111 protein-coding genes and 1 pseudogene (1 of these 112 cut by a window edge) are annotated in these 115343 nt (G+C 36.2%); 109 read left to right on the top strand and 3 right to left on the bottom strand.

What is annotated here, in order from left to right; translation table 11 throughout:
- The 7 genes from BCI01S_RS03545 to priA all read left to right on the top strand — a co-directional run.
- Positions 1-1908 carry the 3' portion of a calcium-translocating P-type ATPase, SERCA-type gene (locus tag BCI01S_RS03545; protein ID WP_047939942.1) on the top strand. 771 nt of this gene lie to the left of the window's left edge, so 1908 of the gene's 2679 nt are visible here — the last part of the coding sequence; its start codon lies off the left edge, out of view; its stop codon occupies positions 1906-1908.
- 317 nt (positions 1909-2225) lie between these two features.
- On the top strand, positions 2226-3098 hold the full coding sequence (locus BCI01S_RS03540) for a YicC/YloC family endoribonuclease (RefSeq protein ID WP_047939943.1): 873 nt from the start codon (positions 2226-2228) through the stop codon (positions 3096-3098).
- A gap of 59 nt (positions 3099-3157) precedes the next feature.
- Positions 3158-3421 (top strand): extracellular matrix/biofilm regulator RemA, encoded by a 264-nt coding sequence (remA, locus tag BCI01S_RS03535; RefSeq protein ID WP_016201046.1) that lies wholly within the window; start codon positions 3158-3160, stop codon positions 3419-3421.
- Positions 3422-3430: 9 nt separating this feature from the next.
- The gene (gmk, locus tag BCI01S_RS03530) at positions 3431-4045 is read left to right on the top strand and encodes a guanylate kinase (protein WP_047939944.1); all 615 of its coding nucleotides are present in this window, start codon (positions 3431-3433) and stop codon (positions 4043-4045) included.
- A gap of 3 nt (positions 4046-4048) precedes the next feature.
- Positions 4049-4267, top strand: a complete 219-nt coding sequence (rpoZ, locus tag BCI01S_RS03525) for a DNA-directed RNA polymerase subunit omega (protein WP_047939945.1) — start codon at positions 4049-4051, stop codon at positions 4265-4267.
- 405 nt (positions 4268-4672) lie between these two features.
- Positions 4673-5887 carry a bifunctional phosphopantothenoylcysteine decarboxylase/phosphopantothenate--cysteine ligase CoaBC gene (gene coaBC / locus BCI01S_RS03520; protein WP_061796745.1) on the top strand — a complete coding sequence of 405 codons (1215 nt, stop codon included), beginning with the start codon at positions 4673-4675 and terminating at the stop codon, positions 5885-5887.
- On the top strand, positions 5884-8295 hold the full coding sequence (priA, locus tag BCI01S_RS03515; protein ID WP_047939947.1) for a primosomal protein N': 2412 nt from the start codon (positions 5884-5886) through the stop codon (positions 8293-8295). Before coaBC ends, priA begins: the two co-directional genes overlap by 4 nt.
- Positions 8296-8406: 111 nt before the next feature.
- Here the strand turns inward: priA and BCI01S_RS03510 are convergent, their stop codons facing one another.
- A complete protein-coding gene (locus BCI01S_RS03510) occupies positions 8407-9327 on the bottom strand; it encodes an ArsR/SmtB family transcription factor (RefSeq protein WP_047939948.1) in 921 nt (306 codons plus the stop codon).
- Between the two features lie 224 nt (positions 9328-9551).
- Between BCI01S_RS03510 and BCI01S_RS03505 the strand changes: the two genes are divergently transcribed.
- The 15 genes from BCI01S_RS03505 (at position 9552) to spoVM (ending at position 26096) form a co-directional block, all read left to right on the top strand.
- Complete coding sequence (locus tag BCI01S_RS03505) at positions 9552-10817, top strand: extracellular solute-binding protein (protein WP_061796743.1); 1266 nt, start codon at positions 9552-9554, stop codon at positions 10815-10817.
- 267 nt (positions 10818-11084) lie between these two features.
- Complete coding sequence (locus BCI01S_RS03500; RefSeq protein ID WP_309325240.1) at positions 11085-12008, top strand: carbohydrate ABC transporter permease; 924 nt, start codon at positions 11085-11087, stop codon at positions 12006-12008.
- Between the two features lie 16 nt (positions 12009-12024).
- On the top strand, positions 12025-12870 hold the full coding sequence (locus BCI01S_RS03495; protein ID WP_047939949.1) for a carbohydrate ABC transporter permease: 846 nt from the start codon (positions 12025-12027) through the stop codon (positions 12868-12870).
- Positions 12870-13307: a hypothetical protein gene (locus tag BCI01S_RS03490; RefSeq protein ID WP_047939950.1), complete on the top strand. Its 438-nt coding sequence runs from the start codon at positions 12870-12872 to the stop codon at positions 13305-13307. The genes BCI01S_RS03495 and BCI01S_RS03490 overlap by 1 nt, the downstream gene beginning before the upstream one ends.
- On the top strand, positions 13307-15049 hold the full coding sequence (locus BCI01S_RS03485) for a glycoside hydrolase family 2 protein (protein WP_061796741.1): 1743 nt from the start codon (positions 13307-13309) through the stop codon (positions 15047-15049). The genes BCI01S_RS03490 and BCI01S_RS03485 overlap by 1 nt, the downstream gene beginning before the upstream one ends.
- 17 nt (positions 15050-15066) lie before the next feature.
- A complete protein-coding gene (locus BCI01S_RS03480; RefSeq protein ID WP_061796739.1) occupies positions 15067-16902 on the top strand; it encodes a glycoside hydrolase family 2 protein in 1836 nt (611 codons plus the stop codon).
- 422 nt (positions 16903-17324) lie between these two features.
- Positions 17325-17813: a peptide deformylase gene (def, locus tag BCI01S_RS03475; protein WP_047939953.1), complete on the top strand. Its 489-nt coding sequence runs from the start codon at positions 17325-17327 to the stop codon at positions 17811-17813.
- Entirely contained in the window at positions 17806-18765 is a 960-nt protein-coding gene (gene fmt / locus BCI01S_RS03470) for a methionyl-tRNA formyltransferase (protein ID WP_047939954.1), read from the top strand. The genes def and fmt overlap by 8 nt, the downstream gene beginning before the upstream one ends.
- On the top strand, positions 18752-20104 hold the full coding sequence (gene rsmB / locus BCI01S_RS03465) for a 16S rRNA (cytosine(967)-C(5))-methyltransferase RsmB (RefSeq protein ID WP_047939955.1): 1353 nt from the start codon (positions 18752-18754) through the stop codon (positions 20102-20104). The genes fmt and rsmB overlap by 14 nt, the downstream gene beginning before the upstream one ends.
- Positions 20101-21198 (top strand): dual-specificity RNA methyltransferase RlmN, encoded by a 1098-nt coding sequence (gene rlmN, locus BCI01S_RS03460; RefSeq protein ID WP_095257565.1) that lies wholly within the window; start codon positions 20101-20103, stop codon positions 21196-21198. The genes rsmB and rlmN overlap by 4 nt, the downstream gene beginning before the upstream one ends.
- Before the next feature lie 6 nt (positions 21199-21204).
- Entirely contained in the window at positions 21205-21963 is a 759-nt protein-coding gene (locus tag BCI01S_RS03455) for a Stp1/IreP family PP2C-type Ser/Thr phosphatase (protein WP_156485385.1), read from the top strand.
- Positions 21960-23960, top strand: coding sequence for a Stk1 family PASTA domain-containing Ser/Thr kinase (gene pknB, locus BCI01S_RS03450; RefSeq protein WP_047939957.1), 2001 nt, complete (start codon positions 21960-21962; stop codon positions 23958-23960). Before BCI01S_RS03455 ends, pknB begins: the two co-directional genes overlap by 4 nt.
- Positions 23961-24098: 138 nt before the next feature.
- Positions 24099-24980, top strand: coding sequence for a ribosome small subunit-dependent GTPase A (gene rsgA / locus BCI01S_RS03445; RefSeq protein ID WP_047939958.1), 882 nt, complete (start codon positions 24099-24101; stop codon positions 24978-24980).
- A 301-nt stretch (positions 24981-25281) separates the two neighbouring features.
- The gene (locus BCI01S_RS03440) at positions 25282-25926 is read left to right on the top strand and encodes a thiamine diphosphokinase (RefSeq protein ID WP_047939959.1); all 645 of its coding nucleotides are present in this window, start codon (positions 25282-25284) and stop codon (positions 25924-25926) included.
- An 89-nt stretch (positions 25927-26015) separates the two neighbouring features.
- Positions 26016-26096: a stage V sporulation protein SpoVM gene (gene spoVM, locus BCI01S_RS03435; protein ID WP_016201070.1), complete on the top strand. Its 81-nt coding sequence runs from the start codon at positions 26016-26018 to the stop codon at positions 26094-26096.
- Positions 26097-26245: 149 nt separating this feature from the next.
- Here the strand turns inward: spoVM and rpmB are convergent, their stop codons facing one another.
- Positions 26246-26434: a 50S ribosomal protein L28 gene (gene rpmB / locus BCI01S_RS03430; protein WP_016201071.1), complete on the bottom strand. Its 189-nt coding sequence runs from the start codon at positions 26432-26434 to the stop codon at positions 26246-26248.
- Positions 26435-26817: 383 nt separating this feature from the next.
- Here rpmB and BCI01S_RS03425 point away from each other — a divergent pair, with 383 nt between their 5' ends.
- From BCI01S_RS03425 to BCI01S_RS03315, 23 genes are all read left to right on the top strand, one after another.
- Positions 26818-27180 (top strand): Asp23/Gls24 family envelope stress response protein, encoded by a 363-nt coding sequence (locus BCI01S_RS03425; protein WP_047939960.1) that lies wholly within the window; start codon positions 26818-26820, stop codon positions 27178-27180.
- A 16-nt stretch (positions 27181-27196) separates the two neighbouring features.
- On the top strand, positions 27197-28876 hold the full coding sequence (locus tag BCI01S_RS03420) for a DAK2 domain-containing protein (protein ID WP_061796736.1): 1680 nt from the start codon (positions 27197-27199) through the stop codon (positions 28874-28876).
- Positions 28877-29281: 405 nt separating this feature from the next.
- A complete protein-coding gene (gene sdaAB, locus BCI01S_RS03415) occupies positions 29282-29944 on the top strand; it encodes an L-serine ammonia-lyase, iron-sulfur-dependent subunit beta (RefSeq protein ID WP_047939962.1) in 663 nt (220 codons plus the stop codon).
- A 14-nt stretch (positions 29945-29958) separates the two neighbouring features.
- Positions 29959-30846: an L-serine ammonia-lyase, iron-sulfur-dependent, subunit alpha gene (sdaAA, locus tag BCI01S_RS03410; RefSeq protein ID WP_047939963.1), complete on the top strand. Its 888-nt coding sequence runs from the start codon at positions 29959-29961 to the stop codon at positions 30844-30846.
- Positions 30843-32891, top strand: a complete 2049-nt coding sequence (gene recG, locus BCI01S_RS03405) for an ATP-dependent DNA helicase RecG (protein ID WP_061796734.1) — start codon at positions 30843-30845, stop codon at positions 32889-32891. Before sdaAA ends, recG begins: the two co-directional genes overlap by 4 nt.
- Before the next feature lie 278 nt (positions 32892-33169).
- A complete protein-coding gene (gene fapR / locus BCI01S_RS03400; protein WP_047939965.1) occupies positions 33170-33733 on the top strand; it encodes a transcription factor FapR in 564 nt (187 codons plus the stop codon).
- A gap of 16 nt (positions 33734-33749) precedes the next feature.
- Positions 33750-34739 (top strand): phosphate acyltransferase PlsX, encoded by a 990-nt coding sequence (gene plsX, locus BCI01S_RS03395; RefSeq protein WP_047940269.1) that lies wholly within the window; start codon positions 33750-33752, stop codon positions 34737-34739.
- A gap of 58 nt (positions 34740-34797) precedes the next feature.
- A complete protein-coding gene (fabD, locus tag BCI01S_RS03390; protein WP_047939966.1) occupies positions 34798-35742 on the top strand; it encodes an ACP S-malonyltransferase in 945 nt (314 codons plus the stop codon).
- Entirely contained in the window at positions 35743-36486 is a 744-nt protein-coding gene (gene fabG / locus BCI01S_RS03385; RefSeq protein WP_047939967.1) for a 3-oxoacyl-[acyl-carrier-protein] reductase, read from the top strand.
- A gap of 114 nt (positions 36487-36600) precedes the next feature.
- Complete coding sequence (locus BCI01S_RS03380; RefSeq protein ID WP_016201082.1) at positions 36601-36831, top strand: acyl carrier protein; 231 nt, start codon at positions 36601-36603, stop codon at positions 36829-36831.
- A gap of 427 nt (positions 36832-37258) precedes the next feature.
- On the top strand, positions 37259-37999 hold the full coding sequence (rnc, locus tag BCI01S_RS03375; protein WP_047939968.1) for a ribonuclease III: 741 nt from the start codon (positions 37259-37261) through the stop codon (positions 37997-37999).
- Between the two features lie 64 nt (positions 38000-38063).
- Positions 38064-41633 carry a chromosome segregation protein SMC gene (smc, locus tag BCI01S_RS03370; protein ID WP_061796732.1) on the top strand — a complete coding sequence of 1190 codons (3570 nt, stop codon included), beginning with the start codon at positions 38064-38066 and terminating at the stop codon, positions 41631-41633.
- A 165-nt stretch (positions 41634-41798) separates the two neighbouring features.
- Entirely contained in the window at positions 41799-42788 is a 990-nt protein-coding gene (gene ftsY, locus BCI01S_RS03365) for a signal recognition particle-docking protein FtsY (protein WP_047939970.1), read from the top strand.
- A gap of 140 nt (positions 42789-42928) precedes the next feature.
- The gene (locus tag BCI01S_RS03360; RefSeq protein WP_061796729.1) at positions 42929-43195 is read left to right on the top strand and encodes a hypothetical protein; all 267 of its coding nucleotides are present in this window, start codon (positions 42929-42931) and stop codon (positions 43193-43195) included.
- 365 nt (positions 43196-43560) lie between these two features.
- Positions 43561-45906 carry a DUF8725 domain-containing protein gene (locus BCI01S_RS03355; RefSeq protein ID WP_061796726.1) on the top strand — a complete coding sequence of 782 codons (2346 nt, stop codon included), beginning with the start codon at positions 43561-43563 and terminating at the stop codon, positions 45904-45906.
- Positions 45903-46835 carry an ABC transporter ATP-binding protein gene (locus tag BCI01S_RS03350; protein WP_047939973.1) on the top strand — a complete coding sequence of 311 codons (933 nt, stop codon included), beginning with the start codon at positions 45903-45905 and terminating at the stop codon, positions 46833-46835. The genes BCI01S_RS03355 and BCI01S_RS03350 overlap by 4 nt, the downstream gene beginning before the upstream one ends.
- Positions 46832-47677 carry an ABC transporter permease gene (locus BCI01S_RS03345; RefSeq protein WP_061796724.1) on the top strand — a complete coding sequence of 282 codons (846 nt, stop codon included), beginning with the start codon at positions 46832-46834 and terminating at the stop codon, positions 47675-47677. The genes BCI01S_RS03350 and BCI01S_RS03345 overlap by 4 nt, the downstream gene beginning before the upstream one ends.
- A 7-nt stretch (positions 47678-47684) precedes the next feature.
- Positions 47685-49244 (top strand): DUF8809 domain-containing protein, encoded by a 1560-nt coding sequence (locus BCI01S_RS03340; RefSeq protein ID WP_061796722.1) that lies wholly within the window; start codon positions 47685-47687, stop codon positions 49242-49244.
- Positions 49245-49252: 8 nt separating this feature from the next.
- A complete protein-coding gene (locus BCI01S_RS03335; RefSeq protein WP_061796720.1) occupies positions 49253-50263 on the top strand; it encodes an AAA family ATPase in 1011 nt (336 codons plus the stop codon).
- The gene (locus tag BCI01S_RS03330) at positions 50260-51120 is read left to right on the top strand and encodes a DUF58 domain-containing protein (protein WP_061796718.1); all 861 of its coding nucleotides are present in this window, start codon (positions 50260-50262) and stop codon (positions 51118-51120) included. Before BCI01S_RS03335 ends, BCI01S_RS03330 begins: the two co-directional genes overlap by 4 nt.
- Complete coding sequence (locus tag BCI01S_RS03325; protein ID WP_082809994.1) at positions 51032-52927, top strand: vWA domain-containing protein; 1896 nt, start codon at positions 51032-51034, stop codon at positions 52925-52927. The genes BCI01S_RS03330 and BCI01S_RS03325 overlap by 89 nt, the downstream gene beginning before the upstream one ends.
- Positions 52911-55670, top strand: a complete 2760-nt coding sequence (locus BCI01S_RS03320; RefSeq protein WP_235844433.1) for a VWA domain-containing protein — start codon at positions 52911-52913, stop codon at positions 55668-55670. The genes BCI01S_RS03325 and BCI01S_RS03320 overlap by 17 nt, the downstream gene beginning before the upstream one ends.
- Before the next feature lie 341 nt (positions 55671-56011).
- Positions 56012-56194, top strand: coding sequence for a zinc metalloprotease (locus BCI01S_RS03315; protein ID WP_144544195.1), 183 nt, complete (start codon positions 56012-56014; stop codon positions 56192-56194).
- Between the two features lie 122 nt (positions 56195-56316).
- Here BCI01S_RS03315 and BCI01S_RS26430 read toward each other — a convergent pair.
- Positions 56317-56469, bottom strand: a pseudogene (locus tag BCI01S_RS26430) (IS256 family transposase); the annotation flags it as partial.
- Positions 56470-56891: 422 nt separating this feature from the next.
- Between BCI01S_RS26430 and BCI01S_RS03310 the strand changes: the two are divergent.
- From BCI01S_RS03310 to BCI01S_RS02995, 64 genes are all read left to right on the top strand, one after another.
- Positions 56892-57224, top strand: a complete 333-nt coding sequence (locus BCI01S_RS03310) for a putative DNA-binding protein (protein WP_047939979.1) — start codon at positions 56892-56894, stop codon at positions 57222-57224.
- A 12-nt stretch (positions 57225-57236) separates the two neighbouring features.
- Complete coding sequence (gene ffh, locus BCI01S_RS03305) at positions 57237-58589, top strand: signal recognition particle protein (protein WP_047939980.1); 1353 nt, start codon at positions 57237-57239, stop codon at positions 58587-58589.
- A gap of 175 nt (positions 58590-58764) precedes the next feature.
- Complete coding sequence (gene rpsP / locus BCI01S_RS03300; protein WP_016201097.1) at positions 58765-59037, top strand: 30S ribosomal protein S16; 273 nt, start codon at positions 58765-58767, stop codon at positions 59035-59037.
- 11 nt (positions 59038-59048) lie between these two features.
- Complete coding sequence (locus BCI01S_RS03295; protein WP_031534442.1) at positions 59049-59279, top strand: KH domain-containing protein; 231 nt, start codon at positions 59049-59051, stop codon at positions 59277-59279.
- A 358-nt stretch (positions 59280-59637) separates the two neighbouring features.
- On the top strand, positions 59638-60015 hold the full coding sequence (locus BCI01S_RS03290) for a YlqD family protein (protein WP_047939981.1): 378 nt from the start codon (positions 59638-59640) through the stop codon (positions 60013-60015).
- 11 nt (positions 60016-60026) lie between these two features.
- The gene (gene rimM / locus BCI01S_RS03285; RefSeq protein WP_047939982.1) at positions 60027-60545 is read left to right on the top strand and encodes a ribosome maturation factor RimM; all 519 of its coding nucleotides are present in this window, start codon (positions 60027-60029) and stop codon (positions 60543-60545) included.
- Positions 60545-61288 (top strand): tRNA (guanosine(37)-N1)-methyltransferase TrmD, encoded by a 744-nt coding sequence (gene trmD / locus BCI01S_RS03280; protein WP_047939983.1) that lies wholly within the window; start codon positions 60545-60547, stop codon positions 61286-61288. Before rimM ends, trmD begins: the two co-directional genes overlap by 1 nt.
- 220 nt (positions 61289-61508) lie before the next feature.
- Complete coding sequence (gene rplS / locus BCI01S_RS03275; RefSeq protein ID WP_047939984.1) at positions 61509-61853, top strand: 50S ribosomal protein L19; 345 nt, start codon at positions 61509-61511, stop codon at positions 61851-61853.
- 344 nt (positions 61854-62197) lie between these two features.
- Positions 62198-62734 carry a signal peptidase I gene (gene lepB, locus BCI01S_RS03270; protein WP_047939986.1) on the top strand — a complete coding sequence of 179 codons (537 nt, stop codon included), beginning with the start codon at positions 62198-62200 and terminating at the stop codon, positions 62732-62734.
- Positions 62735-62762: 28 nt separating this feature from the next.
- Positions 62763-63614 (top strand): ribosome biogenesis GTPase YlqF, encoded by an 852-nt coding sequence (ylqF, locus tag BCI01S_RS03265; RefSeq protein ID WP_047939987.1) that lies wholly within the window; start codon positions 62763-62765, stop codon positions 63612-63614.
- Between the two features lie 237 nt (positions 63615-63851).
- Complete coding sequence (gene rnhB / locus BCI01S_RS03260) at positions 63852-64628, top strand: ribonuclease HII (protein ID WP_061796712.1); 777 nt, start codon at positions 63852-63854, stop codon at positions 64626-64628.
- Positions 64629-64658: 30 nt separating this feature from the next.
- Positions 64659-65912, top strand: coding sequence for a TP0910 N-terminal domain-containing protein (locus BCI01S_RS03255; RefSeq protein ID WP_061796710.1), 1254 nt, complete (start codon positions 64659-64661; stop codon positions 65910-65912).
- Positions 65909-66211: an EscU/YscU/HrcU family type III secretion system export apparatus switch protein gene (locus tag BCI01S_RS03250; RefSeq protein ID WP_061796708.1), complete on the top strand. Its 303-nt coding sequence runs from the start codon at positions 65909-65911 to the stop codon at positions 66209-66211. Before BCI01S_RS03255 ends, BCI01S_RS03250 begins: the two co-directional genes overlap by 4 nt.
- A 285-nt stretch (positions 66212-66496) precedes the next feature.
- A complete protein-coding gene (sucC, locus tag BCI01S_RS03245; RefSeq protein WP_047939991.1) occupies positions 66497-67672 on the top strand; it encodes an ADP-forming succinate--CoA ligase subunit beta in 1176 nt (391 codons plus the stop codon).
- Complete coding sequence (gene sucD / locus BCI01S_RS03240; RefSeq protein WP_047939992.1) at positions 67672-68589, top strand: succinate--CoA ligase subunit alpha; 918 nt, start codon at positions 67672-67674, stop codon at positions 68587-68589. Before sucC ends, sucD begins: the two co-directional genes overlap by 1 nt.
- A 242-nt stretch (positions 68590-68831) precedes the next feature.
- Positions 68832-69701: a DNA-processing protein DprA gene (gene dprA, locus BCI01S_RS03235; protein WP_061796859.1), complete on the top strand. Its 870-nt coding sequence runs from the start codon at positions 68832-68834 to the stop codon at positions 69699-69701.
- Positions 69702-70170: 469 nt separating this feature from the next.
- A complete protein-coding gene (gene topA / locus BCI01S_RS03230; protein ID WP_061796706.1) occupies positions 70171-72246 on the top strand; it encodes a type I DNA topoisomerase in 2076 nt (691 codons plus the stop codon).
- A gap of 473 nt (positions 72247-72719) precedes the next feature.
- Positions 72720-73622: a tyrosine recombinase XerC gene (gene xerC / locus BCI01S_RS03225; protein WP_047939994.1), complete on the top strand. Its 903-nt coding sequence runs from the start codon at positions 72720-72722 to the stop codon at positions 73620-73622.
- Positions 73623-73656: 34 nt separating this feature from the next.
- On the top strand, positions 73657-74199 hold the full coding sequence (gene hslV / locus BCI01S_RS03220; protein WP_016201113.1) for an ATP-dependent protease subunit HslV: 543 nt from the start codon (positions 73657-73659) through the stop codon (positions 74197-74199).
- A gap of 15 nt (positions 74200-74214) precedes the next feature.
- Positions 74215-75624, top strand: coding sequence for an ATP-dependent protease ATPase subunit HslU (gene hslU / locus BCI01S_RS03215; protein WP_047939995.1), 1410 nt, complete (start codon positions 74215-74217; stop codon positions 75622-75624).
- A 96-nt stretch (positions 75625-75720) separates the two neighbouring features.
- Positions 75721-76503 carry a GTP-sensing pleiotropic transcriptional regulator CodY gene (gene codY / locus BCI01S_RS03210; protein ID WP_047939996.1) on the top strand — a complete coding sequence of 261 codons (783 nt, stop codon included), beginning with the start codon at positions 75721-75723 and terminating at the stop codon, positions 76501-76503.
- 461 nt (positions 76504-76964) lie between these two features.
- Entirely contained in the window at positions 76965-77348 is a 384-nt protein-coding gene (gene flgB, locus BCI01S_RS03205; RefSeq protein ID WP_061796702.1) for a flagellar basal body rod protein FlgB, read from the top strand.
- 5 nt (positions 77349-77353) lie between these two features.
- On the top strand, positions 77354-77806 hold the full coding sequence (flgC, locus tag BCI01S_RS03200) for a flagellar basal body rod protein FlgC (RefSeq protein WP_047939998.1): 453 nt from the start codon (positions 77354-77356) through the stop codon (positions 77804-77806).
- A gap of 19 nt (positions 77807-77825) precedes the next feature.
- Positions 77826-78134, top strand: coding sequence for a flagellar hook-basal body complex protein FliE (gene fliE, locus BCI01S_RS03195; protein ID WP_047939999.1), 309 nt, complete (start codon positions 77826-77828; stop codon positions 78132-78134).
- Positions 78135-78290: 156 nt separating this feature from the next.
- On the top strand, positions 78291-79877 hold the full coding sequence (fliF, locus tag BCI01S_RS03190) for a flagellar basal-body MS-ring/collar protein FliF (protein WP_061796700.1): 1587 nt from the start codon (positions 78291-78293) through the stop codon (positions 79875-79877).
- Between the two features lie 12 nt (positions 79878-79889).
- Entirely contained in the window at positions 79890-80906 is a 1017-nt protein-coding gene (fliG, locus tag BCI01S_RS03185; RefSeq protein WP_047940001.1) for a flagellar motor switch protein FliG, read from the top strand.
- Complete coding sequence (fliH, locus tag BCI01S_RS03180) at positions 80899-81663, top strand: flagellar assembly protein FliH (RefSeq protein WP_047940002.1); 765 nt, start codon at positions 80899-80901, stop codon at positions 81661-81663. Before fliG ends, fliH begins: the two co-directional genes overlap by 8 nt.
- Positions 81660-82976, top strand: a complete 1317-nt coding sequence (gene fliI, locus BCI01S_RS03175; RefSeq protein WP_061796694.1) for a flagellar protein export ATPase FliI — start codon at positions 81660-81662, stop codon at positions 82974-82976. Before fliH ends, fliI begins: the two co-directional genes overlap by 4 nt.
- A gap of 3 nt (positions 82977-82979) precedes the next feature.
- Positions 82980-83432 carry a flagellar export protein FliJ gene (gene fliJ / locus BCI01S_RS03170; protein ID WP_047940004.1) on the top strand — a complete coding sequence of 151 codons (453 nt, stop codon included), beginning with the start codon at positions 82980-82982 and terminating at the stop codon, positions 83430-83432.
- Positions 83433-84029 carry a MotE family protein gene (locus BCI01S_RS03165; RefSeq protein ID WP_047940005.1) on the top strand — a complete coding sequence of 199 codons (597 nt, stop codon included), beginning with the start codon at positions 83433-83435 and terminating at the stop codon, positions 84027-84029. It begins immediately after the preceding gene.
- Between the two features lie 31 nt (positions 84030-84060).
- The gene (locus tag BCI01S_RS03160) at positions 84061-85530 is read left to right on the top strand and encodes a flagellar hook-length control protein FliK (protein WP_061796689.1); all 1470 of its coding nucleotides are present in this window, start codon (positions 84061-84063) and stop codon (positions 85528-85530) included.
- 14 nt (positions 85531-85544) lie between these two features.
- Complete coding sequence (flgD, locus tag BCI01S_RS03155; protein ID WP_047940007.1) at positions 85545-86189, top strand: flagellar hook assembly protein FlgD; 645 nt, start codon at positions 85545-85547, stop codon at positions 86187-86189.
- Between the two features lie 11 nt (positions 86190-86200).
- Positions 86201-86602: a TIGR02530 family flagellar biosynthesis protein gene (locus tag BCI01S_RS03150; RefSeq protein ID WP_047940008.1), complete on the top strand. Its 402-nt coding sequence runs from the start codon at positions 86201-86203 to the stop codon at positions 86600-86602.
- Positions 86603-86677: 75 nt separating this feature from the next.
- Entirely contained in the window at positions 86678-87460 is a 783-nt protein-coding gene (flgG, locus tag BCI01S_RS03145; RefSeq protein WP_047940272.1) for a flagellar basal body rod protein FlgG, read from the top strand.
- A 50-nt stretch (positions 87461-87510) separates the two neighbouring features.
- Positions 87511-87732 carry a flagellar FlbD family protein gene (locus BCI01S_RS03140; RefSeq protein ID WP_047940009.1) on the top strand — a complete coding sequence of 74 codons (222 nt, stop codon included), beginning with the start codon at positions 87511-87513 and terminating at the stop codon, positions 87730-87732.
- Positions 87722-88150, top strand: a complete 429-nt coding sequence (gene fliL, locus BCI01S_RS03135) for a flagellar basal body-associated protein FliL (protein WP_047940010.1) — start codon at positions 87722-87724, stop codon at positions 88148-88150. Before BCI01S_RS03140 ends, fliL begins: the two co-directional genes overlap by 11 nt.
- Positions 88151-88181: 31 nt before the next feature.
- Complete coding sequence (fliM, locus tag BCI01S_RS03130) at positions 88182-89180, top strand: flagellar motor switch protein FliM (protein WP_047940011.1); 999 nt, start codon at positions 88182-88184, stop codon at positions 89178-89180.
- Complete coding sequence (fliY, locus tag BCI01S_RS03125; RefSeq protein WP_047940012.1) at positions 89170-90381, top strand: flagellar motor switch phosphatase FliY; 1212 nt, start codon at positions 89170-89172, stop codon at positions 90379-90381. The genes fliM and fliY overlap by 11 nt, the downstream gene beginning before the upstream one ends.
- 21 nt (positions 90382-90402) lie before the next feature.
- Positions 90403-90765, top strand: coding sequence for a response regulator (locus BCI01S_RS03120; RefSeq protein WP_016201134.1), 363 nt, complete (start codon positions 90403-90405; stop codon positions 90763-90765).
- Between the two features lie 24 nt (positions 90766-90789).
- Positions 90790-91530, top strand: coding sequence for a flagellar biosynthetic protein FliO (locus tag BCI01S_RS03115; protein WP_053215546.1), 741 nt, complete (start codon positions 90790-90792; stop codon positions 91528-91530).
- Positions 91523-92188 (top strand): flagellar type III secretion system pore protein FliP, encoded by a 666-nt coding sequence (fliP, locus tag BCI01S_RS03110; protein ID WP_061796685.1) that lies wholly within the window; start codon positions 91523-91525, stop codon positions 92186-92188. Before BCI01S_RS03115 ends, fliP begins: the two co-directional genes overlap by 8 nt.
- A 12-nt stretch (positions 92189-92200) precedes the next feature.
- The gene (fliQ, locus tag BCI01S_RS03105; protein WP_047940014.1) at positions 92201-92470 is read left to right on the top strand and encodes a flagellar biosynthesis protein FliQ; all 270 of its coding nucleotides are present in this window, start codon (positions 92201-92203) and stop codon (positions 92468-92470) included.
- A gap of 7 nt (positions 92471-92477) precedes the next feature.
- Entirely contained in the window at positions 92478-93257 is a 780-nt protein-coding gene (fliR, locus tag BCI01S_RS03100) for a flagellar biosynthetic protein FliR (protein ID WP_047940015.1), read from the top strand.
- On the top strand, positions 93258-94337 hold the full coding sequence (gene flhB / locus BCI01S_RS03095; RefSeq protein ID WP_047940016.1) for a flagellar biosynthesis protein FlhB: 1080 nt from the start codon (positions 93258-93260) through the stop codon (positions 94335-94337). It begins immediately after the preceding gene.
- Positions 94338-94406: 69 nt separating this feature from the next.
- On the top strand, positions 94407-96443 hold the full coding sequence (gene flhA, locus BCI01S_RS03090; RefSeq protein WP_061796680.1) for a flagellar biosynthesis protein FlhA: 2037 nt from the start codon (positions 94407-94409) through the stop codon (positions 96441-96443).
- Positions 96440-97618 (top strand): flagellar biosynthesis GTPase FlhF, encoded by a 1179-nt coding sequence (gene flhF / locus BCI01S_RS03085; RefSeq protein ID WP_061796678.1) that lies wholly within the window; start codon positions 96440-96442, stop codon positions 97616-97618. Before flhA ends, flhF begins: the two co-directional genes overlap by 4 nt.
- Positions 97615-98490, top strand: coding sequence for a MinD/ParA family protein (locus BCI01S_RS03080; RefSeq protein ID WP_047940019.1), 876 nt, complete (start codon positions 97615-97617; stop codon positions 98488-98490). The genes flhF and BCI01S_RS03080 overlap by 4 nt, the downstream gene beginning before the upstream one ends.
- An 11-nt stretch (positions 98491-98501) precedes the next feature.
- On the top strand, positions 98502-99611 hold the full coding sequence (locus BCI01S_RS03075) for a protein-glutamate methylesterase/protein-glutamine glutaminase (RefSeq protein ID WP_061796674.1): 1110 nt from the start codon (positions 98502-98504) through the stop codon (positions 99609-99611).
- Between the two features lie 20 nt (positions 99612-99631).
- Positions 99632-101686, top strand: a complete 2055-nt coding sequence (locus tag BCI01S_RS03070; RefSeq protein WP_061796672.1) for a chemotaxis protein CheA — start codon at positions 99632-99634, stop codon at positions 101684-101686.
- A 166-nt stretch (positions 101687-101852) separates the two neighbouring features.
- A complete protein-coding gene (locus tag BCI01S_RS03065) occupies positions 101853-102329 on the top strand; it encodes a chemotaxis protein CheW (RefSeq protein WP_047940022.1) in 477 nt (158 codons plus the stop codon).
- Between the two features lie 2 nt (positions 102330-102331).
- Positions 102332-102973, top strand: coding sequence for a chemotaxis protein CheC (locus tag BCI01S_RS03060; RefSeq protein WP_061796670.1), 642 nt, complete (start codon positions 102332-102334; stop codon positions 102971-102973).
- Positions 102966-103463 (top strand): chemotaxis protein CheD, encoded by a 498-nt coding sequence (locus tag BCI01S_RS03055; RefSeq protein WP_047940274.1) that lies wholly within the window; start codon positions 102966-102968, stop codon positions 103461-103463. The genes BCI01S_RS03060 and BCI01S_RS03055 overlap by 8 nt, the downstream gene beginning before the upstream one ends.
- A gap of 543 nt (positions 103464-104006) precedes the next feature.
- Complete coding sequence (locus tag BCI01S_RS03050; RefSeq protein ID WP_047940024.1) at positions 104007-104771, top strand: FliA/WhiG family RNA polymerase sigma factor; 765 nt, start codon at positions 104007-104009, stop codon at positions 104769-104771.
- 18 nt (positions 104772-104789) lie between these two features.
- Positions 104790-105101: a hypothetical protein gene (locus BCI01S_RS03045; RefSeq protein ID WP_061796667.1), complete on the top strand. Its 312-nt coding sequence runs from the start codon at positions 104790-104792 to the stop codon at positions 105099-105101.
- A 9-nt stretch (positions 105102-105110) separates the two neighbouring features.
- On the top strand, positions 105111-105668 hold the full coding sequence (locus BCI01S_RS03040) for a hypothetical protein (protein WP_061796665.1): 558 nt from the start codon (positions 105111-105113) through the stop codon (positions 105666-105668).
- Between the two features lie 150 nt (positions 105669-105818).
- The gene (rpsB, locus tag BCI01S_RS03035) at positions 105819-106520 is read left to right on the top strand and encodes a 30S ribosomal protein S2 (protein ID WP_016201151.1); all 702 of its coding nucleotides are present in this window, start codon (positions 105819-105821) and stop codon (positions 106518-106520) included.
- Positions 106521-106718: 198 nt separating this feature from the next.
- A complete protein-coding gene (gene tsf / locus BCI01S_RS03030; protein ID WP_047940027.1) occupies positions 106719-107603 on the top strand; it encodes a translation elongation factor Ts in 885 nt (294 codons plus the stop codon).
- An 82-nt stretch (positions 107604-107685) separates the two neighbouring features.
- A complete protein-coding gene (pyrH, locus tag BCI01S_RS03025) occupies positions 107686-108420 on the top strand; it encodes a UMP kinase (protein ID WP_047940275.1) in 735 nt (244 codons plus the stop codon).
- Entirely contained in the window at positions 108413-108970 is a 558-nt protein-coding gene (gene frr, locus BCI01S_RS03020) for a ribosome recycling factor (protein WP_047940028.1), read from the top strand. Before pyrH ends, frr begins: the two co-directional genes overlap by 8 nt.
- A 439-nt stretch (positions 108971-109409) precedes the next feature.
- Entirely contained in the window at positions 109410-110186 is a 777-nt protein-coding gene (gene uppS, locus BCI01S_RS03015) for an undecaprenyl pyrophosphate synthase (RefSeq protein ID WP_047940029.1), read from the top strand.
- A gap of 17 nt (positions 110187-110203) precedes the next feature.
- Positions 110204-110995, top strand: coding sequence for a phosphatidate cytidylyltransferase (locus BCI01S_RS03010; RefSeq protein ID WP_047940030.1), 792 nt, complete (start codon positions 110204-110206; stop codon positions 110993-110995).
- 38 nt (positions 110996-111033) lie between these two features.
- A complete protein-coding gene (gene dxr / locus BCI01S_RS03005) occupies positions 111034-112176 on the top strand; it encodes a 1-deoxy-D-xylulose-5-phosphate reductoisomerase (RefSeq protein ID WP_047940031.1) in 1143 nt (380 codons plus the stop codon).
- Between the two features lie 17 nt (positions 112177-112193).
- Complete coding sequence (rseP, locus tag BCI01S_RS03000; RefSeq protein WP_047940032.1) at positions 112194-113459, top strand: RIP metalloprotease RseP; 1266 nt, start codon at positions 112194-112196, stop codon at positions 113457-113459.
- A 172-nt stretch (positions 113460-113631) separates the two neighbouring features.
- Positions 113632-115338 (top strand): proline--tRNA ligase, encoded by a 1707-nt coding sequence (locus BCI01S_RS02995; protein WP_047940033.1) that lies wholly within the window; start codon positions 113632-113634, stop codon positions 115336-115338.
- Positions 115339-115343 lie beyond the last annotated feature (5 nt).

Genomic DNA, 115343 nt, shown 5'->3' with positions numbered 1-115343 from the left:
GTGATTGGGGTTCTTCAAGGGAATGATTTATATACAATGGTACTAGCAGGTGTATCATTAGCGGTAGCCGCGATTCCAGAAGGCTTGCCAGCGATTGTAACCATTGCTCTATCTCTTGGTGTTCAGAAAATGATTCGCAAAAATGCCATTGTCAGAAAGCTGCCTGCTGTCGAAACTCTTGGCTGTGCTTCAGTCATTTGTTCTGATAAAACCGGAACATTAACGCAAAATAAAATGACAGTAACAAAAACTTGGATCGGCGGAAAAACATATACGGTAGATGGAACTGGATATGAGCCGCAAGGACAATACTATGTAGGCGAACAATTAATAAATCCAGCAAAGGATAAGGCATTACAACAGCTTTTAACCTTTGGAATGCTTTGTAATCACGCCGAGATTCTGCAAAAAGATGGCGATTATGTTTTAAATGGGGATCCGACGGAAGGAGCAATTTTAGTTGCAGGGATGAAAGCAGGATTCACGCGTGCTCAATTATTAAATCAATTTGCGATTGTCAATGAATTCCCTTTTGATTCTACAAGAAAAATGATGAGTGTTGTGGTAAAAGATCCAACTGGACGTCAATTTGTTGTTACTAAAGGTGCACCCGATGTCTTAATTGGTCAGAGTAAATCAATTCTTTTTGAAAATCGTTCACAAGCTTTAGGAAATAATGAAAAGCAAGTAGTTCAAGAAGCGATCAATGGCTTAGCTTCCCAGGCGCTTCGTACCATTGCAATTGGCTATAAGGAAATTTCACCAAACACTCTTATTATGCATGAAGGAGAAGCAGAAAAGGACTTGATTTTCATTGGTCTGCAAGGAATTATTGATCCGCCAAGACCAGAAGTAAAACAAGCTGTAAAAGAATGTAAAGAAGCTGGTATTAAAACAGTAATGATTACAGGAGACCATGTTATTACTGCAAATGCTATTGCGAAACAGCTAGGCATTGCCAATAATCGCTCTAAAGTAATGGAAGGGAAAGAGCTTTCAGATTTAAGTTTAAAAGAATTAGAGGATATCGTAGAAGATGTTGCTGTCTTTGCACGAGTTTCCCCAGAGCATAAATTGAAGATTGTTCAAGCATTTCAAAATAGAGGGCATGTAGTTGCGATGACTGGTGACGGAGTAAATGACGCTCCAGCGATAAAGAAAGCAGACATCGGCATTGCGATGGGAATCACAGGGACGGATGTTGCGAAGGAAGCATCTTCTTTAGTATTAATGGATGATAATTTTGCGAGTATAAAATCTGCTATTGTAGAAGGAAGAAATATTTATGAAAACATTCGTAAATTCATCCGTTATTTACTTGCCTCAAATGTTGGGGAAATACTGGTGATGTTATTTGCGATGCTGTTAGCACTTCCTTTGCCGCTTGTTCCTATTCAAATTTTATGGGTGAATTTAGTAACAGACGGATTACCAGCGATGGCCTTAGGCTTAGATAGACCGGAAGATAATGTTATGAAAAGAGGACCACGCAGTCCGAATGAAGGTGTATTTTCTAGAGGGCTTGGATGGAAGGTTATTTCTCGCGGGTTCCTTATCGGTATTTCGACTATTTTAGCTTTTATGTTTGCCTATAACAATAATCCAGAAAATCTTGAATATGCCCAAACGGTTGCTTTTATAACATTAGTACTTGCCCAGTTAATTCATGTATTTGACTGCCGCAGTGAAAAATCCATTCTTTCAAGAAATCCGTTTGGCAATATGTATCTAGTCTGGGCTGTGATTTCTTCCTTAGTATTGGCGCTTGCTGTTATTTACGTGCCAGGCTTGCAAGAAATCTTCCATACACTGCCAATAGCAATGAAAGATTGGCCAATGATCATCGGATTCGCCTCTGTACCAACTTTTTTACTCGCAGGATCATTTTTATTAAGTAAATCAAAATAAAATATGTTATAATCCAAAAGGTAGTAGAGACCACTCTATTACCTTTTATTTATTTGATGCTGTTTTTAATGCTGATTTCTAAAAGGTTAGTAACCATATAATGTATAATGAGAAATGATCGAATAATAAAGCAGCGTGAATACACGAAGACGGCAGGGGATTGTCAGATCCTTGAGGCAAAGCTGAAGAGGCATAAGCGTAAGCCTGCGGAAAGTGAAGTGCACTCTTGCTGGAGGTTAGCAGCGATTAAACTTTGTGGAAAAAGCACAAGCAAACATTAATTCGCACATTTTTTAGAAAACGGATGTGTCAGTATAATGAAAAGTATGACTGGATTTGGAAGAGCAACAAAACAATATCACCATGCAACACTTCATATCGAAATAAAATCGGTCAATCACAGGTTTAGCGATCAGATTATTCGGATGCCCAAGCAATTTCTATATTTGGAAGATCAAATAAAGAAAATTATTTCAAACTATATACATAGAGGTAGAATCGAAGTATTTGTAACATTAGAGGATGAAGACAAAAAAGGTCAAGAAATTATAGTGGATTGGCCATTGCTTGATCAATACTATCAATTGCTTCACCAATTAAAAGACAAATATTCTATCAAAGAGTCCATCTCGCTTCGTGATTTATTAAATCAAGAAGAGTGTTTTCAGATAGTAGAACGAGAGCTTGATATGGAAGAACTATCAGAAGTGTTGCTTATTACAATGGAAGAAGCGGTTGTCCAGTTAAATAAGATGCGCACTATTGAAGGAGTGGAATTATCCAAAGACTTAGAAAGCAATCTTAAGCAGATAGAAAAGCTAGTTGCGAAGTTACAGTCGTTGGCACCAGAAGTGATTGCACAATACCGTGAAAAGCTCAAGACAAGAATAGAAAGCTATTTAACGGAACCGATTGATGAAGCACGCCTTATTACAGAAGTGGCGATTTTTGCAGATAAAGCAGATATTAATGAGGAATTGGTTAGATTACATAGTCATATTAGACAGTTTTACCAAATCATGGAAGAAAGTAACCCGATTGGAAGAAAGCTCGATTTCTTACTTCAAGAAATGAACAGAGAGGTTAACACCATTGGATCCAAAGCTAATTCAGCAGATATTGGAGCAAATGTGGTGGAAATGAAAAGCTGTTTAGAAAAAATGAAAGAGCAAATTCAAAATATTGAATAAAAGGGTTTAGAATAAATCTTCCTAGTTAAAACTAAAAATAATAAGATTGGAGAAGACGAATGTCCATAAAATTAATCAATATTGGTTTTGGAAATATAGTTTCTGCAAATAGAATTATCTCTATTGTCAGTCCAGAATCTGCTCCCATTAAACGTATTATCCAAGATGCTAGGGATAGAGGATCCTTAATAGATGCAACATATGGTCGAAGAACGAGAGCTGTTATTGTGATGGACAGTGACCATGTTGTTCTTTCAGCAGTTCAACCAGAAACAGTTGCACACCGTTTAAACGATCGTGATGAGATCATAGAGGAAGGGTAGGAGAAAAATTTGGTAGAAAAGGGACTTTTAATCGTTTTGTCTGGACCTTCTGGTGTAGGGAAAGGAACAGTGAGAAAGGAAATCTTCTCACAAAAAAATACATCCTTTGAATATTCTATTTCCATGACCACAAGATCACCGCGTGCTGGTGAGGTAGATGGAGTAGATTATTTCTTTAAATCAAGAGAAGAATTTGAGGATTTAATTGAACAAGGAAAGTTACTAGAATATGCAGAGTTTGTTGGAAACTACTATGGTACACCTGTTGATTACGTTAGAGAAACGACATTAAAAGGCAAAGACGTCTTTTTGGAAATTGAAGTAGAGGGCGCGAAGCAGGTTCGCGAAAAGTTTCCAGATGGATTATTTATTTTCTTGAGTCCGCCAAGTTTATCAGAGTTGAAAAATCGTATTGTGACAAGAGGTACCGAGTCAGAAGAGATTATTAACAACCGCATGAATGTGGCAAGAGAAGAAATAGAAATGATGCACTTATATGATTATGTCGTAGAAAATGATACAGTAGAGAATGCTTGTGAAAAAATAAAAGCAATCATTGTTGCGGAGCATTGTCGCAGAGAAAGAGTAGAACCAAAATACAAAAAAATGCTGGAGGCCAATTAATCTATGTTATATCCATCTATTGATAAATTAATGACAAAAATCGATTCAAAATATTCATTAGTATCTGTTGCTGCAAAAAGAGCAAGAAAACTACAAACTAATGCGAAACCACAATTAGCAAAATATGTTTCTCATAAAAATGTAGGGAAAGCATTAGAAGAAATCAACAAAGATCAATTAACTTATCGTGTAAATACACCCAATGGTGCAAGCGAGGAATAATTAAATTTTTATCATATAGTACGAAATAAAAGGCTTAAGTAAAAGGAATGATTCCATTTACTAAGTCTTTTTTCATGGACATAATGATTATTTAATTATATGCTAACAATAATAAAAAAAATACAAATCTTACATATGGCTGAAGTTTAAGGATATTAATTCTAACAAAGTGGGAGAATTTCTGCTTAGGATTGCTCGCATTTTTTATTAGCAACTTGCTTCGCCAATTCATTAGAACTTATTCATAAACAAACAATATATCTCACTCTTAACGAACAAAAAAGATTCATATTGTCTGACAGCTACAAATGGTTCAATTAATCCGGTCGCAGAGGGTTTATCTGGCTGATAATACGATTACTATATCATAAACTTTAGAATAGAATGAAAGGAAGGAGGCACATGATGTTGAATGGCAAGAAGATTCTTCTGTGTGTAACAGGGGGCATTGCGGTATATAAGGTATGTGCTTTAACTAGTAAATTAACGCAAAAGGGAGCAGATGTAAAGGTTATTATGTCGGAATCAGCAATGGAATTTGTGAATCCATTAACCTTTAAAGCCCTCTCTAAAAACGAAGTATATACAGACACCTTTGATGAAAAAGATCCAAAAGTGATTGCACATATTGATTTGGCTGATTGGGCTGATTTAATTTTAGTAGCCCCAGCAACGGCTAATGTAATTGGAAAGATTGCAAACGGTATTGCGGATAATATGATTACAACAACCTTACTTGCAGCAACAAGCGATGTTTGGATTGCGCCAGCGATGAATGTACATATGTATGATCATCCTGCCGTTATTAAAAATATTAACACGCTTCATGACTATGGTTATCGCTTTATTAACCCAGGCGAAGGTTATTTAGCATGCGGCTATGTAGGCAAAGGAAGATTGGAAGAACCGGAAATGATTGTTCAGCATATGGAGGATTATTTTTCCAATAATAACAAGGACAAGATCCTAACTGGAACAACCGTACTCGTGACTGCTGGACCAACGCGCGAAAAAATTGATCCTGTTCGTTTTATTTCCAACCACTCTTCTGGAAAAATGGGATATAGTATTGCCAAAAAAGCTATGGCCTATGGGGCAGATGTTATTTTAATATCTGGACCTACAAATCTAACTCCACCAAAAGGTGCTCAGGTTATTTCAGTGGAAAGTGCGGAAGAGATGTATAACGCTGTAATGACATACAGAGAAGAGGCTGACATTATTATTAAAACAGCTGCGGTAAGTGACTATAAGCCTACGATTGTTTATGACCACAAAGTGAAAAAGCAAAGTGGTCCAGAAACAATTGAATTCACGCGGACCCAAGATATTTTATCCGAACTTGGAAAAAGAAAAGAACAGCAGATTCTCATTGGCTTTGCAGCGGAAACACAAAATATGGCTGAATATGCAATGGATAAATTAAAACGGAAAAATGCAGATATGATTGTGGCTAATAATGTAAATAGACAAGATTCTGGCTTTGGAACCGATACAAATCTTGTGACTATGTATAAGAGAGATGGAACTTCAATCGAATTACCGCTTCTTTCTAAGGATGAGGTAGCGGAAAAAATATTGGAACAAGCAATGCAGATGAAGGAAGCTGTTCAAAAATGACGGTAGCCAAAGTAATTGTCGATGTACCGGCAAAACAAACGGACAGACCCTTTGATTATCTAATTCCGAAAGAATTAGAAGACGTTATTCAACCAGGGATGCGCGTAATTGTTCCATTTGGTCCTAGAAAGGTACAAGGCTTTGTGGAAAGCATAGAAGAATCCTCAAGCTTTAAATCATTAAAAAAAATTATAGAACCGATGGACTTAGTGCCCGTTTTAAATAAAGAACTTTTATCTCTTGCTGACTGGTTGTCTCATTCTACGCTCTGTTATAAGATTTCTGCTTTTCAAGCGATGTTACCACCGGCTTTAAAAGCTAAATATGAGCGTAAAGTAAAAAAGGTATCTAGGGAAGAAGAGAAGATGGCTGAAGGGGTAGCCGCTCTTTTTACTAAAACGGAAGAAGTGGTTTGGGAGGAAGCGTTAAAGAATGTATCTCTTTCTTCCTTACAAAAGGAAGTGAAGAAAGGAACAATCGAGGTTTCCTATGAGGTACAATCAAGAGGCAAGAAGAAGAAGGTAAAGCATATTTATCCTCTTCTAAATAGGGAAGAATTACTTCATTATGAAGAATCGCTGAATAAAAACGCTAAAAAACAAAAAGAATTATTGGTTTATTTTAGTGAGCATCCAGACCCAATCGAACAAAAGCAACTACTTACGAAATTGAGTATTTCAACAGCTGTAATAAAAGGACTAGTCGAAAAAGGGCTTCTTGCAGAAATGGAAAAAGAAGTATACCGCGATCCTTATCAAGAGCGGGAGTTTGAAAGAACATTTGCCTTGCCTTTAACCGATGATCAGGCGAAAGTGGTGGCGCCGATTCATCAGGCGGTAGAACAAAATCAGCATGATGTTTTTCTGTTGTATGGTGTAACCGGTAGTGGGAAAACAGAGGTATATTTACAATCCATTGATAAAGTGTTGGCAAAGGGAGAAGAAGCAATTGTCCTTGTTCCGGAAATAGCGCTGACACCACAGATGGTCAATCGCTTTAAAGGCCGCTTTGGCGATCAGGTTGCCGTTCTCCATAGTGGGTTATCGGTGGGAGAAAAATATGATGAGTGGCGGAAAATCCAAAGAAATGAAGTAAAGGTGGTAGTTGGAGCGAGATCTGCTATCTTTGCGCCATTTACAAATCTCGGGCTTATCATTATTGATGAAGAGCATGAAATGACATATAAGCAAGAGGAGAATCCTCGCTATCATGCTAAAGATGTCGCGATCGAGAGAGGGAAAAAGCATGGATGTCCGATTATTTTGGGTAGTGCCACGCCATCTTTAGAAAGCTTTGCAAGAGCCCAAAAAGGTGTATATACTTTATTGTCTCTTCCTAATCGCATGAATAATCAAGCACTCCCGAAAGTGGAAATTATTGATATGCGAGAAGAATTGAGAAATGGCAATCGCTCTATGTTTTCCGAAGTATTGCTGGAAAAACTGAAAGATCGCCTAGAAAAAAAAGAACAAACCGTATTGTTTTTAAATAAACGGGGACATTCCTCCTTCGTCATGTGCCGTGATTGCGGTTATGTCGTGAAATGTCCAAATTGTGATATTAGCTTGACCTATCACCGCTTTCAAAATCAGATGAAGTGTCACTATTGTGGATATGAAACGTATACCCCTACTACTTGTCCAGAATGCAGCAGTGAGCATATTCGATATTTTGGAACAGGGACGCAAAAAGTAGAGGAAGAGCTGACAAAAATCCTCCCAGAAGCAAGGGTTATTCGCATGGATGTCGATACAACTAGTCGAAAAGGAGCCCACGAAAAGCTGCTGCAAAAATTTCAAGAGGGAGAAGCAGATATTTTATTGGGAACACAAATGATTGCCAAAGGACTAGATTTTCCAAGAATTACGCTAGTTGGTGTACTGTCAGCTGATACAATGCTTCATTTGCCAGATTTCCGCTCATCGGAGAAGACCTTTCAATTACTGACACAAGTAAGCGGCAGAGCAGGCAGGCATGAATTGCAAGGAGAAGTTATTTTTCAAACCTATACTCCTGAGCATTATAGTATTGAGCTTGCGAGCGAACAGGATTATGACCGTTTTTATGAAACAGAGATGATGATTCGCAGACAACATGCTTATCCTCCTTACTATTTTCTTACGATGATTACAATTAGTCATGAAGAGCTAATGAAAGTAGTTGGAGTTGCGGAAAAAATCACCCAGATTGTCCGAAATAGATTATCACCGCAAACAGTTATTTTAGGACCAGTCGCATCACCAATCGCAAGAATAAAAAATAAATATCGCTATCAATGCCTAATAAAGTATAAACAAGAACCAAACTTGGAAGAAGTTTTAAAATCAATTTTAGATCATTACCAAACAGAAATAAGCACAAACGGCCTGCAGATTTCGATTGATGTTAATCCGTTTATATTGATGTAATATTCTGTTTGCCTATTCGAACAGTTTGTTCAGATTAAAACTATAAAGACCATAGTAATAAAAAACATGGGTAAGGTCTCCGGCGATGACCTTACCCATGTTTTTATTTCGTTAATTATTTTCTTTCTCCAAATAATAAATGCCAATCTGTATATTTTGCTTATGATTTCCAAAATGTTCCCCGAATAAAGTCAACCCACCAACTCTTTCGGATTCCTCTTCAACTGCAATTCTTAGAGTGAGGAAAGAAGAGCTCTCGAGCTGTAATTCATTAATCGTTACGCTGGAAAAGGGTTCGCCATCAATGCCTGTATCTATTTTATTCACCCTGATTGTTTTTAGCAAACCGTACTGACTGAATTTATCATTCCACCATTTCGGTGTATACCGTCCTCTCACATCAGAAAAATTACCAGGAACCGTGTATGTGCCGAGCTTAACATTATTTAAATAAAATGTTATGTCGCTCGGCCAAACATTATTGGAAAGTGGGAATTCAGAAGCAAGCTCCAAACTGATTTCTACCATTTCTGGAATTTCATTTGGTCCAAGTAAGTTAGGGATTTTATACTCTACAAACCCCTGAGACAACCACAATAGCTGGGCGTCCACTCTTTGGCTGTCCATAAAATATTTCGGATCATCCGCTTTTCCGATTATTTCTTTTTCTGTTGCAATCCCGCAAGTAGGCTTTACAGAAAAATCTGTATAATGACCAATTTTTAAATCAGTTTCGTGGAGTTGATATTCTTTAAATATTTTTCTTGGAAAATGAATTTCAATATTGTCTATCGCTAAATAAACAATTTTCTGCAGTCCTGATTTTCCAGGGATTCGTTCCGATTTAACAATTCCTGCTTCTTCTAGTTTTTGAATATGACGGGTAACGATGGCGGCGCTTATGCCTAATTGTTTTGCTAAATCAGATATATTCATGTTGTTTTTTGCGAGAATTTCTATGATCTCTATTCTTGTTTCACTAGCAAGTGCTTGATAAATGTGAAAATAATCCTTTGAAATTTGTATTTGCATAGCAATCTCCTTTAACTTTATGGTTAAAAAGTAGCTTGTCTGTTTATTTTATCATCCACAGTGTTTAACTTCAATAGAAAACACTGGAAATATTGTTTGAATAAGATTGACAACGCTTTCTTATGTTGTTAAATTAATAGTGTAATAAGAATATTGGTAATAACTTTAACTTTTTAGTTAAAGAATTTCGTTAAGTAATGAGTTAAATAAAAGGAGGAATTAATGTGGGGGCAAAGAGCAAGCTTTGGAAGTATGTTGGTGTGATTGGACTCTCAATCGGTATTTTAGCAGGCTGTGGAGATTCGGAAACAAGTAGCAGTGCCAAAAATGAAATTACGTTTTGGAATCCGTTCACTGGTCCAGATGGGAAAAATATGCAGGCGATGGTAAATGAATATAATAAAACGAATCCTGAGTACAAAATCAAAAACGTCTCTTTAAAAGAAGGAGATATGTATACGAAAATCCCAACAATCGTAAACTCTAAAAAGAATATTCCTGATTTAACGATTGTCCATGCAGAACGAATTAAACAGTTTAAAGATAATGATATGTTAACTTCTTATAATGACTTGCTTGCTGATTTTCCGGAAATTAAAGCAGATAACTATGTAGCAGAAGCTTGGAAGATTGGAGAACTAGATTCAGAGCGTTATAGTATCCCGTTAGATATTCATACTTTCGGACTTTACTACAACAAAGATTTAGTTGATAAGTATTTGCCGACAGCATTGGATGACAATATCGTTACATTTGATGAAATTAAACAAGTTGGCGAGAAAGCCCAAAAAGATAAAATCAGAGCATTAGGGGTAACATGGCTAAAGCCTAATTTCTTGTCCTTGTATGCACAAAATGGTGGTGAGTTAACAGAAGATGGCATTCAACCAACTTTAGTAAACCAAGCAGCGAAAGATACTTTTAATCTATGGAGAGATTATGTAAAGGCAGGTTATACAACAAAGGATGGAGAAGATCCAACTCAAATGTTCTTAACTGGAAAAGTTGTTTTTCTTCCTGAAGGAATTTGGATGCAAAACCAAATTAAAGAATCAAAGGTAAATTGGGGATTAACTAATGCGCCTCAATTATCAGATGATTTATCGAAAGCGGTCAACTGGTCTTCTTCTCACCAATTTGTCATGCTGAAAGATGACTCACGTACGGAGGAAAAAGAAAAAGCTGTTGTGAAGTTTTTAGACTGGGTTCGTGATAATTCAATGGAATGGGCAAAATCGGGACAAAATCCAGCAACGCTTGCGCTTTTAGAAAATGAGGAATATAAAGCAATGCCACAATCATTCTTCTTGGCAACACCTGAACAACAAGCAACATTAAAAATCTTTGACTATAAATACAATGGTTATGTTTCAGAATTATTAGATTCTAAAGCTGGGGATGTCGTATTCTCCAAAACAGAAACAGATAAAGCATTAGAAGATATGGAAAAAGAAATATCTGCTAAGGTAGAAAAAGATAATTCGAATTAATGTTTGCCAAAAAGTAAGAGCGCTTACTTATAGCTGGTGATTGGAGAAGCCGCTGACTGTTTAAAAAGGTAGTTGTTTACTATTGAGACATATTATTATGCAATTCTTGATGAACTTTATACCAAACAGCTAAATAAATAAAAAAGCAAGCAGCCTAAATATAGTAACAAAAGTGCAGCAGGGAATCGAGGTATTTAGGCTGTATGCTTAATCTAGATAAGATGAAAATCTTATTCTAATAGAAGCGAGAGGAAAGGAAGTAGGCGTATGGAAACTGTTCCCGCTACGAAAAATGTAAAACAAATGAAAATAAAAAACTCCAGGAATACATCCTTTGCACCATGGCTATTTTTAGCCCCTCATTTGATCATTTTTGGAGTGTTTTTTCTTATTCCAATCTTTTTTGGAGTTTATATTTCTTTTACAGAATGGGATTTAATTAGTTCGCCAATTTTTGTTGGATTGGATAATTATAAAGAATTATTACTTCAACCAGACTCCGTCTTTTATGAACAACTTCATAATGGGTTGAAAAATACCTTTTTATTTGTTCTATTTACTGTCCCATTTTGTATTATTGTACCTCTGCTTCTTGCAGCAGCTTTGAACACAAAACCAGTTCTGTGGAAAGTATTTCAGTCATTATTCTATTTACCATCGTTGTTTGCAATTTCCGCTGTCATTATTATATGGGGGCTTATGTTTAATGTAACATATGGTCCAATTAATAATATTTTCAATCTGGAAACCGTTTGGACTGGTACTCAGCCTTATGCGTGGATTGCGCTAGTAGCCGTAACAGTTTGGTGGACGATTGGAGGAAATATGATCATTTACCAAGCGGCATTGAATGGTATTCCGAAAGATTATTATGAAGCGGCAGATATTGATGGAGCTTCTTCTTTTCAGAAGTTTATGAAAATTACCCTTCCAAGCATTAGAGGTCAGATTCTTTATACGGTTGTTATCACAACCATTGCTCAATTTAACGTCTATGGGCAGCCGTTGATGTTAACAGGTGGCGGCCCAACAGATTCAACAAGGGTGTTATTAATGGATATTCAGCAAAATGCCTTTGGTTCAGGTCAATCGATTGCGGGGATCTCGTCTGCGATGGCGGTTATTCTTGGACTTTGTATAATGGTTGTTGCATCATTACAATTCTTTTTCTTAAGAGAGAAGAAGAATTAATTAAAGGAGGAAGAGTATGAGCAGTAAAAGAATCAATCCACTACCTAAAATAATCGGGTTTGCCTTTTTGCTTATCATGGCTGTGATTTGGATTATTCCTTTATTATGGGGAGTTGTAACCTCCTTTAAATCAGAGATAGAACTACAAACAGTGGGCTTTAAATTTCTTCCAATTGAATGGGTACTGACAAATTACACTACTTTATTAGTTGATAATACAAGTACACCATTGGTTCGTTGGTTTACAAATTCAGTTGTTATTTCTGTGTCACACACATTATTAGTATTAATTGTGGTGACATTATCAGCCTTCGCTTTTAGCAGATTGAATTTTAGAGGGAAACACGGTTTGTTTGCCTTTTTAATGGCAACGATGATGTTTCCTGGTGTAGTAAATCTTATTCCTCTTTATAAAATCATCGACGTTCTCGGCTGGGTGAATTCTCCGATTGCGATGATTGTTCCAGGTGCAGCAGGTGTATTTAATATCTTTTTAGTTAGACAATTTATGAATAATATTCCTCTAGAATTTGATGAAGCTGCTCGTATGGATGGGGCTAGTGATTTTCAAATTTTAGGAAAAGTAATCTTGCCTTTGATCAAACCGGTTCTCCTTGTTGTTGCCTTATTTTCCTTTACGGGATCATGGAATGATTTTTTATGGCCATCGATTGTTTTTAATGATATTGAAAAAATGCCGATCACACCGGGTCTGCAGCTATTGCAGGGGATGTATCAAGCACAGCCAACCTTATTAATGGCAGGCGCATTGGTTGCGATAATTCCCACTTTTATCTTGTACCTATTCGCACAGAAATACTTCTTGGAATCAATGTCCTTATCAGCTGGAGTGAAAGGATAATGAATAGAAAACTAGAAAGGAATTTAGTGAGAATAGTAGGCGTTTGGCAAATCATCGATGGTCTTATTACGATCCTGTTATATGGAACACTAAAAAAGGTCGAAGGTGCAAGGCTTGCGGAGGACTCGGCTTTTGTCTATATGAAAGCGATGGAATCTTATGTTGGAAGTGTCTATATATTCATTGGCATGTTTGGCGCCTTATTAATTGGTCTGGGGTTAATAAATTTAGTCTGTGCCAAGAAATATATGATAGATGATCAAGTTCATGTAAAGGTTGCCGTATGGCTGTTTGTATGTGGAGCATTATCCTATATCATCATGGATATTATCAGTCTAGTTTTATGTATGTCAGCGGGTATTTTAGTTTTAGCAAAAAATAAATCTATTCGAAAAATAAATAGGACAACAAATAATCGAGTCGGAGGTATAAATTAATGAATGTACTTCATCCAAATCCTCAGTTTCGCAGAGCGGAATGGGTTTCTTTAGATGGAAAATGGAAATTTGCGTTTGATGATAAAAAAGTGGGAGACAAAGAGAGATGGTATGACTCTTTTCCAGAAAGCCAAACCATCAATGTGCCGTTTACTTATGAGACGAAAGCAAGCGGCATCAATCAGCAAGAACATCATGAAACAGTATGGTATGAAAGAACAATCGTAATTGATGATACAAAGAAGCATCCAATTGTCCATTTTGAAGGAGTAGATTATGAGGCTTTTATCTATGTAAACGGGAATCTTGCCACGATCCATCAAGGAGGTTACCATGGTTTTTCTGTGGATGTAACTGACTTTGTAACAACTGGAGAGAATAAACTAACTGTTAAAGTCAAAGATTCAAAGGATTGTGCACAACCGAGAGGAAAACAACGCTGGCATGATGAAAATTTTGGCTGCTGGTATGTTCAGACAACGGGAATATGGAAATCCGTTTGGTTGGAATATGTAAATGAATCCTACTTAAATCATGCGAAAATTACACCATTATTTGATGCCCAACAAGTAGCGATTGAAGTAGAAACAAAAGGAATTCCGCTAACGGCAGATGGCTATAAAATAGTGGCATCCATCCAATTTGACGATAAAGTAATCAATGAATTAACAGCTAATATAATTGATAATGCAGCGTCCCTTACTGGAAGTTTATTAGAAAGACTGGATCCATGGACAATGAAAGTATGGAGTCCAGAAAACCCTAATTTATATGATTTGACGCTTAAATTGTACCACCATGATGAATTACTGGATGAAATTCAATCTTATTTTGGTATGCGCAAGATATCTATTGAAGGAAATAGAATTCTTCTTAATAATAGAGAGTTATATCAACGCTTAATTTTGGATCAAGGCTACTGGGAAGAATCAGATTTAACACCACCAAGTGTTGCAGCGTTGGAAGAAGATATCGATAAAATATTAGCATTGGGATATAACGGAGTTCGTAAGCATCAAAAAGTAGAAGACAGTAGATTTCTATATTTAGCAGATAAGAAAGGGCTTCTTGTCTGGCTGGAAGTTGGTTCGACGTATGGCTTTAGTGACAAAGCAGTCCGCAATTTTACCCATGAATGGCTGGAAATTGTGAAGCAAAATTACAACCATCCGAGTGTGATTACATGGGTGCCATTTAATGAATCGTGGGGCATTGGCGATATCCATCATGATAAGCAGCAACAAGCTTTTACGGAAAGTATCTATCATTTAACTAAAGCATATGATTGTAATCGCCCTGTTATCACAAATGACGGCTGGGAACATACTATTTCTGATATTATCACATTGCATGACTATGAGGAGTATGGAGCGCTGCTTGCTAGTAGATATAAAGACAGCGACAAGTTAATGTCTAATTGTATCCAGTTCAATAAAGGTTTCTATGCTTTTGCAGAGGGTTATCCGTATAAAGGTCAGCCAATCCTTATTTCTGAGTTTGGCGGAATTGCTTTTCAAACAGAGGAAGGTTGGGGCTATGGGAATCAAGTGAAGGATGAAGAAGCGTTCTTTAAACGTTTTGAAGACATTCACCATGCAGTTCAGGATTTAGAATACGTATGTGGTTATTGTTATACACAACTAACCGATGTCCAACAAGAAGTAAATGGCTTGCTTACAATCGATCGGAAGCCAAAAGTTTCTGTTGAGAAAGTAAGACAAGTAAATACCCGAAGATTATAATCATAGGAGTGTATAAGATGACGAGACAAGAATATCCCCGCCCGCAGTTCGTGCGTGACCAGTGGATTAACTTAAATGGAACTTGGCAATTTCAGTTTGATGATAAGAATGTAGGGGAACAGGAGCAATATTTTAATAAAGAAACACTGGATAAAGAAATACAAGTACCGTTTGTTTACCAATCTAAGTTAAGTGGAATTGGGGAAAGAACCATTCATGAATATGTTTGGTATAAGAAAGAAGTAGTGATTCCTAAATACGCAGATAAACGAACAATCTTGCATTTTGGTGCGGTAGATTACTATTGCAAGGTATACGTGAACGGAAAATTTGTGGGAGACCATGAAGGCGGGCATACTTCATTCTCATTTGATATTTCGAATTATTTATTAGACGAAAACCAAAGTATTACTGTTAAAGTCTACGATCCTATCAAAGATGAAACCATTCCACGAGGGAAGCAGTTCTGGGAAGAGGAACCAAGGGCGATTTGGTATACGAATTCTACAGGGATTTGGCAGACGGTCTGGGTGGAACAAGTAAATAATGATTATCTGGAAAAAGTTCGATTTACTCCTGATCTAGACCGCGGTGTCGTCTGGATGGATTTTGTTTTAAATAAAGAAGCAGAAATATCAAGAGCGAATTATTATGTGAAATACAAAATAAGTTTTAAGAACATTTTAATTGCGGAAGATCAAATTAAAATGAATAATCTTGCAGAAAAACGTGCGGTTGATATTATTCAAAATAAAATTTTTCGCACCAATTTTCACGATAGCGGCTATACTTGGTCACCAGAACACCCTAATTTATTTGACGTATCTATCGAACTTTATGATGAAAAAGGAATCGTTTTAGATAAAGTGCAATCTTATTTCGGCTATCGAAAAGTTCATACAGAAAATGGTATGGTTTATTTAAACAATAAACCATACTATCAAAAACTGGTCCTTGATCAAGGTTATTGGCCAGAGGGACTTTTGACAGCTCCGGAAGCAGAAGATTTAAAAAAAGATATAGAATTAGCGAAAGAAATGGGATTCAATGGATGCAGAAAGCATCAAAAAACAGAAGATCCTCTCTTCATGTATTATGCAGATACATTAGGTTTTCTAGTGTGGGGAGAATGTGCATCAGCTCCTGTTTATACAAAAGAAGCAGCAACAAGATTAATGAAGGAATGGATGGAAATAGTCGACCGTGACTATAATCACCCTTCTATCGTTACTTGGGTTCCCTTAAATGAAAGCTGGGGTATTCCGGATATTCATCATGATAAAAAACAACAGCATTTCTCTACAACCATGTATCACATGCTCCATGCCATTGATGATACACGTCTGGTTATCTCTAATGATGGCTGGGAAGCAACAGTTACAGATATTTGTGCGATTCATAATTACGGTCATGGAAATGCTGATGAAAAAGCAAAGTATCAATACTTCAAAGAGTCTATATCTTCTGTTGAAAATTTACTTACACATGCTCATAGCAAATGGGAAGTGTATGCTGAGAACCACTCCCACCAAGGAGAACCAATTCTGTTAACAGAATTCGGGGGCATTGCCTTTAAGATGGGGGAACAAAGCGGTTGGGGCTACACTTCTGTCGAAACTGCGGATGATTATATAACAGAATACCGCAAAATCATGGAAGCAATCTTTCAATCGAAGGGACTATGGGGCTATTGCTATACGCAGCTGACAGATGTTGAGCAAGAAATTAATGGGATTTTAACGTATAATCGTATTCCAAAATGTGATTTATCCAAAATCAAAGAATTGAATAATCTCTTCTTTCCCGAGCGATTGGCTACTAACGGGAAGAGGATGAATGGAGGCATAAACTAAATAAATAATCTGTAAAGGCAAACAATCTCAAAGTTAGTTATTAGATAATAGTTACTTTCTAACACGGATTTTTTATCGTTTTAAATATAGCCATGTTTAAAAACTAATTTGTTCCAAACTATACTTATCAACAGTAATATGTTAAAATGTTCAAGGCTCATGACAGCGAAAATGATGGATGGTTTCAAGTTATCCTGAGTTTCCTGACATGGGTTTTTATTTTGTCCGCCCAAAAATAAAGCAACGTACGAATTAATTTCCAAAAGGAATACATAGCTATTTAGTAGCAGGGTTTGATAAAATACAAAAAGGAATGAGTTTTAGCATAGGCTGTTTGTCTGAACAATGATGGCAAGACCGTCTTCGATTAATAAGAGCAAGCCTTTAATCGACTATCTCTCTTAATGTTTGGAGGAAATAATGTGGCAGTAAAACAAATTGTAATGTACCCGGATCCGGTGTTAGAAACACCATGCGCGGAAGTTACAGTCTTTGATAAAAAATTAGCAAAATTATTAAACGATATGTATGATACAATGATTGAATTTGACGGAGTTGGACTAGCTGCTCCGCAAATTGGTATATCAAAGCGCATTGCTGTAGTAGATATTGATGATGATATGGGTACACTGGAATTAATTAATCCCAAATTATTAGAAGTGAATGGCTCTCAAGTTGGTCCCGAAGGATGTTTAAGTTTCCCGGGATTATTCGGAGACGTCGAAAGGCCATTGTCTATTAAAGTAGAGGCGCAAAATAGAAAAGGAAAAAAATATATAATAGAAGCTGAAGAATATTTAGCAAGAGCGATTTTACATGAAATGGACCATTTAGATGGAGTACTATTTACATCAAAGGTAATTCGCTATCTAGAGGAAGATGAGCTAGAAGGAGTGGAAGCAAATGACTAAAGTTGTATTTATGGGTACCCCGGATTTTTCTGTTCCTGTATTACAAAGATTATTAGAAGAAAAGTATGAAGTAATTGCGGTTGTGACACAGCCTGATCGTCCTGTGGGCAGAAAAAAGGTGTTAACCCCGCCGCCAGTAAAGGTAGAAGCTCTAAAACATGATATCCCTGTCTATCAACCAGAGAAGATTCGTCAATCAGACGAGCTGAAAGCTATTATCTCTTTGAACCCGGATATTATTGTGACTGCTGCGTTCGGTCAAATTTTGCCAAAAGAGCTATTAGATGCACCAAAATTCGGCTGTGTGAATGTTCATGCATCCTTGCTTCCTGAATTAAGAGGCGGAGCGCCAATTCACTACAGTATTTTACAAGGGAAAGAAAAAACCGGTATTACCATTATGTATATGGCGGAGAAGCTAGATGCTGGTGATATTATTTCAGTGGCGGAAGTGGAAATTGAAGAAGAAGATACAGTAGGAACACTTCATGATAAATTAAGTCGTGTTGGAAGTGATTTATTAGCAGAAACTTTGCCTAAACTGTTAGCAGGAGAAATTACGCCGATTCCGCAAAAGGATGAGGAGGCAACATTTGCTCCAAATTTGAAGCGGGCGGACGAACTAATTGACTGGTCTGTTTCTGGAGAAGAAATTTATAATAAAATTCGTGGTTTAAATCCTTGGCCAGTAGCTTTTACTCTTTATCAAGGGAAAGTGATGAAAGTATGGGCTGGTAAGAAAGTGGCGAAAAAGAGAGATGCCTCTCCTGGAACAATTGTCGACATAACAGATCATGGCCCAATTGTGGCAACAGGTAATGACACATACATTCAATTAACAGAAGTACAACCAGCGGGCAAGAAGAAAATGGACATCAGCCAATTCTTACGCGGGGCTGGCAGTAAAATGCAAGTAAATGAGATATTAGGAGTTACGAATGAAGAAAACTAGAAAAAATGTGCGAGAAGCAGCATTAGATATTTTGGAAACCATTCAAAAAAATCAAGCGTATAGTAACTTATTGCTAAATACGACGATTAAGAAAAATGAGATTCCTTCTAAAGATATCGGTTTGTTAACAGAAATTGTTTATGGAACGCTGCAAAGAAAAATGACTCTGGAATTTTATCTGCGTCCTTTCCTTAATAAAGGAAAGAAAATAGAGGAATGGGTTTATATTCTTCTGCAGATGACTGTCTATCAAATCGTTTATTTAGATCGTATTCCAGATCATGCTGCAATAAATGAAGCGGTAGAAATTGCTAAAAAGAGAGGCCACAAAGGAATAAGCGGCTTTGTAAATGCTGTACTAAGAAATATGCTAAGACAAGGATTGCCATCCTTTAATGAGATTAAAGATGAAATAGAACGACTTTCCATTGAAACAAGTCATCCTAGTTGGCTTGTAAAAAGATGGGTCGAGCAGCTTGGTGTAGAAGAAGCGAAAAAAATGTGCGAAATCAATCTAACTGCACCGATGCAAACAGCAAGGGTTAATACAACAAAGGTTTCTGTAACGGAATGTATAGAACTTTTAACAGAAGAAGGATTTCAAGTAGAAGCAAGTGAGGTAATCCCAGAAGGGATTAAAGTTTTAAAGGGAAATATCGCTCATTCATCTGCTTTTGAAAAAGGGCTGCTGACGATTCAAGATGAAAGCTCGATGATTGTTGCTTATGCACTAGATTTAGACAAACCATATTCCGTATTGGATGCTTGTGCAGCTCCAGGTGGTAAATCTACTCATATTGCAGAGAAGATGAATAAGGACGGCAACATTCTTTCTATTGATCTTCATGATCATAAAGTAAAGTTGATTAAGCAAAATGCAGATCGCTTAGATTTACCAACGATTGAAACAAAGGCAATGGATTCAAGAAAGCTGGACAGCAGCTTGGAGAAAGAAAGCTTTGATCGAATTCTGTTAGATGCACCATGTTCAGGGTTTGGTGTAATGAGAAGAAAGCCAGATATGAAATATACAAAAACAGAAGCTGATGTAGATCGGCTGCAGAAAATTCAATTGGATTTACTAGCTTCTGTTTCCCCGCTTTTAAAAAAAGGTGGAATATTAGTATATAGTACATGTACCATTGATACAGCAGAGAATGAAGAAGTGGTGGAGAAATTCTTAGCTGTTAATACGCAGTTTGAGAGAGATAGAACATTGGCGGATCGTCTGCCACAAGATGTAAAGAATTACGCAGAAGGAAATGAATTACAGATATTACCGCAATATTTTGGCTCAGATGGCTTTTATATTGCAGCATTAAGAAAGAAGGTGCAATGATGGAACAAGTAAAAACATCATCAAGAAGAAGACAAAAGGCAGAACCAGCAATTCCCTCGATATACTCAATGGAATTGCAAGCACTAAAGGATTGGCTGACAGCGCATAATGAAAAGGCGTTTCGTGCGGATCAAATTTTTGAATGGCTATATAAAAAGAGAGTAACCTCTTTTGAAGATATGTCTAACTTATCGAAAAATTTACGTTTAATGCTTCAGGAAAATTTTACAATTACAACATTAAATACGCTTATTCAGCAAACATCAAATGATGGGACAATTAAATTTTTATTTGAATTACATGATGGCTATTCCATTGAAACAGTTTTAATGCGTCATGATTATGGTAATTCTGTTTGTGTAACAACCCAAGTCGGCTGTCGAATCGGCTGTACTTTCTGTGCTTCTACATTAGGTGGATTAAAAAGAAATTTAGAAGCAGGAGAAATCGTTGCACAAGTCGTAAAAGTACAACAGGCATTAGATGAATTGGGCGAACGTGTAAGTTCAGTTGTTATTATGGGAATTGGGGAACCATTTGATAACTTTACTAGTATGTTAAGTTTCCTAAAAATTATTAACCATGAACAAGCATTAAATATTGGAGCAAGACATATCACTGTGTCAACCAGTGGGATTATCCCGAAAATTTATGAATTTGCGGATCAAAATATGCAAATTAATTTTGCGGTTTCCCTGCACGCGCCAAACACAGAGTTAAGAAGCAGACTAATGCCAATTAACAGAGCGTATAAATTACCTGATTTAATTGAAGCTATCCGCTACTATGTGGATAAAACAGGTAGACGTGTAAGTTTTGAGTATGGTTTATTTGGCAACGTAAATGATCAAGTAGAGCATGCGGAAGAGTTAGCTGAGCTTGTGAAAGGAATCAAGTGTCACGTAAACTTAATTCCTGTTAACTATGTACCAGAAAGAGATTATGTAAGAACACCGAAGGATCAAATCTTTTTATTTGAAAAAACATTAAAGAAACATGGAGTAAATGTAACAATCCGCCGTGAGCAAGGTTCAGATATCGATGCTGCATGTGGACAGCTTCGTGCGAAGGAGAGAAAAGAAGAGACGAGGTGATCACCTTTGAGTCAAATTTTTATGACTGATAAGGGGAAAGTTAGACAACATAATGAGGATAGTGGAGCAATTATTAGAAATAAAAGCGGTCAACGCCTTGCCATCGTAGCTGATGGCATGGGTGGACACCGTGCAGGTGATGTTGCAAGCTCACTCACTGTTGAGAAACTGGCAGAACTTTGGACAATGGTAGAGGAAATTAAAACAGCAGATGAGGCAGAAAACTGGTTGGAATCCAATATTTTAGAGGTCAATCAATATGTTTTCGATTATGCTTCCACCCATCCAGAATGTGAAGGCATGGGTACCACCATTATAGGGGTAATCAGTACAGAAAATTTTTCGACGATTGCTCATGTGGGAGACAGCAGATGCTATCTTTATAATGAAGATGGCTTTAAACAAATTACAGAAGATCATTCCTTAGTAAATGAATTAGTTCGTATGGGCCAGATATCGAAAGAGGATGCAGAGCATCATCCCAGAAAAAATGTCGTCTTGAGAGCACTTGGAACAGATGCGCAGTTAAATATTGATGTGATGACCATTATGTTTGAAGAAGGAGACATCATATTTATTTGTTCTGATGGACTATCTAACAAAGTAACGGATCAACAAATTAAAGAGATTCTTGAAAAAGAGATTACATTAGAAGAGAAGGCTTCTACGTTAATCGAAACTGCCAATATAAATGGTGGAGAAGATAATATTACGGTCGTTATTTTGGAGTATGGGGATGGTCATCAAGCAGGTGAAGGGCAATGATGATTGGAAAAAGAATAAGTGGCCGTTATAAAGTCTTAGAGATGATTGGCGGAGGTGGAATGGCAAATGTCTACCTTGCGCATGACATGATTTTAGATCGAGATGTAGCAGTGAAGATGCTAAGACTCGATTATGTCAATGATGAGGAGTTTATTAAACGATTTCATCGCGAAGCGCAATCTGCTACAAGCTTAGCTCATCCGAATGTCGTCAATATATATGATGTTGGAGAAGAAGGAGACATCTATTATATTGTTATGGAATATGTGGAAGGCGATACACTGAAACAATACATACATAAAAATTCACCACTTTCTGTAGAGACAGTTATCGCAATTATGCAGCAAATAACATCTGCAATCGCGCATGCGCATCAAAATAATATTATCCATCGCGATATAAAACCGCATAATATTTTAATAGATAAAGAAGGAAAAGTAAAAGTAACCGATTTTGGAATTGCAATGGCATTAAGTGCGACAAGCATCACGCAAACAAATTCTGTGTTAGGTTCTGTTCATTATTTATCTCCTGAACAAGCTCGTGGTGGAATGGCTAATAAAAAATCTGACATTTATTCTCTTGGGATTGTAATGTTTGAATTATTAACAGGGAGATTGCCTTTTTCTGGCGAATCAGCTGTTTCGATTGCTTTAAAACATTTGCAGTCTGAAACGCCTAGTGTTAGAAGATGGAACGAAGCCATCCCGCAAAGCGTGGAGAATATCGTCTTAAAAGCTACTGCGAAAGATCCTTTTTATCGATATAATAGTATGGAAGAAATGTCAGAGGATTTGCAAACAGCTTTAGATTTAGAGAGAATAGACGAACCCAAGTTTGCAATACCCGTTGATGACGAAGCTACAAAAGCAATTCCGGTCATTACAAATGATGGTTTATATAAAAATTTTGATGAGACGATTGTTCATACAAATGAAAAAGAAGATCAAGGAAACACATTGGTAAAGGAAGCTCCAGTAAAGAAAGAGAAAAAGAAGAAAGCTAAGAAAAAGGGAAAGAAAATTGCTGCCATTATTATTTCAACCTTTATCGCCTTGCTATTAATAATGGGACTAGTAATATTTTTTCTGCCAGATTTACTTGCTCCAGAAGATATAGTGGTTCCTGATGTCACTGGTTTAGAATTAGATAAAGCAAAGACAACGCTAGAAGAAAAAGGCTTTGTAGTGTCTGATACTATTACCTTAAATAGTGATGATGTAGAAAAAGGTCATGTTATTAAAACAAGTCCTAGTGCAGGCAGCGCGCGAAGAGAAGGGACAGAAATTACGATCTATGAAAGTCTTGGAAAAGAGACGGTCGTGTTAAGTGATTATGTAGGAAGAAAATATGATGATGTTGTTAAACTATTAGAATCAGAAGGATTCGATTTTAAAGATATTGATCCTATCGAAGTTTTTGATGATAGTGAACCAGGAACAATATTAGAACAAAATATTAAGCCAAAAGAGGAAGTAGTACCAAGTGAAACTTCATTAGAATTTACAATAAGTAAAGGTGCACAGTTAATTAGTGTCAAAGATTTATCAGATTATACGAAAAAAGAAGTAAATGACTATGTGGACGATGCTGGTTTAACGGTAACTTTTAAGGAAGAATATAGTGACACAGTGGAAAAAGGTCTAGTCATTTCCCAAACGCCTGAACCTCGTACTAATTTGAAAAAAGGTGCTGGAATTACTGTTGTTCTTTCTAAAGGAAAAAAAGAAGTACAACCGAAAGAAGTAATGAGAGAAATATCGATTCCATATGAACCGACTGAAATGACTGCCGATGGGAAGCCAGTCGAACAAACAGTAAGAATATATATTGGTGATTTTAATAATAGTATGACAGAACCAGCTGAAACATTTACGATTACTGAAAATACTAAAAAGACAATCTATCTGCAAATTCCTGAAGGGCAAAAAGGATATTATCGAGTGCAGATTGACAGTGTAGTCATCCTTGATGAAGAGGTTCCTTATCCTAACTAGTAATTGGTTTGAATTTAGCAAGAGAGGGAATGCTCTTTAAGTAGGTATTTTCTAATAAGCTGTCGGTTTTAAAATAGTTTTTAGAAACATACTAGAACTTTTATTAGTGAGCGAAAGTAAGTAAGGAGCGTTATATTTATGCCTAAAGGCAAAATTATTAAAGCGTTAAGTGGATTTTATTATGTATTAAGTGAGGGTCAATTAATACAGTGTCGCGGTAGAGGTGTATTTCGAAAAAACAAGATAACCCCTTTAGTAGGCGATGAAGTCGTTTTTCAAGCAGAGAATGAAACAGATGGCTATATTTTAGAAGTGAACGAAAGAAAAAATGAATTAGTAAGACCGCCGATTGCCAATGTGGATCAAGCCATTCTTGTCTTTTCTAGTGTGGAGCCAGATTTTAGCACCGCGCTATTGGATCGTTTTCTCGTATTAATTGAATACAATAGAATTGACCCAGTAATCTGTATAACAAAAATGGATTTAGCAAGTAGTGAGGAGGTTGAAAAAATGAAGGAGTACGCAGCGCAATATGAAGCTGTAGGGTATCCTGTCATTTTAACCTCTTCTGAAACCGAAGCGGGCATAGAACAGCTATTGCCTTATTTAAAGGATAAGATTTCGGTATTTGCCGGACAATCGGGAGTAGGAAAGTCTTCTTTGTTAAATGTAATTAGACCTGATTTAGACTTAAAGACAAATGAAATTTCTGCCAGTTTAGGAAGAGGAAAGCATACAACAAGACATGTAGAGCTTATCTCAATTGGAGATGGACTTGTCGCAGATACACCAGGTTTTAGTTCACTGGAGTTTCTAGAAATTGAAGGAGAAGATTTGAATTATTGTTTTCCTGAAATAGAAAAAACAAGCGAAAACTGTAAGTTTAGGGGCTGTCTTCATCTTTCAGAACCAAAATGCGCAGTGAAAGAAGCGGTAGAAAATAATCAAATTCCAACTTATCGTTATGAGCACTACAAAGATTTCTTACAAGAAATTAGAGATCGAAAACCGAAGTATTAGTTGCTGAATTGTTAAAAAAACAGCGTTTTATGAATAGGAGAGAATTCTATATTCCATTTGCATGAGCTTGGACAGAGATGTGGAGACCGGGCATATGCACCTAAAAGCGATAGAATTCTTGGAATTACACTTAGATAGACTTTTACTTATTTTGTATTTGCAGCCTTAAAGCAGATTCTTTCTATATAGCCGTTTGGACTTTTATCTGGATTGATTAGTAATCAACGTAGATAAAGAAAACAAAGGCATATAAAAAAGGATCTGTATTTTTGTATAGAAAAGTAATAAGAGGAGGAGAAACATGATTGTTCATATTATGGCTGGAGGACCAAAGCAGTATATTCCTCAGTTAGATAACTATCCGAAAGATATTTGCTGGATTGGTGTGGATAGAGGGGTTATGTATTTAATCGAAAGATCCCTGCCGATTTATGCAGCTTTTGGTGACTTTGATTCTATTTCGGAAACAGAACTGCAGGCGATGGAAGAAAAAACAGGTATTATTAAACGTTTTAAGCCAGAAAAAGACGAAACAGACATGGAACTTGCTCTTTTATGGGCTATTAAAGAAGGTGCAACGACGATTCGGTTATTTGGTGCGACAGGGGGGAGACTCGACCATACAATAGCTAATCTTCACCTGCTATTACGAGAAGCGCTAGACAATAAGAAGATTCAACTAGAAATAATCGATAAACAAAACAGCGTATCTGTTGTACAAGCAGGGTCTTATACGGTAAAAAAACTGGAGGAATATAAATATATTTCATTTTTCCCATATAGTACAAAGATTGTAGGTCTATCTTTAGAAGGTTTTAAATACCCTTTAGTAAGGAGAAATCTTCCTGCTAGCAGCACATTGTGCATTAGTAATGAACTAATTCGAGAAACTGGTACTTTTTCCTTTGATGAAGGCATATTAATGGTAATAAGAAGTTGTGATTAAAATCTGATAAATGATGGTACTAATTTATTTAATCTGAATAGGATATGGAAGTGCTAGCGATGTTTATTGATTAAGGAGGGACAGTATTCATGAGATTCTATACCATTAAATTGCCGAAATTTTTAGGAGGACTTGTCCGAGCAATGTTAGGAACCTTCAAAAAGGACTAACGAAAGATTCTGCGAATTTTTTTAGTAAAGACAACCTTTCACTATGAGGCGGGGATCTTCGAAGACTCACTTATGTATACGCTTTTGAATGTTGTTTGGAGACAAAATAAAAAAGGACATGTGACATGTCCTTTTTTATTGCGATCTGATTAAACGCGTTCTACTTTACCAGATCTTAATGCTCTAGCAGAAACCCAAACACGTTTAGGTTTACCGTCTACTAAAATACGAACCTTTTGAAGGTTAGCTCCCCAAGTACGTTTGTTAGCGTTCATTGCATGGGAACGAGCATTACCTGTAGTTGTTTTTCTTCCAGTGATAACACATTTACGTGGCATGTATATTTCCCTCCTTATTACAGAAACCCATTAAAATGAGTTTGAAAAGTCATAGATAGCAATTTACTTATAGTCTGCTAAATAATCCTCGTTACAGATACCTTAATAATTTATCATACAACTTAAATGAATGCAATAGTTGGATGAAAAGCTTTCAAGAAAATTTCCTTGACATGTATTTCTTTACTGAACAGATCAGTTTATCTCAAGACTTTATGGGAATAGTAAAACAAGTAGCTGTTTTCTGAATTTATCCCAATGCTTTAATAGAAGTGTTATTTTGTTATATAATAATAATAAGCTTTTTAACTATAGCTTTCAAAAAAGTTTTGGTTATAGTAAAATGTCAGTAGTCAAGGAGCAATTCCAAAGGGGGAAAACTCATGTCCATTGAACTAAAAACGAATTTCGGACAAATTGATATATCTACAGAAGTTATCGCTACAATCGCAGGTGGAGCAGCAGTAGACTGCTACGGTATCGTTGGAATGGCGTCGAAAAATCAAATTAAAGACGGTTTAACAGATATTTTGCGAAAAGAAAACTTTACACGTGGTGTAATCGTTCGAAAAGTTGAAGAAGAAGTACATATTGATATGTATATCATTGTAAGTTACGGAACGAAAATCTCCGAGGTTGCGCACAATGTTCAATCAAAAGTAAAATACACACTCAATAAGACAGTTGGACTTGCCGTTGACTCGGTTAATATTTACGTTCAGGGAGTTCGTGTGACGAACCCGTAGTAGAGGAGGAAACACAGTGTCAATTACAGTTTTAGAAGGAAAGCGATTTGCCGAAATGGTAATACAAGGAGCAAACCATTTGTCCTCTAATGCTAAATATGTAGATGCGTTAAATGTCTTTCCAGTGCCAGATGGAGATACAGGAACGAATATGAATTTATCGATGACTTCAGGTGCAAAGGAAGTTCAAAAGAATATTCAATCACATATCGGTAAAGTTGGAACCTCATTATCGCGAGGTTTATTAATGGGAGCCAGAGGGAATTCAGGGGTTATTCTTTCTCAATTATTTCGAGGGTTTTCTAAGCATATTGAGCAAAAAGAGACGATAACTGGAAAAGAATTTGCGGATGCCTTACAATTCGGTGTGGAAACAGCATATAAAGCAGTAATGAAGCCGGTAGAAGGAACGATTCTTACAGTTGCAAAAGATGCTGCAAAGAAAGCGGTTCAATCTGCCGAAAAAAATGATGATATCATTGTTATCATGGAGGATACAGTAAAAGAAGCAAGAGCTTCTTTAAACAGAACACCTGAACTTCTGCCTGTGTTAAAAGAAGTAGGCGTCGTTGATAGTGGTGGGCAAGGTCTAGTATTTGTATATGAAGGGTTTCTTGCAGAGCTAAAGGGTGAAAAACTTCCAGACGCTGTGCAAAATGTTGTTTCTATGAATGAATTGGTAAATGCAGAACATCATAAAAATGTTCACAGTTATATCAATACAGAGGATATTGAATTTGGCTACTGCACAGAATTTATGGTTCGTTTAGAGCAAGAAAAGTTAGGGAATAAGCCGTTTTCAGAAGATGACTTCAGACAAGCGTTAAGCAAATATGGAGATTCATTACTTGTAATTGCGGATGATGAAATTGTGAAAATTCATATTCACTCCAATCAGCCTGGTGAAGTATTAACATTTGGACAAAAATACGGTAATTTGGTAAAAATGAAGATTGAAAATATGCGTGAACAGCATAGCAGCTTAGTGGATGCAGCAGAAAAAGAGGAAGTAAATAATGCTCATTCCCTGGAAGAACAAAAAGAGTATGGGATTGTAACAGTTTCGATGGGAAGCGGAATTGCAGATCTTTTCAGAAGTATCGGTGCTCATTATGTTATTGAGGGCGGTCAAACAATGAATCCAAGCACGGAAGATATTGTTAATGCTGTACAACATATCAATGCGAAAAAGGTCTTTATTTTACCAAATAATAAAAATATTATTATGGCAGCAGAACAAGCAGCTGACGTATTAGAACAAGAGGTTGTGGTTATCTCTTCTAAAACGGTTCCTCAAGGAATGTCAGCTTTACTTGCTTTTAATCCTTCTAGTGATTTAGCAACAAATGAGAAGAATATGAAAGCGGCGCTTGAACATGTGAAAACTGGTCAAATTACGTATGCAGTCAGAGATACAAGTATTGATGGGTTAGAGATTGAAACAGGCGACTTTATGGGACTTGCAGAAGGAAAAATCATTGTAAAAAGCAAAGATAAAACAGAATCTGCAATGGAACTTATAAAATCCATGATTGATGAGGATTCAGAAATTGTAACGATAATTAAGGGAGAAGAAGCGACGGAAGAAGAGCTTGAAACGCTTGTATCTTTTATTGAAGACAATTTTGAAGATGTGGAAGTAGAAGTTCATGATGGAAAACAACCACTGTATTCCTTTATTTTTTCTATTGAATAATAGTATTTTAAAAGGGTGTGCCTGTATATATGGAGGCATGCCCTTTTTGTGTTTTAAAGGGGATAGTGGATGGAATGGGAGGGTCCTTCTGCTGATTGTTCCCTTTTTTGAGGAGGAATAGATGCAATGGGTAACAGAGAGGAAGTGTCAGTGCTAATTAAAGTATAGTGAAGAGAAAAAAGGAACAGATGCACGATAACAAAAGTTATGCAGGAAGAAAACTTCGATATATCCCCTCAACCCTTCACACTTTCCTAATCAAAATTAGCTATTTTCTATCGAAGAATAAGAATTAGAACCATATATTAATATAGTATGATATTATATAGTGTAATCAATTTATACCCAGTATTATGTTAAAGAAATATCATTTTGACTTTTGGCCATTTAAGGAGAGACAAATCCATGAAATTTAAAAGCGTTTTTGATATTATTGGTCCAGTCATGATTGGTCCATCCAGTTCCCATACAGCAGGTGCGGCAAGGATTGGCAGAGTGGCGCGTAACCTTTTTGAAAGAGAACCAAAATGGATAAACATTCATTTTTATGGTTCATTTGCTGAAACATATAAAGGCCATGGAACAGATGTAGCGATAATTGGGGGAATTCTTGATTTTGATACCTTTGATGAGCGAATTAAAGACTCCTTAGAAATTGCAGAACAGCATGGAATCCAAGTAAACTTTCATATAGAAGAAGCGATCCCCGAACATCCTAATACAGCAAAAATTCATTTGGGGGATGAAGACGGAGAAATGGAGCTAGTTGGTATTTCTATTGGCGGCGGGAAAATAGAAATCACCGAGTTAAATGGCTTCCAATTAAAGCTTTCTGGTCATCATCCTGCGATATTAGTTGTTCATAATGACCGATTTGGTGCAATTGCGAAAGTGGCCAATGTATTGGCTAAATACGAAATTAATATTGGTCATATGGAAGTTAGTCGTAAAGAAAAAGGAAAACTGGCTTTAATGACAATTGAGGTCGATCAAAATATAGAAGAATCCATTTTAAAAGAGCTTGAAGAGTTAGATTCAATTGAAAAAGTTACAACAATCGTGGAATAAAGGGAGGGGTAAATATGTTTCGTAATGTAGCAGAATTGGTAGAAATAGCAACGACTAGAAATTTACCGATTTCCGAAATAATGATAGAACAAGAAATGCAAGTAACAGGAAAAACAAGACAAGAAATTATTGGTCAAATGGAAACGAATCTTCAGGTAATGGAGCAAGCTGTTGAAAGAGGGTTAAATGGAGTTGTATCCCATTCTGGATTAACTGGTGGAGATGCGGTGCTTCTCCAAAACTATATTAAGAAAGGTCAATTTCTTTCCGGAGAGATCATTCTAGACGCAGTAAGTAAAGCTGTTGCGACAAATGAAGTAAATGCTGCTATGGGAATGATATGTGCAACACCAACAGCAGGTTCAGCAGGAGTAGTACCTGGTACGTTATTTGCTGTACAAAATAAACTGAATCCTACAAGAGAGCAAATGATTGCATTCCTTTTCACGTCTGGTGCATTTGGTTTTGTTGTGGCAAATAATGCCTCCATCTCAGGTGCTGCAGGGGGATGCCAAGCGGAAGTTGGCTCGGCTGCTGGAATGGCTGCAGCGGCAATTGTAGAAATGGCAGGAGGAACACCAGAACAATCAGCACATGCGATGGCTATCACGTTAAAGAATATGCTCGGTCTTGTTTGTGATCCAGTTGCCGGTTTAGTAGAAGTTCCTTGTGTAAAACGAAATGCAATGGGAGCAGCGAATGCGATGATTGCTGCTGATATGGCTTTGGCAGGTATTAAAAGTCGTATACCATGTGATGAAGTAATTGATAGCATGTATCGCATTGGTCAGGCAATGCCTACAGCGCTTAAAGAAACAGCACGGGGAGGGTTGGCAGCAACACCGACAGGCCGCAGGTTAGAAGCCGAAATCTTTGGTAGTGCAGCTGCCGCAAATAAGTGAATGAGTCTTTACAACTATCCGTCGAACATTTAAAAGGGGTTGGACCCGAAACAAAAAAACAGTTAGAAGAAATGAATATTCATAAGATTAATGATTTGCTAGAATATTTTCCTTATCGCTATGAGGATTATCGTCTGAAAAACCTCGAAGAAATAAAGCATGAAGAAAAAGTGACGGTAGAAGGGAAGGTTCATAGTGAACCCTCCCTTATTTTTTATGGAAGAAAGAAATCTAGATTAACAATAAAGCTATTAGTCGAACAGTACTTAATTACGGTTGTATTTTTTAACCAGCCCTATTTAAAAAGTAAATTAGCTGTGCAAGAATTGATTACGGTAACAGGGAAATGGGATCAGCACCGCCAAACCATAACAGCAAACCATTTGCAAATTGGCAGTAATCAAAAGGGGCATTTATTCGAACCAGTCTATGCTGTAAAAGGGAATATGACCGTAAAAAATTTACGTAAATATATATCCACTGCTTTAAATCAATATGGAGAATTAATCGAAGAGAATTTTCCTTCTTCAATGTTAACGAAATATCGTTTGCTGCCCCGGAAGGAAGCACTCAAGATTATCCATTTTCCTGAAAAGAGAGAGGATTTAACGCAAGCTAGAAGACGTTTTGTGTATGAGGAATTTCTTTTGTTTCAATTAAAAATGAGTGCCTTAAGAAAATACGAAAGAGAACATTCTGGTGGTAAAAGCCAGCAATATTCCCTTGAAAAACTAACCACTTTCATCGAGGCACTTCCTTTTCCGTTGACAAATGCTCAAAAAAGGGTAGTAAACGAAATTCTCACAGATATGAAAGCAGAGGTGCGAATGAATCGTTTACTGCAAGGGGATGTAGGATCAGGAAAAACAATTGTTGCTGCGATTGTGTTATATGCTTCGATCCTTTCTGGCAACCAAGGTGCGCTAATGGCACCGACAGAAATCCTGGCAGAGCAACATGCAGATTCATTGCATCAGATTTTTTCAGAATTTGGAGTAGTATGTGGTTTGTTAACAAGTTCTGTTAAAGGTAAAAAAAGAAAAGAATTACTAGCCCAATTAAAAGAAGGAAAAATCGATATTTTGATAGGGACACATGCATTGATCCAAGATGATGTAGTATTCAAATCATTAGGATTAGTCATTACTGATGAACAGCACCGCTTTGGTGTGGAACAAAGAAGAGTACTGCGGGAGAAGGGGGAAAATCCAGATGTTCTGTTTATGACGGCGACCCCAATTCCACGAACACTTGCCATCACGGTATTTGGTGAGATGGATGTCAGTATTATCGATGAAATGCCAGCAGGGCGAAAAAATATCGAAACATATTGGGTAAAGCATGATATGTTAACAAGAATCCTGCAGTTTATGGAAAAAGAACTTCATCAAGGAAGACAAGCATATGTAATTTGTCCGTTAATCGAGGAATCCGAAAAGCTGGATGTTCAAAATGCAATCGATGTGCATGCAATGTTATCTACCTTTTTCCAAGGCAGATACAATGTTGGGCTTATGCACGGAAAACTGCATCCAGAAGAGAAAGATAATATGATGAAACAGTTCAGCCAAAATGAAATCCAAGTGCTTGTAAGTACAACGGTTGTTGAAGTCGGAGTTAATGTACCAAATGCGACATTTATGCTCGTATATGATGCAGAACGTTTTGGGTTATCACAGCTTCATCAGCTTAGAGGAAGAGTAGGGCGAGGGGATGCTCAGTCTTACTGTGTATTAATCGCAGATCCCAAAACAGATGTTGGAAAAGAACGAATGAAAATTATGACGGAAACGAGCGATGGGTTCGTGTTAAGTGAAAAGGATCTAGAATTAAGAGGACCAGGAGATTTTTTTGGGAAAAAACAAAGTGGTCTACCTGAATTCAAAATGGGTGATATGATACACGATTATCGCATCTTGGAAACAGCCAGAAATGACGCTGCTATCCTAATCGAGTCAACTGCATTCTGGCAAAATGATGACTACAAAGCGCTAAGAGATACTTTAAAAGAAACAGGGGTCCTTAACGGAGAAAAGCTAGATTAATCACAAGATATTTTCTAGTAAATAAAACAAGTGTAAGTATTTTGACTTGCTTTTTTATATAGAGAGAAGAAGCCTAAACTAGCTTGAATACACTACAGACAACATAGTAATAGTAAAGCCCCTTATCGTAGAGCCGAAAAGATAGGGCAGGGGATTCATGCTCAAGGTTTACGTTTTTATTCACCAGTAGTTAGAACAAAACTTCGGCTTGCAATCCCATTGTATAAATTATATACTACTATTAGTACCTAGTCTTAATAGTGCGGTGGTGTGAATAAATGAAGAGGAACAAAAGAGAACGTCAAGAGCTTTTAGTGGAGACAATCAAGGAAACTCCATTTATTACAGACGAGGAATTGGCGGAAAAATTCTCTGTTAGTGTACAGACGATAAGACTAGATCGGTTAGAACTATCCATTCCAGAGCTTAGAGAGCGCATTAAAAATGTCGCCAAACAATCACTTGAAGACGAAGTGAAAGCATTGCCTATCGAAGAAGTCATTGGTGAAATAATCGATATGGAATTAGATAGTTCAGCTATATCTATCTTTGAAGTGAAAGAAGAGCATGTTTTTAAAAGAAATGGCATTGCAAGGGGACATCATCTTTTTGCACAAGCGAATTCTCTTGCAGTTGCCCTGATTAACGATGAGCTAGCATTAACAGCAAAAGCAAATATTCATTTTACGAGATCGGTTAAATTAGGTGAACGAATTATTGCCAAAGCAAAAGTAAAGCATATAGATAGTATGACCGGCAGAACAACAGTAGAAGTGAATAGTTATGTGAACACAGAATTAGTTTTTAAAGGCGAATTTGATATGTACCGTGCCAAAAGATAAAGGAGTAATCAATATGATGAAAATTGCAATGGATGCAATGGGGGGAGACAATGCCCCAAAGGAAATAGTTATTGGTGCCCAAAAAGCAATTGAAACTTTTTCAGACCTAGAGATACTTCTTGTTGGGGATGAAAAACAGATTCAATCTTTTCTAACCAATAAAGAACGAATTGATATTTTACATACAGAAGAGCAAATTTTAGCAACAGATGAACCAGTAAGAGCAGTACGCCGGAAAAAAACAGCTAGTATGGTCCTTGGTGCTACAGAAGTAAAAGAGGGAAGAGCAGATGCGTTCATATCAGCAGGAAATACAGGTGCCTTAATGGCAACTGGATTATTCGTTGTTGGTAGAATGGAGGGAATTGACCGTCCAGCATTAGCACCAACCTTGCCGACGATCAGTGGAGAAGGCTTCCTTTTACTTGATGTTGGTGCAAATGTAGACGCTAAGCCTGAAAACTTAGTTCAATATGCCATGATGGGAAGCATCTATTCCGAAAAAGTAAGAGGAGTTGCTAAACCAAGAGTCGGCTTATTGAACATTGGAACAGAAGAGAAAAAGGGGAATGAGTTAACAAAGAAAACCTTTGAACTTCTCCAAAGCACCAATATTCATTTCATCGGAAATGTGGAAGCACGTGATTTGCTTGATGGAGTATGTGATGTTGCTGTGACAGATGGTTTTACAGGAAATATGATTTTAAAAACGGTCGAGGGAACAGCGATGTCTATGTTTAAAATGATTAAGGCCGAGTTAATGAGCAGCTTTACTTCCAAAATGGCTGCTGCCGTCTTGAAGCCTAATCTAAAGCAGATTAAAAATAAGTTAGATTATTCAGAGTATGGCGGAGCTGCTTTATTCGGTTTAAATGCCCCTGTTATCAAGGCTCATGGTTCGTCTGATAGTCAAGCGATATTTAGTGCAATCAGACAAACTAGAGAGTTTGTGCAATCAGGTGTAGTCGCTCAAATAAAGAATGCAATGGAGAGCTATGTAGAATAAATTGAGACAGATATGGTGAATTCCACTTCTAATGGGAAGAAAAGGAGAGTAAAAATAAATGAGTAAAATTGCTTTTGTTTTTCCAGGTCAAGGCTCACAAGCAGTCGGAATGGGAAAAGATTTATTTGAACAATTTGAACCGGCAGCAAATGTATTTAAAAAAGCGGATCAAAAATTAAACTTTTCTTTAACAGACTTAATTTTTGAAGGGCCAAAGGAAGAGCTTACGCTTACCCATAATACACAGCCAGCTTTACTTACAACAAGCATCGCTATTTTAGAACACTTTAAGCAGTTTAATATACAGCCAGATTTTGTTGCTGGCCATAGTTTAGGTGAGTATTCAGCGTTAGTGGCAGCAGGTGTGCTGTCTTTTGAAGAGGCTGTATTTGCAGTTCGCAAGCGTGGAGAATATATGCAAGAAGCAGTTCCAGCAGGCGAAGGAGCAATGGCCGCTGTGCTAGGGTTAGAAAGAGAGAAATTAACTGCGGTCACACAAGAGATTTCAGATGCAGGCAATTCTGTACAGTTGGCTAATCTTAATTGTCCTGGACAAATTGTGATCTCAGGCACTACAAAGGGTGTTGAATTAGCGGGAGAAAAAGCGAAGGAAGCAGGCGCAAAGCGTGCAATCCCTCTGGAAGTAAGTGGTCCATTCCATTCAGAGTTAATGAAACCTGCAGCGGAAAAATTTGCTTCCGTATTAGACGGATTGCAATTAACAGATGCAAAAATTCCGGTCATTGCTAATGTAACGGCAGCTCCAATTCAAGATCATGCAGAAATAAAAGCAAAGCTAGTGGAGCAATTGTATTCATCTGTCCTTTGGGAAGATTCCGTTCGCAAAATGCTTGATTTAGGAGTAGATACATTTATTGAAATTGGACCTGGCAAAGTTCTTTCCGGTTTAATCAAGAAAATTGATCGAAAAGCAAAAGTATATGCTGTAAACGATATGGAAACAAGTAGTAAAGTTGCAGAAGAATTAAAGGGGGATATGTAAGTGAAATTAGCTGGTAAAGTTGCTGTTGTCACTGGAGCATCTCGAGGAATTGGTAAATCGATTGCACTTGAGTTAGCAAAGCAAGGTGCGGATGTTGTTGTTAACTATGCAGGAAGTGTAGATCGTGCCAATGAAGTAGTGAAGGAAATCGAAGCTTTAGGAAGAAAAGCAATGAGCATTCAATGTGATGTATCCGATAGTGCTGCTGTAAATGCGATGATGAAAGAAGTGTTAGACGCGTTTGGCAGTCTGGATATTTTGGTGAATAATGCTGGAATTACAAGAGATAATTTATTAATGCGTATGAAGGATTCAGAGTGGGACGATGTTATTAATACCAATCTTAAAGGTGTGTTCCTCTGCACGAAAGCAGTAACAAGACCAATGATGAAGCAAAGAAAAGGGAGAATAATAAACATTACTTCCATTGTTGGTGTGACAGGAAACCCTGGTCAAGCTAATTATGTTGCAGCAAAAGCAGGGGTGATTGGTTTTACAAAAACAACTGCGAAAGAACTTGCTCAGCGTAATATTACGGTAAATGCGATTGCTCCTGGATTTATTACAACAGATATGACGGATAAACTGACAGAAGAAGTGAAAAATGGCATGCTTACGCAAATTCCCTTAGGTCAATTTGGTAAACCAGAAGATATTGCTAATGCTGTTGTCTTTTTAGCTTCTGATGAGAGCAGCTATATTACAGGGCAAACATTGCATATTGATGGTGGAATGTATATGTAATCTTTCCTAAACAAAGGGAAAAATGCGAATAGTAAGAGAATAAACATCAGATAAAGTTCTCATTTATTATTTCGTTAAAATACTCTATAATGCATTTGAGGGGAGGTGAAATAAATGGCAGATGTATTAGAGCGTGTAACAAAAATCGTTGTAGATCGTCTTGGCGTAGAAGAATCAGAAGTAACTTTAGAGGCTTCTTTCAAAGATGATTTAGGCGCTGACTCTCTTGATGTAGTTGAACTTGTTATGGAATTAGAAGATGAGTTTGATATGGAAATTTCTGACGACGATGCTGAAAAGATTTCTACAGTTGGTGATGCTGTGAATTACATAAGTAATCGCTAATCAGTGTTTAAAAGCTCCGTTGCAACGGGGCTTTTAATTTTGTATATTAGCGGTGATTTATGTATATTCTATGACTGAGGAAATATCAGGAAAATCCATTATGAAAATGGCCCTAAGAATAGATGACAATATCTGTTTGTTTGATGTATACTAATAACTAAATACTTATTATTATAGGCGAAATATGAGTTATTGGACGGACAGATATGGATTCGTTCAAAAGAATAACAAATACAGCGTTTATTGACGCATAAAAGGATAGAAATAGTTTTTCTTATGTGAAGTGGGGTTAGCCCCCTAGTGGTAGCCCGATTTCTGTAATAGAAAAGGCTTGGAGAGAAAAAACTTTCCAAGTTTCTTTGCGTTTTTTATCTTTTTTACTTAAACTTGAAATGAATTGTAAACTTAGTGCTAAGGTGGATGCAAAATGCGAGGCAATCGAAAAGACAAAAGAACTGTTCGACCAAATGAGAAAAAAATGAAGGAACTCCAAGAAAAATTGGGGATTCATTTTACGAATGAAAAACTATTGAAGCAGGCTTTTACCCATTCATCATATGTGAATGAGCATCGAAGAAAACCACATGAAGATAACGAAAGATTAGAATTTCTTGGGGATGCCGTTCTAGAATTAACGGTATCTAAATTTCTCTTCAACAAATTTCCGATGATGAGCGAAGGAGAGCTGACTAAATTGCGGGCTGCAATCGTGTGTGAACCATCGCTTGTTTCCTTTGCTAATGAACTTTCCTTTGGCAAGTATGTGCTCTTAGGCAAAGGAGAGGAAATGACTGGGGGAAGAACTAGACCAGCGCTGCTTGCTGATGTATTTGAAGCGTTTATTGGTGCTTTATATTTAGACCAAGGATTGGATTCAGTGGTAGCATTTTTAGAGGAAGTTATTTTCCCGAAAATTAATAACGGTGCTTTTTCTCATGTGATGGATTTTAAAAGTCAACTACAAGAATATGTACAAAGAGATGCTGTTGGAACAATCGAGTATAAAATATTGCTTGAAAAAGGACCCGCACACAATAGAGAGTTTATTTCACAAGTCTTTTTAAATAATCGAGAACTTGGAACAGGTATGGGTCGTTCCAAGAAAGAAGCAGAGCAGCAAGCTGCCCAAAAATCATTATTAATGCTAAAGGCGGAAAGTGAAAACTAAATGCTCAAAAAAACGAACGAAGAAAAACAACTAGAGGAAAACAAGGAAGAATCGGGGTGAGGTCATGTTCTTAAAACGGTTAGATGTTATCGGTTTTAAGTCATTTGCAGATCGGATTTCTGTCGATTTTGTGCCAGGTGTGACGGCAGTAGTAGGACCAAACGGAAGTGGGAAGAGTAATATTACGGATGCAATTCGTTGGGTACTTGGAGAACAATCTGCAAAGTCCTTGCGTGGAAGTAAGATGGAGGATGTTATCTTTTCAGGTAGTGACTCAAGAAAAGCGGTTAACTTTGCAGAAGTGACGTTAACTTTAGAAAATGAAGATCATTTCCTGCCATTGGATTTCCATGAAGTAAGTGTAACGAGGCGTGTATATCGATCAGGAGATAGTGAATTTTTAATTAATAAACAATCTTGTCGTCTAAAAGATATTATTGATTTATTTATGGACTCAGGGCTTGGGCGCGAAGCATTTTCGATTATTAGTCAGGGAAAAGTCGAAGAAATCTTAAATAGTAAGGCAGAGGATCGCCGGTCTATCTTTGAAGAAGCAGCAGGCGTATTGAAATATAAAACTCGTAAGAAAAAGGCAGAAGGAAAGCTTGTAGAAACACAAGATAACCTAAACCGTGTAAATGACATACTACATGAATTAGAAAGTCAGGTTGAGCCACTAAAGATTCAAAGCTCAATGGCTAAGGAATATTTACATCATCGAGAGAATCTTGAATCGATTGAAGTGGCCTTAATGGTTCATGATATTGAAGAAGCGCATGAGCGATTTGAAGCTATTTCAAAGCAATTAGAAACATATAAACAAGAAGAGCTAAAGCTATCCTCTATGCTGCAAAATAAGGAAGCGAAGATGGAGGAAGTGAAAAATGAAGTAGCCGCTTTAGATGAATCGATTGATGATCTTCAACAAGTACTTCTTTTAGTGAGTGAAGAATTAGAAAAATTAGAAGGTCGAAAAGAAGTATTAAAAGAACGAAAGAAGAATGCAACACAAAATCGTGATCAGCTTGAAAAGAGCAAGGTGGAGCTGCAAGAAAGAGTAGAAACTCTTGTGCTGCAAAAAGAAACGCAAGAAAAGCTTGTTCATGAATTGCAAGCAGAGTCGAAAGCGATTGAAGAAACTTTAAAAGCTAATGAAAAAAATCTTGCTCTTTTTAATGAGAACCTAGAAGAAAAAATTGAGATGCTAAAAAGCGACTATATTGAGATAGTGAGTAATCAAGCAGCGGCAAAAAATGAATTGAATTCGGTTATTCAACAACTAGAAAATCATGAAAAAAGGACATCGCAGCTTGATGAAGAAAATGCTAACTTCACAAATGAGCGTATGCAAATTCAAGAAAAAAAGACTAAGTTTACGGAGAAATTGAAGGAACTATCTGATGAACTGGAGAAATGGTCTAAACACTGGCAGGAAAAGCAAAGTCATTTTCAAGGAATAGAAGCAAAGGTTCAACAAGTAGAGAAGGCGCTTTATCAATCTTATCAATATGCACAGCAGGCGAAATCACGTAAAGAAATGCTTGAGGAATTAGAAGATGACTATTCTGGATTTTTCCACGGAGTAAAGGAAGTACTTAAAGCTAGAGGGAAATCCTTACAAGGGATTAGAGGTGCAGTTGCAGAATTAATGCAAGTACCAAAGGAATATAGTGTGAGCTTAGAGATTGCATTAGGTGGATCGATGCAGCATATTGTGGTGGAAACAGAACAAAATGGACGGGAAGCAATCGCTTTTTTAAAGAAGAATGGGTTTGGACGAGCTACGTTTTTACCAATGAATGTTATTAAGGGAAAAACGCTTGCTGATTCCCAACTACGATTAATTCAAGGGCATCCATCCTTTATTGGGGTTGCTGCAGATTTGATTAATTATGACAGTCAATATCGGGAAATTATCCGTAGTTTATTAGGAAATGTTGTGATTACGAAGGATTTAAAGGGCGCCAATGAGATGGCGAAAATTCTTCAATATCGTTCCCGTTTTGTAACGTTAGAAGGGGAGATAGTTAATCCTGGTGGGTCGATGACTGGTGGAGCGATGAAGCAGAAACAAGCTTCAATCATCACCAGAAAAGGAGAATTAGAAGAGCTTAGGAAAAAGATTTTTGAAATGGATAAAACATCTTTAAAGCTTGAGGAACAGCTGAAAAAAGGAAAAGCAGCATTGCAAGCAGAAGAATCATCGATAGAAGAAGCGCGCTTAAAGGTGGAAGATCTTCGTTTCCAAATTCAGACATGGAAAGATGACTTAAAAGAGGTGGAATTCGAAGAAAGAGCAATGAATGATAAATTGTCTCTATATGACCGCAATAAGGCCGATTCACATCAAGAGCAAGAGCTTCTGCAGCAAAGAAGAACTGTTTTGCAAGAAAAACTGGAACAGCAAAGTAAAAAGTTATCTGAATTAGATAAAGAGATTGCTTTAGTTACCGAGCAAAAAAATAAACAAACAGTTTCCAAAGAATCAGTCGTAAATACAATTAGTGATTTACGAATTCAGTCGGCAGCTAAAAAGGAACAGCTCCGCCATGAAAAGGACAAGTTAGCAGCTATCATTCAAGAACATGAATCAACAGAAGAAAAGTGGGAGCTTGTCAAAGAGGACTTACGCTTGCTTTCTTCTGAAATGAGTAATTCTCATTCAGGGGAAGCGACATTAGAAGAAGCAGCAGAACAAAAACTGCAAGAAAAACAAGAAACGATCCAGCTTATTTCTTTACGCAGAGAGGAAAGATTGCAAAAACAAATGCGCTTAGAAGAGCTGGAGCTGGAAACAAAGGAGCAGCGCAGGCTTCATAGAGGGATTGTTCAAGCACTAAAGGATGAAGAAGTTAAATTAAACCGTGTAGACGTGGAATTAGATACACGATTAACGAATCTACGCGAGGAATATTTATTAACGTATGAAGGGGCTAAGCTTGATTATCCTTTAACATTAGAAGTCGAAGAAGCCCGTAAAAAGGTAAAGCTCATTAAATTAGCTATGGAAGAACTAGGAACTGTAAATCTTGGGGCCATAGAGGAATATGAGCGAATCTCGGAAAGATACGAATTCCTGCTCGAACAAAAAACAGATTTAGAAGAAGCGAAGGATACCCTTTACCAAGTAATCGATGAAATGGATGAGGAAATGAAAAATCGATTTGAGCAGACATTTGAAGGGATAAAGGCTCATTTTGAAACGGTATTCCAAAGTTTATTTGGTGGAGGAAGTGCTGATTTAGTATTAACAAATCCAGAAGATCTTTTAAATACAGGAGTAGAGATTGTAGCCCAGCCACCAGGGAAAAAACTTCAAAATTTAAGTCTTTTATCTGGGGGAGAAAGAGCGCTAACAGCCATCGCTTTATTATTCTCCATTCTAAAAGTAAGACCAGTTCCTTTCTGTATTTTGGATGAGGTGGAAGCGGCATTGGATGAAGCAAATGTATTCCGATTTAGTTCCTATTTAAAACGTTATAGCCATGAAACACAATTTATTGTTATTACTCACCGCAAAGGGACAATGGAAGAAGCAGATGTTCTTTATGGGGTAACTATGCAAGAGTCAGGTGTTTCAAAGCTAGTTTCCGTTCGATTAAGTGAAACAAAGGAATTAGTTGCAAATGGATAATTTTTTTATAGTTAGTTAGAAGCTTAATTCGCTTTAATAAACATTTCTAATTTCACTTCCGAGGCCTGTTGCTCTGTCAAGATAGAGGCCTTGGAAACTTTTAATGTTTACGATAAGCAGTTTACATGTACATAACCATATTTTTTAATGAAAGAAGGGATAATAATGAGCTTTTTTAAAAAGTTAAAAGAAAAAATGTCTCAGCAGACTACAACCGTAACGGAGAAGTTTAAAGAAGGCTTATCGAAAACAAGAAATAACTTTTCCGAAAAAGTAAATGAACTTGTGTCACGTTATCGAAAAGTAGACGAAGATTTCTTCGAAGAGCTGGAAGAAATCTTAATTGGAGCAGATGTTGGTTTCGAAACAGTCATGGAACTAATTGATGAGCTAAAAAAAGAAGTGAAAAGAAAAAATATTCAAGATCCAAAAGAAGTACAAGATGTAATTTCCGAAAAGTTAGTTGCTATTTATCAGAATGGGGAAGACCAATCCTCTACGATTAATATGCAAGCAGAAGGCTTAACTGTGATCTTGTTTGTTGGCGTAAATGGAGTAGGGAAAACTACGACAATCGGTAAGCTTGCTCATAAGTATAAAGAGGAAGGGAAAAAAGTTTTGCTTGCTGCAGGTGATACCTTCCGTGCTGGAGCAATCGAACAGTTGGAAGTATGGGGAGAGCGTGTCGGTGTGGATGTCATTAAACATACAGAAGGCTCTGATCCAGCAGCAGTTATGTTTGATGCTGTACAGGCTGCTAAGTCTCGTCAAGCAGATATTCTTCTTTGTGATACAGCTGGAAGATTGCAGAATAAAGTGAATTTAATGAAGGAATTAGAAAAAGTTAAGCGAGTAATTGAACGAGAGGTCCCAGGTGCACCACATGAAGTTTTACTCGTGCTAGATGCCACAACTGGGCAAAATGCTTTAGTACAGGCTAAAACATTTAAAGAAACAACAAATGTAAGTGGCATTGTACTAACAAAATTAGATGGAACAGCAAAAGGTGGAATTGTGTTAGCAATTCGAAACGAACTACATATTCCAGTTAAATTTGTTGGATTAGGTGAAAAAATGGACGATCTCCAAAGCTTCGATCCAGAAAAATATGTCTATGGATTATTTTCAAACTTAGTAGAGCAAAGTGAAGAGTAAAAGAGAGTTAGGTGGAAAGATGTCGTAAAGGAAGCTTACGACATCTTTTTTTAACTGAATGTTAAATTATTGCAAAAACGTAATAAAAATAAGGATAAGAATAATAATAAAAGTAATATCTTTTTTTGGAGGGAAAACGTTTGATTATTCAAAGCGTTGTATTGCTTATTCTTATTGGAGGCGTTGTCTTAACAGTAAAGGGTCATCTTGTTCAGCATCATGCTTATGCTCAACTAGGTGATTCCTTACCAGCCAAAAAATTGAAAGGAGCAGAAGGAGAAAATTTCCTTACGCTAGAAGAAGAAAATCTTTTTTTAAGCAGCTTATCTGGCCTGCGCATGAAAATAATTGGTGCCATTCTAATAGCAATACCAACTAGTATCCTTATCCTTTTCCATTTAAACTAGCTTGTGTTCAAAGTTAGTTGAATTGCCTTTAAAGATTGAATGAAGGCGAAATGAGTATTTTACAAAAAAATACTAGCACCGATAATTATAGAACAATATTAAAATCAAACTTCTGTTAAAAGGTTACAGAAGTTTTTTTAAATGCTTCCCAAAAATAGTTTCTAATACATAAAACATTTGCAACAGTCTCTTCGTCTAATGAAGGAGAGACATTTATTTTGTAATATTCAAAAATATATATGTATAAAAAGTTTGTATTAGTGTAAAATTACATTATAATATTTTTGTCATTTACTGTAGGGAGGAAACAACTGTCAATCGTTTATTAATTAGAACCAAAAAATAGAAAATGGGGGAAACATAGTTTGCGAAAAGTAAAGAAAGTGATAATTATATGTTTTATCTTGTTCTTGGCCACTACTTTTATTGTCAAAGAAGCAAATGCTGCTTCTACTGACACAATAAAAATCACAACAGAAGCTGGATTAGCTGGTAAGGTAATGGATGGAAGAGGATTTCAATTAAAAGTTACAATGGAAAATACAGGAGAAGACTTTAAAGGAGATTTATTAATTCCCTATTCTCCAAGCTATGAAGCTGGAGGACAAACATTAGTTTCTGTCGATATCCCGGCAAATAGTAAGAAGACCTATATGGTCACAATCCCTGGGATTTCTTCTGATACAGATTATGCTAACAAAAAGATGAAATTATATCGCGGAAGCTGGCAGAATGGAGATGAAGTAACTTTTACTGGAGTAAAAGAAGTAAGGGTAAATCTTATCCCTGAACAGACTTTAGGTATTCTTACTGATCAATATGATAAATTTAAAGATTTAAGAAAGCTGCCTAGTAATTCCATTTATACAACGGAAATGATCAAAGAAGAAATACCTGATCAGGCATTAGCGCTTGAAACAATGAGCTATCTGCTGGTTGATCAATTTTCACTGAGTGAATTAACGGATGAGCAGCAGCAAGCAATAAAAAAATGGATTGAAAATGGAGGTATTTTGATTACTGGTGCACAACCAAATGGAAAGCAAGCATACGGTCATTTAGAAACATCGATGCCGCTAGCACTTGGCAAAAAAGAACCTTTTTCCTTGACGGTTCTAGACACAAAAAATAAACAGCAAGCGAAAATAGATGGTTATCAATCTACCTTAATAGAGGGCGCAGAAGCAATTGTTTTACATAATGACCAGCCGATTATTGCGAAAAAGGAGCTCGGTGAAGGAAAAATTATTCAAGCTTCCTTTTCACTTAGTGATTCCAGTTTTCTTGGCTGGTCCGGATTTAATAGTTGGATAGAAAAAATACTATTAGCTGAAAGTTCGCAGCATGCCAATAATTCTCAATATAACAGTAACCCAATTGGTGATCTCTATAATAGTTTTGTGCAAGCAAATGAATATTTCGAGAGCTCCACTATTTCCACTAGTATATTATTAATTATTTTGACAGGTTATTTGCTTGTTATTGTGCCGATTTTATACGTTGTGTTAAAAAGAATCGACAAACGGGAGCATGCTTGGTGGATTATACCGAGCTTATCGATTCTTTTATCGATTGCGGTGTTCCTAACGGGTGCAAAGGATAAAATAAGAAATCCGCAATTTAATGAAATGGGTGTCTATCAATATAGCAATAACTATTTATCTGGATATCAAGCTACAACTCTTTTATCGAATAAATCTGGTGATTTTACATTTATGTATGATAAAAATTTGTATACTCCTATTCCTTTTACTGGATATGGAGAATTACAAACGAAGGCCGTTACAAAGGAAAAAATTAAAAAGAATGAAGTGATTTTTCCGGATGTAGAGTATTGGTCCAGTCGTACTATGTACGGCAAGTCCAGTATCCCAGTAGAAGGTGGATTCAGTCATAAGTTTGAAACAACAGAAAAAGAGATTACTGGTTCCATAACAAATCATTTTCCATATGATTTCTCCAACCTATTTATATGGTCGGGAACGGAAAAAATCGAATTAGGTTCTCTTGCTGCTGGAGAAACAAAAAAAATTAAGGTTTCTCGTAAGCATAAGTATTTTTCTAAACCATCTGATTCGAATCAAGGTTCCTATGTTTATGATTACAATGGAAATGATTTAAATGAATATAGAGAATTAGTTGCTTCAGGCTTGGTGTTGAATACGGAGTATTTTCAGACTGTGACAACTGGAGATCCATTATTAATTGGAATTACAAATGAGGATATCATCAAGGTTGGTTTAACAAGTGGAAAGGTAACGAAGAACAGCACTAATTTAATAATGGAGCCTCTTACAATAGCCAATAATTTTCCTGGGCCTTTTACCTTGAATGAAGGAGATATGTACCAGAAACTAGCAGTAATTAAAGGAACTGTCTATAATCAAAATTTCCAAGAAAATGATTTTACGTTAGAAGATGGGGAGTATCTCTATACACTTGGAATTCCGAAATCTTATGAAGATAGCTCGATTGCTTTTGAATCTATTACGATACAAGCAAGCGGAACTCCAGGTGTGAAATACAGTATTTATAATAAACGCACAGGAAATTATGAAGAAGTAAAAAATCTTTTCAAATTGGAGAAACAAAAGATTGCCGACTATTTGGATGAAAATAGAAAAATTACGCTGAAGGTGAATAAAGCAACAAATGGAGACCCATACATGCAATTGCCAACTGTTAAGGTGAAAGGAGAGATAAAAGAATGATAGAAATTAAAGGTCTTTCCAAGAAGTATGGGAAGTTTACAGCACTTGAACCATTAGATTTACAAATTGAAGCTGGATGTGTGTTTGGGTTTGTCGGCCAGAACGGAGCTGGTAAATCTACGACCTTCTCCATTCTTGCTACCTTATTAGCACCTACTTCTGGAACAGCAACGATAAATGGTGCAGATATCATCAAACAGCCGAAAGAGGTAAGAAAACAGTTAGGGTATATGCCTGATTTCTTTGGTGTTTATGATCAGTTAAAAGCAGAAGAATACTTAGATTTTTATGGTGCTAGCTATGGAATTTCGGCTGCACAAAGAGAAAAGTTAATTCCGCAGCTGTTAGAGCTAGTAAACCTTTCTCATAAGAGAAAAGAATATGTTGATCTTTTGTCGCGAGGGATGAAACAGAGACTTTGTCTTGCCAGAAGTTTAATTCATGATCCAGCAGTTCTTATTCTAGATGAGCCTGCATCTGGATTGGATCCACGTGCACGAATAGAAATGCGGGAGATTTTAAAAGAATTAAAGAATATGGGAAAGACCATTCTGATTTCTTCACATATCTTGCCAGAACTAGCAGAAATGTGTGATGTCATTGGTATTTTGGATCAAGGAAAATTAGTAGCGCAAGGAACGGTTTCAGCTATTCAACAGCAATTACAGAGTGAAAAAATCATTAATGTCAAAACATTTGATGTACAAAAAACGATTGCATTTTTGGAAGAAAGTCCACGAATTACAAAGATAGAAGTGCTGGAAGATGGCAAAGCAATTCAGTTCCTCTTTAAAGGTGGAGATAAAGAGCAGCTAGAATTATTAAAAACAGCGATTCAAAAAGAAATTCCGATTATTAGTTTTTCAGAGATGGAGAGCAATTTAGAGGATGTCTTTATGGAGATTACAAAGGAGGTTGAATTCTCTTGAAAGCTTATTTCATGAATCCAGTATTAAATAAAGAGCTAAAGCTACGTTTTCGTTCAGGAAAAACATTTGTCGGAATTCTGTTTTATCTGCTTGCGCTTACCTTGCTGATGGTTGCTTTAATGTATGTACTCAGAACCTCGAGCCCAAATGGATTTTTTAAACCACAGGAAAGTCGCTTGATGTTTATGTTTTTGGCGTTTGTTCAATTAGGATTAGTTTTATTTATTACACCAGGACTGACAGGTGGGGTAATTAGTAGTGAAAGGGAAAGACAAACCTTAAGTATTCTTTTAACAACCACCCAAAGCAGCTTTACGATTATTCTCGGCAAATTGCTTTCGTCCATTTCGTACTTAGTACTATTAATTTTAGCAAGTCTTCCGATATATAGTTTTGTGTTTTTATATGGTGGGATTTCGCCAACGCAGTTAACACAAGTATTTTTCTTCAGCTTATTTACGATGCTTGTCATTGGCAGCTTTGGTGTTTTATTTTCAACCCTTATACGCAAAACAATTGTTAGTATGGTGACAACCTATAGTGTTGCGTTATTTATTGTGGCTGGAACGGCAGTTATTTCTCTTATCCTTTTTCAAATAGCGAATATTCATGCTTCTGCGACTCCGGCAAAAGTTCCATCTGTATACTTTAGTGCCATGTTTAATCCTGGTATTGTGCTTGCAGATATATTTGAACCAACTGTTTCGGAACAAATTAAAGAATTGACAGGCATTAAGTTTCCGATTTGGTCTGCCCACCTTATTACTTATTGTATTGTGATTGCACTGTCACTAACAATTAGTGTTCGTAATTTACGTGCCAATATGAAAAAGGGAAGTTGATAAGTCTATGGAAAATCTTCAGCAGTATAAGGAATTGCTCAAACCAGTAAGAAAATCTATTGTGAGAGAGTTGCTTGCAAAAGAGCTATGCCTATTACTAGCACTTATAGGAGGAGGATTTCTCCTCCTTTCCATAATGGCGTATCTTTTTATTCTGCCTTTTTTATTATACTATCTCTTCGCCGTGCTGGGTCTTGGTGTTTCCATTTCTCTCATCCGTTTATGGAGAAAATGGCCAACAGAAAAACAAGCGGTAAAACTATATAATCAGTTTGTTGCCGATGATTATGCAACGACGGCCTTTTCCTATCTACATAGTGAAGGTGCGGTCGAACAAGTAGTTGTAAAGCAAGCGATAGCGCAAATGACAGAGAAACAACTAGCTGTATTAAGCCGAAAGAAAAGATATATTTATCCGAAATTTATTCTTTCAGGAATGGTATGTTTCATCATTTGTCTACTGTTACAGTTTTTTCCATCAGCTAATATGGAAGCTGCCAAGAAAAAAGAGAATGAGATAAAAACAATCGCTAAAGCGGAAAAGGAATTAGAAAAAGCGATAAAAAAAGAAACAGATAAACAGGTGAGAAAAGAGCTAAGACAAATCCAAAAGCAATTAGAAAAGAAGGACACGGTCGAAAAAACCTTTGCAGAATTGGAAAAACAGGCGAAAGAGCTCCAGCTGCAAAAGAGAAAGATTCAAGAGAAAAGCAAGGAACGCCAACAGACAGAATCCATGCTGAATGAGGCAGGTTTGAAATCTCTCGCTAAGGCTATCTCAGAGAAAGATAAGGAAGGAGTACAGAAAGAATTACAAAAAGCAAACGAACAATATAAACAATTAACAGATCAACAAAAAGATGCTCTCAATCAATTGACAGGTGCAAATAAGCAATTATCAGAAGAACAGCTTCAACAGCTATTAAAACAAATGGATGAATTGCTGAATAATGAGGAATTGCTGCAACAATTAGAAACTGTGCAAGCAGAACTTGACCAGGTAGGGAAAAAGCTGGAGGATGAAAGTCTAGCAAATGGAATAACAATCCCTAAGTCTCGTACGGTTGCCAATGGCTCAAGTAATAATGAAACAACTTCTTCAGGAGAAACAACTACCAGTAGTCAGCAAGGGCAGAATGATAAGGACAACTCAACAAATGGAAATAATGGTTCTTCCAGCTCGGGTAATGGTGCAGGTAATAGCAATGGATCAGGATCAGGCTCAGGAAATGGCTCCGGTTCAGGCAATGGTGCTGGTGGATCAGGGAATGGGAATGGCCCAGGAGCTGGATTCGGAAGCGGAAGCAGAGAATTATTAACAGTACCGGAAAAAACAGATGGAAAAGATAATGTCGAAGTGGATTCAGGTAAATTAGGCAATGGCAAGCAAGGTCAGATGACAGAAGGGGAAGGTCCCGTTCTAAAAGGGAATATTCGTCCGTATGAACAGGTATTTTCAGAATATGAAGCTTCTTACAGGGAAAGTACTTCAAGATATAAATTGCCAAATGACTTAGAAAATATTGTAAAGAACTATTTTACTGATATCAAACCAAATGAAAAGTAGGGGAAAAGATGGAAAAAGAACTAGTGGAACAGGATTTTATCCAAGCAGAGGCTTTGCTTAAAAAGGTGAAAGAGGAGATTGGCAAATTCATTGTCGGACAGGAAAAAATTACTGATGAGGTACTTTGGAGTATGCTGGCAGGTGGACATGTACTTTTAGAAGGACTTCCAGGTCTTGGAAAGACGATGATGATTCGCACTATTTCGGAAGTCATGGACTTATCCTTCGCGCGAATTCAGTTTACGCCAGATTTAATGCCAGCAGATATTACTGGTACGATGGTGCTGCAGCCTGATAATAAAGGAAAACAACAATTTCATTTTCATGAAGGACCTTTATTTAAGCATATTGTTCTTGCAGATGAAATTAACCGTGCAACACCGAAAACGCAAAGTGCTTTATTGGAAGCGATGGGGGAGAAAACAGTCACCATTATGGGGGAAACGAAAAAATTAGCAGCGCCATTTTTTGTATTGGCAACACAAAATCCCCTTGATATGGAGGGAACTTATCCATTGCCGGAAGCTCAGTTAGATCGGTTTCTATGTAAATTGCATGTTACTTATCCGTCAAAAGAAGAACTAAAAGCCATTATTAAAAAGACTACTGGAACGGAGTCAACTGTATTAACGCGTGTTGCCTCTGTAGAGGATATTCTTCATTTACAAAGTCTTGTCAAACAAATTCTCGTTGCGGATGATATTTTAGATATTGCTGTCAATATTGTTTCTGCCACTCATCCTGGTTCGGAGGATGCGACAGAATTAGGAAATAAGTATATTCAGGCAGGGAGCGGTCCGAGGGGACTGCAGTCCTTAGTAAACATGGCAAAAGCAAGAGCATTAGCTTCTGGAAGATTGCATGTCTCCATGGCAGATTTGCGTTATGCGGCACTACCAGTGTTTAGACATCGAATTTTGCTTAATTTTGAAGGGGAAATTGCGGGCATTACGACTGATCAAATTATGGAAGATATTTTGGAAAAAACATTACGCATTGAAGCAGGGAAGGGACGATGAAGAACTATCATTCCTTATTAGCAAGAATGAACCGAAAAAGACTGCAAGTTTCGACGAAGGGTGCAGGAATGCAGAATGGTCGAAGAAAATCTCATATTCACGGAACCTCCTTGGATTTTGCTGATTATAAAATCTATCATCCTGGTGATGATATTCGCCAAATCGATTGGAATGTATATGGCCGAACTAATAAGCCATATATTAAAAGATTTCAAGATGAAAAGGAGATATCAGTTAGTATCTTCCTTGATGGGACTGCCTCAATGAAACAAATACCTTCCAAGTGGGAGCTAGCAAGAGAATTAGCAGCAGGCTTAGCTTATATCACATTATCCCATGAAGATAGACTGAGTTTTTCTGTTGTTTCTACAAAGCATTCCTTTCATCGCAAAGGTTCAGTTCATAATAAACGAACCTTTTATGAGATTGTTGATGTAAAGGAGCAGACGATTAATGAAAGCTTCACACAATCATTAAGCAGTTCTATAAAAGCGCCGACACAAATGATTATTTTGATAACAGACGGTTTAGAAGCTTTGCCATTATTTGAGGAAAGTTTTAAACGATTAAAATACCGCAATCAGCAAATATGGCTGATTCAATTACTAAGTGAGAGCGAGATTCATCCGAATCTATCTGGTGACATACAATTAGTCGATAGTGAAAATGGAAAAACCGTGGATGTAAGTCTAAATAGCTCGATTAAAACACTTTATAGAAAAAGACTCGATCAGCATAATCAAGAACTAGAAGTTCTTTGTGCTACAAATGGTATCCGTTATTGCCAAATCAGCGATAAACTGGATATCCAAACGATTATTTTACGAGAACTGGCGTTTGCTGGATTGGTTCAATAATTCTTTTTCATTACGAGCCAAAAGGAGAGACAAAATGCATTTAGCACAACCCTATTATTTTTTGCTGCTAATTTTTATTGGATTATTCATCCTAATATATTTTTTTCGCAAAAAATATACAAAACAAACTATCCCCTCCAATTTACTTTGGGAGGAAGTTCTTAAGGAAATGAGGGCATCCTCCTGGTTTCATAAATGGCAAAATAATGTTCTATTCTGGCTGCAGCTTCTATGCTTGCTACTCTTGATGTTTGCATTAGTAGGACCATATTTTGCTAAAGAAACGATGAAAGGGGAGCAAATCATATTCTTATTTGATACCTCGGCTTCGATGGCCGCGAATGGTAGTAGCTCTAACCGTTTAGAAGATAGTAAAAAAGAAGCACTCGAAATGATGAAAGGTCTTCAGAAAAATCAAGCCGTTACGATTTTAGAGGTAAATGATCGTCCTCAAATACTTCTGCATAATGAGTCAGAGCGAGATAAAATAAGTGCCGCAATCAAAGGGCTAGAACTTTCCTATACACATGAAGACTGGCAAAGTGCAACAGAGCTGACGGCAAGTCTAGCGAAAGAGGGTAAAACGGCCATTCATATTTTTTCGGATGGGGTAGAGAAGGAAAGAATAAAAAATATCGATTCTTTTTATGTAAAAGTACATAATCAAGAGCAGGAAAAAGCAGAAAATGTTTCAATTTTATCTTTTGGTGTATCAAAAAATGCCGATAAAATAGCGGGAATTGCGATGGTGGAAAACCAAACAGATTCCCAAAAAACAATACCTTTTCAAGTTGAAAGTGAAAAAACAGTGCTTTATCAACAAGATATTGAATTAGAGCCAAAGGAAAGAAAAGTAATTGCGATAAACGATCTTCCTGAGAAATCTTATTACAGTGCCCAACTTAATGTAACAGATGATTTTTTAGTTGATAATATGCAAACCGCTGTATTAAATAAACAGGCAACAACTATGTATACTGATAATGAAATGAATCCTTTTTTGGTAAAAGGATTTGAGGCGATCGGTCTTCAAGTTATCCAAATGGAGAATAAAGAAGATTTTCTCACAAAACAGGATGGTATTTTCCTATTATCTGGTTCTGCGTTACCCGAACATATCGAAGGCCCATTTGTTTTCTTCTTTACAGGTGGAAAAAAAGAAGAAGTGCAAACAGTGATAGAACCAAGTGAGGATGAACTACTTTTACATGTCGATATGAAGGATGTTTTTATCACAAGTGCAACGAAGCAGACAATGAAAACGATGAAACCCATTGTTAAAAGTGGAGAACTGCCGTTAATTCAAAAAGGTGAATGGAATAATCAGCCCGCTATAGCTATTCAATTTGACTTAAAAGATAGTGATTGGCCATTACATCCAAGTTTTCCGATCTTTTTATATAATATGTATCAATGGCTTTCTTCTCAATCCAATTATGTTGGTGATTTTCAGCCATTAGAATCGCGGACCATTCATTTAACAAGCAAAGAAACAGAGTGGGATATTTATAATGAAAGCGACCAATTAGTGAGAACCTTCTCATTGGATGATGGTTTCCAAGCACCAAAGCTGCCTGGTGTTTATCAATTGACAAATGGCTCTGAAATTCTTTATTTTTCAGTAAATCTAGATGATCGAGAGAAGACGACTGCTACGCAAAAGTCGTTTGTTCTAAATGAAGATAAACTAATAGGCAATGAAATGACAAAAACGCAGAATGATTGGTTATGGTATATTTTATGTTTGCTTGCGCTGATCACTTTATGTATGGAATGGGAGGTGTATCGACGTGCAGATAGAGTTTAAATACCCATTCATTCTATTAATTTTTCTTCCTATTGTCTTTCTTCTTTATCGGTACTGGAAACAATCAAGGATGATGTCAAATAGAAAAGAAAGACAAGTTATTCTCTTTTTAAGAAGCTTGATTTTTTCTCTATTAATTCTTGCGCTTGCCATTCCACAAATAGTTCTGCCGCAAAAAGAAAACCAAGTTGTTTTTCTGATGGATCGCAGTGCAAGTGTACAAGATGCAGGAGAGCAGCAGCTTGAATGGCTGGAAAAAAGCTTGCGATATAAAAAAGAAAAAGATCTCTATAGTGTTCTTTCCTTCGGAGAAAAAACAACTATAGAGCAAATGATGGGCAAAGATGAACTTCGTTTTCCGAAATGGAATGAGGAGTTAGGCAAAGACCACACAAATATTGAAGGGGCGCTTAACCTTGCCAGCAGTGTTTTTTCCAATAATAGCGGCGGTAGGATTATACTGTTTACCGACGGGAACGAAACGATGGGAAATCTTACTGAAGCGGCAAAATTATTAAAAAACCGCTCCATTGAATTAGACACTGTGCTGCTTGAGCCCTCTTTATATGAAGATACTGCTGTTACAGATGTAGAAGTGCCGTCCACTTTATTTGAAGGGGAACAAGCAAATGTTTCTGTAACAATTGAAAGTAATAAGGCGAAAACGGGATTACTACATTTTTATGAAAATAATCATAAAATTGTCTCAAAGTCTATCAAAGTGAAAGAAGGTACAAATGTAATCCCTATTCAGTTTCCTGTAAAACAGACTGGCTTGGTAACATATAAAGCAGAAGTTGAACTTATGAATGATGCCTATGCTGAAAATAACAAGCTTCAGGTTGTCAATACGGTTAAAACCATTCCGAAAATTTTAGTAGTGCAAAATAGTCCCAATGAAGCATTTGTTCAAGCATTAGAAGCTGCTGGGTATAAAGTAGAGGTTCGTTCCTCTATTCAGCTTCCTACTGTGCTTTCTGGCTATTTAAACTATCAGTCGATTATTTTTAATAATATTGCAGCAACAGATATTACGGAAAAGCAAATGAGTCTTATTGAAAAAAGCGTTAAAGACTTTGGTGTCGGTTTTCTCATGACGGGTGGAGAAAACAGTTTCGGGTTAGGAGGATATTTTCAAACCCCTATCGAAAAATTATTGCCTGTTGATATGGATATAAAAGGGAAAAAGGAAATGCCCTCACTGGCATTAATGATTGTTTTGGACCGTTCGGGAAGCATGGACGGATCGAAATTTTCGTTAGCAAAAGAAGCAGCAGCTCGGACTGTAGAATTGCTTCAAGAGACTGATACATTAGGATTTATAGCTTTTGATGATAAACCGTGGGTTATTGTAGAACCTGAACCTTTGAAAAATAAAGAGGAAGTTGTAGAGAAGATTCGTTCTGTCCCAGTTGGCGGCGGAACCGAAATTTATGGGTCATTACTGGAAGCCTATGAGCAAATCAGTGATTTAGATGTAAAAAGAAAACATATTATTTTGCTAACAGATGGACAATCTGCAACGAATAATAATTATGAAGAGTTAATTAATAATGGCAGCAAGAAAAACGTTACAATTTCAACAGTGGCTTTGGGGGCGGATGCAGATCGGAATTTATTAGAAGAATTAGCGGAAATGGGAGCTGGACGTTTTTATGATGTACAGGATTCTTCGGTAATTCCTTCGATTCTATCAAGAGAAACTGTTATGGCGACAAGAACTTATATTGAGGATAATCCGTTTTATCCTCAAATAAAGTCTGGCTACGGATGGGATTCCTTGTTTAGTAAAGGGGTACCAAAAATGAATGCCTATATCGCAACAACGCCAAAATCAGAAAGCACCGTTCCAATTGAGAGTACAAAAAAAGATCCTGTTCTAGCGGAATGGCAATACGGTTTAGGTAAGGCAATAGCTTTCACTTCTGATGTAAATGGTATGTGGGCAGGAGATTGGGCGCGTTGGAACCAATGGAGTAGTTTTATGACAAAAATGGTCGCAAATACCCTGCCACAGTACGATTCGGAAGCATATTCTTTATCCGTTGAAAAAGCGAAAGACCGAACCTATCTATCGATAACCGCTGATCATTTATCGATGCTTCCGATTGAAACAACCATTATTTCCGAAAGAGGAGATACGGTGGAAGGAAATACAAAAATGATTGCTCCAGGAAAATATGAAGTGGATGTTGACGATGATCCAGGTCTTTATTTTATTCATGTTAAACAAACAGATGAGGACGGAAACGTTACTGTTTACCAATCAGGATTTACCGTTCCCTATTCAGACGAATATTTAATTACCGGAGCAAATAAAGAAAAGCTTGCTGAGCTTCTGGCGATAACTAACGGATCTCAGCTGGAGAAAGAATCACAAGCGTTTCGTCCGTTAAAGGATCCAGTTAAACAAAAGCAGGAAATTACCGAAATCTTGCTGCTGATTAGCTTCCTGCTTCTATTTTTCGAAATTGCTATTAGAAGACTTGGATTACCAGTGAAATTTTTCCCTGTCTTTGAAAAGAGAAAAAGAGGTAAGCGTCAAAAGAATCGAATATCTTCTATAGAGAAGAAAAAAAGTGGAGCACCTAAAGAAAGACCAGTTGCTTTAAAGAAAGATGTTTCAAGCAGAGAACCGAAACAAAAGCAAGAAAAACCGCGAGAGAAGATAAAGACGGAAAAGGTAGACAGCGAAAATCATTTGGAACAATTATTACAAATGAAGCGGAAGAAAAAGCGATGAATCAGATTGGTATGAAACTGCAGACAAACTTTATTGATTGTCTGCAGTTTTTTGAGGTGGAAAAGGTAATAGAGAAGTACCATCTGTGACCGAGCAAGGGGCAAGAAGTCAAGTCCGAAATAATGTGTTAAATTCCTTAACTACAATGTTACAACTTAATTTAGATTCTTTTAATTCTAGGGTATAATAAACTAATATTGTAATATTTTGGAATAGAGGAAATGGTCAAAAAAAAGGAGAGAGACATGAGCAACAAACTACTATAGTTTATTTGGAGTTATCTAACTTATTCCTTCGAAGAGGCTATTGATGGAGCAGATTTGATAGCGGAAGTAAAAATAATGGTAGAACTACTGCAAAAAAACACCGTAACGGCTACACATGAACTAGGAAATGCAATTGGTATAGGCGATTTATATAGTGTAGTTAATAAAAACAAACTAATGTATGGGATAGAAAACAGAACTGAAATGCACCACAAACTGCTGATAAAACAGATGCAAAAGAGGCTACGAGATCATTGAAATTCTAGAATTATGAATCTAGCAATTTTTTAGAAATATTAATTTTAATATTCAAAGATAGAGTCCTCCAGAAAAGAGATATATGAAACGTTTGATTAGGCAGCTTTTATAAGGTGTCTTTTTTCTGGCTCATAATAGCCTTTAAGGTAATCACGTCGGTCGGCAGAACGTTCATAAGAATTGGCATTTAGATAGAGGTCACGCTCTTTTTCCATAAGTTCATTTAATACTAAAACGATAGAAGATTTCGTAATCGCTTCTATATCAAAATTAATTACGGATTCTTTTTACACAATTATATGGACTTAATCGGGAAAGAGGAGAAAAAGGTAACAGAGAAGCTTAGTAAAACCTATGTGTATTTTATGTCAAAAAAACTTATCTCATTTATAGATGCTCAGTAAGACAATTACCAGTTTGTACAACGATAACCAAGTCGCTTCCGCTTTTCGATTTGTCCGGCTCCGAGTGTCCAGGGGCTGATGGGCTTCCCGCCGCTTCCCTACGATAAGTCAACATCAGTTCACTGTCTTTCGCTGTGTTTCCTTTATCTCAGTAAGACACCTACCAGTTTGTACAACGATAACCAAGGCGCTTCCGCTTTTCGATTTGTAAAGATATTTTCTTGACATCTTTTTTGGGGGTGTGTAAAATAGTCGATGTAAAGGCTTTTGACTTAACACGGGGGTATTATTCGATGCTTGAGAAAACAACGAGAATGAATTATTTATTTGATTTTTATCAGTCGTTGTTAACACCGAAGCAACGAAGCTATATGTCTCTTTACTATTTGGATGATTACTCTCTTGGGGAGATTGCTGCGGAGTACAATGTAAGCCGGCAAGCGGTGTATGACAACATTAAACGTACGGAAGCAATGCTAGAAGAATATGAGAATAAGTTAGTGTTACTTCAGAAATTTCAGGAACGTCAAGTTCTTTTTGAAAAGATGAAAAAAATGCTAGAACATGATACCTTATCTATATCTGCGTTGCGAGAAGCAGTAGAGGAACTAGAGAAATTAGATTAAGGAGGCTGACGTATGGCATTTGAAGGTTTAGCTGACCGACTGCAGAACACGATGCAAAAAATCCGCGGAAAAGGGAAAGTAAATGAAGCGGATGTTAAAGAAATGATGCGTGAAGTTCGTCTTGCACTCCTTGAAGCGGACGTTAACTTTAAAGTGGTAAAAGACTTTGTCAAAAAAGTAAGTGAGCGTGCAGTTGGACAGGAAGTGCTAAAAAGCTTAACTCCTGGACAACAAGTTATTAAAGTAGTAAAAGAAGAACTTACTGAATTAATGGGTGGAGAAGAAAGTAAAATTGGCGTTAGTAAGCGCCCTCCAACTGTTGTTATGATGGTCGGACTACAAGGGGCAGGTAAAACAACAACTACTGGTAAGCTTGCGAATTTATTGCGTAAAAAACATAATCGTAATCCGTTATTGGTAGCTGCAGATATTTATCGTCCTGCTGCGATTAAGCAATTGCAAACTTTAGGAAAGCAGCTTGATTTTCCGGTATTTTCACTAGGAGATCAAGTTAGTCCAGTTGAAATTGCAAAACAAGCAATTGAAAAAGCAAAAGAAGATCATCATGATTATGTTTTAATTGATACAGCTGGTCGCCTTCATGTAGACGAAGCACTAATGGATGAATTAAAGCAGATCAAAGAACTTGCAAACCCAGAAGAAATATTACTCGTTGTCGATGCAATGACAGGGCAGGATGCTGTTAACGTAGCTGGCAGTTTTAACGAGCAGTTAGGATTAACGGGAGTTGTTTTAACAAAACTTGATGGGGATACACGCGGGGGAGCAGCACTTTCTATTCGTTCTGTTACAAATACACCAATTAAATTTGTTGGTTTGGGAGAAAAAATGGATGCGCTTGAAGCGTTTCACCCTGAGAGAATGGCTTCCAGAATCTTAGGAATGGGCGATGTCCTAAGCTTAATCGAAAAAGCACAAATTAATGTAGATGAAGAAAAAGCAAGAGAGTTAGAAAAGAAAATGAAGTCTGATTCATTTACCTTTGATGATTTTCTTGATTCCTTAAGCCAAGTTAGAAGTATGGGGCCGCTGGACGAATTATTAAAAATGATGCCAGGTGCGAACAAAATCAAAGGCTTAAATAATATGAAGGTGGATGAAAAGCAAATTGCCCATGTTGAGGCAATCATTAAGTCCATGACAAAGCAAGAAAAAGAGCATCCTGAAATTATCAATTCTGGCAGAAGAAAGCGTATTGCGAAAGGAAGCGGAAGAACGGTTCCAGAAGTAAATCGACTTTTAAAACAGTTTGATGATATGAAAAAAATGATGAAGCAAATGACCAATATGGGTCAAAAAGGCAAGAAAAAAGGTAAATTTAAATTACCATTTAACCCTTTTTAACAGCGATTATTTGTAAAAAAGAGGATCTGTTTGTCCATTGGAATGGCGCGGAGACTGCCTGTGAGAGGGCTTAAATAAAGATTTTTAACACTGACAAGAAAAAACACTTTACAAAGTGTTGGAGTATCTGATAATATACTATCTTGTGTGAAACTATTCGGAGGTGCAATATTAAATGGCAGTAAAAATTCGTTTAAAAAGAATGGGAGCAAAAAAATCTCCTTTTTATCGTATCGTAGTAGCAGATTCTCGTTCACCACGTGATGGACGTTTCATTGAAACAGTAGGAACTTACAATCCAGTAGCAAACCCTGCTATCGTGGAAATCAACGAAGATAAAGCTCTACAATGGTTACAAAATGGTGCAAAACCATCTGATACAGTACGTAACCTATTCTCTAACCAAGGTATTATGGAGAAATTCCACAATATCAAAAACGGTAAATAATATTTGATGCAATGAAAGAGCTTATAGAAACGATTGTTAAGCCCCTTGTTGATTTTCCAGAGGAAGTTGCTGTAACTGTAACAGAAGAGGATAATCGTATCACTTACTTGCTTTCTGTCAACGAGAATGACATTGGAAAGGTAATAGGGAAGCAAGGGCGAGTTGCTAGAGCAATTCGAACGATTGTTTATGCAGCAGGATCATTACAACAAAAGAAAATTATTGTTGATATTAGAGATTAAATGAAAAGGAAGGAGGGGGAACCCTCCTTCCTTTATTTTTTAGGGGAAATAGTAGCCTTGGCTGATAAAATGGAAATTTGGCTGAAAAGAGAGCGTGTTTGGCTGATAAATCGGAAATTCGGCTGATATGAAAGCAGGATTGGGTGATAAATCGAGATTTTGGGCTGATGATCGCACTATAAATAGCTAATATAACTTCATTACCCTAAAAGGCAGAAACAAACGGCAACTTTTCTGAAAAATAGTTGTAATTACGTTCGGAAAATTGATTCCCCCCTTTGTTTTTAGACGAAAACAGTAATCTGTGTTACTTTGTTAGTAGTAAGGACTAAAGTTGTCATCTGTTAGGAGGAAGTGAATGAAGATTCTTCAGTCTGTAACAGTAAAACAAGTATTAACCGAAACTACCAAAAAGTCGATTTCCGATCGATATAGGCAAGAAATACAGCAGTTAGAAAAAGAAATACAGCAGCTTCAATTTGAAGAAAGAAAACAATTGAAAAATAATCCTTCTATTTCGGAAATAAAAACTTTTTTTCGTAAGGAAGTTACAAATAAATTAGAGAAACAAAAAACGATAGAGTTTCAATTAAAGCAATTACATATACTACCGTTAGGGACAGAGATTAAAGAACAGGAAGTAATGGGACTTGTTGATGTTCAAGTGGGACAGGCTTGGGAAAGTACTAAGAAGACGATTGTTGTCAAAGATGGAATAGTGGTTGATATTCGATAGAGGTGAAGGTAATGGAAAAATGGTTTAATGTTGGAAAAGTTGTGAATACCCATGGGATAAGAGGAGAAATCCGCGTCATTTCTCGTACTGATTTTCCAGAAGAACGATATAAAATTGGAAACACCATTTATTTTTTTCAAAACGATAAAGCAAATCCCCTAGAACTGAAAATTAAAAGTCATCGTGAGCATAAGAACTTCAATCTACTTACATTTGAAGGCTATGATAATGTAAATGATGTAGAATTTATGAAGGGTGGTCTCCTGAAGGTTCCAGAGAGTTTTTTAGGTGAGCTTGCGGAGAATGAATATTACTTCCATGAAATTATTGGCTGTAAAGTAGTGACAGTTGAAGGAGAAGAACTTGGAGAAATCACAGAAATTTTAACACCAGGTGCAAATGATGTTTGGGTGGTAAAGGGTAAAGATAAGAGTGAAATTTTAATTCCTTATATTGAAGAGGTAGTCATGAAAGTAGATGTAGAAGAAAAAGTAGTTGTCATAGAGCCGATGGAAGGGCTGTTGTCTTAATGAAAATTGACGTATTGACTTTATTTCCTGAGATGTTTGAAGGCGTCCTTCATAGCTCCATTTTAAAAAAAGCACAAGAAGCGGAAAAAGTAGCTTATAAGATCGTCAATTTTCGCGATTATGCCGATAATAAACATCAAACCGTTGATGATTATCCATATGGAGGAGGTGCGGGAATGGTGTTGAAGCCACAGCCTATATTTGACGCTGTGGACGCTCTAAAACCAAAAGATAACAGAAAGCCTCGTGTCATCTTGATGTGCCCTCAAGGCGAAAGATACAGTCAAGCAAAAGCAGAGGAATTAGCACAAGAAGAGCATTTGATTTTCATTTGCGGACATTATGAAGGCTATGATGAGAGAATTAGAGAACATTTAGTGACAGATGAAATCTCCATTGGTGATTATGTCCTTACAGGCGGCGAATTAGGGGCTATGGTCGTTATTGATAGTGTAGTACGTTTATTACCAGGCGTGCTTGGAAAAGAAGCATCCCATGTTAATGACTCTTTTAGCACTGGTTTGTTGGAGCATCCTCATTACACTCGTCCAGCCGATTTCCGAGGAATGAAGGTACCAGACACGCTGCTTTCTGGAAATCATGCACATATTGATGAATGGAGAGAAAGGGAATCCTTCCGAAGAACGATTGAAAGACGACCAGATTTACTCGAAAATTATCCGCTGACTGAGAAGCAGAAAAAGTTGGTAAAAGAGCTAACAAATCAGCATCATCCAAGCTAATGGGGGATGGAATTGTTGATGATTTGATGAAGGAATCTATTAAGGAGCAAGGTAATACTATTATTTTCAGAAAAAATATTGCTGTTATGCTCCTTTTATGTTAAGATAACACTTGTGACTTAAACAGATGAATTTCTGTGAAGGGTCTTATAACGATGTTCCGCTGCAAGTGGTCTCTATCTATGAGTGCAAGAGCGTCTGTTGGAAGGAGTTGAAAACGATGCAAAAATTAATAGAAGAAATTACAAAAGAACAACTTCGTTCTGATCTTCCTGCGTTCCGTCCTGGTGACACTGTACGTGTACATGTGAAAGTTGTTGAGGGTACTCGTGAGCGTATTCAGTTATTTGAAGGTGTTGTAATTAAGCGTCGTGGTGGTGGAATCAGCGAAACTTTTACAGTACGTAAAGTTTCTTACGGAGTTGGCGTTGAGCGTACATTCCCTGTTCACACACCTAAAATTGCGAAGCTAGAAGTTATCCGTCGCGGTAAAGTACGCCGTGCGAAACTTTACTACCTACGTAACCTGCGTGGTAAAAAAGCTCGTATTAAAGAAATTCGATAATTGTTACCAAAAAAGAGCCTGTTCTTGTAACAAGCTCTTTTTTATATCCTTAAATGCTGCTTATAGAAAACTCGCATATTAGAAATAATAGTCCTATAATTCATCCAAAAATGAGGGGGATGCTGAGAAAGGAAAATGAAGTGGTCTTTTAATGGAATCACAACTTAGCAAATCTATTTCTAATCTTTATGCTAATAATTGGAGTAATCTGGAACAAAAGTCCAACTGCAATCTTTCCAATTTTACTTCATCCGGAAATTCCGCTAAAATATTATCATGGTAGAGAACTTTTAACCATACATAAAAAAATACCTATATTGTTCAGTTAAGGATTGGTGAAAGGTATGGCAACTGAAAAGAAGAAGAAAAATGAAATTTGGGAATGGAGTAAAGCATTAATAATTGCTGTTTTACTTGCTGTTGTTATTCGCTATTTTTTATTTGCTCCAATTGTAGTTGATGGTGAGTCCATGCAGTCTACATTGCTAGATCAAGATCGAATGATTGTCAATAAGATAAATTACAAAGTAAGTGAACCGAAGCGTTTTGATATTGTTGTGTTCCACGCTCCAGAAGGTAAGGACTATATAAAAAGAGTAATTGGTCTACCCGGAGATACAATTGAATATCGCGATGATGTTTTATATGTGAACGGACAAGCTTATGAAGAACCTTATTTAGAACATAATAAAGAAGGCGTAATAGGCCCTCTAACAGAAGACTTTACAGCAACTGTGCCAAAAGGAGAATTATTTGTGATGGGAGATAACCGTCGCAATAGTAAAGACAGTCGTCATATCGGTACAATTGGCTTTGATAAAATTATTGGTACTACGAGTGTGGTATATTGGCCAATAGCTGATTGGAAAATAGTAGAATAATGTTAGTGGGAGAAATAGAGGTGCATGCATGACTATACAATGGTTTCCAGGGCATATGGCAAAAGCCAGAAGGCAAGTAACGGAAAAATTAAAGCTAGTTGATATTATTTTTGAATTAGTGGATGCGAGAATTCCGCAATCTTCACGAAATCCAATGATTGATGAAATTATCCAGCATAAGCCAAGAATTGTTTTGTTAAATAAAGCAGATATGGCAGATAAAGAACGAACGAAAGAATGGATTCGTTATTTTCAAAGTCAAGGAATAAGAGCACTTGCGATTAACTCTCAAGCAGGTGTTGGAATGAAAGAAATTACTGCTTTAGCAAAAGAAGTACTAGCAGAAAAATTTGATCGGATGAAAGCGAAAGGGATTAGACCTCGAGCGATTCGAGCGATGATTGTTGGAATTCCTAATGCAGGTAAATCTACTTTAATTAATCGGTTGGCAAAGAAAAACATTGCCAAAACGGGGAATACACCTGGTGTGACGAAAGCGCAGCAATGGATTAAAGTAGGGAAAGAACTGGAGTTATTAGATACACCAGGAATACTATGGCCGAAATTTGAAGATCAGGAAGTAGGCTTAAAGCTTGCATTAACAGGTGCGATAAAGGATACAATTTTGAATTTGCAGGACATTGCTATATTCGGACTTCGTTTTTTGGAAAAAGAGTATCCGCAACGTTTAAAAGAAAGGTACCAATTAGAAATAATTCCAGAAGATACAGTAGAGCTGTTTGATCGTATCGGTGAGATAAGAGGAGCTCTGTCGGGTGGCGGTATCGTTAACTATGATAAAGTAACGGAACTAATTATTCGTGACATTAGAGGTGAAAAGTTTGGTCCGCTAACTTTTGAAAGAGCAGACGAAATGTAAGGGAAAAACTGCAAGGAGAAGTGGCTAAAAACAGACACTTCTCTTTTTTATGTAATATATATTTACCTATAAATGATTAGGTCCAGCGCTTTGAATCATATGGGAGATAAGAAATGATATGAAGCATCCCACACGGAATAATAGGACCATTTATAGGACCGGTCTCTTGGAAGGGAATGTGATCGGGGCTATAAAAAAGGAAGCGATTGAACCGATATAACTACTGAGGTGTAAACAATGAAATTAGCAACAATGAAAGATATCAAAGAGGCGCTAGAAGCAATAAGGGAAGTAAATGACCCATTTATCCTTGAATTAGAAAAAGACGAGAGGAAAGGGGCTCAGAAGCTTTTAGAAGCGTGGAAGAAGCGGATAGAGAAGGAAGAAAAGCTCCATCATCACTTTCTATCAATGAACCACTATGAACAAATTATCAGAAAGCAAGGTTATACATATATAGCAGGAATCGATGAGGTTGGCAGAGGACCGCTTGCAGGGCCTGTTGTTACAGCAGCTGTCATCCTGCCAGAAGATTTCTATTTACCAGGTATCGATGACTCAAAAAAATTATCTGAGAAAAAAAGAGAATTATTTTACGAGATAATCCAAAAAGAAGCAATTGCCATTGGCGTGGGAATTATTTCACCTGCTGAAATTGATCGTATAAATATTTATCAAGCAGCAAAAAAAGGGATGCTTCTAGCAATTAATGAACTTTCACAAACGCCAGACTACTTACTAATTGACGCAATGAAATTAACGACACCATATCCAAGTCAATCTCTTATTAAAGGAGACAGTAAAAGTGTCTCTATTGCTGCAGCAAGTATAATAGCAAAAGTGACAAGAGATCGTATGATGAAAGAGCTGCATCAAGAATATCCAGAATACCATTTTGCGACAAACATGGGCTATGGGACACAGGAACATTTAGCTGCTCTTAAAGAGTACGGAATTACTATTCATCATCGTAAAAGTTTTTCCCCTGTAAAAGAGATGGTAGAAAATAACTAGCTGAATCTGTAAGGAAGGAGGAAGAGAAAGATGAATGTGAACCATATTGTCCAAACTTTATTTCAAGAAAACCTTATGAGTAATAAAAGTCTGGAATTACGAGATGGACAACTAGTTTATGGGAAATTAACGAAACTTTTTCCTCAACAAATGGCAGAGGTACAAATAGGCTCACAAAAAATGCTTGCAAACCTAACGATTCCGTTAACTCTTGATAAAAGTTATTGGTTTCAAGTTTCCATTACAGATAACAAACCAGTTCTAAAAGTATTGCCGCAGTCATCAGAAGTTCCAGCTGCAAAGGGGAATATCAATGGATTACTTCAGCAGCTGCATCTTACCGATACGAAAGAAAATAAACTGCTTCTTCATTTTTTACTATCTAATAATCTACCAATTTCGAAAGAAGCGATAAGATCTATAGGTGAATGGCTGCCAAAATCAATAGGGAAACAGGAGCTTGCTACTATCGGTCTTATGATGGAAAGAGAGCTCCCTCTGACAAAGGAAGTATTTGCAAGTATTTCCGCCTTGCAATCCAATAAAGGAGTTAGTGTGCTGCTAAATGAACTTCAGCAGCAGTTGTCTACCTATCATATTAAAGAACCAAAGGTAGCGGATGTCCTTTCGGGGATTAGTGAGAGTGGAAAGGTTGCTCAAGATAATATCGTTGCTTCACTAAAAGCTGTTCTGCATAAAATGGGCTATTCGTTTGAAGCGGGATTGTTACAGCATACGCAAATAGAGGAGCAAACAACTAAAGAAATATTAAAACCATTGCTGCTAGGATTGATGGGAAAAGATATCCCTGATGTTGTGAAAGAAACTGCAGGTCAATTAATTGATAAAGTGACAGGGTATCAGCTTATCAGTCAGCAAACAGGTCCAATGATGCAAATGATAACAGAAATTCCTCTTCGTTTTTTTAATCAACAAGTGGATGTGACAATGCAATATAATGGCAGAAAAACAGCAGATGGAAAAGTCGATAGTAATTATTGTCGCATTCTTTTTTACTTAGAACTGGCTAATTTAAAAGATACAGTTATTGATATCCATATTCAAAATAGAATCATGAACATGATTATATTAAATGATCAGTCAACAAAAATAATGCCCTTAATTAAACAGGCAGAGGAGCCCTTAAAAGAAAAACTACGGGAATTAGATTATACCTTACTGTCTATTCATGTGAAAGACTTGTCAAAAGAAAACAAACCCATATGGAGTTCCCAACAAGCAGTGAAAGGAAATGCCTACAGAGGGGTGGATATAAAAATATGAATAAACACCATTCTTTAAAAAGGAAAGAAGCAATAGCATTAACTTATGAACAGCAAAAACACGCTTCCCCTACCGTTATTGCAAAAGGCAAAGGCGTGATCGCAGAACAAATTCTGGAACGTGCCAAAAAAGAGAACATTCCAATTCAAGAAGATCCCTCTCTTGTAGAGCTTTTAAGTAAATTAAATATAAATGAACAAATTCCTGAAGATTTATACATGACAGTGGCAGAAGTGTTTGCATTTATTTATGCTTTAGAGAAGGAAGTAACGGAAAAAGAGGGGGAAAAAGCAAAATAAGAAAGAAAAAATATTTTTAATTGTAAAATATTTAAAGATAAAAGCCTTTTTTATAGACAAAGAAAGGTTTTTTCCTTTAAAATGAAAGCGTAAACATATTTTTGTCTTTTCTAAATACATAAAATAATCGTAATTTGCTCTCGAAAAGAATATTAATACAGTGATAACGATACTTATGTTTTGGAAAAAACAAATGAATGGATGGGAAAAGTTATTCATTCACGAAAGTCATCATGCAGTTGTCTCCAATTTTACACAAAAAGGGAAAATAAGGGGTGTGGAAGCTTGAATATTCATGAATATCAGGGGAAAGAGATTTTAGAATTAAATGGCGTCGCAGTACCAAAAGGAAAAGTAGCTTTTACAGTAGAAGAGGCAGTGCGAGCTGCAGAAACATTAAATAGTGATGTATGGGTAGTGAAAGCGCAAATTCATGCAGGTGGTCGCGGTAAGGCTGGAGGAGTAAAAGTTGCCAAAAGCTTAGATGAAGTACAAACATATGCTTCTGACATTCTAGGGAGCACATTAGTAACTCACCAAACAGGTCCCGAAGGAAAAGTTGTAAAACGATTATTAATTGAAGAAGGTTGCCGAATCAAGAAGGAATATTACATAGGTTTTGTTGTGGATCGAGCAACATCTAGAATCGTATTGATGGCTTCTGAAGAAGGCGGTACAGAAATTGAGGAAATTGCAGAAAAGTACCCAGAGAAGATTGTAAAAGAAGTTATTGATCCAGTGACTGGCTTAACACCATTTCAAGCACGTCGAGTTGCTTTCTCTATTAACATTCCGAGCAAGCAAGTTAATAAAGCGGTTGCCTTTATGACTGGATTATATAAAGTATTTGTTGAAAAAGACTGCTCTATTGCTGAAATTAATCCCTTAGTTTTAACGGAAGATGGAAATATTATTGCATTGGATGCAAAATTAAATTTTGATTCAAATGCATTGTATAGACATAAAGATATTGTTGCCTATAGAGATTTAGATGAAGAAAACGAAAAAGAATTAGAAGCTTCTAAATATGATTTAAGCTATATTGCCTTAAATGGAAATATTGGCTGTATGGTCAATGGTGCTGGACTTGCTATGGCAACAATGGATATTGTTAAGCATTATGGCGGAGAACCGGCCAATTTCTTAGATGTTGGGGGCGGTGCGACAGCAGAAAAAGTAACGGAAGCATTTAAAATCATTCTATCTGATTCTAATGTGAAGGGGATTTTTGTCAATATTTTTGGAGGCATCATGAAATGTGATGTTATTGCGACTGGAATTGTAGAAGCCGCAAAGCAAGTTAGTCTTCATGTACCATTAGTTGTTCGCTTGGAAGGAACAAATGTGGAGCTTGGCAAAAAAATTCTTCGTGAATCTGGAGTAGATATTGTCGCAGCAGAATCAATGGCTGATGGTGCTGAGAAAATTGTAACCCTAGTAGAACAAGGAGGGAATGCATAATGAGTGTTTTTATTAATAAAGATACAAAAGTCCTTGTCCAAGGAATCACAGGTGCAACAGCACTATTTCATACTAAACAAATGCTTGAATATGGAACTAAAATAGTTGGCGGGGTAACACCAGGCAAAGGTGGTACAACGGTAGAAGGAGTGCCGGTATTTAATACCGTTAAAGATGCAGTGGATGTAACCGAAGCAAATGCATCCGTAATTTATGTACCAGCTCCATTTGCAGCAGACGCTATTTTAGAAGCGGTTGATGCCGAATTAGACTTAGTAATCTGTATTACCGAACATATTCCTGTTCTGGACATGGTGAAAGTTAAGCGCTATTTGGAAGGGAAAAAGACTAGATTAATAGGACCAAACTGTCCAGGTGTAATTACCCCAGAAGAATGTAAAATTGGCATTATGCCAGGATATATCCATAAGAAAGGGCATGTAGGCGTTGTTTCTCGTTCTGGTACTTTAACATATGAGGCTGTTCATCAGCTTTCTCAAGCTGGGATTGGTCAGTCAACAGCTGTAGGAATTGGTGGAGATCCAGTTAATGGAACAGATTTTATTGATACACTAAAAGCATTTAATGAAGATGAAGATACGTATGCAGTTATCATGATTGGGGAAATTGGTGGGACGGCTGAAGAAGAAGCAGCCCGCTGGGTGAAAGAAAACATGACGAAGCCAGTTGTTGGATTTATCGGCGGTCGTACAGCTCCTCCAGGAAAGCGTATGGGCCATGCGGGGGCGATAATCTCTGGCGGTAAAGGAACAGCAGATGAGAAAATTAGTGTTCTAACGGAATGTGGCATTAAAGTAGCCCCAACACCATCTGATATGGGGGCAACACTTATTGAGGTGTTAAAAGAGCAGTCGTTATACGAAAAATGTAAGACACATGAAGTGGTAGCAAAATAGAGAAAAGCTTAATCTAGCCTTATTCCACTAAATAAGGCTAGGTTTTTTCTTGATTTTTTTAAAGAGGATGGCATATGTAGCTAATCTATTAATTTACAATAGAAACAGTACCTCAATACTAGGAATTTTCAGAAAAACTAATTATAATGAAGGAAGATAATCCTTATTTAATTTATGTTTCTCTTTCTTTTGTATTTTTAGCTGATTTCTTTGTGAAAAGTAGAAAGCGAAAGGAAGAAAAGATGGAAATAATAAATAAATTATTAGTGAAATTACATCATTGTCAAGGAATCAGCTGGAAAATGATCGATCGTCTTCTAAAAGAAGATCCCACTCTTCAGTTGGAGAAAATCCCTTCCTTTATATCCTCGTTGTCACCTACTATGGAAAAGGAAATAGTAGAAACAATCCATTCTCATCATGTAGAAGAACAATTAAACCAATATTGGTTTAATCAAATTCATCCAATTACATTTTTTGATCCGTTATATCCGCCGTTTTTAAAAGAAATATATCAACCACCTTGGGTTCTTTATGCAAAAGGAGATCTTGAACTGCTGCAATCGAAGAGAAAGCTTGCAATTGTAGGTTCGCGCTTAGCTACCAATTATAGTACCAAAGTAATAACAAGGTTGATGAAAGAACTAGTAGAGGAGAAAATCACCATAGTAAGTGGACTTGCACATGGGGTTGATTCGATTGCCCATAAGCTGGCAATCGAAAATGGCGGCAAAACCATCGGTGTTATTGCTGGAGGTATTTTTCATATCTATCCAAAAGAAAGCATAGAGTTAGCAGGAGAAATGATGAAACATCATTTAGTCATCTCCGAATATCCTCCGTTAACTAAGCCTCTAAAATGGCAATTTCCAATGAGAAATCGAATTATAAGCGGTTTAAGCAATGGAACACTTGTCGTAGAAGCAAAGAAAAAAAGCGGCTCCTTAATAACTGCTAATTTCGCTGTAAATGAAGGGCGGGATGTATTTGCTGTTCCTGGCAATATATTTAGTCCTTATTCAGACGGTCCAAATGAATTAATTCAACAAGGAGCAAAGCCGGTGCTTGAAGCAAAAGATATACTAGAAGAATGGAAGCATTTATCGAAGTAGGAAAAAATAACTGGAAATAGCTTTGCATACAAATTTATTAAATAAAATAATCATTTTCACAGATAGTAAAATGAAAATAGTTTGCAATACAAAAGGAAAGTGATACGCTATAAGCAGCAAATTATTTAAGGAATTATCTTTTTTTAGTTCGGTCAGTGTGACTAACATCTCTGCCAATGAGAATTCACCGGAGGGGATTTAGCTGCAGTTAAGAAAGTAAAAACGCTATTCCAAACCAATGAGCAAGAAAAGTTGTTTCCATAAATTTGGAGTTTTTCATGAAAATTCAAAAAAAGTGTTGCTATTTTTATCATTTTGTTATACATTTTGCAACGTATAGATATTTCAAAGATAAAATTATGTAAATAAAGAGAGTGAAAACGTTTGCTAGTTATCGGAATGTTTGACAAATCAAAACATAGTATACAATAATAGTGAATATTTAAATCCCTCTTAAGGAGGACAGTTGATGTCAGATTTTTTAGTAATCGTTGAGTCACCAGCTAAAGCAAAGACAATAGAACGATATTTAGGAAAAAAATATAAAGTGAAAGCATCGATGGGGCATATTAGGGATTTGCCTAAAAGCCAAATGGGTGTTGATATAGAAAAACAATTTGAGCCGAAGTACATAACTATCCGTGGAAAAGGTCCAGTATTAAAAGAACTTAAAACAGCAGCAAAAAAAGCCAAAAAAATCTATTTAGCAGCTGACCCGGATCGCGAAGGAGAGGCAATTGCCTGGCATTTGGCAAATAGCTTAAATGTTGATATCGAATCAGATTGTCGCGTTGTTTTCAATGAGATAACAAAAGATGCTATCAAAGAATCATTTAAGCATCCTCGTGCGATTAATATGGATTTAGTAGATTCTCAGCAGGCTAGAAGAGTTTTAGACCGTTTAGTGGGTTATAATATCAGTCCATTATTATGGAAAAAAGTAAAAAAAGGGCTTAGTGCAGGAAGAGTACAATCAGTTGCAGTACGTCTCATTATTGAAAGAGAACAAGAAATTAAAGAATTTGTACCAGAAGAATACTGGTCCATTGAAGGAAGTTTTATAAAAGGAAAAAATAATTTCGAAGCATCCTTTTACGGTGTAAATGGAAAAAAAATTGAGTTGCATTCAGAAGATGAAGTAAAAAAAATTACTAGTCAGTTAAAAGATAATAAGTTTACTGTCGATAAAGTGAGTAAAAAAGAGCGGAAGAGAAATCCTGCTGTTCCATTTACAACATCTTCTTTACAACAGGAAGCTGCCCGCAAATTGAATTTCCGAGCAAAGAAAACAATGATGTTAGCACAGCAATTATATGAAGGAATAGATCTTGGAAAAGAAGGAACAGTGGGTTTGATAACCTATATGAGAACGGATTCCACTAGAATATCAGAGGTTGCACAAAGTGAAGCATATGACTATATAAACAGTCAATATGGCAAAGAGTATACACGTGAAGAGAAGAAACAAGAGAAGAAAAATCCAAAGGTTCAAGATGCCCATGAAGCAGTACGTCCAACTAGTATAGGTCGTGAGCCTAGCAAGATGAAGGAATATTTATCCCGAGATCAATTTCGATTGTATAAGCTTGTGTGGGAAAGATTTATTGCCAGCCAAATGGCGCCAGCTGTTATGGATACGATGAGTGTGGATTTATCAAATGGTAACGTCCTTTTTCGTGCTAATGGTTCAAAAATTAAGTTCCCAGGTTTTATGAAGGTATATGTGGAGGGCACAGATGACAACGTTGATGAGAAAGATCGACAGCTCCCAGATTTAAAAGAAGGAGATGTTGTCTTAAATAAGGATATTGATACAAAACAGCATTTCACTCAGCCGCCTCCACGTTATACAGAAGCAAGATTAGTTAGAACACTAGAGGAATTGGGGATAGGAAGACCATCTACATTCGCACCAACTTTAGATACAATTCAAAAAAGAGGTTATGTGGCTCTTGATAACAAACGATTTATTCCAACGGAGCTTGGGGAAATTGTTTTAGAGTTAATTTTAGAATTTTTCCCAGAAATATTAAATATTGAGTTTACAGCCAATATGGAACAAGACTTGGATAATATTGAGGCGGGCAAGGTCAATTGGGTAAAGGTTATCGACGATTTTTATAAAACGTTTGAGAAAAGACTTGAAGTTGCAGAACAAGAGATGCAAACTATTGAAATCAAAGATGAGCCAGCTGGAGAGGACTGCGAAGAATGTGGTCATCCGATGGTATTTAAAATGGGACGTTATGGAAAATTTATGGCATGTAGTAATTTTCCAGAATGCAGAAATACGAAAGCAATCGTCAAGGATATTGGTGTGAAATGTCCGAAGTGTCATGAAGGGAATATAATTGAAAGAAAAAGTAAAAAACGCAGAATTTTTTATGGCTGTGATCGATTCCCAGAATGTGACTTCATTTCATGGGATAAACCACTACAAAGACCATGTCCAAAATGTGAAAATATGTTAGTGGAGAAAAAATTAAAAAAAGGCGTTCAAGTACAGTGCGTAAACTGCGACTATAAAGAAGAACCACAAAGTTAAAATAGCTAGAATAAATAAATTTATTTGAGGGTGAGCAAAAGCTCACTCTCTTGTCACGTTACTGCCCAAGTATTCTTTTTCAAGTATCCCCTAAATTAGATATATAATGGAAGAAAAATAGATATTTTGCGAAAAAATTATTAATTCGCTTAAAGTAGAAACTTTTCATTCTTTCAATCGTATAGTAAAATGCTATGAGTGAACATCATCCATACATTTTAGCAGAAATAAAAAATGACAATTTTTTTACATTTGTAGCTGATTCTAATTCTTCTGTGTTTAAAGCGATATACTCTAGAAGGAAAGTTCCATAATCATTTAGGATTATCTTAATCTCAAAAGGGAAGAGTGTAGAAACAATAGGTTGTGAAAGAAATGATGCGAACAATTCGGAACTTTGTGAAAAATATGTAAATTGATTGATTGTAGCTAAAAAGTATGATAATATGATGAAGCCATTGTGAGGTGAGGTTATGAAACAGGAATTAAACAATCATGTTCACGCATTTATTGCCTATTTGCAGATTGAAAAAAATTACTCACCATATACAATAGAATTTTATACACAAGATATTAACCAATTCTTTCACTTTATGAAAGATCAAGTAATAGACAAGTTAGAAGACGTAAGTCCATCTGATGTAAGAATATACTTAACAGAGCTGTTTTCAAAGCAATTAGCAAGAAAAACAATTGCTCGGAAAATCTCTAGTTTGAGAAGTTTTTATCGTTTTTTGCTTAGGGAAAAAATAGTAGAAAATAACCCATTTTCTGCTGTATCGATCCCAAAGCTAGAAAAGAGATTACCTGATTTTTTCTACGAGGAAGAATTGCAGCAACTCTTTTTATCATGTGATACGAACACGCCCCTAGGACTAAGAAATAAAGCATTGCTGGAATTATTGTATGCAACCGGCATTCGTGTTGGTGAATGTACAAAAATTCAGTTGAGCGATATTGATTTCAGTGTCTCTACTGTGTTAGTTAGGGGGAAGGGCCAGAAGGAAAGATATGTTCCGTTTGGTAGTTTTGCTCATAATGCTCTTGAAGCGTACATAAAAGCGGGTAGGAATCAGTTGATGAAAAATTCAACAGATCATTCTTATCTGTTTGTTAATTATCGCGGAGGAATGTTAACAGATAACGGAGTTCGTGATATCTTAAATAAAATGATGAATACTTCATCCTCACAAGGAAAAATTCATCCCCATAAATTGAGACATTCATTTGCCACGCATTTACTGGCAAATGGTGCAGATATGAGAACGGTTCAGGAATTATTAGGTCATGCATTTTTAACATCAACACAAATATATACACATGTCACAAATGAGTATCTAAAAAAGACGTATATGTCTTATCATCCTAGGGCATAGTCAATTGGTAGAAGGAGGAAGTAACATGTCTGAAATGCCACAATTTCATGCAACAACTATTTTTGCAGTTAAACATAAAGGGAAATCAGCAATGTCCGGTGATGGGCAAGTCACACTTGGAAATGCTGTTGTGATGAAACATACAGCCCGTAAGGTTAGAAAGCTTTTTAACGGGAAAGTAATTGCAGGATTTGCGGGATCAGTTGCGGATGCCTTTACTCTTTTTGAACTATTTGAAGGGAAATTAGATGAGTATAATGGGAACCTACAGCGCGCTTCAGTAGAGCTTGCGAAGCTGTGGCGCAGTGATAAAGTTCTTAGAAAACTTGAAGCGATGCTGATCGTAATGAATGAAACGGATCTATTATTGGTATCTGGAACAGGAGAAGTAATTGAACCAGATGATGGTATACTTGCAATTGGATCTGGCGGAAACTATGCTTTAGCAGCTGGCAGAGCACTAAAAACTTACTCAGGAGATAATCTTTCTGCATACGATATCGCTAAAGCAGCTCTAGAGATTGCTGGTGAGATTTGTGTCTATACAAATAATAATATCATCGTAGAAGAATTATAGGGGAGGATTTTTAATATGCAAAAAAGTGCTAGTTTAACACCTCGGCAAATTGTAGAACGACTTGATCAATATATAGTCGGACAAAAAGATGCAAAAAAAGCGGTGGCTGTTGCATTAAGAAACCGTTTTCGCAGAAGCCTTCTTGATGAAAAGCTAAGAGATGAGATTAGTCCGAAAAATATTTTGATGATTGGTCCTACTGGTGTCGGAAAAACAGAAATAGCTAGAAGAATTGCGAAAATTGTTAATGCGCCATTTGTTAAGGTAGAAGCTACTAAATTCACAGAGGTAGGATATGTTGGCCGCGATGTAGAATCAATGGTTCGTGATCTTGTCGAAACATCTGTACGCTTAGTAAAGGAAGAGAAGATGTTTCAAGTAAGAGAAAGAGCGGAAGTTGCGGCAAATAATCGTCTCGTTGAATTGTTAGTTCCGTCTGCTGCAAAGAAATCATCCAGTTATAAAAATCCTCTGGAAATGCTTTTTGGCGGCGGTGGGGCAGACACAGAGGAAGATGAGCCTACTGTAGAAGAAACTAGTAAATCAGAAAAGAGAAAAATAGTAAAAGAAAAGCTTGCTCTAGGTGAACTGGAAGATGAAGTGGTTTCTGTAGAAGTGGAAGAACAACAGCCTTCTATGTTTGACATGCTCCAAGGTTCTGGTATGGAACAAATGGGTATGAATATGCAGGATGCTTTAAGTAGTTTTATGCCGAAAAAAAAGAAAAAGCGCAAATTAACAGTTAGGGAAGCACGTACAATATTAACGAACGAGGAAGCTCAAAAATTAATCGATATGGATGAGGTTACCCAAGAAGCAGTCGTTCGTGCTGAGCAAATGGGAATGATATTTATCGATGAAATTGATAAAATTGCCAGCAAATCAAACAGCAGCTCTTCAGCGGATGTTTCTAGAGAAGGGGTGCAGCGAGATATTTTACCTGTAGTAGAAGGATCTACGGTTGTGACAAAATATGGATCAGTTAAAACAGACCATGTATTGTTTATTGCTGCTGGAGCATTTCATATGTCTAAGCCTTCTGATTTAATACCAGAGCTACAAGGAAGATTCCCGATTCGTGTAGAACTTACTAAATTAACAGTGGATGATTTTTATCGCATTCTTGTGGAACCAGATAATGCGTTGATTAAGCAATATCAAGCATTATTGCATACAGAAGGTATAGAAATTGAATTTTCTGACGAAGCTATTCGTAAGATAGCTGAAGTGGCTTATGAAGTCAATCAAAATACAGACAATATCGGTGCGCGAAGACTGCATACTATTCTCGAAAAATTATTGGAAGATCTTTCTTTCGAAGCACCAGAAATAACAATGGAAAAAATAACGATTACTCCAAAGTATGTGGAGGAGAAGTTAGGAGCCATCTCAAGAAATAAGGATTTAAGTCAATTTATACTCTAATGAAAGCCAATTGGAATTTAAACTCCTGCATTGAAAGGTATAAGTAGACATAGATTTATTTCAAGTGTTGGTTTTAGTTAACAGGAGGAATAAAAAATGGATTTATTAACAAAAACGAGAAAAATAAACGCAATGTTACAAAGAGCTGCTGGAAAACCAGTTAATTTCAAAGAAATGTCTGAAACTTTAAGCGATGTTATCGAAGCAAATATCTTTGTTGTTAGCAGAAGAGGAAAATTATTAGGTTTTGCAGTTAACCAGCAAATTGAAAATGATCGTATGAAAAAAATGCTTGAAGATCGTCAATTCCCTGAGGAATACACAAATAGCTTGTTTAATATTCAAACAACTTCTAGTAATTTAGAAATTGAAAGTGAATATACTGCTTTCCCAGTTGAAAATAAAGAATTATTTGCAAAAGGGTTAACAACTATCGTACCAATTATTGGTGGAGGAGAAAGATTAGGAACATTAATTCTTGCAAGATTACAAGAACAATTCCACGATGATGATTTGATTCTTGCTGAATATGGTGCTACTGTTGTTGGAATGGAAATTCTTCGAGAAAAAGCAGAAGAAATTGAAGAAGAAGCAAGAAGTAAAGCGGTTGTTCAAATGGCAATCAGTTCACTATCCTATAGTGAATTAGAAGCTATTGAGCATATTTTTGAAGAATTAAACGGAAGTGAAGGCTTGCTAGTCGCTTCTAAAATTGCAGACCGAGTTGGAATTACAAGATCTGTAATTGTTAACGCATTACGTAAATTAGAAAGTGCTGGTGTTATTGAGTCTCGTTCATTAGGAATGAAAGGTACTTATATTAAAGTACTTAACGATAAATTCTTATTAGAACTTGAAAAGTTAAAAACAAATAAGTAAGGATAAATTATTATCCATTGTAAAAAACCTTTTCCTTTTATAGAAAAGGTTTTTTTTACGTGACGAAAAATGAGAGTTTTTTTTAACCATCAATCGATAGCTAATAAGTTATGTACATATTATTCGACATAAACCGCATATTTTCCATTTATTTTTCATTTACATTACAGTATGACAAAAGGTATATTAAATCAGATAGAAGAAAAAGGGTAACGTTTAGTAAGTTATGACTATGAAAATAGTAACAATGACGCAGTGAAAAATCGCTTTTTATCCTTTTTTAAGATGATTAAAACCAAATATTAACTAAAATAGGTAAAAAGAATCACTAAAATTCTCCTCTTTTCCATGGACATATTATTACAAATTAATTAAAATAAAAGCTATCATGTAAAAAAAACGTCATCAAAAAACAAAATTCAACAATTTTTTCTCAAAATGATTGCTCGAGGTGTGATGAAGTGAAACTTTTCTCAAATACAATAACTACTTTAGAAAATGCAATTAATTATTCGAATCAAAAGCAAAAAGTAATCTCACAAAATATTGCAAATGTTGACACGCCTAATTATAAAGCAAAGACTGTAACTTTTAAAGATTCGTTATCTAGTGCATTGAATGCTAATGTAACGAATAGTAAGCATATTCCTTTTTCTGCTGCTAATACTGCTTCATCAGCTGTCGTTACAAAGAATGGAGTTACTTACAATAACAGTGGGAATAGTGTCGATATGGAAAAAGAGATGGCAGACCTTGCGACAAACCAAATCTATTACAACGCATTAATAGATCGAATTAGCGGAAAATTTAGTTCCCTTGAAAATGTAATTAGAGGAGGTAAGTAATAAAAATGACCATTTTTGCTAGTATAAATACTACTGCCTCTGCTTTAACCGCTCAACGGCTAAGAATGGATGTTATTTCATCTAATATGGCAAATGTTGATACAACAAGAGGCAGATTAGTAAATGGTGAGTGGGAGCCATATAAAAGAAAACAAGTAGTGTTTCAAGAACAAGAAGGATCATTTGCCTCTCATTTAAATGCTGCAAGAGGGAATAGCGGGAACCCTGCAGGTGGTGTGAAGGTATCACGTATTGTAGAAGATGATACACCGTTTGAAATGGTGTATGATCCGGAGAACCCAGAAGCGGACGCAACAGGATATGTTCGTATGCCCAATGTGGACCCTTTACGAGAGACGGTTGATTTAATGAGTGCTTCAAGATCGTATGAAGCTAATGTGACTGTTTTAAATGCATCAAAAAGTATGTTAATGAAAACATTAGAAATCGGTAAATAAAACAAAAAGGAGTACTTAAATGGAACCAATTAATTTTTCACCTGTATCATCTGCATTACCGTTAACAAATACGGCAACAAGTAATAAGACCTCTGCAGCAGATACGCAAAAAAGTTTTGCTTCGTTTCTAAAAGAATCAATTAACAATGTGAATCAAGCGCAAAATGAATCAGATGTGCTAACAAATAAGTTAGCAAGAGGAGAAAACGTTGATTTATCTCAGGTGATGATTGCCTCGCAAAAAGCAAGCATTACCATGCAAGCTACGTTAGAAATTCGCAATAAGGCAGTAGAAGCTTATCAGGAAATTATGCGAATGCCAGTTTAATGTAAGGCTGTTTTCTATAATGGTTACTTTTTACAAGAAAACGAAGGTGCTTCTCTGCTTTAGGCAATTAAGTGTCCATGCCGTTAAAGAGAAGACAGTTAATATAAAAGATGGGCGGTTTATACCTAAACAAATTACGGTAGCCGGGGGAAGAAAATGAAAGAGAATCTAAATAAAATATTTAATCCTTTAAAAGAGTTTTGGCAAAGTCGTTCTAAAAAGCAAAAGACTGTTATAACGGGCAGCGGACTTTTGCTTATTCTATTTGCTGTGTTTGCGACTTATTTTTTCACAAGAGTAACGTTAGTGCCGCTATACAGTAATTTAACACCTTCTGAAACGGGAGCTATTAAAGAGAGTCTAGATAGTAAAGGGGTAACTTCTGAAATATCAGGTGGCGGTACCGTGATTAGTGTTCCAGAGGAAGTAGTCGATACATTAAAAGTACAACTTGCAGCAGAAGGAATTCCTAAGTCCGGTAGCATTGATTATTCCTTTTTTAGTCAGAATGCGAGCTTTGGTATGACAGATAACGAATTTAATGTCTTAAAATTAGATGCCCTGCAGACAGAAATTGCTAATTTAATAAAGAGTGTTGAAGGAATTAATGATGCCAATGTTGTTATTACATTACCAGAAGAAAGTGTATTTGTTTCAGATCAAGGGGGAGAAGCTACAGCATCGATTGTATTAAATACAAAGCCTGGCTATAACTTCTCTGAAAATCAAATAAAAGGGTTATATACACTCGTGTCCAAAAGTGTACCAAACCTTCCTACAGATAATATCGTCATTACTAATCAAGATTTTGAGTATTTTGACTTAAATTCTTCAGATAATTCTGCGACAGATACTTTTACTGCGCAAAACAATGTGAAAAAGCAGATTGAACGTGATATTCAAAGACAGGTTCAAACAATGCTAGGAACGTTAATGGGACCAGATAAAGTTGTAGTGTCAGTTACTGCTGATATAGACTTTACCCAAGAAAACCGAGAAGAAAACCTAGTTACGCCAGTTGATGAAGAAAATATGGCGGGAATTGAAATAAGTGCACAAAATATTACAGAAACATATACCGGTGAAAATGCTGCCGGTGGAGTTGTACAGGCAGAAGACGATGCCGATGTAACTACTTATAATACAGAAACAGGATCGGGAAATGGCGACTATGAAAAAGTCGAACAAACCGTTAATAGTGAAGTTAATCGTATAAAAAAACAAATTGTGGAAAGTCCCTATAAAATTCGTGATTTAGGTATTCAAGTAATGGTAGAGCCGCCTGATGCAAATGATACTACTTCCTTACCACAGGAAAGTATTGATGATATCTCTAACATATTGGGGACAATTGTTAGAACTTCGATAGATAAAACATCAACAGGCGGAGAACTAACAGATGAGGATATCCAAAGTAAGATTGCTGTGTCTGTTCAACCATTTAAAGGTAAAAAACAAGCAACAGAGGTTGCTCAAACATCAATCCCGTGGTGGATTTATGCCGTTGGAGGAGGTTTACTTGCAGTTATTATTCTATTAATCTTCTTCGTTATGAGAGCGAGAAAGAATAAACAGGAAGAAGAAGTAGAAGAAATTATTCAGCCAGTTACTTCAGTAGCAGATATTAATGAGGAACAACAAGAATCAGAAGGAACAATAAGACGAAAACAGCTTGAAAAAATGGCTAAAGAAAAACCAGAGGAATTTGCAAAATTACTTCGTACATGGATTACGGAAGATTAAGGGGTGATGTAGATGGCAAGAAAAGAATCAAATGAGTTAACTGGAAAACAGAAAGCTGCCATTCTCCTTATATCGCTAGGTCCTGATGTTGCAGCTTCGGTTTATAAGCATTTAAGTGAGGAAGAAATTGAGAAACTATCTTTAGAAATATCAGGAGTTAGAAAGGTAGAGAATACTTCTAAAGAAAGTGTTTTAGAAGAATTTCATAATATCGCACTTGCTCAAGACTATATTTCTCAAGGTGGTATAGGATATGCAAAAACGGTCTTAGAAAAGGCTCTTGGAGCAGAACAAGCATCCATTATTTTAAATAGGCTTACTTCTTCTCTGCAAGTAAGACCTTTTGATTTTGCCAGAAAAGCAGAGCCGAACCAAATATTAAATTTTATTCAAAATGAACATCCACAGACAATTGCGCTAATTTTATCTTACTTGGATCCCACTCAGGCAGGTCTCATCTTGTCTGAGCTTCCACAGGAAGTGCAAGCTGATATTGCAAGAAGAATTGCTGTAATGGACAGTACTTCACCAGAAATTATTAACGAAGTCGAGCAAATATTAGAAAGAAAATTATCGAGCACTGTTACGCAAGATTATACACAAACTGGTGGTATTGAAGCGGTAGTTGAAGTACTAAATGGAGTCGATAGAGCAACAGAACGCACTATTTTAGACGCACTCGAAATCCAAGATCCAGAATTAGCAGAAGAAATTAAAAAGAGAATGTTTGTCTTTGAAGATATCGTTACATTGGATAATAGAGCAATTCAAAGAATTATTCGTGATTGTGAAAATGAAGATCTTATGCTTGCACTTAAGGTATCTGGAGATGAAGTGAAAGAGATTGTTTATGGCAACATGTCTACTAGAATGGCTGAGTCCTTTAAAGAAGAGATGGAATTTATGGGACCTGTACGCTTGAAGGATGTAGAAGAAGCACAATCAAGAATTGTTGGGATTATCAGACGTCTTGAGGACGCTGGCGAAATCGTAGTTGCCCGTGGCGGAGGAGATGATATCATTGTCTAGATTAATAAAGTCAAGATACTCAAAGCCAGAGACTGCTACAGAGAAGGTTATTTCGATTAAATATATAGATACCTTCAATACGGAGATGGATCTTTCTAGGGAAGTTACACAAGCCGAGTACAACAGGATAGTAGAGTCAGCATGGGAAGAAGCAGAAGAGTTGAAAGCCCAAGCATTGGAAGAAGCCGAACTTATACGAATACAGCTTTCGGAAGAAAGACAGAACTGGGATATAGAAAAAGCAAGTTTAATAGAAGAAGCGAGGAAAAATGGTTTTCAAGCAGGTTACGAAGAAGGTCAAAATGTTGGATATAACGAAATGCTAAGTTTTATTCAACAAGCGAAAGACACAGTAACAGCATCAAAAGAGGATTATGAAAAATACTTACAATCTGCCGAAACTACTATTTTGGAGCTCGCGATTGAAGTTGCTGAAAAAATTATGAATAACAAGATAAAGGAAGAGGAAGAAAATTTCCTTTATCTTGTACAAAATGCTTTAAAAGAAGTAAGGAAACAGAAGGAAATACAGTTACATGTTAGTCCTATCCATTATGAAATGCTAGTAGCAGAAAAAGAGGAATTGTTACAACTATTCCCGATAAAGCCAAATCTTTTCATTTTTCCTGATGAAACGATTGATGAAAATGCTTGTATTATCGAAACGGCAAATGGGCGTTTAGATGCAAGTGTTGATACGCAATTGCTTATGATTAAAAGTAAGTTACTTGAAATATTGGAGAGTGAAGAAGGGTGAAAGCACTAGAGTTACTAAGCTCGATTTCGTCCATTGACACTTATAAGCAATATGGCCGTGTGAAAAAAGTTGTAGGGTTAATGATTGAATCACAAGGACCTGAGAGCTCTATCGGTGATGTATGTAATATCCACATTGGTACAAAGCATAAACGAATTATCAAGGCAGAAGTTGTAGGATTTAACGAGGGAAATATCATTTTAATGCCATATACAACTGTCCAAGATATATCACCAGGCTGTTTAGTAGAAGCGTCTTCTGAGCCATTAGAAATTAAGGTGGGTCCAGGATTAATAGGCACTGCTGTGGATGCATTAGGAATGCCTTTAGACGGATCGGTGTTACCAAAAGGGTTAAAGTCTGTTCCAATTGACCAAGAGCCTCCTAATCCAATGACAAGACCACCAATTTCCCAGTCGATGGAAGTAGGAGTTCGATTAATTGATGGACTTTTAACAGTTGGCACTGGACAAAGACTTGGGATTTTTGCAGGTAGTGGTGTTGGGAAAAGTACATTGCTAGGGATGATTGCAAGAAATACGAAAGCAGATTTAAATGTGATTGCCCTGATAGGGGAACGCGGTAGAGAAGTACGAGAATTTATTGAACGGGACTTAGGGCCAGAGGGGCTGAAGCGATCGATAGTTGTTGTTGCAACATCTGATCAGCCAGCTTTAATGAGAATCAAGGGTGCATATACAGCTACTGCTATTGCCGAATATTTTCGAGACAAAGGATTAAATGTCATGTTAATGATGGATTCTGTTACTCGGGTTGCAATGGCACAAAGAGAAGTAGGACTAGCTATTGGCGAACCGCCGACGACAAAAGGATATACCCCTTCTGTATTTGCTATTTTACCAAAACTCCTAGAAAGAACGGGAACGAACGAATTTGGAAGTATAACAGCCTTTTATACCGTGTTGGTTGATGGGGATGATATGAATGAACCGATTGCAGATACCGTACGCGGGATTTTAGATGGGCATTATGTCTTAGACCGAGCACTTGCCAATAAAGGGCAATATCCTGCTGTGAATGTCTTAAAAAGTGTAAGCCGTGTGATGAATCATATTGTCTCAAAAGAACATGTAAAAGCAGCCGAGCGATTACGAGATCTTTTGAGTACTTATATGAATTCGGAAGATTTAATCAATATAGGTGCTTATAAAAAGGGTTCTTCTAAAGAGATTGATACAGCAATGAGGTTATATCCTAGCATCCTATCTTATATAAAGCAGGAAACAGACGAAAAGGTTTCAATTGAGGAGAGTCTTCATTCCTTATTAACTTTAGTTGGAACAGAGGGATAAAAGATGAGCTATCAATTTAAATTCGAAAAGATTTTAACGATTCGCGAAAGAGAAAAAGAAGAAGCAAGCTCTGCTTATAATCAATCAGTAAACAGATTTGAAGAGGCAGCTGAAAATCTTTATGAGCTGTTGAAAAGAAAGGAAGATCTGGAAGCATATCAAGCAGAAAAAATGATGTCCGGATTATCGGTTCAAGAGATTAGACACCATCAGCATTTCGTGGGCAATTTAGAAAAAACAATTGAACATGCACAAAAGATGGTGCACAATGCCCGAAATTCAATGGTCTATTTTCAAGAGAAAATGCTTGAAAAAAACATGGAAGTAAAAAAATTTGTGAAAATAAAGGAAAAAGACCATTCGAATTATTTGGCAATAGCAAGAGCAGAAGAGGCCAAGCAAATGGATGATATTTCCCTTCAACAATACATGCAACATGAAAAGGTAGGTGGCTAAATGGAAAATTCATGGGAAGAAAAAAAGAAGCCATTTAATTTTTTTCAACGAATTCTTATGGTTGCAGTTATTCCGACAATATTTGCAATTATTGTTCTTGTTCTTTTGCTTATGTATTCAGGAGCAGATGTTGCAGAGAAAGGAAAAGAGTTATTAAATGCAATTCCTTTTCTGAGTGAAGAAAAAAAATCTACCGATAAATTACTAGAAAATAATAAAAATACAATTAGCTCTTTACAAACAAAGCTAAAAGAACGAGATAAAGAAATAAAGTCACTGGAGTCACAATTAGAAAATAGTGAAAATAGATTTCAATCTGCCAATTCGGAAAAAGAGAAGCTGCAGAGTGAGTTACAGTCTCTCCAATCCGCCCAAGAGGAAACAAAGAAAGCGGTGGATGAGATTGTCAAAACATATGAAACAATGTCCCCGAAAAATGCAGCAGCTATTTTATCAGAAATGAGCGAAAAGGAAGCAATGAAAATTTTAGGTGAACTTAAACCAGCAAAACTTGCTTCGGTATTAGAGAAAATGGAGCCTTCTGTCGCTTCAAAATATACAGAGCTGCTATCGAAATCAGCAACAGCAAATCATTAAAATTTAAATTCGCTTGAAAGGGGGTGAAAAATTGCAACTAGAGCTGACTAATTCATTAAAGAAAATCGAATCGACAAGCGGCGCTCAAGGGAAAGTAAGAGGAAAAGTAGATGGAAAGTTTTTATCTTTGATAAATGACTTAAAAACGACTTATCAGCACAGTAGTCCTGCGCAAACAAATACTAACTATAAAGAAGATATAAATCAGCTTTTAGCCATATTGTCCAGCTCTTCTGAAGATGGAAATCTCCAACAAAAGATTGATACAGAAACAATGGTTACGGGAATAGATGCTGATCAAATCCAAATAAATCTTGAATATTTATTGGCTAATTACCAACAATTTTCTCAAGGCGAAGGGATAGTAGATATAGATGAATCCAATATGGCTGCTAAGTTAGCTGAGTTATTTGTGAATCTAGAGAATAAGATAGCTCACGAATTAAAGATAGCAATTAATATGAAATTAGAGCCTGATATGTTTAAGGATACTGAATTATCTACCTTGCTTACTGATTTGAAATTACTGGAACGGACAGTAAAGGAATTACCGGATAAGTCTATTGAAGAAAAAGTTACTGAATCCATAGAATATTTGCAAGGGTTTATGATTTCATTAAAGCAGTTCTTAGAGCAGGACGGCTCTAATATGATGAAAAATGATTCACAAAAGATGGAAAAATTGTGGGGCGAAAGAGAGAAATACAGATTTCCTGCAGTTGATACAAAACAAACTGCAATGCAAAATTTTGCATCACAAGAAAATAAAAATATTCTTTTTAGAGAAGCTAACACGATTGAAATTAATTCGGAATTGAAATCTATTATTTCTTCTATTCTATCAAAAATAGATATGCAGACTAATGAGAAAAAAACAGTAGCTGTACAAAAAGTAATCAATCCAGTAATGGTTAGTTTCTTAAGAAAATCTGAGGAAAATACCCTTTCAAGTACAGAAGTAAAAAAAACTGCCCAAGTAAGTCATGGAGATACTGATTCAAAAGTAATTTCAACTATACAAAATAACATCTTTAAGCAGCACCCACTCACGTTATTAACTGATTCTGGTGAGCTGGCCGCTCCTAAAAATGTTGAAGATCAATTTGCTAAATTATTAGCTAAAAGTACGTTTATAAAAACTGGAGACATACAGAAGCTTTCCATGCGGTTGGCACCTGATCATTTAGGATCTATTCGAATTGAGATTACTCAAAATGAAGGAAATATGATTGCCCGAATTATTACTGCAAATACTGAGGCGAAAGACGTATTAGACAAACAACTTACTAGTTTGAAACATGGATTATCCGCACAGAATTTGCAAGTAGATAAAATAGATATTGTTGTTTCTTCACACCCACAAGAGAGGCTGCAAAGAGAACAGCAACAGCAGCAAGAACAACAGCAGCCACATCCGCAAAGAGACAAGAAAGATGCAGATGATGAAGAGGATAAACGAAAAGCTTCTTTTTTTGAGGAGTTATTAAATTTTGAAGTATAGAGGAGCAAGTACCGATGGCAAATACAATAAATGACCCTTCTCTCTCTTTATCAGAATACCAGAAAACGAAATCTAATACTTCCACAGGCAGCTCATCGCTAGGAAAAGATGATTTCTTGAAAATTTTAATTACACAACTACAAAACCAAGATCCAACAAGTCCGATGGATGATAAAGAGTTTATCGCACAAATGGCACAGTTTTCAAGCTTGGAACAAATGCAAAATTTAAATACTGCGATGACTAATTTAATCTCGCTGCAAACTCAGTCGAACCTTATCTCATACGGACAATTTATTGGTCAAGAAGTAAATTGGAGCAAAGTAGAAACTGATAAAGCTGGGAACGACAAAACATATTCTGGTACTGGAAAAATAAGTTCTATTGCTTATTCTGAAGATAGTGTGATTTTCACATTGGAAGATGGAACAAAGGTTATGCCTGCTAACATCTCAAGTATGAGTAGAAATAATTCGGAAAATAATCTTGTACTAGCAAGCCAATTAATTGGAAAAAAAGTTTCTTATTTGGATGATAAAGAGAAAGAAGTAAGTAATAAAGTTCTATCTGTGTCATTAAAAAATGGACAAATACAACTAACATTAGGTGATGATGCAGAAACGAAAATTACTTCAGGACAAATTATAAAAATTGAATAGGAAGTGATTAAATGGATAAGCAAGTTTATCCTTCCATAAAATCACATGCTGCTATTAAGAACGGTATAGATGCGATTAAATCAAAGGCTGCAGTGCATAAAGCACAAAACATTACATCCTTTTCTACTCATTTACAACAGTCTATTTCTTCTTTAAACACATTGAACATTAGTAAACATGCTAATGAAAGGCTTCAACAACGAGGAATTAAGATAGATGCTGCTAAATGGAAGGCAATCGAGGAAAAGGTTACCGAGGCAAAGAAAATGGGCATAAAGGAATCTCTAGTACTGTTAAATAACGCTGCCTTAATTGTAAGTGCAAAAAATAATACAGTAATCACGGCAATGGATCGTGAAGAAGTGACAGACCATATTTTTACCAATATTAATGGAACAATCATAATGAATTAAGAGGCTGGACCAAAAATGGAGGCCGATAACTGCTGAGTGATAGAGGCAGTTTATTCGAAGGGAGATTATAAACAAATGTTACGTTCATTATATTCAGGGATAAGTGGAATGAAAAACTTTCAAACAAAATTAGATGTTATTGGGAATAATATCTCAAATGTAAATACTTATGGTTTTAAAAAAGGACGAACAACATTCAGTGATTTGATTAGTCAAACAGTTTCTGGTGCAACTGCCCCTGCAAATGGAAATGGAGGGACGAATTCAAAGCAAATCGGGTTAGGATCTCAGCTAGCTTCAATTGATACAGTTCATACTCAAGGACCTACACAATATACAGGCAGAGGGCTTGATTTGGCGATTTCTGGTGAAGGCTATTTTGTAGTAGAAGATGGAGGGGGTAATCCATTTTATACTAGAGCAGGAAACTTTTACTTTGATGAAAACCGAAATATTGTTACGTCGAGTGGACTTAAAGTGTCTGGTGTAGGTACTATTCCAGCCTCAGCAAAAAGCTATAGCATAGGCACGGATGGAACCATTACTTATGTTGATGAAAACGGAGAAACACAAAATGCTGGACAAATCGTACTTGCGAAGTTTAATAATCCAGAAGGGTTAGAGAAAGTAGGCGGGAATATATTTCAGGTTTCTAATAACTCTGGAGATCCTATTTTATCTACTCCAGGTCAAGCAGGTACTGGATCAGTTAATAGTAGTTACCTAGAAATGTCAAATGTTGACCTATCGGAAGAATTCACAGATATGATCGTTTCTCAAAGAGGTTTTCAGGCAAATACAAAAATCATTACAACTTCTGATGAAATTCTTCAAGAATTAGTTAATTTAAAACGATAATTTAATTGGAGGGATAGGGGTTATTCGTAAGGCTAGCCCCTAATAAAAAAATGATACAGTTAACTCGACTAAATGGAAAAAAGTTTTTACTTAATGCTTTATTTATTGAAACAGTCGAATCTTTTCCTGATACAACGATAACTTTAACAAATGGAAATAAATTTGTTGTTAAAGAAAGTGAAGAGGATGTATTAGAGAAAATGAATCATTTTTATCAAAAAGTGAACCTCTTCGGATTACCACATGTGGGAGAGAAAGACGATGAAGAATAATAAAGTTGTTATTATAATGCTCGTTTTATTATTAGTTATTACACTGGCAGGAGCAGGAGCTTTCATTTATATTTGGAAATTTACTGGCGAGCAAAAGACAAATGAACCTTCGATTGACGAAATCTTGGAATCTTCAGTGGATATTGAGGAGATGACGACAAATTTAGCTTCTAATAATTTCATCCGAATATCCTTTAAGATTCAGACAGATAGTAAGGAAGCGAAGGAAGAATTAGAAAAGAGAGATTTTCAAGTTAAGAATATTATTATTCAAGAATTATCTGAGAAAAAAACAGAAGATTTAAAAGGGAAAAATGGTCAAATTAAATTAGAGAATGATCTTAAGGATAAAATTAATGAACTGATGCAAGAAGGCAAAGTAGTCCAAGTTTATATTGTAAACTCTCTACTCCAATAAAATAAAAGAGAATAGATGGAGGTGAGTAATTTTGTCAGCTGATATTTTATCCCAAAATGAAATAGATGCCCTGCTTTCGGCTTTATCATCTGGTGAAATGGATGCAGATGAGCTGAAAAAAGAGCAACAGGAAAAAAAGATTAAGGTATATGATTTTAAAAGAGCATTACGGTTTTCGAAGGATCAAATTCGAAGTTTAACAAGAATTCATGAAAATTATGCTAGATTATTAACAACTTTTTTCTCAGCACAATTAAGGACATATGTGCAAATATCTGTTACATCAGCAGATCAAATTCCATACGAAGAGTTCATTCGTTCGATTCCGAAAATGACTATTTTAAATGTATTCGATGTTCCGCCACTTGAAGGCAGAATCTTGATGGAAGTAAATCCTAATATTGCCTATGCCATGATGGATCGAATGATGGGCGGAAGAGGCAGCAGTATAAATAAAGTGGAAAATTTGACAGAAATTGAAACGAAAATTATGTCAAATACATTCGAAAGTGCCTTTGATCATTTTAGAGAGGCAATGGAAGATTTAGTGGATATTGAACCAAGTCTTGCTGAATTCGAAGTAAATCCACAGTTTTTACAAATGGTTTCTCCTAATGAAACGGTTGTAGTAATTTCCTTAAGTACTACGATTGGGGAAACAAGTGGAATGATAAATATTTGTATTCCGCATGTGGTGCTAGAGCCGATTATTCCGAAGCTATCCGGGCATTACTGGATGCAGGCAGAGAAAAAGGAAAGGTTACCTGAATTTACTGCTCGTTTAGAAGAAAATATTCAGCAATCGATTGTGCCGGTTGTCGCTGAACTTGGTACTTCTGATATTTCCATCCAGGATTTTTTAATGTTGGACATTGGAGATGTTATTGAAATGAATCAAACGATACAACAGCCCTTAATCATTAAAGTTGGAGAGATCCCTAAATTTATTGGACAACCTGGTAAATTAAATAAAAAAATGGCTGTTCAAGTCTTAGGAACTTTAGAGGAGGGGAAGGAAGATGGTGAGTAAGGATATGCTTTCACAAGATGAAATTGATGCTCTCTTAAGGGGAGATAGTGATACAAATGATAGTCCTGAAATGGATGTAGAAAAGTATTTATCAGATATAGAGAAAGATACGTTAGGAGAAATCGGAAATATATCCTTTGGTAGCTCTGCGACAGCTCTGTCTACGTTATTAAATCAGAAAGTAGATATTACGACACCTACCGTAAGCGTAATATCCAAGAATATGCTGTCTGACGAGTTTCCCCAACCTTATGTCGCAATAAGAGTTAATTATACAGAAGGATTTTCGGGTATGAATTTACTTGTTATTGAACAAACAGATGCAGCTGTTATTGCTGATTTGATGCTTGGGGGAGATGGATTAAATGCCAATCCTGAAATGTTAGGAGAAATCCAGCTAAGCGCAGTGCAAGAAGCGATGAACCAAATGATGGGCTCTGCTGCAACTTCCATGTCTACTATTTTTAGCAAAAAAGTAGATATTTCTCCACCAAGTATCGATATTTTAAACATTCATGATGGAGAAGGAACTGAGTCGATTCCGGATGAAGACGTCTTAGCTAAAATTTCTTTTCGAATTAAAATCGGGGATTTAATAGATTCGAAGATCATGCAAGTGTTACAGCTTTCTTTTGCGAAAAAGTTAGTAGAAGGATTAATAAATCCTAATAATAATGAAGAAGAAGTTTCCAATATTTCCGAAGTGGATTATAATTCAGTATATGAGCCAAAAGAACCAATGCAAGAGTCACAAGCGACAGCTAATTATCAAACAGTTTCAAATCCAATGGCAAATAATCCTGTTAATACTAGTTCTCATCCAGCAAATGTGACTCAGCAGCAATATTTTGGTTCAGGAAATCATACACAGGGCCCGCCACCGAATGTGCAGCCTGCAGGTTTTTCTAGTTTTGATACACCGACTTCAACAGTTACAGAAACAAAGAACTTGGATATGCTACTAGACATACCATTACAAGTAACGGTTGAGCTTGGCAGAACGAAGCGATCTGTTAAGGAAATTCTAGAGTTGTCTTCAGGCTCTATTATTGAATTAGACAAGTTAGCAGGAGAACCTGTTGATATTCTTGTAAATAACCGATTGGTTGCACAAGGGGAAGTAGTGGTAATTGATGAGAATTTCGGTGTGCGTGTAACTGATATTGTTAGTCAAAAGGATCGATTAAAGAATTTAAAATAATTTTTGGGGGTTTTGAGGAATATGGCACAGAAAATATTAATCGTTGATGACGCCGCTTTTATGCGAATGATGATTAAGGATATTTTATCGAAGAATGGGTATGAAATCGTAGGAGAAGCTGCCGATGGTATGCAAGCAATTGAAAAATATAAAGAAACACAACCAGATCTAGTAACAATGGATATTACCATGCCAGAAATGGATGGAATTACTGCCTTAAAAGAAATTAAAAATATTAATCCAAATGCGAAAGTTATTATGTGTTCAGCAATGGGACAACAAGCAATGGTTATTGATGCAATCCAAGCTGGTGCAAAAGATTTTATTGTTAAGCCATTCCAGGCAGATCGCGTATTGGAAGCTATCAGTAAAACATTAGGCTAAAAATTAAATTAGAGGGTGCCGAATGTGAATAAAGTAAATTTATTAATTCGTTGTTCACTGCTCATCATTGTTCTGCTAGGCTTTGGAAATCAAGCCTATGCAGAACAAATTGATAAAAGTGTATATGATAATATCTTACAGAACCAATCAGAAAAGAATAAAGCAGAAGATGATACGAAGAAAGATATGAAAACAGAGCAGAATTCTAAAAATGACAATCAAACTAAGGAACAATCTGATTTACTTTTGGAAGAAACAAATTCAGATGAATCACGTTCCCTCGGGGTTACTATTTGGGATTTCGTTAAGATGATTTTTGCAACCATATTTGTTGTTTTCTTAATATATTTTATCTTGCGCTTTATAAACAAAAGAAATCATGGTTATAAAAACTCGCAAATTATTGAAAATATTGGTGGTACAGCGTTAGGTGCAAATCGCTCCATTCAATTAATAAAAGTAGGGAAGCGGTTATTAATAGTAGGTGTGGGAGATAGTATTCAATTAATCAAAGAGATTGAGGATGAACAAGAATATAAAGAAATATTAGAAGAATATAATCGAAAATTAGATCAACTAGTACAACCAAGCGATATTGTGACAAAGGTGAAGAATGTAATATCTTCTAGTCATTCTGCTCCGAAGACAAAAGAATCTTTTTCTATCCGTTTATCAAAAGAATTAGAAAGAATATCAAGTGAACGTAAGGAAAAGATGGACGTACTAGAGAAGAAAAAGAAAGGATCGTCAGAAAAAAATGAATGAGTTTATACAGTTTTTTAATAACAATGACCCAGGTAATGTTTCTACTTCTGTTCAATTGTTATTATTATTAACCGTCCTTTCTTTAGCACCTAGTATCATCATATTACTAACTAGCTTTACAAGAATAGTGATTGTTCTTTCCTTTGTCAGAACAGCGCTTGCAACCCAACAAATGCCCCCTAACCAAGTCATTGTAGGGCTAGCATTATTTTTAACATTTTTTATTATGGCTCCTACTTTTCAGGAAGTAAACGATAAAGCTTTAACACCATTATTTAATGAAGGAATCACATTAGAAGAAGCCTATGATAATGCCTCTCTGCCACTGAAAGAATTTATGAGCAAACATACGAGGCAGAAGGATTTAGCATTATTTTTGAATTATTCAAAAGCAGAAACTCCAGAATCAATTGAGGATATCCCATTAACGACGTTAGTACCTGCTTTTGCAATTAGTGAATTAAAAACAGCTTTTCAAATCGGATTTATGATCTTTATTCCGTTTTTAGTTATTGATATGGTTGTTGCAAGTATTTTAATGTCGATGGGGATGATGATGCTGCCGCCAGTAATGATTTCTTTACCATTTAAGATTTTATTATTCATTATGGTAGATGGTTGGTATTTAGTTGTAAAATCACTGTTAGAAAGTTTTTAAGAAGGTGAAAGAATGTCACAGGAAATGGTTATTTCCATAGCTGAGAAAGGCGTACTTACAGTATTAATTATCAGCGGTCCACTGTTAATTATTGCGTTGGCAGTTGGACTAATCATCAGTATTTTTCAAGCAACAACACAAATCCAAGAGCAGACTTTGGCGTTTGTCCCAAAAATTGTAGCGGTTCTTGTAGGTCTTATTTTTTTTGGATCATGGATGCTGAGTCATATGCTTTCTTATACGAAAGATATATTTTCAAATCTAACAAGGTTTATTGGATAGAAGGATGATGAATGAACTTTTATCAAATTTTCCAGCATTTTTGTTAATCCTTGTTCGAGTTACTTCGTTCTTTTTAATGCTGCCTTTCTTTTCTTATCGGACGATACCTACGACTTTTAAAGTGGGTTTAGGCTTTTTTTTATCGCTAGTTATGTTTTGGGGAATGGATGTACCTGCATTAACCATTGATACAGGTTACTATTTTCTTATTCTCAAAGAAGCTTTAGTTGGGCTTTCGATTGGATTTGTCGCATATATGTTATTTTCTGCTATTCAAATTGCAGGGGGATTTATTGATTTTCAAATGGGATTTGCCATTGCGAATGTGATCGATCCTCAAACAGGAACTCAAAGTCCGCTGACGGGTCAATATTTGACAATTATCGCTATGTTTTTTTTATTAGCATCTAATGGTCATCATTTACTATTAGACGGTATTTATTATAGCTATCAGTTTATACCGCTCGAACAGCCTTGGATTAAGTTTGGAAATGGTGAGTTAGCAGAGTTTCTTATTAAAACATTCAGTTTAATGTTTATGATTGCTTTTCAGATGTCTATTCCTATTGTGGGAAGCATCTTTTTAGTAGATGTCGGATTAGGGATTGTAGCAAGAACTGTCCCTCAATTAAATATTTTTGTTGTTGGTGTTCCTATCAAAATTATTGCAGGACTAATTATTCTCTTTATAGTTATGGGTGTACTAATGACCACTGTATCCCATTTGTTCTCTTCCATTGTTACAACGATGAGAGGGATGATGAACATTATAGGGGGGATTGGTTAAATGAAGCTCCTATCATTAGATATTCAGTTTTTTGCAGGAGAAAAAACGGAAAAGGCTACTCCAAAGAAAAGACAAGACACGAGAAAAAAAGGACAAGTGGCAAAAAGTCAGGATGTTAATACAGCGCTTGTTCTTTTAGTTGTTTTTGGTGTATTAAGTTTCACAGGGGAATACCTTTTAGATGGGTTACTGTCTCTTTTCACCTATACCTTTAGTGATTTTATAAACATTAATCTGTCAATCAATACGATACAAGGTTTGTTTTTAGATATTGTAAAGGAAGTAGCACTTTTATTAAGTCCTATTTTAATTGCTGCTCTTGCCGGGGGACTAATTGCCAATTATATGCAGGTCGGTGTTTTGTTCTCTCCGGAAGCAATTAAGTTTAAATTAGAAAAAATAAATCCAATTTCGGGATTTAAGAGATTGTTTTCACTTCGTTCGATTGTAGAATTGCTGAAGTCATTGTTGAAAATTACAGTGATTGGTATTGTTGTATTTTCCGTTCTATGGGGAAAAATGGATGAAATCCTAATCCTCTCTCATAAATCTATTGGTTCTATTGCTGTTACAATTGCTAAGTTAACCGTGCAGATGGGGCTTTATGCTTCTATTGTGCTGTTAGTGATAGCACTCATGGATTATATGTATCAGCGATATGACTATGAAAAGAATATTCGGATGTCAAAACAAGATATTAAAGACGAATATAAAAACATGGAAGGTGACCCCTTAATAAAGTCCAAAATTAAGCAGAAGCAGAGAGAAATGGCAATGCACAGAATGATGCAGGATGTGCCTACCGCTGATGTTGTCATTACGAATCCAACTCATTATGCGATTTGTCTGAAATATGATGAAGATAAGTATGACGCACCTTATGTTGTCGCAAAAGGGGTCGATTTTGTTGCCCAAAAAATAAAATTAGTAGCAAAAGAAAATAATGTTGTCATGGTAGAGAATCGACCATTGGCAAGGGCAATGTACAGCCAAGTAGAAATAGGCGATTTAGTTCCGGAAGAATTTTATAAGGCTGTTGCAGAAATTCTAGCTTTCGTCTACCAAACTAGAGATAAATAATAGCATTACTCGTAAAGGAATTATTGTAAATATTATAGACATAAATGTGTTTTTTAAGGAGCGGAAGAAATGGCAAGGAGAGACTTAATCGTAGTGATTGGGGTAATCCTCATTATTGCAATGTTGATTATCCCATTTCCAACATGGTTATTAAGTGTGTTAATTTTACTTAATATTACGTTGGCATTACTTATCTTATTATTAACTATGAATATGAGTGAGGCTTTGGAGTTCTCTATTTTCCCTTCACTTTTGTTGTTAACGACCCTATTTCGCCTTGGTCTCAATGTATCCACCACTAGAGCTATATTATCAAAAGGGGATGCAGGAGGGGTAGTACATACCTTTGGAACATTCGTAATTGGCGGCAATATTGTTGTTGGGTTAGTTGTCTTTTTAATTCTTGTCATCATTCAATTTATTGTTATCACCAAAGGGTCTGAGCGTGTATCAGAGGTTGCTGCACGTTTTACATTAGATGCAATGCCAGGTAAGCAGATGAGTATTGATGCTGATTTAAATGCTGGGATTATTTCCGAGCAAGAGGCAAGACAACGTCGTGAAAAAGTTGGTAGAGAAGCAGACTTTTATGGTTCGATGGATGGGGCAAGTAAATTTGTCAAAGGAGATGCCATAGCTGGAATCATTATTGTTTTTATTAACTTGATTTTTGGTATCGTCATCGGGATGACTCAGCTTGGTATGGCAGCTGGGGATGCTGCTCAGCATTTTTCCTTACTATCCGTTGGAGACGGGATTGTCAGTCAAATACCTGCATTACTAATTTCAACAGCAACAGGGATTGTTGTAACAAGAGCTGCTTCAGAAGGAAATCTTGGTTCTGATATCACTTCTCAGTTATTGGCATATCCAAAAATGCTTTATGTAGCAGGAGGAACAATCTTTTTATTAGGACTGTTTACACCAATTGATGACTTTTTGACGATTCCTATTGCAGGACTTTTAATATTTGGAGCTTATTACTTATCGAAAAAGCCAAAGCAAAATTTAGAACAAATGCAGGAGCTTGAGGAAGAGATCCAAACAGATGAGCTAAAAAGTCCTGAAAGTGTAGTTAGTTTACTAAGTGTGGATCCAATTGAATTTGAGTTTGGTTATGGTCTTATTCCTTTAGCCGATGCCAATCAAGGAGGGGACCTATTAGATAGGGTGGTCATGATCAGAAGGCAGCTAGCGATAGAGTTAGGTCTTGTCATTCCTGTTGTTCGGATTCGCGATAATATTCAATTACAGCCAAATGAATACCGATTAAAGATAAAGGGAAATGAGAGAGCAAGCGGGGAACTGCTTCTAGATCATTACTTAGCGATGAGTCCTGGGATGGACGATGATTCCATTGAGGGAATTGATACGATTGAACCATCTTTTGGCCTGCCGGCTAAATGGATAACAGAAAGTACGAAGGAACAAGCCGAAATCTTTGGTTATACCGTGGTTGATCCTCCATCCGTTGTTTCTACACATATTACAGAGGTAATTAAGGCAAATGCCCATGAGTTATTAGGAAGACAAGAAACGAAACAATTAGTGGATCATGTAAAAGAAAGCTATCCGATTTTAATCGAAGAAGTAACACCAAGTCCGTTGTCGATTGGCGAAATTCAAAAAGTTTTAGCAAAACTTTTAAGGGAAAATGTTTCTATTCGCAATTTACCAGTCATTTTCGAAACATTAGCTGATTTTGGAAAAATGACAGCTGATACCGATTTATTAGTTGAATATGTTAGACAATCTTTAGCACGTCAAATAACTACCCAATACACGAATCAAAATGACTCTTTAAAAGTAGTAACTTTGTCAGGAAAAGTGGAAAAACTAATCGCAGATAATATTCAACAAACAGAGCATGGAAACTTCTTAGCGTTAGATCCAAATATTTCCCAATCAATTTTAGAGAGTATTGCTGGGCAAATTGAACAATTATCTGTAATGGAACAGATGCCAATTCTTTTATGTTCGCCAGCTGTTCGTATGTATGTAAGACAATTGACAGAACGTTATTTTCCACAAGTTCCAGTATTATCGTACAATGAATTAGAAGCAAATGTAGAAGTTCAAAGTGTGGGAGTTGTGAATATCGAATGAAAATCCAAAAATACGTAGCACGGGATATGCCAGAAGCAATGAAAAAGATTCGAGCGGAATTAGGGAATGATGCCGTCATTCTTCATTCAAAAGTAATTTATACAGGCGGCTTCTTAGGCTTATTTAAAAAAAGAAATATTGAAGTACTCGCAGCCGTTGATCCGAGTATTTCAGAGACAACAATTTCTAAGCATACAAAAAAGCGAGAAATGCGCAGTCCTGTATTAATTAAAGAACCGGCTTTTAGGGCTGATGCAGATAATTCAGCTAATAATATAAGTTTAAAAGAGGGAGAGAAAATATCTGATTATCCAGAGATAGTAAAGCATTTAAATGAAATTAATCAAAATGTAAAAGCGAATAGAAGTATGACATTTTCTATTCCTGCTCCTATAACTAAAATAGTAAATCAATTAGATAAACAAGGGATAGACGAAGAAATTAAGACAGGATTAGTGAAAGATTTAGTAGCTAAATGGTATGCAGCAGGCGAAGACGTTTTAGAGTCTCAGGTTTCTGAGTGGGCACGGCAATTTCTATTAGCGGAGATTTCCCCTTTTTCGTTTGGGGAAGTCTCTTTAGCCAAAAAATATATTAATGTCATTGGCCCAACAGGTGTGGGTAAAACAACAACTTTAGCCAAAATTGCTGCCAATATCATTTTAAGACAGCAAAAATCAGTAGGATTTATTACAACAGATACATATAGGATTGGGGCAATCGAACAACTTAAAACATATGCGAATATTTTAGATGTTCCCTTAGAGGTTTGTTATTCACTGGAAGATTTTGAGCATGCTACGAAAAAACTGGAAGAATGCGATGTTATTTTAATTGATACAGCAGGAAGAAATTTCAGAAATAAAAAATATGTAGAAGATTTAATGCAAGTGGTCGATTATAAAAGAGAAATGGAAACGTTACTTGTTTTATCTATGACAGCAAAGCAAGATGACTTAGAAGAGATTTATCAACAATTTTCCGCAATCAAGATTGATGCTTTCGTGTTCACAAAATTAGATGAAACATCTTCGTACGGGGCAATGATTAATTTAATTGTTGCTTGTAAAAAAGGTGCTGCTTATATTACAACAGGTCAGAATGTCCCAGATGATATAGTTCCAGCAACCCCAGAGGAGTTAGTAAATAAACTATTTGAGGTAGTTGAAGAATGAACGATCAAGCTTCTATCTTACGAAAAAAAATTGAACAATTAAATGCAAACAAAAGGCACTCCAATCACAAAACATTGGCGATTATCAGTGGAAAAGGCGGTGTGGGAAAGTCGAATTTTTCGCTTAACTTTGCACTCACTCTTCAAAAAAGAGGATATCGTACTTTACTGATTGATATGGATATTGGTATGGGGAATATTGATATTCTAATGGGGACACAGTCTCGCTATACGATCGTTGATTTTTTTAGAAATGATATTAATTTTGAGTATATTATTTCGAAAGGATTTGATGGATTAGACTATATTGCAGGTGGTTCTGGACTAAGTGATTTTGTTGATATGGAAGAAGAGAAACTAGAGAGCTTTTTCCAGCATTTTCAAGGGATATTAAATCACTATGACTATATTTTATTTGATATGGGAGCTGGAATTAGTACGGATTCTTTAAAGTTTATTCTATCTGTTGATGATTGTATCGTCATCACAACACCTGAACCTACTTCTATAACAGATGCGTATGCTGCAATGAAATTTATTCATACAAGAAATGCAGTACTTCCGTTATATCTTGTCGTTAATCGAACAATGGAGAAAAAAGATGGGGCAGAAACGTTACAAAAACTTCAGCAAGTTGTAAAAAAATTTTTGCAGCGGGATCTTATTAATCTTGGCTATATACCAGATGACACAAATGTAGCACAAGCTGTACGAAAACAAATTCCTTTTGTTTTTTTTAATGAAAAATCAGAAGCGGCTAAAGCTTTGCGCGAAATTGCCGATAGATATGGTAAACAACAGTTTACAGAACCCTATCCAGTTAATAGACACAATTTCGTGTCTAAATTAAAAAGGTTTTTGTTTGAAAGGTAGTTGAGTTTAAAGTGGAGAAAATAAAGGTTCTTGTTATTGATGATTCTGCATTTATGCGTAAGCTAATTACAGATTTTCTCTCTGAAGACTCGAGAATAACCGTTATTGGTACAGCCAGAAATGGTGAAGACGGAATAAAGAAAATTAAGCAATTAACTCCTGATGTGGTAACGCTTGATGTCGAAATGCCAGTCTTAGACGGTTTAAGTGCTTTAAAGAGAATTATGTTAGAGCATCCTGTACCAGTTCTCATGCTGTCAAGCATAACAAAGGTTGGAGCAGAAAGCACAATTCAGGCAATGCAAGCAGGGGCAATTGACTTTATTACAAAGCCTTCTGGGTCTATTTCACTAGATTTATATAAGGTTAAGCAGGAATTGGTAGAAAAAGTTATTCTAGCTAGTAAAGTAAAACCGAAAACATTATTAAATCTTTCAAATGAAGGAAAAAAGACTATTACTTCACAATCTTCTTATAGTAAAATAGAACCAAGAGAAGAAAATGAAAGAATAGTACAAAAGGCTGGATCAATCAGTAATTGGATGAACACCATGAAAAAGATTGTCATAATTGGAACTTCAACTGGTGGTCCAAGGGCATTACAGAAAGTCCTAACTAATTTACCAAGTGATATAGAAGCGCCTATTTTAATCGTTCAACATATGCCAGCAGGATTTACCCGATCCCTTGCAAATCGTCTTAACACGTTATCCGCCATTACCGTAAAGGAAGCGGAGCATGGGGAGATTATCCGCAATGGAGTTGCCTATATTGCTCCAGGAGGTCAGCATTTAAAGGTGAAAACAGTTGGTGTCCATACAGCAATTGATCTGGATCAAACTGCCCCTATAAATGGTCATAGGCCATCTGTTGATATTATGTTTGAATCTGTCAGCGATTTGAAAGCCTATGCAAAAATAGCAGTTATTATGACTGGGATGGGATCAGATGGCACAGATGGTTTATTAAAATTAGCAAAAAAAGGTAACGTAAAAGCTATTGCTGAGTCACAGGAGACATGTATTGTTTACGGAATGCCTAAAACAGCTATTGCCACGAATTATATTGATGAAATTCAAAAGGTAGATCATATTGCTGAAACTATTATGAAATATGTATAACGTCAAGGGATGTGAAGCAAGTGGAAATGAGTCAGTATTTAGAAGTATTTATTGAAGAGAGTAAAGAACATTTACAAGCATGTAACGAACATTTATTAGAGTTAGAAAAGGATCCTGAAAATTTACAAATAGTAAATGAGATTTTCCGTGCAGCTCATACTTTAAAAGGTATGTCTGCAACAATGGGCTATGAAGATTTAGCTAGTCTAACCCATCAAATGGAAAATGTACTTGATGCTATAAGAAATAAGAAAATTACTTTTTCTCCAGAAATATTGGATGTCATTTTCTTAGCTGTTGATGATCTTGATGCCATGGTAGAGTCAATCGCTAGCGGCGGCGATGGGAAAAGAAATGTAGAAGCAGTAGTTGAGAAGCTTGTACAAATCGAAAAAGGACTTCCTTTAAATCAAAAAACTGCAGAAGCTGAGGTTGCAGCAACAGCCATACAAGATGCTCCTGCAAAGCAAAATCAATATGATGAATTTGAAACAACTGTATTACAGCAATCATCTGATCAAGGTTTTTTTACTTATGAAATCAATATTACATTAAAAAGTGACTGTTTATTAAAAGCAGCGAGAGTTTATATGATATTTGAAGCTTTAGAATCTTTAGGAGAGGTTGTTAAGTCTCTTCCACCGGTGGAAGAGCTTGAAGAAGAAAAGTTCGACTATGACTTTATGGTAACTCTTATATCTAAAGAGGAAGCAGATAAAATTGAAGCGTCTGTTATGAAAGTTTCAGAGGTTGAAAAGGTAGCTGTACGAGAGTTCTTTGCAAATAGTCAATCTCCTAAGCAGCAAACGATAGCAGAAACTCCTGTTGCAGAAGAAGTACAAGCAAAAACGGATAATACATCTGTTACAGAAAATAGTACTCCGGCTGAAACTAAACAGCCTGAGAAGCAAACAGGGACTAAAGTATCTAATAAAACAATTCGTGTTAATATTGAGCGTTTAGATATTCTTATGAATCTATTTGAGGAACTTGTTATCGACAGAGGAAGATTGGAACAAATTTCTTCCACCCTTAAAGATCAAGAGCTTTATGAAACGGTAGAAAGAATGTCAAGAGTTACTGGTGATCTTCAAAATATTATCCTAAATATGCGCATGGTTCCTGTTGAGACAGTATTTAATCGTTTCCCAAGAATGGTCAGACAGCTCGCGCGTGATTTAAATAAGAAAATTGATTTGCAAATTGTTGGTGCAGAAACAGAGCTTGATCGCACAGTTATAGATGAGATTGGTGATCCATTAGTTCATTTAATTCGCAATGCACTTGACCATGGAGTCGAAACACCAGAAGTAAGACGAGCGAATAATAAAAGCGAAGAAGGAACAGTTGTTCTTCGTGCATATCATAGCGGAAACCATGTTTTTATTGAGTTGGAAGATGATGGAGCAGGAATTAATAAAGAAAAAGTCCTTTCTAAAGCAATTAATAAAGGAATTATTTCAAAAGAAGTTGCTAAAACATTAACGAATAATCAAATTGCTGAACTTATTTTTGCTTCTGGTTTTTCTACTGCTGATCAAATTTCTGATATTTCAGGACGTGGAGTAGGGCTGGATGTAGTGAAAAATACAATTGAATCACTAGGTGGTTCGATTACAATCGAATCAGAGGAAGGAAAAGGATCGTTATTTTCTATCCAATTACCATTAACTTTATCGATTATTTCTGTGATGCTAGTTGAAATTCAAGCAGAAAAGTATGCTATTCCATTGTCATCTATTATTGAGACAGCTATTGTCAATAAGAATGATTTAATGCATGCTCATAATCAAACCGTTATCGATTTCCGTGGCAAAGTGGTGCCATTATTATTCCTAAAGGATATTTTTGATGTGCCATCAGCAGGAATCGAGAGTGACTATTATTCTGTCGTTATCGTAAGAAAAGGGGATAAATTAGCTGGTCTTGTTGTGGATGGATTTATCGGTCAGCAAGAAGTGGTTTTAAAATCACTAGGTACTTACCTTTCTAGTGCGTATGCTATATCTGGAGCAACTATCTTAGGAGACGGACAAGTGGCTTTAATTATGGATTGTAATGCTTTAATTAAGTAATCACCTGTACAAGGATTAATAGATGTTAGCGCAAGTGGCTTTACTTAGGAACGAATTCGTTAAGTATAATAACTACTTGTCGTAATTTTGTTTAGAACAAACCGAGGAATAATGATCTTGCGCTTTATGAATTGCAGATAGGTTATGTGAGAGGGATGAAAAGGGAATGAGCGATGCAGTTTCAACAGAACAAAAATTAATAATATTTGAATTGAAGGGAAAAGAGTATGCTATTTCCGTCAATGAAGTAATGTCGATAGAGAAAAACATGCATATTACAAGAATTCCAAATATCGCTCCTTTTGTTAAAGGTGTGATTAACCTTAGAGGAGTAGTAACTCCCATAATTGATTTACGACTTCGTTTTAATTTGGAAGAAATTCCATACACGGATAGTACAAGAATTATCATTATTATGCTTGAAGATATGGAAGTAGGTATAATTGTTGATTCTGCTAATGATGTCGTAGATGTCGATACTGCTCTTTATGAGCCTGCTCCAGAGACAATCAATGGCGATGAAGTCGATTATATAAAAGGTGTAGTAAAGCTTGATAAACGTTTATTAATTCTTGTTGATTTAGAAAAAGTGTTTGATCGAAATATTTTAAGAAATTATTCTAATGGTAAAAGTGATGAGTAAGTATGGGCTATATTAATGATATAAATTCCTTAAAGCTTGATGTACTAAGAGAAATTGGTAATATCGGAGCGGGACATGCTGCCACCTCTTTATCAAAGCTTCTTAATAAAAAGATTGATATGAAGGTTCCAGATGTTCAAATTGTGACATTTGATGAGATGATGGAAATGGCAGGGGGTGCTGACAATATTGTTGCAGGGGTGTTTTTACGAATTGAAGGAGATGTTCCAGGAAGTATGTTTTTTATACTTCCTTTAGAGCAAGCAGCTAAATTGGTTCAAGATATGATTGGTGACCCTTCTATTACCTTAGCTGAACCGCCATATGATGAGTTATCTATGTCTGCATTACAAGAACTAGGCAATATATTATCCGGTTCTTATTTGTCCTCTTTATCTGATTTTACGAAGTTATCTTTATATCCTTCCGTACCAGCACTTGCAATTGATATGGTTGGTGCAATTGTTACATATGGATTAGTTGAACATTCTCAAGTAAGTGATTATGCAATTGTCATCAATACGGAGTTAAATGGAGAAGAAATCACATTAGCTGACACTGTAAATGGCCATTTCTTTTTGCTGCCTGATCCTGATTCTTTTGCCCCTTTATTTCAGTCTTTGGGAGTGAAGGATGGTGACTGACCAAATTACAGTAATAAAAGTAGGAATTGCTGATATGAATGTGGTAGAGTCTCCTAATACAATTCGTACTTCTGGACTTGGTTCATGTGTGGGTATTGTATTATATAGCTCCCTAAAACCAATTGCTGGCTTAGCACATATTATGCTACCAGAAGCATCCATATCTAAATCCGGAACGCTCAATAAAGCTAAATTCGCAGATACAGCCATTGTAGAACTAGTAGAGCGTTTAGAAGGATTAGGATTAAAAAGAAGTACGTTGTTAGCGAAAATTGCCGGAGGGGCACAAATGTTTCAGTTTACTGGAACAAGCGATGTTATGAGAATAGGACCTCGAAATGTTGAAGCGGTTAAGAATACACTACAATCGTTAAGAATTAAATTGGTTAGTGAAGATGTTGGTGGAAATAGTGGTAGAACAATTGAGTTTTGTCCTGCTACCCATGAATTAACAATTCGAACGGTGAATAAAGGGATTCATATTATATAGTGTATAGTAATACTTTTAAAAGCAGAGAAATAAGACTACCTCTAATTTAAAGAATCCATGGTTTGGACTTTGGAATGTATTCTTTTATTAGGAGATAGTCTTTTTATTTTCATTTTCTCGGAAATTTCAGCAAAAAAAGAACTGAAAATTATAGTTGTTAGTTCTTATTACCTAATTTTAAATGGGATATTTAGAAAGGATAGCTAATAATTCACGTCTTCTGCTAAAATCAATAGTGAAATATATACATAAACAAATGATAGGTATATCTTCCTTTCCTATTCATTCTATTTTTAAATGGAATGGATAAGATTATAAATGATAAAAATAAAATATGCAGACAAGCTCCTTATTATAGTAATTATAAATAATATACTTATGTATCATTGCACGAATACAAAAATATTGATTTTTTTGCTGAATTTAAGGGATATAGATAGGGAAGAAATGTACTTATATCCTTTTCAAGTTGTTACTTATATAGATAGAACTAGTTATATGCGTGTATGGTGTTCATTGTTTATAGAGGAGGGAAATTATTTAATGGCAAAGGAATCAACTACAGAAGAGAAGCAAGTATGGGAAATGTGGACTAGTACGAGAGATCAAGAAGCAGGTAATCAATTAATTAAAAAATATATGCCCTTAGTAAGTTTTCATGTTCAAAGAATTTCGATAGGGTTACCAAAAAGTGTTTCCCGAGATGAGCTAACAAGTCTTGGAATGATGGGACTATATGATGCCTTACAACGTTTTGATCCAAATAGGGATTTAAAGTTTGATACATATGCTTCCTTTCGGATTAGAGGCAGTATTATTGATGGACTTCGTAAAGAAGACTGGTTATCTAGAGGCACGAGGGAAAAGTCAAAAAAAATTGAGGCGGCCATTGAAAAACTCGAACAAAAATTAATGAGAAATATTACTGTTCAAGAAATTGCTGATGAGCTAGAGACTAGTGTTGACGAAGTATATGCAACAATGAATGAACATTTTTTTGCAAATATACTATCTATTGATGAGCAGATGAATGAAGGGGAAGAGAAAGAAGCACAAAGTTTCTCGATTCGTGATGATAAAACGGTTATTCCAGAGGAAAAAGTCGTAAGGGATGAATTGGTTCAAGAGATGGCCGCAAAAATTAAGGAGCTTAATGATAAGGAACAGCTGGTGATTAGTTTGTTTTATAAGGAAGAATTAACATTAACGGAAATTGGACAAGTTATGAATTTATCTACTTCTCGCATATCGCAAATTCACTCCAAAGCTATTTTTAAATTAAGACATTCATTAGAAAAAGTAATATAACGAAAAGGATGAGTGCACATGAGTTTAAAAGCATTAGAAATGCAAGTTGCATTACCACGAACTTATGATGCAGGGAAGCTTCAAGAACAACAGGACCAAAAACATCAGCAAATGTACACCTTCGCTGCTCAAGAAACCGGTAAGGAAGAAGAACGAAAGCGAACAACGGTTATTAAGGGGGAAGGGAACGGTAAAGTTACTACCAAGAAAAAAAGGGATAAGCAGTTTTTTGAACAAGAGATGAGGAAAGAAGAAAAGGAATTAGAAGATTTAGAGAGAATACAAACGATACACCCTTATAAAGGCCTAAGTATCGACTATAGTGGATAGAGGGATGAAATGGTTAATTTTTTACTTTTTTTAAGTATTACTTTAAATTTAATCGCAATACTTTGCATTGTGATTTTGTATGTTAGACAAAATCGCGTTGTAAATTTAGAAAAGGAACAGAGAGAGAATTTAGAAGAAATGGAAGAAGTGATTGCCACTTTTATTACAGAAATAAAAGAAGAAAATGAACAGTTTTTAAATAGACTTACTAGCTTTGAAGCTGATGAGAATCCACTAGATAAAAAAGAAGACAGTAAGGATAAAGCTGAAAGGATGGAATATAAGCCAAGAGAGATAAAAGGCAATAAAGCGATGCTGGATGCTTATAAAAATGTGACTGCTTCTGTACAAGAAAATAGCCTAAAAGAGGATCGGTTGGAGAAGGAAGATGTCAATGAACTATTAAATTTAATCTTGCCACCAGAAAAAAAACAGAAAGAAAAGTCAATAGTAGAAGTAGCAAAAGAGATGCAGGCGGAAGGGAAGAGCATCGAAGAAATAGCAAAAGCATTAAATAAAGGAAAGACAGAGATGGAACTATTACTTAAATTTAGACAAAATTCGTAAATGTACTTGATTGTACACAATACATATGCTATATTAACAAATGGTGTTAATACACACGCTTTTGGATTTAATCATTGGTGCTGTAATTTTTACAGTTTTGATTAAAAATGATAAAAGCGGAGGAAATCAAAACCATTAGGAGGAAAAAACATGTCAGTTATTTCAATGAAACAATTACTTGAAGCTGGTGTACATTTCGGTCACCAAACTCGCCGTTGGAACCCAAAAATGAAAAAATATATTTTCACAGAGCGTAACGGCATCTACATCATCGACCTTCAAAAAACAGTTAAAAAGGTTGAAGAAGCTTATAACTATGTGAAAGAATTAGCTGGAAACGGCGGTACAGTTCTTTTCGTTGGTACTAAAAAGCAAGCACAAGATTCAGTTAAAGAGGAAGCTATCCGTTCTGGTCAATACTATGTTAACCAACGCTGGTTAGGTGGAACTTTAACTAACTTTGAAACAATTCAAAAACGTATTGCTCGTTTGAAAGATATTGAAAGAATGGCTGAAGACGGTACATTCGACGTACTTCCTAAAAAAGAAGTAGTTCAATTAAACAAAGAGCTTGAGCGTTTAGAAAAATTCCTAGGCGGAATTAAAGATATGAAAAAAATTCCTGACTGCCTATTCATCGTAGATCCACGTAAAGAACGTATTGCAGTAGCAGAAGCTCATAAATTAAATATTCCAATCGTTGGTATTGTTGATACTAACTGTGATCCAGACGAAATTGACGTTGTTATTCCTGCGAATGATGATGCAATCCGTGCTGTTAAATTATTAACTGCAAAAATGGCAGATGCTATTCTTGAAGCTAAACAAGGCGAAGAAGTAACAACTGCTTAATTAGAACCGAATGACTTGTTATACAAAATAGTTTTGGATCAATCGATAAACTAAAATGGATAATAAGTAATTGTTAGGGACTTGTGGAAAAGGTGATAAAGAGCATCCCTCTTATCACCTTTTTTTCAAGCGTCCTGCTTAAAAGTGAGATAAATTGGATAAAAAAATAATACATAAACCTTAAGGAGGCAAATTACTATGGCTGTTACAGCTCAAATGGTAAAAGAACTACGTGAAAAAACTGGTGCTGGAATGATGGATTGTAAAAAAGCACTTACTGAAACAAATGGTGATTTAGATAAAGCGATTGACTTCTTACGTGAAAAAGGGATTTCAAGTGCTGCGAAAAAAGCAGATCGTGTAGCAGCTGAAGGTTCAACTTTTATCGCGGTAGAAGGTAATGAAGCAGTAATTCTTGAAGTTAACTCTGAAACAGATTTCGTTGCGAAAAACGAAGGTTTCCAAACTTTGGTTAAAGAACTTGCTTCCCATATCTTAGCCACTAAACCTGCAACTGTTGAAGAAGCACATACTTCCAACATTACAGAAGGAACTACTGTTGAAGCACACATCAATGCTGCAATTGCTAAAATTGGTGAAAAATTATCTTTACGTCGTTTTGAAATCAAAACAAAAACTGATAATGATGCTTTCGGTGCTTATCTTCATATGGGTGGACGCATTGGTGTTTTAACTGTATTAGAAGGTACTACTGATGAATCAGCTGCTAAAGATGTTGCAATGCACATTGCTGCATTAAACCCTAAATATGTTTCTCGTGACCAAGTTTCTCAAGAAGAAGTGGCACATGAGAGAGAAGTATTAACACAACAAGCACTTAACGAAGGTAAACCAGCTAACATCGTTGAAAAAATGGTTGAAGGCCGCTTAGGTAAATATTTTGAAGATGTTTGTGCACTTGATCAATCATTTGTTAAAAACCCAGATCAAAAAGTTCGCCAATTCGTAGAATCTAAGGGTGCAACTTTACGTGAATTCGTTCGTTACGAAGTAGGAGAAGGAATCGAAAAACGTGAAGATAACTTTGCTGAAGAAGTTATGAACCAAGTTAACAAGAAATAATAAATGATCGATTAATGTTTTCATAGGGGGCACCATGGTGTTCCCTATTTTTCAAGATATTACAAATAAAGCGGAGGTTTCCATGAGTAGTAATCCAAAATATAAACGTGTTGTTCTGAAATTAAGTGGCGAAGCATTAGCTGGTGAAGCTGGATTTGGTATAAATCCAAGTATCATTAAAAACGTAGCACAGCAAGTAAAGGAAGTTGCTGATCTTGGTGTGGAAGCAGCTGTAGTAGTCGGCGGTGGAAATATTTGGCGTGGTAAAATTGGGGAAGAAATGGGAATGGACCGTGCCAACGCTGATTACATGGGAATGCTCGCTACAGTAATGAATTCATTAGCCCTTCAAGATAGTTTAGAGCAAATGGGCATTGAAACACGTGTTCAATCTTCTATCGAAATGAGACAGGTAGCTGAGCCATATATTAGAAGACGTGCAATTCGACATCTTGAGAAGAAACGTGTTGTGATTTTTGCAGCAGGAACAGGAAACCCTTATTTCTCAACAGATACAACAGCTGCCTTACGAGCTGCTGAAATTGAAGCAGACGTTATATTAATGGCGAAGAATAATGTAGATGGCGTATATTCTGCAGATCCGAAAGTGGATAACACTGCTACGAAATACGAGGAACTTACTTATTTTGATGTGATTAAAGATGGTCTTGCTGTAATGGATTCAACCGCTTCATCATTATGTATGGACAATGACATTCCGTTAATTGTATTCTCTATTACGGAAAATGGCAATATTAAGAGAGCTGTAATGGGAGAAACAATTGGAACAATAGTGAGGGGGAAAAATAATGCCTAAACAAGTTATCGCTAATACTAAAGACAGAATGGATAAAGCAATTCAAAGCTATTCGCGCGAGCTTGCAAGTATTCGTGCTGGAAGAGCAAATGCTTCCTTATTAGATCGTATTACAGTTGATTATTATGGTGCTCCAACACCAGTTAATCAACTTGCAGGTATCAGTGTACCAGAGGCTAGATTACTTGTTATTCAGCCGTATGATAAAACTGTTCTTGGAGATATTGAGAAAGCTATTCTTAAATCTGATATAGGTTTAAATCCTTCTAATGATGGTAGTGTTATCCGTCTTTCTATTCCAATGTTAACAGAAGAGCGTCGTAAGGAATTAGTGAAGAATGTGAAAAAAGAATCAGAAGAAGCAAAAATTGCTATTCGCAATATTCGCCGTGACGGCAATGATGATTTGAAAAAGCTAGAGAAAAATGGAGAAATCACAGAAGATGATCTTCGCGGCTACAATGATGACATTCAAAAATTAACAGATGAATACATCAATAAAGTCGATGCTTTAACAAAAGAGAAAGAAAAAGAAATTTTAGAAGTATAACCTAAACGTATTTAGTGGATATTTCAACATTTCAATTGAATAGGAAGTTTATTGTTCTTGAGTTAAACCCTCTACTTTATAGGGGGTTTTTTTCTTCATGTTAGTAAAAATAAGGATAAAAAATATAGCCTGAAATATTCATTCTTTGTACATAAAATAGTGAAAACTAACGAGTTTTTTAATTGATAGTTGCTTAGGTTGACTATTTTCCTATAATATAGAAAGGGAACTTATTTGATTATCCTTTTATTGGATAGGTTATGGAAAAGAATTTATTAGAAAAGTGGATCCTTACCATTAGTAGTTTAGGCAATATCGTTATCATAATGATTATCCTGAATAGTAGATAATATAAACAGATATAGATAATAGTATTTACCGTACATAATCACTGTGAATAGAGAGTTACAAAAGGGATCTATTTTGGAGGAGCTATTTTATGTTTAACAAAATAAGGTTATGGAAGAAGAAACCTGTTTCTTCTAATTTCCAAGACCGAATATCAGCACTTAAAATGCGACAAATTCCAGAGCATGTTGCAATTATCATGGATGGAAATGGAAGATGGGCAAAAAAGAGAACGTTGCCTAGAATTGCAGGCCATCATGAAGGAATGAAATGTGTAAAACGAATTACAGCTATTGCAAATGATCTTGGAATCAAAGTGTTAACTTTATATGCTTTTTCCACAGAAAATTGGAAAAGGCCGAAATCGGAAGTTGATTACATTCTGTCCCTTCCAGAACAATTTCTTAGTACATTTTTACCTGAATTAATTGAAAAAAATGTTCGCGTAACAGCCATTGGCTATACAGAAGGATTACCAGAATCTACTTTGAATGCCCTAAATCGAGCAGTAGAACAAACAAAGCATAATACAGGTCTTCATTTAAACTTTGCCTTAAATTATGGTTCTAGGGCCGAAATCATAGATGCTGTTAAAAATGTTGTAAAAGACAGTCAAACGGGAAAAATAGAAATAGATAACTTAACAGAAGAAGTATTTTCCTCTTATTTGATGACAGAAGATATAATCGAGCCAGATTTATTAATTCGTACAAGTGGAGAAATAAGAATAAGCAACTTCATGCTTTGGCAAATAGCTTATTCCGAACTATACTTTACGAATGTACTATGGCCAGATTTTAGTGAATTACATTTATTCGAAGCAATAGAAGAATTTCAAAACAGACAACGCCGTTTTGGTGGAGTCTGAAGAGAGTTGGTTTAGAGATGAAGCAAAGAATCATAACAGCAATTATTGCAATAGCCGTATTTTTACCATTTGTATTAATTGGAAAACTACCATTAGTTCTTTTTACTTTTCTATTAGTTGGAATTGGTGTATTTGAAATGTTTAGAATGAGAAAAATTTCATTTTTTTCTATTCCGGGATTTATTTCATTAATTACCGTATGGATGATTGTTCTGCCGAATCATTATATAAGTTCGTGGAATATGAATAAAATAGAATTGGGCTTAATCGCTGTTTTATTTTATTTAACTTATATGGTTTTTTCTAAAAATAAATTTACATTTGATGATGTTGCTTTTACGATACTAGCTGTCATCTATATTGGAACAGGATTCCATTTCTTTATTGAAATTAGAGAAACGGATTTAGCTTTTCTTATTTATTCACTATTTATCATTTGGGCCACTGATTCTGGTGCATACTTCATCGGAAGAGCAATTGGAAAACGAAAATTATGGCCAGAAATAAGTCCAAATAAAACAGTCGAAGGATTTATTGGCGGGATAGTAAGTGCTTTAGTAGTAGGAGTTCTATTTAGTGTGTTTGGATACATAGAATGGTCTATAGGCTTTGCTTTTACTACCATTATCTTATCTATTTTTGGACAAATTGGTGATTTAACAGAATCTGCGTTAAAACGTCACTATGATGTGAAGGACTCAGGAAAGTTATTACCAGGACATGGCGGAATTCTGGATCGGTTTGACAGTCTTATTTTTGTCTGGCCGCTGCTTTATTTTATCTTTGAACGTTTTCTTCATTTAATTTAAAATAAATAGTAGGAAATATTGGGTGTAGGAGTGAGGTAGTGAAGTATATTAGTTTGCTAGGGGCGACAGGATCGATTGGAATGCAAACTTTGGATGTTATTAAAAGTCATCCAGATATGTTTGAATTAGTTGCCTTTTCATCAGGAAAAAATATAGAATTAACCAGAAAGATCATTCAAGAATTTAGACCGCAGCTTGTATCTGTTGCAGAAAAAAAAGATTATGAGCAATTAAAACAAATCTTCCCAGATATATGTTTTAGCTATGGATTGGATGGATTAATAGAAGCAGCCGTTTTTGATAAAGCTGATATTCTGGTAAATGCAGTAATCGGTAGTGTTGGTTTACATCCAACGTTACAAGCAATTGAAGCGGGAAAGGTTATAGCGATTGCAAATAAGGAAACATTAGTTACTGCAGGACATATTGTAATGGATGCAGCTGCAAAATATAATGTTCCTGTATTACCAGTTGATAGTGAGCATTCTGCTATTTTTCAATGTTTACAAGGGGAAAACCCGAAAAATATTGAGCGCCTTATTATTACTGCCTCTGGAGGAAGTTTCCGCGATCTTAGTAGAAAAGAGTTAGAGCAGGTGACAGTGGATGACGCTTTAAATCATCCAAATTGGTCAATGGGTGCGAAAATTACGATTGATTCGGCGACAATGATGAATAAGGGTTTAGAAGTAATTGAAGCGCACTGGTTATTTGGGCTTCCATATGAGAAAATAGATGTATTACTACATAAAGAAAGTATCATTCATTCAATGGTAGAATTCCATGATAGTAGTGTAATCGCTCAATTAGGTACTCCAGATATGCGAATACCCATTCAATATGCTCTTTCGTTTCCAGAGCGTCTAGCTGCAGCAAATGGGAAAAAATTAGATTTAGCTGCGATTGGAAAATTGCATTTTCAGCCTATGGACTTAGAGAGATTTAGATGTCTTCATTTTGCTTTTGAGGCTGGAAAAGCAGGTGGAACTTTACCAACAGTATTAAATGCAGCGAATGAAGTGGCAGTACAAAAATTCTTAAATCAAGAAATTAGCTTTCTACAAATTGAAGATTTAATCGAAAAAGCACTAAATAGTCATCAGAATATACTAAACCCTAGTCTTGAAGTGATCCAAGAGATTGACTTAGAAACAAGAAAAAGAGTAAGCACACTTCTATAAAAAGGTGGTTAAAAATTTTGTATACAGTTATAGCTTTTATCATCATTTTTGGTGCGTTAGTTTTTTTCCACGAATTAGGGCATTTCGTATTAGCTAAGCGTGCGGGCATTTTATGTCGTGAATTCGCCATTGGAATGGGGCCTAAAGTTCTTTCTTTAAAAAAGGGAGAAACTGTTTATACGATTCGTCTTCTGCCAATTGGCGGTTATGTGCGGATGGCTGGAGAAGATCCAGAAATGGTTGATATTAAACCTGGTCATCGCATCGGCTTAATCCTTAATGATAAAGAAGAAGTAACGAAAATTATCATTAACAATAAAGAAAAGTATCCGAATGCTCGTGTTATTAATGTAGAGGATGCTGATTTAGAACATAAGCTTTTTGTAAAAGGATATGTAGAGGAAGACAATGAAGATAATCTCCTCGTTTTTTCTGTAAGAAAAGATGCTGTTTTTGTTGAAAATGGAATCGAAACGCAAATTGCACCATATGATCGACAATTTGCCAGTAAGTCACTATGGCAGCGCACACTTGCTATTTTTGCAGGTCCGGCCATGAACTTTGTGTTAGCTTTTCTTATTTTTATTGTGATTGCGTTAATACAAGGAATTCCTTCAAATGAAGCAAAGCTTGGTAAGTTAACAGATGATGGAGTTGCAATTAGTGCAGGCCTGCATGAAGGCGATAATGTCATCAGCATTGACGGACAATCTGTAGGTTCTTGGGAAGAAGTTGTTTCCATTATTCAAAAAAGTCCGGGAGAGAACCTAGAATTTTTAATCGATCGTAATGGACAAGAAATGACAATTGACGTAACACCAAAGGAAACAGAAGTAGATGGAAAAACAATTGGGTTAGTTGGTGTATACAGCCCAATGGAAAAATCGCCATTAAAGTCTATCCAATTTGGTGCAGCACAAACCTATAATTGGACAAAGGAAATTTTTGGAGCAGTTGGTAAACTAGTAACCGGTCAATTTTCGATTGATGCTTTAGGTGGTCCTGTTGCCATTTATCAATCAACCGATACGGTTGCTCAATCAGGTGTCTATTCCTTAATGAATTGGGCGGCTGTTTTAAGTATTAACTTAGGTATTATGAATCTTCTTCCGTTACCTGCATTAGACGGTGGGCGACTATTGTTTTTTGCTATTGAAGCGGTTCGCGGTAAACCAATTGACCGGCAAAAAGAGGGCATCGTTCATTTTATTGGATTTGCCTTACTCATGTTATTGATGATTGTCGTCACTTGGAATGATATCCAACGATTTTTTATACAGTAGGATACTTTTCATTCCCCTTATTGTAAGGGGAATGTTGTTTTGTCAGGAAACTCTTTTTTAATAATAGGCATGAGGCAGTTGGCGGCAGCACAAGACACTCAACTCAAAGATGTAAAACATATCTCACCATAACAACTTAATAACAACATAAATAATAGAGGTGCAATGATAGATGAAGCAAAGTAAAATGTTAATTCCAACATTAAGAGAAGTACCAGCAGATGCAGATATTAAAAGCCATCAGCTCTTATTAAGAGCTGGATATATTAGACAAAATGCAAGTGGTATCTATTCTTATTTGCCACTAGCAAACAAAGTAATAAAGAAAATTGAACAAATTATTCGTGAAGAAATGGATGCAGCTGGTGGAGTGGAGTTATTAATGCCTGCATTGCAGCAAGCGGAATTATGGCAAGAATCCGGCAGATGGTTTACTTATGGACCCGAATTAATGCGTTTAAAAGACCGTAATAGTCGAGAATTTGCTCTTGGGGCCACACATGAAGAAGTGATAACTAGTTTAGTTCGTGATGAAGTGAAATCTTATAAACGCTTGCCATTAACGCTTTATCAAATCCAAACGAAATTCAGAGATGAGAAAAGACCACGTTTTGGAATTTTGCGCGGCAGAGAGTTTATTATGAAAGATGCCTACAGCTTCCATTCTTCGCATGAAAGCTTAGGAGAAGTTTATGACTCAATTTTCCAAGCTTATTGCAATATATTTGAGCGCTGCGGCTTAAACTATCGGGCAGTTATTGCAGATAGTGGCGCAATGGGCGGAAAGGATACGCATGAATTCATGGTATTATCTGATGTTGGAGAAGATACGATTGCGTACTCAACGGAATCCAATTATGCTGCAAATATTGAAATGGCTCCAGTTATTAATTCCTATGATAAAACGGACGAGCCTGCTAAAGAATTAGAAAAAGTAGAAACAAAAGAACAAAAAACAATTGAAGAAGTTTCTTCTTTCTTAAACGTAGCAGCAGAAAAATGTATCAAATCTCTTTTATTTAAAGTTGATGAGAAGTTTGTTCTAGTATTAGTTCGAGGAGACCACGAAGTAAATGATATTAAGGTGAAGAACCTTTTAGAAGCAAATGTAGTAGAATTAGCAGATCATGCAGATACGGAAGAAGTGCTAGGAAGCAAGGTTGGCTCAATCGGTCCAATTAACGTGAAAGATGTTGAAGTAATTGCAGATTATGCTGTGAAAGCAATTGTAAACGGTGTTTGTGGAGCAAACCAAGAAAATTACCACTATGTGAATGTGAATCCTGATCGTGATTTTACTGTCGATCAATATGCGGATATTCGATTTATTCAAGAAGGTGACCTTTCACCAGATGGAAAAGGCACGATTACTTTTGCTAAGGGCATTGAAGTAGGCCATGTCTTTAAGCTTGGTACTCGATATAGTGAAGCAATGGGTGCGACCTATTTAGATGAAAACGGCAGAAGTCAAGCACTTATTATGGGTTGCTATGGAATTGGTGTGTCAAGAACGATGGCAGCGATAGTGGAGCAATTTAATGATGACAGAGGGATTGTATGGCCAAATGCTGTAGCGCCATTTGATATTCATTTAATTACTGTAAATACAAAAGATGACACACAAAATGAGTTATCCGAAAAATTATATGCAGCATTAAAGGCTAATCGTTTTGATGTATTAGTAGATGACCGTGCTGAGCGTGCAGGCGTGAAATTTGCTGATTCTGATTTAATTGGTTTACCAATTCGCGTCACTGTCGGGAAAAAAGCAGGAGAAGGCATCGTAGAAGTGAAAGTCAGAAGTACAGGAGAAATGCTGGAAGTACATGAAAGTGAGCTTGCTGCTACGATTCTCCGCTTAACACAAGTAGCAGGATAAGCGAA

Origin of the sequence: Niallia circulans NBRC 13626, from assembly GCF_001591585.1 — a bacterium.
Taxonomy (GTDB): Bacteria; Bacillota; Bacilli; order Bacillales; family Cytobacillaceae; genus Niallia; species Niallia circulans.
This window is presented reverse-complemented; position numbering and strand designations above follow the sequence as displayed.

Excerpts from the sequence above, each read along its gene's own strand:
- BCI01S_RS03540 (WP_047939943.1), top strand. The coding sequence starts at position 2,226 with ATGAAAAGTATGACTGGATTTGGAAGAGCAACAAAACAATATCACCAT.
- remA (WP_016201046.1), top strand. The coding sequence starts at position 3,158 with ATGTCCATAAAATTAATCAATATTGGTTTTGGAAATATAGTTTCTGCA.
- rpoZ (WP_047939945.1), top strand. The coding sequence starts at position 4,049 with ATGTTATATCCATCTATTGATAAATTAATGACAAAAATCGATTCAAAA.
- coaBC (WP_061796745.1), top strand. The coding sequence starts at position 4,673 with ATGTTGAATGGCAAGAAGATTCTTCTGTGTGTAACAGGGGGCATTGCG.
- priA (WP_047939947.1), top strand. The coding sequence starts at position 5,884 with ATGACGGTAGCCAAAGTAATTGTCGATGTACCGGCAAAACAAACGGAC.
- BCI01S_RS03510 (WP_047939948.1), bottom strand. The coding sequence starts at position 9,327 with ATGCAAATACAAATTTCAAAGGATTATTTTCACATTTATCAAGCACTT.
- BCI01S_RS03500 (WP_309325240.1), top strand. The coding sequence starts at position 11,085 with ATGGAAACTGTTCCCGCTACGAAAAATGTAAAACAAATGAAAATAAAA.
- BCI01S_RS03495 (WP_047939949.1), top strand. The coding sequence starts at position 12,025 with ATGAGCAGTAAAAGAATCAATCCACTACCTAAAATAATCGGGTTTGCC.
- BCI01S_RS03490 (WP_047939950.1), top strand. The coding sequence starts at position 12,870 with ATGAATAGAAAACTAGAAAGGAATTTAGTGAGAATAGTAGGCGTTTGG.
- BCI01S_RS03485 (WP_061796741.1), top strand. The coding sequence starts at position 13,307 with ATGAATGTACTTCATCCAAATCCTCAGTTTCGCAGAGCGGAATGGGTT.
- BCI01S_RS03480 (WP_061796739.1), top strand. The coding sequence starts at position 15,067 with ATGACGAGACAAGAATATCCCCGCCCGCAGTTCGTGCGTGACCAGTGG.
- fmt (WP_047939954.1), top strand. The coding sequence starts at position 17,806 with ATGACTAAAGTTGTATTTATGGGTACCCCGGATTTTTCTGTTCCTGTA.
- rsmB (WP_047939955.1), top strand. The coding sequence starts at position 18,752 with ATGAAGAAAACTAGAAAAAATGTGCGAGAAGCAGCATTAGATATTTTG.
- rlmN (WP_095257565.1), top strand. The coding sequence starts at position 20,101 with ATGATGGAACAAGTAAAAACATCATCAAGAAGAAGACAAAAGGCAGAA.
- pknB (WP_047939957.1), top strand. The coding sequence starts at position 21,960 with ATGATGATTGGAAAAAGAATAAGTGGCCGTTATAAAGTCTTAGAGATG.
- rsgA (WP_047939958.1), top strand. The coding sequence starts at position 24,099 with ATGCCTAAAGGCAAAATTATTAAAGCGTTAAGTGGATTTTATTATGTA.
- BCI01S_RS03440 (WP_047939959.1), top strand. The coding sequence starts at position 25,282 with ATGATTGTTCATATTATGGCTGGAGGACCAAAGCAGTATATTCCTCAG.
- spoVM (WP_016201070.1), top strand. The coding sequence starts at position 26,016 with ATGAGATTCTATACCATTAAATTGCCGAAATTTTTAGGAGGACTTGTC.
- rpmB (WP_016201071.1), bottom strand. The coding sequence starts at position 26,434 with ATGCCACGTAAATGTGTTATCACTGGAAGAAAAACAACTACAGGTAAT.
- BCI01S_RS03425 (WP_047939960.1), top strand. The coding sequence starts at position 26,818 with ATGTCCATTGAACTAAAAACGAATTTCGGACAAATTGATATATCTACA.
- sdaAB (WP_047939962.1), top strand. The coding sequence starts at position 29,282 with ATGAAATTTAAAAGCGTTTTTGATATTATTGGTCCAGTCATGATTGGT.
- sdaAA (WP_047939963.1), top strand. The coding sequence starts at position 29,959 with ATGTTTCGTAATGTAGCAGAATTGGTAGAAATAGCAACGACTAGAAAT.
- fapR (WP_047939965.1), top strand. The coding sequence starts at position 33,170 with ATGAAGAGGAACAAAAGAGAACGTCAAGAGCTTTTAGTGGAGACAATC.
- plsX (WP_047940269.1), top strand. The coding sequence starts at position 33,750 with ATGAAAATTGCAATGGATGCAATGGGGGGAGACAATGCCCCAAAGGAA.
- fabD (WP_047939966.1), top strand. The coding sequence starts at position 34,798 with ATGAGTAAAATTGCTTTTGTTTTTCCAGGTCAAGGCTCACAAGCAGTC.
- BCI01S_RS03380 (WP_016201082.1), top strand. The coding sequence starts at position 36,601 with ATGGCAGATGTATTAGAGCGTGTAACAAAAATCGTTGTAGATCGTCTT.
- rnc (WP_047939968.1), top strand. The coding sequence starts at position 37,259 with ATGCGAGGCAATCGAAAAGACAAAAGAACTGTTCGACCAAATGAGAAA.
- smc (WP_061796732.1), top strand. The coding sequence starts at position 38,064 with ATGTTCTTAAAACGGTTAGATGTTATCGGTTTTAAGTCATTTGCAGAT.
- ftsY (WP_047939970.1), top strand. The coding sequence starts at position 41,799 with ATGAGCTTTTTTAAAAAGTTAAAAGAAAAAATGTCTCAGCAGACTACA.
- BCI01S_RS03350 (WP_047939973.1), top strand. The coding sequence starts at position 45,903 with ATGATAGAAATTAAAGGTCTTTCCAAGAAGTATGGGAAGTTTACAGCA.
- BCI01S_RS03340 (WP_061796722.1), top strand. The coding sequence starts at position 47,685 with ATGGAAAATCTTCAGCAGTATAAGGAATTGCTCAAACCAGTAAGAAAA.
- BCI01S_RS03335 (WP_061796720.1), top strand. The coding sequence starts at position 49,253 with ATGGAAAAAGAACTAGTGGAACAGGATTTTATCCAAGCAGAGGCTTTG.
- BCI01S_RS03330 (WP_061796718.1), top strand. The coding sequence starts at position 50,260 with ATGAAGAACTATCATTCCTTATTAGCAAGAATGAACCGAAAAAGACTG.
- BCI01S_RS03325 (WP_082809994.1), top strand. The coding sequence starts at position 51,032 with ATGGTATCCGTTATTGCCAAATCAGCGATAAACTGGATATCCAAACGA.
- BCI01S_RS03315 (WP_144544195.1), top strand. The coding sequence starts at position 56,012 with ATGGTAGAACTACTGCAAAAAAACACCGTAACGGCTACACATGAACTA.
- BCI01S_RS03310 (WP_047939979.1), top strand. The coding sequence starts at position 56,892 with ATGCTTGAGAAAACAACGAGAATGAATTATTTATTTGATTTTTATCAG.
- ffh (WP_047939980.1), top strand. The coding sequence starts at position 57,237 with ATGGCATTTGAAGGTTTAGCTGACCGACTGCAGAACACGATGCAAAAA.
- rpsP (WP_016201097.1), top strand. The coding sequence starts at position 58,765 with ATGGCAGTAAAAATTCGTTTAAAAAGAATGGGAGCAAAAAAATCTCCT.
- BCI01S_RS03295 (WP_031534442.1), top strand. The coding sequence starts at position 59,049 with ATGAAAGAGCTTATAGAAACGATTGTTAAGCCCCTTGTTGATTTTCCA.
- BCI01S_RS03290 (WP_047939981.1), top strand. The coding sequence starts at position 59,638 with ATGAAGATTCTTCAGTCTGTAACAGTAAAACAAGTATTAACCGAAACT.
- rimM (WP_047939982.1), top strand. The coding sequence starts at position 60,027 with ATGGAAAAATGGTTTAATGTTGGAAAAGTTGTGAATACCCATGGGATA.
- trmD (WP_047939983.1), top strand. The coding sequence starts at position 60,545 with ATGAAAATTGACGTATTGACTTTATTTCCTGAGATGTTTGAAGGCGTC.
- rplS (WP_047939984.1), top strand. The coding sequence starts at position 61,509 with ATGCAAAAATTAATAGAAGAAATTACAAAAGAACAACTTCGTTCTGAT.
- lepB (WP_047939986.1), top strand. The coding sequence starts at position 62,198 with ATGGCAACTGAAAAGAAGAAGAAAAATGAAATTTGGGAATGGAGTAAA.
- ylqF (WP_047939987.1), top strand. The coding sequence starts at position 62,763 with ATGACTATACAATGGTTTCCAGGGCATATGGCAAAAGCCAGAAGGCAA.
- rnhB (WP_061796712.1), top strand. The coding sequence starts at position 63,852 with ATGAAATTAGCAACAATGAAAGATATCAAAGAGGCGCTAGAAGCAATA.
- BCI01S_RS03255 (WP_061796710.1), top strand. The coding sequence starts at position 64,659 with ATGAATGTGAACCATATTGTCCAAACTTTATTTCAAGAAAACCTTATG.
- BCI01S_RS03250 (WP_061796708.1), top strand. The coding sequence starts at position 65,909 with ATGAATAAACACCATTCTTTAAAAAGGAAAGAAGCAATAGCATTAACT.
- sucD (WP_047939992.1), top strand. The coding sequence starts at position 67,672 with ATGAGTGTTTTTATTAATAAAGATACAAAAGTCCTTGTCCAAGGAATC.
- dprA (WP_061796859.1), top strand. The coding sequence starts at position 68,832 with ATGGAAATAATAAATAAATTATTAGTGAAATTACATCATTGTCAAGGA.
- topA (WP_061796706.1), top strand. The coding sequence starts at position 70,171 with ATGTCAGATTTTTTAGTAATCGTTGAGTCACCAGCTAAAGCAAAGACA.
- xerC (WP_047939994.1), top strand. The coding sequence starts at position 72,720 with ATGAAACAGGAATTAAACAATCATGTTCACGCATTTATTGCCTATTTG.
- hslV (WP_016201113.1), top strand. The coding sequence starts at position 73,657 with ATGCCACAATTTCATGCAACAACTATTTTTGCAGTTAAACATAAAGGG.
- hslU (WP_047939995.1), top strand. The coding sequence starts at position 74,215 with ATGCAAAAAAGTGCTAGTTTAACACCTCGGCAAATTGTAGAACGACTT.
- codY (WP_047939996.1), top strand. The coding sequence starts at position 75,721 with ATGGATTTATTAACAAAAACGAGAAAAATAAACGCAATGTTACAAAGA.
- flgC (WP_047939998.1), top strand. The coding sequence starts at position 77,354 with ATGACCATTTTTGCTAGTATAAATACTACTGCCTCTGCTTTAACCGCT.
- fliE (WP_047939999.1), top strand. The coding sequence starts at position 77,826 with ATGGAACCAATTAATTTTTCACCTGTATCATCTGCATTACCGTTAACA.
- fliF (WP_061796700.1), top strand. The coding sequence starts at position 78,291 with ATGAAAGAGAATCTAAATAAAATATTTAATCCTTTAAAAGAGTTTTGG.
- fliG (WP_047940001.1), top strand. The coding sequence starts at position 79,890 with ATGGCAAGAAAAGAATCAAATGAGTTAACTGGAAAACAGAAAGCTGCC.
- fliJ (WP_047940004.1), top strand. The coding sequence starts at position 82,980 with ATGAGCTATCAATTTAAATTCGAAAAGATTTTAACGATTCGCGAAAGA.
- BCI01S_RS03165 (WP_047940005.1), top strand. The coding sequence starts at position 83,433 with ATGGAAAATTCATGGGAAGAAAAAAAGAAGCCATTTAATTTTTTTCAA.
- flgD (WP_047940007.1), top strand. The coding sequence starts at position 85,545 with ATGGCAAATACAATAAATGACCCTTCTCTCTCTTTATCAGAATACCAG.
- BCI01S_RS03150 (WP_047940008.1), top strand. The coding sequence starts at position 86,201 with ATGGATAAGCAAGTTTATCCTTCCATAAAATCACATGCTGCTATTAAG.
- flgG (WP_047940272.1), top strand. The coding sequence starts at position 86,678 with ATGTTACGTTCATTATATTCAGGGATAAGTGGAATGAAAAACTTTCAA.
- BCI01S_RS03140 (WP_047940009.1), top strand. The coding sequence starts at position 87,511 with ATGATACAGTTAACTCGACTAAATGGAAAAAAGTTTTTACTTAATGCT.
- fliL (WP_047940010.1), top strand. The coding sequence starts at position 87,722 with ATGAAGAATAATAAAGTTGTTATTATAATGCTCGTTTTATTATTAGTT.
- fliY (WP_047940012.1), top strand. The coding sequence starts at position 89,170 with ATGGTGAGTAAGGATATGCTTTCACAAGATGAAATTGATGCTCTCTTA.
- BCI01S_RS03120 (WP_016201134.1), top strand. The coding sequence starts at position 90,403 with ATGGCACAGAAAATATTAATCGTTGATGACGCCGCTTTTATGCGAATG.
- fliP (WP_061796685.1), top strand. The coding sequence starts at position 91,523 with ATGAATGAGTTTATACAGTTTTTTAATAACAATGACCCAGGTAATGTT.
- fliQ (WP_047940014.1), top strand. The coding sequence starts at position 92,201 with ATGTCACAGGAAATGGTTATTTCCATAGCTGAGAAAGGCGTACTTACA.
- fliR (WP_047940015.1), top strand. The coding sequence starts at position 92,478 with ATGAATGAACTTTTATCAAATTTTCCAGCATTTTTGTTAATCCTTGTT.
- flhB (WP_047940016.1), top strand. The coding sequence starts at position 93,258 with ATGAAGCTCCTATCATTAGATATTCAGTTTTTTGCAGGAGAAAAAACG.
- flhA (WP_061796680.1), top strand. The coding sequence starts at position 94,407 with ATGGCAAGGAGAGACTTAATCGTAGTGATTGGGGTAATCCTCATTATT.
- flhF (WP_061796678.1), top strand. The coding sequence starts at position 96,440 with ATGAAAATCCAAAAATACGTAGCACGGGATATGCCAGAAGCAATGAAA.
- BCI01S_RS03080 (WP_047940019.1), top strand. The coding sequence starts at position 97,615 with ATGAACGATCAAGCTTCTATCTTACGAAAAAAAATTGAACAATTAAAT.
- BCI01S_RS03065 (WP_047940022.1), top strand. The coding sequence starts at position 101,853 with ATGAGCGATGCAGTTTCAACAGAACAAAAATTAATAATATTTGAATTG.
- BCI01S_RS03060 (WP_061796670.1), top strand. The coding sequence starts at position 102,332 with ATGGGCTATATTAATGATATAAATTCCTTAAAGCTTGATGTACTAAGA.
- BCI01S_RS03050 (WP_047940024.1), top strand. The coding sequence starts at position 104,007 with ATGGCAAAGGAATCAACTACAGAAGAGAAGCAAGTATGGGAAATGTGG.
- BCI01S_RS03045 (WP_061796667.1), top strand. The coding sequence starts at position 104,790 with ATGAGTTTAAAAGCATTAGAAATGCAAGTTGCATTACCACGAACTTAT.
- BCI01S_RS03040 (WP_061796665.1), top strand. The coding sequence starts at position 105,111 with ATGGTTAATTTTTTACTTTTTTTAAGTATTACTTTAAATTTAATCGCA.
- rpsB (WP_016201151.1), top strand. The coding sequence starts at position 105,819 with ATGTCAGTTATTTCAATGAAACAATTACTTGAAGCTGGTGTACATTTC.
- tsf (WP_047940027.1), top strand. The coding sequence starts at position 106,719 with ATGGCTGTTACAGCTCAAATGGTAAAAGAACTACGTGAAAAAACTGGT.
- pyrH (WP_047940275.1), top strand. The coding sequence starts at position 107,686 with ATGAGTAGTAATCCAAAATATAAACGTGTTGTTCTGAAATTAAGTGGC.
- frr (WP_047940028.1), top strand. The coding sequence starts at position 108,413 with ATGCCTAAACAAGTTATCGCTAATACTAAAGACAGAATGGATAAAGCA.
- uppS (WP_047940029.1), top strand. The coding sequence starts at position 109,410 with ATGTTTAACAAAATAAGGTTATGGAAGAAGAAACCTGTTTCTTCTAAT.
- BCI01S_RS03010 (WP_047940030.1), top strand. The coding sequence starts at position 110,204 with ATGAAGCAAAGAATCATAACAGCAATTATTGCAATAGCCGTATTTTTA.
- BCI01S_RS02995 (WP_047940033.1), top strand. The coding sequence starts at position 113,632 with ATGAAGCAAAGTAAAATGTTAATTCCAACATTAAGAGAAGTACCAGCA.